The sequence below is a fragment of the Pseudomonas sp. genome (assembly GCF_030690725.1).
Lineage (GTDB): Bacteria > Pseudomonadota > Gammaproteobacteria > Pseudomonadales > Pseudomonadaceae > Aquipseudomonas.
In genome coordinates this window covers 1-112,204 of the sequence record NZ_JAUYGD010000044.1, presented here as the reverse complement: position 1 = coordinate 112,204, position 112,204 = coordinate 1, and the positions used below count along the sequence as shown (strand labels likewise).

General features: G+C 62.0%; 105 protein-coding genes (1 of these 105 cut by a window edge). 49 read left to right on the top strand and 56 right to left on the bottom strand.

Annotation, left to right across the window (positions count from 1 at the left end; all coding sequences use genetic code 11):
* Positions 1-149, top strand: partial view of a YdcF family protein gene (locus tag Q8O69_RS11285; protein WP_305592152.1) — the final stretch only. Its footprint begins 628 nt before the window's first position; 149 of the gene's 777 nt are visible here — the last part of the coding sequence; the start codon falls outside the window, past its left edge; the stop codon is at positions 147-149.
* A 30-nt stretch (positions 150-179) separates the two neighbouring features.
* Here the strand turns inward: Q8O69_RS11285 and Q8O69_RS11280 are convergent, their stop codons facing one another.
* The 8 genes from Q8O69_RS11280 to Q8O69_RS11245 all read right to left on the bottom strand — a co-directional run bounded on the left by Q8O69_RS11280 (position 180) and on the right by Q8O69_RS11245 (position 9,787).
* Positions 180-1,151: a peptide ABC transporter ATP-binding protein gene (locus tag Q8O69_RS11280; RefSeq protein WP_305592150.1), complete on the bottom strand. Its 972-nt coding sequence runs from the start codon at positions 1,149-1,151 to the stop codon at positions 180-182.
* Complete coding sequence (locus tag Q8O69_RS11275; protein ID WP_305592148.1) at positions 1,151-2,125, bottom strand: ABC transporter ATP-binding protein; 975 nt, start codon at positions 2,123-2,125, stop codon at positions 1,151-1,153. The genes Q8O69_RS11280 and Q8O69_RS11275 overlap by 1 nt, the downstream gene beginning before the upstream one ends.
* A gap of 10 nt (positions 2,126-2,135) precedes the next feature.
* Entirely contained in the window at positions 2,136-3,038 is a 903-nt protein-coding gene (locus Q8O69_RS11270; protein ID WP_305592146.1) for an ABC transporter permease subunit, read from the bottom strand.
* A gap of 10 nt (positions 3,039-3,048) precedes the next feature.
* Entirely contained in the window at positions 3,049-4,059 is a 1,011-nt protein-coding gene (locus tag Q8O69_RS11265) for an ABC transporter permease subunit (protein WP_305592144.1), read from the bottom strand.
* Positions 4,060-4,190: 131 nt separating this feature from the next.
* The gene (locus tag Q8O69_RS11260; protein WP_305592142.1) at positions 4,191-5,780 is read right to left on the bottom strand and encodes an ABC transporter substrate-binding protein; all 1,590 of its coding nucleotides are present in this window, start codon (positions 5,778-5,780) and stop codon (positions 4,191-4,193) included.
* A 17-nt stretch (positions 5,781-5,797) separates the two neighbouring features.
* Positions 5,798-7,168, bottom strand: coding sequence for an OprD family outer membrane porin (locus tag Q8O69_RS11255; protein WP_305592140.1), 1,371 nt, complete (start codon positions 7,166-7,168; stop codon positions 5,798-5,800).
* Positions 7,169-7,384: 216 nt separating this feature from the next.
* On the bottom strand, positions 7,385-8,956 hold the full coding sequence (locus tag Q8O69_RS11250; RefSeq protein WP_305592210.1) for an ABC transporter substrate-binding protein: 1,572 nt from the start codon (positions 8,954-8,956) through the stop codon (positions 7,385-7,387).
* 267 nt (positions 8,957-9,223) lie between these two features.
* Positions 9,224-9,787 carry a cupin domain-containing protein gene (locus Q8O69_RS11245; RefSeq protein WP_304868279.1) on the bottom strand — a complete coding sequence of 188 codons (564 nt, stop codon included), beginning with the start codon at positions 9,785-9,787 and terminating at the stop codon, positions 9,224-9,226.
* 168 nt (positions 9,788-9,955) lie between these two features.
* Here Q8O69_RS11245 and Q8O69_RS11240 point away from each other — a divergent pair, with 168 nt between their 5' ends.
* Positions 9,956-11,182, top strand: coding sequence for a Xaa-Pro peptidase family protein (locus Q8O69_RS11240; protein WP_305592138.1), 1,227 nt, complete (start codon positions 9,956-9,958; stop codon positions 11,180-11,182).
* A 59-nt stretch (positions 11,183-11,241) separates the two neighbouring features.
* Here the strand turns inward: Q8O69_RS11240 and Q8O69_RS11235 are convergent, their stop codons facing one another.
* Together Q8O69_RS11235 and Q8O69_RS11230 are read right to left on the bottom strand one after the other, a co-directional pair.
* Complete coding sequence (locus tag Q8O69_RS11235; protein WP_305592136.1) at positions 11,242-12,840, bottom strand: ABC transporter substrate-binding protein; 1,599 nt, start codon at positions 12,838-12,840, stop codon at positions 11,242-11,244.
* 221 nt (positions 12,841-13,061) lie between these two features.
* Positions 13,062-13,772, bottom strand: a complete 711-nt coding sequence (locus Q8O69_RS11230) for an SIMPL domain-containing protein (protein ID WP_305592134.1) — start codon at positions 13,770-13,772, stop codon at positions 13,062-13,064.
* Between the two features lie 210 nt (positions 13,773-13,982).
* Between Q8O69_RS11230 and Q8O69_RS11225 the strand changes: the two genes are divergently transcribed.
* The 3 genes from Q8O69_RS11225 (at position 13,983) to Q8O69_RS11215 (ending at position 16,918) form a co-directional block, all read left to right on the top strand.
* The gene (locus Q8O69_RS11225; protein ID WP_304868287.1) at positions 13,983-15,236 is read left to right on the top strand and encodes an ATP-binding protein; all 1,254 of its coding nucleotides are present in this window, start codon (positions 13,983-13,985) and stop codon (positions 15,234-15,236) included.
* A gap of 12 nt (positions 15,237-15,248) precedes the next feature.
* A complete protein-coding gene (locus tag Q8O69_RS11220; protein WP_275961896.1) occupies positions 15,249-15,809 on the top strand; it encodes a response regulator transcription factor in 561 nt (186 codons plus the stop codon).
* A gap of 167 nt (positions 15,810-15,976) precedes the next feature.
* The gene (locus Q8O69_RS11215) at positions 15,977-16,918 is read left to right on the top strand and encodes an AEC family transporter (RefSeq protein WP_305592132.1); all 942 of its coding nucleotides are present in this window, start codon (positions 15,977-15,979) and stop codon (positions 16,916-16,918) included.
* Positions 16,919-16,973: 55 nt separating this feature from the next.
* Here the strand turns inward: Q8O69_RS11215 and Q8O69_RS11210 are convergent, their stop codons facing one another.
* The 6 genes from Q8O69_RS11210 to gatC all read right to left on the bottom strand — a co-directional run bounded on the left by Q8O69_RS11210 (position 16,974) and on the right by gatC (position 22,221).
* Entirely contained in the window at positions 16,974-17,351 is a 378-nt protein-coding gene (locus tag Q8O69_RS11210) for a carboxymuconolactone decarboxylase family protein (protein WP_305592131.1), read from the bottom strand.
* Positions 17,352-17,374: 23 nt separating this feature from the next.
* Complete coding sequence (locus Q8O69_RS11205) at positions 17,375-18,463, bottom strand: calcium/sodium antiporter (protein WP_305592129.1); 1,089 nt, start codon at positions 18,461-18,463, stop codon at positions 17,375-17,377.
* 100 nt (positions 18,464-18,563) lie between these two features.
* Positions 18,564-18,935 carry a septal ring lytic transglycosylase RlpA family protein gene (locus Q8O69_RS11200; protein ID WP_275961892.1) on the bottom strand — a complete coding sequence of 124 codons (372 nt, stop codon included), beginning with the start codon at positions 18,933-18,935 and terminating at the stop codon, positions 18,564-18,566.
* 70 nt (positions 18,936-19,005) lie between these two features.
* On the bottom strand, positions 19,006-20,454 hold the full coding sequence (gene gatB / locus Q8O69_RS11195) for an Asp-tRNA(Asn)/Glu-tRNA(Gln) amidotransferase subunit GatB (RefSeq protein WP_305592126.1): 1,449 nt from the start codon (positions 20,452-20,454) through the stop codon (positions 19,006-19,008).
* A gap of 11 nt (positions 20,455-20,465) precedes the next feature.
* Entirely contained in the window at positions 20,466-21,917 is a 1,452-nt protein-coding gene (gatA, locus tag Q8O69_RS11190) for an Asp-tRNA(Asn)/Glu-tRNA(Gln) amidotransferase subunit GatA (protein ID WP_305592125.1), read from the bottom strand.
* 16 nt (positions 21,918-21,933) lie between these two features.
* Positions 21,934-22,221, bottom strand: coding sequence for an Asp-tRNA(Asn)/Glu-tRNA(Gln) amidotransferase subunit GatC (gene gatC, locus Q8O69_RS11185; protein WP_275961889.1), 288 nt, complete (start codon positions 22,219-22,221; stop codon positions 21,934-21,936).
* 266 nt (positions 22,222-22,487) lie between these two features.
* On the opposite strand from gatC, the gene mreB reads away from it, so the two are divergent.
* From mreB to tldD, 8 genes are all read left to right on the top strand, one after another.
* On the top strand, positions 22,488-23,525 hold the full coding sequence (mreB, locus tag Q8O69_RS11180; RefSeq protein ID WP_090255536.1) for a rod shape-determining protein MreB: 1,038 nt from the start codon (positions 22,488-22,490) through the stop codon (positions 23,523-23,525).
* A gap of 136 nt (positions 23,526-23,661) precedes the next feature.
* Positions 23,662-24,564 carry a rod shape-determining protein MreC gene (gene mreC / locus Q8O69_RS11175; protein ID WP_371136112.1) on the top strand — a complete coding sequence of 301 codons (903 nt, stop codon included), beginning with the start codon at positions 23,662-23,664 and terminating at the stop codon, positions 24,562-24,564.
* Positions 24,564-25,049, top strand: a complete 486-nt coding sequence (gene mreD / locus Q8O69_RS11170) for a rod shape-determining protein MreD (protein WP_275961888.1) — start codon at positions 24,564-24,566, stop codon at positions 25,047-25,049. Before mreC ends, mreD begins: the two co-directional genes overlap by 1 nt.
* Positions 25,050-25,094: 45 nt before the next feature.
* Positions 25,095-25,715 carry a nucleoside triphosphate pyrophosphatase gene (locus tag Q8O69_RS11165; protein WP_305592121.1) on the top strand — a complete coding sequence of 207 codons (621 nt, stop codon included), beginning with the start codon at positions 25,095-25,097 and terminating at the stop codon, positions 25,713-25,715.
* Positions 25,716-25,918: 203 nt separating this feature from the next.
* Positions 25,919-27,376, top strand: a complete 1,458-nt coding sequence (gene rng, locus Q8O69_RS11160) for a ribonuclease G (RefSeq protein ID WP_305592119.1) — start codon at positions 25,919-25,921, stop codon at positions 27,374-27,376.
* A gap of 31 nt (positions 27,377-27,407) precedes the next feature.
* Positions 27,408-31,241 (top strand): YhdP family protein, encoded by a 3,834-nt coding sequence (locus tag Q8O69_RS11155; protein WP_305592117.1) that lies wholly within the window; start codon positions 27,408-27,410, stop codon positions 31,239-31,241.
* An 85-nt stretch (positions 31,242-31,326) separates the two neighbouring features.
* A complete protein-coding gene (locus tag Q8O69_RS11150; protein WP_305592115.1) occupies positions 31,327-32,196 on the top strand; it encodes a carbon-nitrogen hydrolase family protein in 870 nt (289 codons plus the stop codon).
* The gene (tldD, locus tag Q8O69_RS11145; RefSeq protein WP_305592113.1) at positions 32,193-33,650 is read left to right on the top strand and encodes a metalloprotease TldD; all 1,458 of its coding nucleotides are present in this window, start codon (positions 32,193-32,195) and stop codon (positions 33,648-33,650) included. The genes Q8O69_RS11150 and tldD overlap by 4 nt, the downstream gene beginning before the upstream one ends.
* Before the next feature lie 48 nt (positions 33,651-33,698).
* On the opposite strand, the gene yjgA is transcribed toward tldD, so the two are convergent.
* On the bottom strand, positions 33,699-34,217 hold the full coding sequence (yjgA, locus tag Q8O69_RS11140) for a ribosome biogenesis factor YjgA (RefSeq protein ID WP_304868319.1): 519 nt from the start codon (positions 34,215-34,217) through the stop codon (positions 33,699-33,701).
* A 103-nt stretch (positions 34,218-34,320) separates the two neighbouring features.
* Here yjgA and pmbA point away from each other — a divergent pair, with 103 nt between their 5' ends.
* Positions 34,321-35,667: a metalloprotease PmbA gene (pmbA, locus tag Q8O69_RS11135; protein ID WP_305592111.1), complete on the top strand. Its 1,347-nt coding sequence runs from the start codon at positions 34,321-34,323 to the stop codon at positions 35,665-35,667.
* A gap of 140 nt (positions 35,668-35,807) precedes the next feature.
* On the opposite strand, the gene Q8O69_RS11130 is transcribed toward pmbA, so the two are convergent.
* The 10 genes from Q8O69_RS11130 to Q8O69_RS11085 form a co-directional block, all read right to left on the bottom strand.
* Positions 35,808-36,080, bottom strand: coding sequence for an HPr family phosphocarrier protein (locus Q8O69_RS11130; protein WP_305592109.1), 273 nt, complete (start codon positions 36,078-36,080; stop codon positions 35,808-35,810).
* A gap of 12 nt (positions 36,081-36,092) precedes the next feature.
* Complete coding sequence (gene rapZ, locus Q8O69_RS11125; protein WP_305592107.1) at positions 36,093-36,950, bottom strand: RNase adapter RapZ; 858 nt, start codon at positions 36,948-36,950, stop codon at positions 36,093-36,095.
* A 2-nt stretch (positions 36,951-36,952) separates the two neighbouring features.
* Positions 36,953-37,426 (bottom strand): PTS IIA-like nitrogen regulatory protein PtsN, encoded by a 474-nt coding sequence (ptsN, locus tag Q8O69_RS11120; protein WP_108488228.1) that lies wholly within the window; start codon positions 37,424-37,426, stop codon positions 36,953-36,955.
* Between the two features lie 15 nt (positions 37,427-37,441).
* The gene (hpf, locus tag Q8O69_RS11115) at positions 37,442-37,750 is read right to left on the bottom strand and encodes a ribosome hibernation-promoting factor, HPF/YfiA family (protein ID WP_090255510.1); all 309 of its coding nucleotides are present in this window, start codon (positions 37,748-37,750) and stop codon (positions 37,442-37,444) included.
* Between the two features lie 192 nt (positions 37,751-37,942).
* Entirely contained in the window at positions 37,943-39,457 is a 1,515-nt protein-coding gene (locus Q8O69_RS11110) for an RNA polymerase factor sigma-54 (protein WP_305592104.1), read from the bottom strand.
* 138 nt (positions 39,458-39,595) lie between these two features.
* Positions 39,596-40,321 carry an LPS export ABC transporter ATP-binding protein gene (lptB, locus tag Q8O69_RS11105; RefSeq protein WP_136665423.1) on the bottom strand — a complete coding sequence of 242 codons (726 nt, stop codon included), beginning with the start codon at positions 40,319-40,321 and terminating at the stop codon, positions 39,596-39,598.
* Positions 40,322-40,323: 2 nt separating this feature from the next.
* Positions 40,324-40,866, bottom strand: coding sequence for a lipopolysaccharide transport periplasmic protein LptA (gene lptA / locus Q8O69_RS11100; protein WP_275961876.1), 543 nt, complete (start codon positions 40,864-40,866; stop codon positions 40,324-40,326).
* The gene (gene lptC, locus Q8O69_RS11095; RefSeq protein WP_305592101.1) at positions 40,853-41,422 is read right to left on the bottom strand and encodes an LPS export ABC transporter periplasmic protein LptC; all 570 of its coding nucleotides are present in this window, start codon (positions 41,420-41,422) and stop codon (positions 40,853-40,855) included. The genes lptA and lptC overlap by 14 nt, the downstream gene beginning before the upstream one ends.
* A gap of 7 nt (positions 41,423-41,429) precedes the next feature.
* Positions 41,430-41,969, bottom strand: coding sequence for an HAD family hydrolase (locus tag Q8O69_RS11090; protein ID WP_305592099.1), 540 nt, complete (start codon positions 41,967-41,969; stop codon positions 41,430-41,432).
* Entirely contained in the window at positions 41,969-42,943 is a 975-nt protein-coding gene (locus tag Q8O69_RS11085) for a KpsF/GutQ family sugar-phosphate isomerase (RefSeq protein ID WP_275961873.1), read from the bottom strand. The genes Q8O69_RS11090 and Q8O69_RS11085 overlap by 1 nt, the downstream gene beginning before the upstream one ends.
* A gap of 246 nt (positions 42,944-43,189) precedes the next feature.
* Between Q8O69_RS11085 and Q8O69_RS11080 the strand changes: the two genes are divergently transcribed.
* The 10 genes from Q8O69_RS11080 to hisC all read left to right on the top strand — a co-directional run bounded on the left by Q8O69_RS11080 (position 43,190) and on the right by hisC (position 51,063).
* Positions 43,190-43,999 carry an ATP-binding cassette domain-containing protein gene (locus Q8O69_RS11080; RefSeq protein ID WP_275961872.1) on the top strand — a complete coding sequence of 270 codons (810 nt, stop codon included), beginning with the start codon at positions 43,190-43,192 and terminating at the stop codon, positions 43,997-43,999.
* The gene (gene mlaE / locus Q8O69_RS11075) at positions 43,999-44,796 is read left to right on the top strand and encodes a lipid asymmetry maintenance ABC transporter permease subunit MlaE (protein WP_275961871.1); all 798 of its coding nucleotides are present in this window, start codon (positions 43,999-44,001) and stop codon (positions 44,794-44,796) included. The genes Q8O69_RS11080 and mlaE overlap by 1 nt, the downstream gene beginning before the upstream one ends.
* Positions 44,796-45,266, top strand: a complete 471-nt coding sequence (mlaD, locus tag Q8O69_RS11070) for an outer membrane lipid asymmetry maintenance protein MlaD (protein ID WP_305592096.1) — start codon at positions 44,796-44,798, stop codon at positions 45,264-45,266. The genes mlaE and mlaD overlap by 1 nt, the downstream gene beginning before the upstream one ends.
* A 14-nt stretch (positions 45,267-45,280) precedes the next feature.
* Positions 45,281-45,913: a phospholipid-binding protein MlaC gene (locus tag Q8O69_RS11065; protein WP_275961870.1), complete on the top strand. Its 633-nt coding sequence runs from the start codon at positions 45,281-45,283 to the stop codon at positions 45,911-45,913.
* A complete protein-coding gene (locus Q8O69_RS11060) occupies positions 45,910-46,218 on the top strand; it encodes a lipid asymmetry maintenance protein MlaB (protein WP_305592094.1) in 309 nt (102 codons plus the stop codon). The genes Q8O69_RS11065 and Q8O69_RS11060 overlap by 4 nt, the downstream gene beginning before the upstream one ends.
* A 121-nt stretch (positions 46,219-46,339) precedes the next feature.
* Positions 46,340-46,579: a BolA family protein gene (locus Q8O69_RS11055; RefSeq protein ID WP_090255487.1), complete on the top strand. Its 240-nt coding sequence runs from the start codon at positions 46,340-46,342 to the stop codon at positions 46,577-46,579.
* Positions 46,580-46,591: 12 nt separating this feature from the next.
* Complete coding sequence (gene murA, locus Q8O69_RS11050) at positions 46,592-47,857, top strand: UDP-N-acetylglucosamine 1-carboxyvinyltransferase (RefSeq protein ID WP_275961868.1); 1,266 nt, start codon at positions 46,592-46,594, stop codon at positions 47,855-47,857.
* Positions 47,858-47,861: 4 nt separating this feature from the next.
* Positions 47,862-48,497, top strand: coding sequence for an ATP phosphoribosyltransferase (gene hisG, locus Q8O69_RS11045; protein WP_090255484.1), 636 nt, complete (start codon positions 47,862-47,864; stop codon positions 48,495-48,497).
* 122 nt (positions 48,498-48,619) lie between these two features.
* Positions 48,620-49,930, top strand: a complete 1,311-nt coding sequence (gene hisD, locus Q8O69_RS11040) for a histidinol dehydrogenase (RefSeq protein WP_305592090.1) — start codon at positions 48,620-48,622, stop codon at positions 49,928-49,930.
* A gap of 80 nt (positions 49,931-50,010) precedes the next feature.
* Positions 50,011-51,063 carry a histidinol-phosphate transaminase gene (hisC, locus tag Q8O69_RS11035; protein WP_305592088.1) on the top strand — a complete coding sequence of 351 codons (1,053 nt, stop codon included), beginning with the start codon at positions 50,011-50,013 and terminating at the stop codon, positions 51,061-51,063.
* A 77-nt stretch (positions 51,064-51,140) separates the two neighbouring features.
* Here the strand turns inward: hisC and Q8O69_RS11030 are convergent, their stop codons facing one another.
* The 3 genes from Q8O69_RS11030 to algW all read right to left on the bottom strand — a co-directional run bounded on the left by Q8O69_RS11030 (position 51,141) and on the right by algW (position 55,220).
* Positions 51,141-51,869 carry a DUF4198 domain-containing protein gene (locus Q8O69_RS11030; protein WP_305592086.1) on the bottom strand — a complete coding sequence of 243 codons (729 nt, stop codon included), beginning with the start codon at positions 51,867-51,869 and terminating at the stop codon, positions 51,141-51,143.
* Between the two features lie 26 nt (positions 51,870-51,895).
* Positions 51,896-53,980 carry a TonB-dependent siderophore receptor gene (locus tag Q8O69_RS11025; protein ID WP_371136108.1) on the bottom strand — a complete coding sequence of 695 codons (2,085 nt, stop codon included), beginning with the start codon at positions 53,978-53,980 and terminating at the stop codon, positions 51,896-51,898.
* Between the two features lie 97 nt (positions 53,981-54,077).
* Entirely contained in the window at positions 54,078-55,220 is a 1,143-nt protein-coding gene (gene algW / locus Q8O69_RS11020) for a Do family serine endopeptidase AlgW (RefSeq protein ID WP_275961864.1), read from the bottom strand.
* Between the two features lie 110 nt (positions 55,221-55,330).
* On the opposite strand from algW, the gene Q8O69_RS11015 reads away from it, so the two are divergent.
* From Q8O69_RS11015 to cysN, 3 genes are all read left to right on the top strand, one after another.
* Complete coding sequence (locus Q8O69_RS11015) at positions 55,331-56,089, top strand: Nif3-like dinuclear metal center hexameric protein (protein WP_305592084.1); 759 nt, start codon at positions 55,331-55,333, stop codon at positions 56,087-56,089.
* 142 nt (positions 56,090-56,231) lie between these two features.
* Positions 56,232-57,149 carry a sulfate adenylyltransferase subunit CysD gene (gene cysD / locus Q8O69_RS11010; RefSeq protein ID WP_305592082.1) on the top strand — a complete coding sequence of 306 codons (918 nt, stop codon included), beginning with the start codon at positions 56,232-56,234 and terminating at the stop codon, positions 57,147-57,149.
* A 1-nt stretch (position 57,150) separates the two neighbouring features.
* The gene (cysN, locus tag Q8O69_RS11005; RefSeq protein WP_305592080.1) at positions 57,151-59,052 is read left to right on the top strand and encodes a sulfate adenylyltransferase subunit CysN; all 1,902 of its coding nucleotides are present in this window, start codon (positions 57,151-57,153) and stop codon (positions 59,050-59,052) included.
* 83 nt (positions 59,053-59,135) lie between these two features.
* On the opposite strand, the gene Q8O69_RS11000 is transcribed toward cysN, so the two are convergent.
* Positions 59,136-59,573 (bottom strand): YhcB family protein, encoded by a 438-nt coding sequence (locus Q8O69_RS11000; protein WP_305592078.1) that lies wholly within the window; start codon positions 59,571-59,573, stop codon positions 59,136-59,138.
* 159 nt (positions 59,574-59,732) lie between these two features.
* Between Q8O69_RS11000 and Q8O69_RS10995 the strand changes: the two genes are divergently transcribed.
* The 4 genes from Q8O69_RS10995 (at position 59,733) to Q8O69_RS10980 (ending at position 64,594) form a co-directional block, all read left to right on the top strand.
* A complete protein-coding gene (locus tag Q8O69_RS10995) occupies positions 59,733-60,362 on the top strand; it encodes an alpha/beta hydrolase (protein WP_305592076.1) in 630 nt (209 codons plus the stop codon).
* Between the two features lie 28 nt (positions 60,363-60,390).
* A complete protein-coding gene (locus Q8O69_RS10990; protein ID WP_305592074.1) occupies positions 60,391-61,830 on the top strand; it encodes a tryptophan--tRNA ligase in 1,440 nt (479 codons plus the stop codon).
* 189 nt (positions 61,831-62,019) lie between these two features.
* On the top strand, positions 62,020-63,114 hold the full coding sequence (zapE, locus tag Q8O69_RS10985; protein ID WP_305592072.1) for a cell division protein ZapE: 1,095 nt from the start codon (positions 62,020-62,022) through the stop codon (positions 63,112-63,114).
* Between the two features lie 139 nt (positions 63,115-63,253).
* The gene (locus tag Q8O69_RS10980) at positions 63,254-64,594 is read left to right on the top strand and encodes a DEAD/DEAH box helicase (protein ID WP_305592070.1); all 1,341 of its coding nucleotides are present in this window, start codon (positions 63,254-63,256) and stop codon (positions 64,592-64,594) included.
* A gap of 2 nt (positions 64,595-64,596) precedes the next feature.
* On the opposite strand, the gene Q8O69_RS10975 is transcribed toward Q8O69_RS10980, so the two are convergent.
* The 3 genes from Q8O69_RS10975 to Q8O69_RS10965 all read right to left on the bottom strand — a co-directional run bounded on the left by Q8O69_RS10975 (position 64,597) and on the right by Q8O69_RS10965 (position 67,661).
* A complete protein-coding gene (locus Q8O69_RS10975; RefSeq protein ID WP_305592068.1) occupies positions 64,597-65,058 on the bottom strand; it encodes a PAS domain-containing protein in 462 nt (153 codons plus the stop codon).
* A gap of 270 nt (positions 65,059-65,328) precedes the next feature.
* Complete coding sequence (locus tag Q8O69_RS10970; protein ID WP_305592066.1) at positions 65,329-66,330, bottom strand: response regulator; 1,002 nt, start codon at positions 66,328-66,330, stop codon at positions 65,329-65,331.
* 86 nt (positions 66,331-66,416) lie between these two features.
* Positions 66,417-67,661, bottom strand: a complete 1,245-nt coding sequence (locus Q8O69_RS10965; RefSeq protein ID WP_305592064.1) for a TIGR03862 family flavoprotein — start codon at positions 67,659-67,661, stop codon at positions 66,417-66,419.
* A gap of 113 nt (positions 67,662-67,774) precedes the next feature.
* Here Q8O69_RS10965 and Q8O69_RS10960 point away from each other — a divergent pair, with 113 nt between their 5' ends.
* Entirely contained in the window at positions 67,775-68,908 is a 1,134-nt protein-coding gene (locus tag Q8O69_RS10960; RefSeq protein ID WP_305592062.1) for an aminotransferase class V-fold PLP-dependent enzyme, read from the top strand.
* A gap of 90 nt (positions 68,909-68,998) precedes the next feature.
* Here the strand turns inward: Q8O69_RS10960 and Q8O69_RS10955 are convergent, their stop codons facing one another.
* The 3 genes from Q8O69_RS10955 to Q8O69_RS10945 are packed head-to-tail and all read right to left on the bottom strand — an operon-like array spanning position 68,999 to position 71,975.
* A complete protein-coding gene (locus Q8O69_RS10955) occupies positions 68,999-69,823 on the bottom strand; it encodes a bifunctional 2-polyprenyl-6-hydroxyphenol methylase/3-demethylubiquinol 3-O-methyltransferase UbiG (protein ID WP_305592060.1) in 825 nt (274 codons plus the stop codon).
* A 13-nt stretch (positions 69,824-69,836) separates the two neighbouring features.
* Positions 69,837-70,997, bottom strand: coding sequence for a class C beta-lactamase (ampC, locus tag Q8O69_RS10950; protein WP_305592058.1), 1,161 nt, complete (start codon positions 70,995-70,997; stop codon positions 69,837-69,839).
* A gap of 57 nt (positions 70,998-71,054) precedes the next feature.
* Positions 71,055-71,975 (bottom strand): histone deacetylase, encoded by a 921-nt coding sequence (locus Q8O69_RS10945; RefSeq protein ID WP_305592057.1) that lies wholly within the window; start codon positions 71,973-71,975, stop codon positions 71,055-71,057.
* A gap of 178 nt (positions 71,976-72,153) precedes the next feature.
* Here Q8O69_RS10945 and tesB point away from each other — a divergent pair, with 178 nt between their 5' ends.
* Both tesB and Q8O69_RS10935 read left to right on the top strand, forming a co-directional pair.
* Positions 72,154-73,023 (top strand): acyl-CoA thioesterase II, encoded by an 870-nt coding sequence (gene tesB, locus Q8O69_RS10940; RefSeq protein WP_305592056.1) that lies wholly within the window; start codon positions 72,154-72,156, stop codon positions 73,021-73,023.
* Positions 73,020-73,607, top strand: coding sequence for an HAD family hydrolase (locus tag Q8O69_RS10935; protein ID WP_305592055.1), 588 nt, complete (start codon positions 73,020-73,022; stop codon positions 73,605-73,607). The genes tesB and Q8O69_RS10935 overlap by 4 nt, the downstream gene beginning before the upstream one ends.
* A 4-nt stretch (positions 73,608-73,611) precedes the next feature.
* On the opposite strand, the gene cueR is transcribed toward Q8O69_RS10935, so the two are convergent.
* Positions 73,612-74,010, bottom strand: coding sequence for a Cu(I)-responsive transcriptional regulator (cueR, locus tag Q8O69_RS10930; protein WP_305592053.1), 399 nt, complete (start codon positions 74,008-74,010; stop codon positions 73,612-73,614).
* Positions 74,011-74,031: 21 nt separating this feature from the next.
* Complete coding sequence (locus Q8O69_RS10925) at positions 74,032-76,419, bottom strand: heavy metal translocating P-type ATPase (protein ID WP_305592051.1); 2,388 nt, start codon at positions 76,417-76,419, stop codon at positions 74,032-74,034.
* Between the two features lie 119 nt (positions 76,420-76,538).
* Between Q8O69_RS10925 and Q8O69_RS10920 the strand changes: the two genes are divergently transcribed.
* On the top strand, positions 76,539-76,781 hold the full coding sequence (locus Q8O69_RS10920) for a heavy-metal-associated domain-containing protein (RefSeq protein WP_371136106.1): 243 nt from the start codon (positions 76,539-76,541) through the stop codon (positions 76,779-76,781).
* Here Q8O69_RS10920 and Q8O69_RS10915 read toward each other — a convergent pair.
* A complete protein-coding gene (locus tag Q8O69_RS10915; RefSeq protein ID WP_305592048.1) occupies positions 76,768-77,412 on the bottom strand; it encodes a TetR family transcriptional regulator in 645 nt (214 codons plus the stop codon). The two genes, Q8O69_RS10920 and Q8O69_RS10915, sit on opposite strands and share 14 nt — an antisense overlap.
* A gap of 138 nt (positions 77,413-77,550) precedes the next feature.
* Here Q8O69_RS10915 and Q8O69_RS10910 point away from each other — a divergent pair, with 138 nt between their 5' ends.
* From Q8O69_RS10910 to Q8O69_RS10900, 3 genes are all read left to right on the top strand, one after another.
* The gene (locus Q8O69_RS10910; protein WP_305592046.1) at positions 77,551-78,690 is read left to right on the top strand and encodes an efflux RND transporter periplasmic adaptor subunit; all 1,140 of its coding nucleotides are present in this window, start codon (positions 77,551-77,553) and stop codon (positions 78,688-78,690) included.
* 12 nt (positions 78,691-78,702) lie between these two features.
* A complete protein-coding gene (locus tag Q8O69_RS10905; RefSeq protein WP_305592044.1) occupies positions 78,703-81,831 on the top strand; it encodes an efflux RND transporter permease subunit in 3,129 nt (1,042 codons plus the stop codon).
* 126 nt (positions 81,832-81,957) lie between these two features.
* Positions 81,958-83,142, top strand: a complete 1,185-nt coding sequence (locus Q8O69_RS10900; protein ID WP_305592042.1) for a multidrug effflux MFS transporter — start codon at positions 81,958-81,960, stop codon at positions 83,140-83,142.
* Positions 83,143-83,144: 2 nt separating this feature from the next.
* Here Q8O69_RS10900 and Q8O69_RS10895 read toward each other — a convergent pair whose 3' ends face one another.
* From Q8O69_RS10895 to Q8O69_RS10880, 4 genes are all read right to left on the bottom strand, one after another.
* Entirely contained in the window at positions 83,145-83,324 is a 180-nt protein-coding gene (locus Q8O69_RS10895) for a hypothetical protein (protein WP_305592040.1), read from the bottom strand.
* Positions 83,325-83,579: 255 nt separating this feature from the next.
* A complete protein-coding gene (locus Q8O69_RS10890; RefSeq protein ID WP_305592038.1) occupies positions 83,580-85,463 on the bottom strand; it encodes a PAS domain S-box protein in 1,884 nt (627 codons plus the stop codon).
* Positions 85,464-85,622: 159 nt separating this feature from the next.
* Positions 85,623-86,639 (bottom strand): zinc-binding alcohol dehydrogenase family protein, encoded by a 1,017-nt coding sequence (locus Q8O69_RS10885; protein ID WP_305592036.1) that lies wholly within the window; start codon positions 86,637-86,639, stop codon positions 85,623-85,625.
* A gap of 9 nt (positions 86,640-86,648) precedes the next feature.
* Complete coding sequence (locus Q8O69_RS10880; protein WP_305592034.1) at positions 86,649-86,942, bottom strand: putative quinol monooxygenase; 294 nt, start codon at positions 86,940-86,942, stop codon at positions 86,649-86,651.
* A 103-nt stretch (positions 86,943-87,045) separates the two neighbouring features.
* On the opposite strand from Q8O69_RS10880, the gene Q8O69_RS10875 reads away from it, so the two are divergent.
* The 10 genes from Q8O69_RS10875 (at position 87,046) to Q8O69_RS10830 (ending at position 97,648) form a co-directional block, all read left to right on the top strand.
* On the top strand, positions 87,046-87,963 hold the full coding sequence (locus Q8O69_RS10875; protein WP_305592032.1) for a LysR family transcriptional regulator: 918 nt from the start codon (positions 87,046-87,048) through the stop codon (positions 87,961-87,963).
* Between the two features lie 82 nt (positions 87,964-88,045).
* Positions 88,046-88,432, top strand: coding sequence for a DUF2946 domain-containing protein (locus Q8O69_RS10870; RefSeq protein ID WP_305592030.1), 387 nt, complete (start codon positions 88,046-88,048; stop codon positions 88,430-88,432).
* Between the two features lie 126 nt (positions 88,433-88,558).
* Positions 88,559-90,604 carry a TonB-dependent receptor gene (locus tag Q8O69_RS10865; protein ID WP_305592028.1) on the top strand — a complete coding sequence of 682 codons (2,046 nt, stop codon included), beginning with the start codon at positions 88,559-88,561 and terminating at the stop codon, positions 90,602-90,604.
* Entirely contained in the window at positions 90,592-92,040 is a 1,449-nt protein-coding gene (locus tag Q8O69_RS10860; protein ID WP_305592026.1) for a hypothetical protein, read from the top strand. The genes Q8O69_RS10865 and Q8O69_RS10860 overlap by 13 nt, the downstream gene beginning before the upstream one ends.
* A gap of 46 nt (positions 92,041-92,086) precedes the next feature.
* Complete coding sequence (locus tag Q8O69_RS10855) at positions 92,087-93,466, top strand: PepSY domain-containing protein (RefSeq protein WP_305592024.1); 1,380 nt, start codon at positions 92,087-92,089, stop codon at positions 93,464-93,466.
* Between the two features lie 89 nt (positions 93,467-93,555).
* On the top strand, positions 93,556-94,038 hold the full coding sequence (locus tag Q8O69_RS10850; protein ID WP_305592023.1) for a copper chaperone PCu(A)C: 483 nt from the start codon (positions 93,556-93,558) through the stop codon (positions 94,036-94,038).
* Positions 94,039-94,169: 131 nt separating this feature from the next.
* Positions 94,170-94,541, top strand: coding sequence for a DUF2946 domain-containing protein (locus Q8O69_RS10845; RefSeq protein ID WP_305592021.1), 372 nt, complete (start codon positions 94,170-94,172; stop codon positions 94,539-94,541).
* A 76-nt stretch (positions 94,542-94,617) separates the two neighbouring features.
* The gene (locus Q8O69_RS10840; protein ID WP_305592019.1) at positions 94,618-96,714 is read left to right on the top strand and encodes a TonB-dependent copper receptor; all 2,097 of its coding nucleotides are present in this window, start codon (positions 94,618-94,620) and stop codon (positions 96,712-96,714) included.
* 137 nt (positions 96,715-96,851) lie between these two features.
* Complete coding sequence (locus tag Q8O69_RS10835) at positions 96,852-97,118, top strand: PepSY domain-containing protein (RefSeq protein ID WP_305592017.1); 267 nt, start codon at positions 96,852-96,854, stop codon at positions 97,116-97,118.
* Positions 97,118-97,648, top strand: a complete 531-nt coding sequence (locus tag Q8O69_RS10830) for a cytochrome b/b6 domain-containing protein (protein ID WP_371136104.1) — start codon at positions 97,118-97,120, stop codon at positions 97,646-97,648. Before Q8O69_RS10835 ends, Q8O69_RS10830 begins: the two co-directional genes overlap by 1 nt.
* 19 nt (positions 97,649-97,667) lie before the next feature.
* On the opposite strand, the gene Q8O69_RS10825 is transcribed toward Q8O69_RS10830, so the two are convergent.
* The 12 genes from Q8O69_RS10825 to Q8O69_RS10770 all read right to left on the bottom strand — a co-directional run bounded on the left by Q8O69_RS10825 (position 97,668) and on the right by Q8O69_RS10770 (position 110,693).
* The gene (locus Q8O69_RS10825) at positions 97,668-98,615 is read right to left on the bottom strand and encodes an adenosine deaminase (RefSeq protein ID WP_305592015.1); all 948 of its coding nucleotides are present in this window, start codon (positions 98,613-98,615) and stop codon (positions 97,668-97,670) included.
* Between the two features lie 154 nt (positions 98,616-98,769).
* On the bottom strand, positions 98,770-99,735 hold the full coding sequence (locus tag Q8O69_RS10820; protein ID WP_305592013.1) for a 2-oxoglutarate and iron-dependent oxygenase domain-containing protein: 966 nt from the start codon (positions 99,733-99,735) through the stop codon (positions 98,770-98,772).
* A gap of 307 nt (positions 99,736-100,042) precedes the next feature.
* Complete coding sequence (locus tag Q8O69_RS10815) at positions 100,043-101,125, bottom strand: BMP family ABC transporter substrate-binding protein (protein ID WP_305592011.1); 1,083 nt, start codon at positions 101,123-101,125, stop codon at positions 100,043-100,045.
* 196 nt (positions 101,126-101,321) lie between these two features.
* Positions 101,322-102,248 carry an ABC transporter permease gene (locus Q8O69_RS10810; RefSeq protein ID WP_305592009.1) on the bottom strand — a complete coding sequence of 309 codons (927 nt, stop codon included), beginning with the start codon at positions 102,246-102,248 and terminating at the stop codon, positions 101,322-101,324.
* Between the two features lie 96 nt (positions 102,249-102,344).
* Positions 102,345-103,448 (bottom strand): ABC transporter permease, encoded by a 1,104-nt coding sequence (locus Q8O69_RS10805; RefSeq protein ID WP_305592007.1) that lies wholly within the window; start codon positions 103,446-103,448, stop codon positions 102,345-102,347.
* 11 nt (positions 103,449-103,459) lie between these two features.
* Positions 103,460-105,034 (bottom strand): ABC transporter ATP-binding protein, encoded by a 1,575-nt coding sequence (locus Q8O69_RS10800; protein WP_371136103.1) that lies wholly within the window; start codon positions 105,032-105,034, stop codon positions 103,460-103,462.
* Between the two features lie 290 nt (positions 105,035-105,324).
* Positions 105,325-105,783: a transposase gene (locus tag Q8O69_RS10795; protein WP_305592005.1), complete on the bottom strand. Its 459-nt coding sequence runs from the start codon at positions 105,781-105,783 to the stop codon at positions 105,325-105,327.
* A 179-nt stretch (positions 105,784-105,962) separates the two neighbouring features.
* Positions 105,963-106,547 carry a YigZ family protein gene (locus tag Q8O69_RS10790; RefSeq protein ID WP_305592003.1) on the bottom strand — a complete coding sequence of 195 codons (585 nt, stop codon included), beginning with the start codon at positions 106,545-106,547 and terminating at the stop codon, positions 105,963-105,965.
* Entirely contained in the window at positions 106,547-107,218 is a 672-nt protein-coding gene (locus Q8O69_RS10785) for a TetR/AcrR family transcriptional regulator (RefSeq protein WP_305592001.1), read from the bottom strand. The genes Q8O69_RS10790 and Q8O69_RS10785 overlap by 1 nt, the downstream gene beginning before the upstream one ends.
* 169 nt (positions 107,219-107,387) lie before the next feature.
* The gene (locus Q8O69_RS10780) at positions 107,388-108,689 is read right to left on the bottom strand and encodes an NTP/NDP exchange transporter (RefSeq protein ID WP_305591999.1); all 1,302 of its coding nucleotides are present in this window, start codon (positions 108,687-108,689) and stop codon (positions 107,388-107,390) included.
* A gap of 36 nt (positions 108,690-108,725) precedes the next feature.
* Positions 108,726-109,643, bottom strand: a complete 918-nt coding sequence (locus Q8O69_RS10775) for an aldo/keto reductase (protein ID WP_305591997.1) — start codon at positions 109,641-109,643, stop codon at positions 108,726-108,728.
* 132 nt (positions 109,644-109,775) lie between these two features.
* On the bottom strand, positions 109,776-110,693 hold the full coding sequence (locus tag Q8O69_RS10770; RefSeq protein ID WP_305591996.1) for a LysR family transcriptional regulator: 918 nt from the start codon (positions 110,691-110,693) through the stop codon (positions 109,776-109,778).
* A gap of 137 nt (positions 110,694-110,830) precedes the next feature.
* Here Q8O69_RS10770 and Q8O69_RS10765 point away from each other — a divergent pair, with 137 nt between their 5' ends.
* Entirely contained in the window at positions 110,831-112,177 is a 1,347-nt protein-coding gene (locus Q8O69_RS10765; RefSeq protein ID WP_305591994.1) for an aspartate aminotransferase family protein, read from the top strand.
* Positions 112,178-112,204: the final 27 nt, after the last annotated feature.

The following is a 112,204-nucleotide window of genomic DNA, read 5'->3' as shown; positions in this document are numbered from 1 at the left end:
CGATGGGCTTTCTCGGTACGCCCAATGGCCGGCCTGCCGGTGGCTGGCTGCCGGAAAGCAAGGCGGTTTGGCAGAACGGCTTACTGCTTAACGAGGCCGTTGGCCTACTGGGCTATCGGCTGTTCTACCCAGGTACAGCTGCGCCATAGTGAGCCCCGGCTGGCCGGGGCTCACATCATTTAGCTATTGATCTGCTCGGCATGGTGGCAAGCCACTTGCCGCGCATCGAGCAGGCGCAGCGCCGGCTGTTCAACCTGGCAGCGTTCACTGGCGTGCGGGCAGCGTTGATGGAAGGCGCAGCCGCTGGGGGGCGACAGTGGGTTGGGCAGCTCACCACTGATCTTGATCTTCGGTTTGCTCGGATCAGGATGAATGGTCGGCGTCGCCGACAGCAGCGCCTGGGTGTAAGGATGCAGCGGACGGTTGTAGATCAGCTCGCTGGGGCCCATTTCCACCGGGCGGCCGAGGTACATCACCAGTACATCATCGGCGACATGGCGCACCACCGAGAGGTTGTGCGAGATAAACACATAGCCGGTGTTGAACTGCTCCTGCAGGTCCATAAACAGGTTGAGCACCTGGGCCTGGATCGATACGTCCAGCGCCGAAGTCGGTTCGTCCGCTACCAGTACTTTGGGTTGCAGCATCATCGCCCGCGCCAGGGCGATGCGCTGGCGCTGGCCACCGGAGAACATATGCGGGTAGCGCTGGTATTGCTCGGGGCGCAGGCCGACCTGCTGCATCATCGCCTGCACCCGCTCGCGCCGTTCCAGGCGTGACAGCCCGGTGTTGATCAGCAGCGGTTCACCCAATTGGTCGCCGACCTTCTGCCGCGGATTGAGCGAGGCGTAGGGGTTTTGAAAAACCATCTGCACATCACGGCGCAGCTGCTTGCGCTGGGCCTTGTTGGCGCCAGTTACCTCCTGCCCGGCGATCTGCAGCGAGCCCGAACTGGGCTCCTCGATCAATGTCAGCGCGCGGGCCAGGGTGGATTTACCGCAGCCGGACTCGCCGACCACCGCCAGGGTCTTGCCCGCCTGTAATTCAAAGGACACGCCATTGAGCGCCTGTACATGAGCGTTGGGCTGAAACAGGCCGCGGGATATTTCGTAGTGACGGGTGAGGTCTCGGGCAGTCAGGACGGCGCTCATCAGGCCACCTCCGCAGTCAGATTGAGCGGGTAGAAGCAGCGCGCCGCGCCACGTTCATGGGCATCCAGGGTCGGCCGTTGTTCACGGCAATGGGTCTGGGCGTAGGGGCAGCGTGGTGACAGCAGGCAGCCTGCCGGGCGGTCATAGCGCCCAGGAACGATGCCGGGCAGGGTGGTCAGGCGGCGCTGGCCCTGGCTGTGCTCGGGAATCGCCTTGAGCAGCGCCTCGGTGTAGGGGTGGCTGGGGGCGTTGAACAGCTGCGGCACGCTGCCGATTTCCACCGCTTGCCCGGCATACATTACGCAGACCCGCTGCGCGGTTTCGGCCACCACGGCCAGGTCGTGGGTGATCAGCACCAGGCCCATGTCCTGTTCGCGTTGCAGGTTGACCAGCAGGTCCATGATCTGCGCCTGAATGGTTACATCCAGCGCCGTGGTCGGTTCGTCAGCGATCAGCAGTTTCGGTTCGGCGGCAATCGCCATGGCAATCGCCACCCGTTGGCTCATGCCACCGGAAAGCTGGTGCGGGTAGGCATTCAGGCGGCTGGCGGCGGCGGGGATTTCCACCTTGTCGAGCAGTTGCAAGGCGCGCTGGCGGGCGGCCTGGCCCTTGAGGCCAAGGTGCTGGCGCAGCACTTCCTCGATTTGAAAACCCACGGTAAAGCTGGGGTTGAGTGCGGTCATCGGGTCCTGAAAGACCATCGACAGGTCCTTGCCGATGATATGCCGACGCTGACGGCCCTTGAGGCGCAGCATGTCGGTGCCGTCGAACTGCAGGCTGTCGGCCGTGACGATGCCGGGGGCGTCGATCAGGCCCATCAGCGCCATCATGGTCACCGATTTGCCGGAGCCGGACTCGCCGACAATCGCCAGCACTTCGCCCTTTTCTACGCACAGGTCGAGGCCGTCGACCACCGGGATGGCAGTGGCGTCGCCGAAGCGCACGCTGAGGTTTTTGATATCCAACAGGCTCATGCGGGGTTCCTCACTGCGCATTCTTGAGTTTCGGGTCGAGTGCATCGCGCAGCCCGTCGCCCATCAGATTGATTGCCAGCACGCTGAGCAGAATGGTCAGGCCCGGCAGGCTGACCACCCACCAGGCCCGCTCGATATAGTCGCGCGCCGAGGCCAGCATAGTGCCCCACTCAGGCGTTGGCGGTTGTACGCCGAGGCCGAGAAAGCCCAGGGCGGCGGCATCGAGAATCGCCGAGGAAAAGCTCAGGGTGGCCTGCACGATCAGCGGTGCCATGCAGTTGGGCAGCACGGTGATAAACATCAGCCGCGGCAGGCTGGCGCCGGCCAGGCGGGCGGCAGTCACATAGTCGCGGTTCAGCTCGCCCATCACGGCGGCGCGGGTCAGGCGCACATAGGACGGCAGCGAGACGATGGCGATGGCGAAGATGGTGTTGATCAGCCCTGGGCCGAGGATGGCGACGATGGCCACTGCCAGCAGCAACGAAGGCAGGGCCAGCATGATGTCCATCAGACGCATGATCGACGGGCCGAGCAGGCGCGGAAAGAAACCGGCGACCAGCCCGAGAAGGATGCCGGGAATCAGCGACATCAGCACCGAGGCCAGGCCGATCAGCAGCGACAGCCGCGCGCCATGAATCAGCCGCGACAGCAGGTCGCGGCCGACTTCATCGGTGCCCAGCAGGAACTGCAACTGGCCACCTTCCAGCCAGGCCGGTGGGGTGAGCAGGAATTCGCGGTATTGCTCGCTGGGGTCGTGCGGCGCGATCCACGGCGCAAACAGTGCACAGATCACCAGCAGGATCATAAAGGCCAGCCCGGCGACTGCGCCCTTGTTGTGGGCGAAGGCCTGCCAGAATTCCTTGAGCGGCGAAGGGTAGAACAGCGATTGGTCGAGTGTGGCGTGCATGGTCATTGAGCTCTCCTTAGCGCTGATGGCGAATGCGTGGGTTGGCTAATCCGTAGAGGATGTCCACCACGAAGTTGACCAAGATCACCAGGCAGGCGATCAGCAAAATGCCGTTCTGCACCACCGGGTAGTCACGCGCGCCAATCGACTCGATCAGCCATTTGCCGATGCCCGGCCAGGAGAAGATGGTTTCGGTCAGTACCGCACCGGCCAGCAGCGCGCCGACCTGCAAGCCGAACACCGTGAGCACCGGAATCAGTGCATTACGCAGGCCGTGCACAAACACCACGCGGGCCGGCGACAGGCCCTTGGCGCGGGCGGTGCGTACATAGTCCTCGCGCAGCACTTCGAGCATCGCCGAGCGGGTCATGCGGGCGATTACCGCCAGCGGGATGGTGCCGAGCACGATGGCCGGCAGGATCAGATGGCGCAGGGCGTCGACAAATGCGCCTTCTTCGTCGCTGAGCAAAGTGTCGATCAGCATAAAACCGGTGACCGGCGGGATGTCGTACAGCAGGTCGATGCGCCCGGACACGGGCGTCCAGCCCAGCCATACCGAGAAGAACATGATCAGCAGCAGGCCCCACCAGAAAATCGGCATGGAATAACCGGCCAGCGATATGCCCATCACCCCATGGTCGAACAGCGAGCCCCGTTTCAGTGCAGCAATCACTCCGGCGATCAGCCCCAGGGTGCCGGCGAACAGCAGGGCGGCGAGGGACAATTCCAGGGTGGCGGGAAACAGCGTGGTGAATTCGTCCCAGACGCTGGTGCGGGTACGCAGCGACTCACCCAGGTCGCCCTGGGCCAGCTTGCCGATATAGTCGAAGTACTGGGCATACAGCGGCTTGTTCAAACCCAGGCGCTCCATGGCCTGGGCGTGCATTTCCGGGTCGACCCGGCGTTCGCCCATCATCACTTCCACCGGGTCGCCGGGGATCATGCGGATCAGTGCAAAGGTCAGCAAGGTAACGCCGAAGAAGGTGGGGATCAGCAATCCCAAGCGGCGTGCGATAAAAGCAAACATGGGTGTTTGTTACTCCGCATCAGTGTATTCGCGCCAACGGCTACGTGGGCCGCGGGCATATTGTGTCGATCTGCCACTGGCGCGCAGCTGGTGCGCGTCAGTGGCCCCTGTTTTGAGTACGGCTTGCAGAATCAGTGCCGCTTTACCTTGGCGTAATTGTTCGAGCCCATGGGGCTGAGGGTAAAACCCTCGACATCACCACTGACCGCACTGAATTGCTTGGGGTGAGCCTGGGGAATCCACGGTGCCTGCTGATGGAAAATTCCCAGCGCCTGGCGGTACAGCGCAGCGCGCTGCTGTGGTTCGATGGTTTCCCGGGCCTGGGTGATCAATCTGTCGAACTCGCTATCACACCAGCCGGCCTGGTTCTCGCCGCTCTGCGCGGCGGCGCAAGAGAGGTTGGGGGTGAGGAAGTTATCCGGGTCGCCGTTATCGCCGGCCCAGCCCATAAACACCAGGTCGTGTTCGCCGTTCTTCGCGCGCTTGATCAGCTCGCCCCATTCCATCACGCGGATGTCGGTTTTAATGCCGACTGCCGCCAGGTCGGCTTGCAGCATCTGTGCGCCGAGTGATGGGTTGGGGTTGGTTGGGCCGCCGCCTGGGCGCGTCCAGATCGACAGGCTGATGCCATTCGCGTGGCCTGCTTCTGCGAGTAATTGACGGGCGCGCTGAGGGTCGTGGGGCCAGCCCTCAAGCTGATTGTCATAGCCAAGCAGCGTCGAGGGGTAGGGCGCGACGGCCGGGCTTGCACCGTCGGCGCCAAACTGCGCACCGAGGTAGGCCTGCTTGTCGAACGCCAGGTTGATCGCCTGACGCACGCGCACATCGTCCAGCGGTTTATGGCGCACATTGAGGGCAACATAGGCGGTCAGCAGCGAATCCAGCTCCAGTACCTTCAATTGCTTATCGGCCTTGAGCGCCGGCATATCAAAGGGGCGCGGATACAGGGCGATATTGCAGGCCCCCGCGCGCAGCTGCTGGATGCGCACATTGGGGTCGGTGGTGATGGCAAACAGCAGTTTTTCCGACGCCGGCTCGCCATCCCAGTAGTCCGGGTGGCTGCTGTAGCGCACCTGAGCATCCTTGGCGTAGCGCTGCAGCACGAACGGCCCGGTGCCGACCGGTTGGCTGTTGAGTAGCTCCTGCTTGCCGGTCTTGAGTAGCTGCTCGGCATACTCGGCGGAGTAGATCGAGGTAAAGCCCATGGCCATATCCGCGAGGAAGGGCGCCTGCGGCTGATTGAGCACGAAGCGCACGCGGTGCTCGTCGAGTTTTTCGATGCGGGCAATCAGCTTGCCGAATTCCATGGCCTCGAAATACGGGAAGCCGCGGTTGGCCTGAGCATGCCAAGGGTGCTTGGGGTCATGCTGGCGCTGGATGCTCCAGAGCACATCATCGGCGTTCATTTCGCGGCTGGGGGTAAACCAGGCGGTGTGGTGAAACTTCACCCCTTTACGCAGGTGGAAGGTGTAGCTCAGCCCATCGGGGCTGATGTCCCAGCGCTCGGCCAGGGCCGGCTCGATTTCGGTGGTGCCGGGTTTGAAGCGCACCAGGCGATCAAACAGCGCTTCAGACGCCGCATCTGCGGTTACCGCCGTGGTGTATTGCACGATATCGAAGCCTTCCGGCGCCGCCTCGGTGCACACCACCAGTGGTTTTGCCTGGATGGCTGTGCAGCCGAAAGCGAGTAGCAGAGGGAGGTGGCGTAGGTTCAAGTGCATGCTGATTCTCCCGGTGCTTAAAGCAGGTCAAAGGGCAGGGTGCTGACGATGCGCAGCTCGTTGACGCTGCCATCAGCCTGGTTCTGGCTGGCCTTGTGCGACATATAGGTGACCTTGAACGTGCTGTCCTTGATGGTTCCGCTCTGCACCTTGTAGCTCGCCATCAGCCCGTACTCGCGGTGTTTTTCACCGTCCTGGCTGAGCACGTCGGCGTAGTTGGCGTGGGCGCCATTGCGTCCGCCGTCGTAGTGGGTGCCGTCGATATCCCAACCTTTGGCGTACCAGGCCATGGTGCTCAGCCCGGGTATGCCGAAATAGCTCCAATCCGTTTCATAGCGGATCTGCGCGGATTTCTCGTTCGGGCCGTTGTAGTCGGAAAGCAGCGAGTTGGCCAGGTAGATAGCGGACGTTTCGTGCACGTAATCAAAGTATTCATCGCCATCGACCTGTTGCCAGGCCAGGGTCAGGTCGTGAGCCTGATGCCCAAGGGTGAAGGCCAGGCTCCAGGTGTTGTTGTCGATATAACCGGCTTCACGCGCGCCACTGTCACGGGTGTGGTAGCCGTTGAAGGCCGTGCGCAGGGACAGTTGCTCGCGGTCACCGAGGTCGTGGGTAATGCCCAGGTAGTACTGGTCCCAGATGTCTTCAAAACGCCCGCCATACAGCGCAACTTCTAGGTTATCCAGCGCCTTGTAGTTGCCGCCCAGGTAGTTGTAGCGCTCGCCTTCGGCTTGGCGAGTGCCGTATTCGGTGGTCAGGGCTTCATCGCCTGCGCCGGTACGCGGGCTGGTGCGGCGAAAGCTCCCCGCCTGCAGGCTGAGGTTGTCCAGCTCTTCGCTGACCAGTCCGACGCCATTGAAGCTGGAGGGCAGGGCGCGGTTGCCGATGGAGTTGAACACCGGCGTCTCGACCATAAAGCGTCCGGCTTTGAGTTCGCTGCGGGAAATACGCGCGCGCAGGTTGGCGATGCCGAGTTTGGACCAGTGCTCCTGGCCATGACCGTTGCTGTCGGCCAGGGTGCGGTTGCCGCCGCCGGCAATACGGCCCTTGCCGCGTTCCAGGTTGATGGCATTGAACGCCGCCACATCGATGCCGAAACCGACCGTGCCCTGGGTGTAACCGGAGCTGTACTTGAGCTGTGTGCCCTGCACCCAGGTGTCGCGCGACTGGGTGAACTGCGGGCCGCCATCCTTGGGGATGTTCAGGCCGAAGTGCCCCTTGAAACGCTCACGGGCGGCAAAGTTGCGGGTGCTGAGGGTTAGGCTCTGGCCTGCGAAAAAGCCGCTGGCGTTGTCGGCCTGGTTGCTGATCTCGGCAGCCTGGCTGTAACCGCTGAGGGCAAGCAGGGCGAGGCTTAAAGGAATGCTGGTGCGAAGGGCGAATGTCATCTGTTGGGCTCCTGTAACGGCTTTTTTATTAGGCAAGGAGTGCTCATACGGACTACCTGTCGCAGGGGCGAAACAGCCCCGGCAACGCTCGGAAAGCGCATTCTTGCGAACGTTTTGGCAGCTACGAAACACTCAGCCGGTGGTGGCCGGACGAGGAATACAGTCGTTTTTATTAGGTGTTCGGCGGGCGCACTGGCCCGCCGTTGGTGCACGTTCTCAGCGTTTGTTGCTGACGCCGTAGAAGCTGTTGCGCCCGAAGGGGCTGATCTCGAAGCCTTCTACGCTGTTGCGCATGGGCTGGTAGACCGTTGAGTGCGCGATCGGGGAGATCGGCAGTTGTTGCTGGATGATCTGCTGCGCCTGCTGATACAGCTCGCTGCGGGCGTCGCGATCGGTAACGGCCTTGGCCTGCTTGACGATCTTGTCGTAGCCGGCATCGCACCATTTGGAGAAGTTGTTGCCGTTGACCGAGTCGCAGCCGTATAGGGTGCCCAGCCAGTTGTCCGGGTCACCGTTGTCGCCGGTCCAGCCAATCAGCATGGCGTCATGCTCGCCGGCATGGGCGCGCTTGATGTACTCGCCCCACTCGTAGCTGACGATTTCTGCCTTGATGCCGACCTTGGCCCAGTCGGCCTGGAGCATTTCGGCCATCAATTTGGCGTTGGGGTTATACGGACGCTGCACGGGCATGGCCCACAGGGTGATCTTGGTGCCTTCGGTAACGCCAGCTTGCTTGAGCAGGGCCTTGGCTTGCTCGATGTCTTGCGGGATAGCGTTAATGCTTTCGTCATAGGACCACTGGGTCGGTGGCATGGCGTTGACCGCCAGTTGCCCGGCGCCCTGGTAGACCGCGCTGATGATCGCCGGTTTGTCGATGGCCATGTCCAGTGCCTGACGCACTTCGACTTTGTCGAAGGGGGCGCGGGTCACGTTGTAGGCGATGTAACCCAGGTTGAAGCCAGGCTGGCTCGGCACCTGCAGATTCGGGTCTTTTTGCAGCGCGGCAAGGTCAGCCGGGCGCGGGTTGAGGGTGACCTGGCATTCGCCAGCCTTGAGCTTTTGCGCACGCACCGAGGCGTCGGTGTTGATGGCGAAGATCAGGTTGTCGATCTGCACATCTTCCGGCAGCCAGTAGTCCTTGTTGCCCTTGAAGCGGATCTGCGCATCTTTCTGGTAGCGGTTGAACACAAACGGGCCGGTGCCGATCGGCTTCTGGTTGATGTCGGCGGCCTTGCCGGCCTTGAGCAACTGCTCTGCGTATTCGGCGGAGTGGATGGCGGCGAAGTTCATCGCCAGGTTCTGGATAAAGGCCGCGTCCACGTTATTGAGGGTGAAGCGCACGCTGAGGTCGTCGACTTTCTCCACCTTGGCGATGTTCTTGTCCAGACCCATGTCGGTGAAGTAGGGGAACTCGGTCGGATAGGCCTTACGGAATGGATGATCCTTGTCGAGCATGCGCTGGAAGGTGAAAACCACGTCGTCAGCGTTGAACGTGCGGCTGGGGGTGAAGTAGTCGGTGCTGTGGAATTTCACCCCGGGACGCAGTTTGAAGATATAGCTGAGGCCGTCTTCACTGGCCTGCCATTCAGTCGCCAGGGCCGGTACGGCCAGGGTGCTGCCGCGCTCGAACTGGGCGAGGCGGTTGAACAGAGTTTCCGAGGCTGCATCAAAATCGGTGCCGGTGGTGTACTGGCCTGGGTCGAAGCCGCCGGGGCTGCCTTCGGAGCAGTACACGAGGTTGCTGGCGGATGCGTAAGTCGAGCCGAGAAACAGTCCGGCAACGAGCATGGCCTGGATGGACGTGTGAGTGCGCATGAGTACCTCATTTATTCTTTTTTTGGGCGTCATTGAGGGTCAGCCTCGTGGGCTGTGATCAGCACCGCTGCGTTCCGCCCTATCGGGTGAATAGGCCGGCCCAGAGCTGCGGTGGAGCGAAAACGCTCAGCAACCTGTCGCGCTCGAAATTAAGTCATGCTGAAATTGAGGTCAACAAAAATTAAGCGCTACTAACATTTGTTGTCATCACACTGTGCTAGCGTGCACCCGTTATCGGGGTCAGGGCGTGCTGTGGTCGTCGAACAGGCTGAGGGTGGTGATGGCCAGCATTTCCGCTACCTCGTTACCGACATTGGCCAGACGGTGGGCCTTGCCGGCATCGAAGTGCACTGAGTCGCCCGCGCTTAATGGGTACTGGCGGCCGTCGATGGTGTAGAGAATCTTGCCGGATAACACGTAGGCAAATTCGGCACCTTCATGGGCGATCAGCTCGGATTGGTAGCCGACTGGCATGCTCATTTTTACTGCGTTCAGCTGGTTGCCCGGGAAGCTGCTGGAAAGCCGCTCATAGGCCAGGGGCTGGCCTTCGATGGTGTAGCGCACCCGTTCGCCCTGGTGCGAGTCGGGTTCAGGTTGCGGCGGTTGATCGAACAGCACGTTGAGCGGGATGTCGAGCGACTTGGCGATGCTGGCCAATGAGGAAATCGAGATGCCGGTCAGGTTGCGCTCGGCCTGGGAGAGGAAGCTGGCGGTGAGCCCCGATTCGCTTGCGACTTCATTCAGGGTCTTCTTCGCGGCCCGCCGGTAGCGGCGCAAACGTTCTCCGATGCGATCTGCGGTCATAACCCTGGCTCGTGCTGAAAGAGCGCCAGTATACCGTTCGGCGCCGCGCTTAAAAGTCGTCGGACAATACCTGTGAATTTAAGTAGCACTAAAATAATCGTTGCGCTCTATTTAAGCCGGACTTAAATTTCACCGGGCCAACTTACAGATCATACAAAGGAGCGCGAGATGACTCTCGGTGTCGGAGGTTGTACGCCGCAACAGGCGCTTGCCGGGCTGCACAACATGATGGATGGCGTGCAACCAATCGCGCTTGGTGAATACCAGGCTCGGGTGAGTCGCGCCCAGGCGCTGATGCAGGCCGAAGGTATTGCCGCGATGTTTATCAACGCCGGCAGCAATCTGCAGTATTTCACCGGCGTGCGCTGGCATCCCAGTGAGCGCATGGTGGGCGCGATTCTCCCGGCCGAGGGGCCGCTGGAATACCTGGCTCCGGCATTTGAGGTCGGTACCATTCGCGATTTTCAGGTGCTCGTTGGCGCCATCAATACCTGGCAGGAGCACGAAAGCCCCTATCAGTTGCTGCTCGATACGCTGCAGCGGATGGGCATCGCGGCGGATCAAGAGCAGCCCGTGAAAATCGGCCTCTGTCCGACGCTGGCATTCTTTATGGTCGATGGTATTCGCCGCTTGGCCAGGGGCTACGAGTTTGTCGATGCGGCAGTGGTCAGCGGCTACTGCCGGCAGCGCAAATCAGCGGCCGAGCTGGCCCTGATGCAGCGCGCCAAGGACATGACCCTTGAGGTGCACAAGGCTGTCGCCAGTGTGCTGCACGAGGGCATCAGCACCACGGCGGTCGCCGAGTTTATCCAGCAGGCGCATCGCGCCGTCGGCGCAGCGGGCTCGACGTTCTGCATCGTGCTGTTTGGCCCAGCCAGTGCATTTCCCCATGGCGTCAAACACGCGCAGATCCTCAAGCAGGGCGACATGGTGCTGATCGACACCGGCTGCCAGGTGCATGGCTATCTGTCGGACATCACCCGCAGCTATGTCTTCGGCGAGCCTAGTCAGCGTCAGCGCGACTTCTGGAATATCGAGAAAGCCGCGCAGCTGGCTGCATTCGAGGCCGCGCAGCTCGGCCAGCCCTGCCAGGCGGTGGATGCTGCGGCGCGGCGCACTCTGGAAGCGGCGGGCCTGGGCCCGGATTACAAGTTGCCGGGCCTGCCGCATCGCACCGGCCACGGTATCGGCCTGGATATCCATGAAGGGCCCTATCTGGTGCGTGGCGATCTGACGCCGCTGGCCGAAGGCATGTGCTTCAGCAATGAGCCGATGATCTGCGTGCCGGGCGAGTTCGGCGTGCGTCTGGAGGATCACTTCTACATGAGCGCCGATGGGCCGCGCTGGTTCACCGCGCCGAGCCATTCGTTGGATGATCCGTTCGGTCTGGGATAAGGGCTGGTGCAGTAAATAAAACGGCGGCCATTGGCCGCCGTTCTTTATTGCCGGGGTGGTTACTTGACGCCGACGCCGTAGAAGGAGTTCAGCGCGAACGGGCTGATGCGGAAGTCTTCGACCTTCTTGCTCATTGGTTGGTAGACAGTGGAGTGGGCGATCGGAGTGATTGGCACTTCACGCTTGAGGATCACCTGCGCCTGCTTATACAGCTCGGTGCGTTCGGCGGTGTCGGTCACGCGCTTGGCGGCTTTCACCAGTTTGTCGTAGTCGGCATGGCACCACTTGGAGAAGTTGTTGCCGTCCACCGCATCGCAGCCGTACAGGGTGCCCAGCCAGTTGTCCGGGTCACCGTTGTCGCCGCTCCAGCCAATCAGCATGGCGTCGTGTTCGCCAGCCTTGGCGCGCTTGAGGTATTCACCCCACTCGTAGCTGACGATCTTGGCCTTGATGCCGACCTTGGCCCAGTCGCTTTGCAGCATCTCGGCCATCAGCTTGGCGTTGGGGTTGTACGGGCGCTGCACGGGCATGGCCCACAGGGTGATTTCGGTGCCTTCCTTGATGCCGGCGGCCTTGAGCAGCTCTTTGGCTTTTTCCGGGTTGTAGGCAGGGTCCTTGATGCTGTCGTCATATGACCACTGGGTTGGCGGCATGCCGTTGGTCGCGAGCTGGCCGGCAGTCTGGTACACCGCGTCGATGATGCCTTGCTTGTTCACCGCCATGTCCAGCGCCTGGCGCACTTCGAGTTTGTCGAACGGCGGGTGGGTGACGTTGTAGGCGATATAGCCGACGTTGAACCCGGCCTGCTCGGGCATGTCCAGGTTCGGGTCTTTTTTCAGCGCGTCGAGATCCGCCGGGCGTGGGAACAGGGTGACCTGGCATTCGCCTGCCTTGAGCTTCTGCATGCGCACCGAGGCGTCGGTGTTGATGGCGAAGATCAGGTTGTCGATCTTCACCTCGTCCGGCTGCCAGTATTCCTTGTTGCCCTTGAAGCGGATCGAGGCGTCCTTCTGGTAGCGGCTGAAGACGAACGGGCCAGTGCCGATGGGCTTCTGGTTGATGTCGGCGGCTTTGCCGGCCTTGAGCAGGCTATCGGCGTATTCGGCGGACTGGATCGAGGCAAAGCTCATCGCCAGGTTCTGGATAAAGGCGGCGTCGACTTCGTTGAGGCTGAACTTGACGGTCATGTCGTCGAGTTTTTCGATCTTGGCGATGTTCGCGTCCATGCCCATGTCGGTGAAGTAGGGGAACTCCGACGGGTAGGCTTTGCGGAACGGGTGGTCCTTGTCGAGCATGCGCTGGAAGGTGAACAGCACGTCATCAGCGTTGAAATCGCGGCTCGGCTTGAAGTATTCGGTGGTGTGGAATTTCACCTTGGGGCGCAGGTGAAAGGTGTAGCTCAGGCCGTCTTCGCTGATGTCCCACTTCTCGGCGAGGCCCGGGATTACGGCGGTGCCGCCACGCTCGAACTGGCTCAGGCGGTTGAACACGGTTTCCGCTGCAGCATCGAAATCGGTGCCGGTGGTGTACAGGCCAGGGTCGAACCCGGCGGGGCTGCCTTCGGAGCAAAACACCAGGTTGCCGGCGGCGCTGGCAAGTGGTGTGCTGGCGATCAGCCCAGCGGCGAGTAAAGCCTGGATGACGGCGTTCTTACGCATAGTGACCTCATGGTTATTGTGGTTGTGATCCTGAGGGGCCTCTTGTGGAGACCTTGGATGAAGCTATGCAGGGCGTATGCCGTAGGCAAGTGGCATGTCGCAGAGAGAACAGGAATGACGATGCAGCTGTACGTGGTGTCGCATTTCTATAAATGGGCGAGAAAACATGGCAAAGCGCCGCTATCGTCGGATAACGGCGCTGCTTCTGTTTGTAGCAGTTTTTACGGCATCTGCACTTCGATCACGCCATCGGCATTAATGCTCACCTGGCTGGTGCCGGCTTCAATATCCGGGGTGGCTGCTGCATCCATCATTGCCGCGCCTTTCATCGCTTCCATGCGCATAATCGGCGGCTGGAAACCACCGCTGTTCAGGCTCAGGCTGACCAGCTTGTAACCACTGCCGCCGAGGGCTTCGGTGGCCAGTTGCGCGCGGGCCTTGAAGGCGGCGACAGCATCCTTGAGCAGGGCGTCTTCGTGGGTCTTGCGGGTGTCTGAGGCGATGCTGAAGTTCATTCCGCCCATTTTCAGGGTTTGCAGCATTTCCCCAGTGAGCTTGGACAGCGCGCTGAAATCGGCGCTTTCCAGACGCAGCTCGGCGCGCTCGCGCCAGGCGGTGATCTTCTGGCCCTTGTCGTCATACACCGGGTAGCTGTTACGGCTGCCGGAGGCGACGCTAACACCTTTGACCTGACGGGCCTGGGCGATGCCGGCGTTGAGGGTTTTGCTGATCTGCGCGGCAAGGGCGGCCGGGTCGCTGTCCTGGGCTTCGCTGTAGAGGGTGACGTGCATCAGGTCGTGGGCGATTTCCTGATTGACCTCGGCGCGCAGTGCGACCTGGTTGTAGCGCGCTTCTTCGGCCATGGCCGTGGCGCTCAACAGGGTGGTGGCGCTCAGCAGCAGGGCGGTGGCGAGGCGGGACAATGGCAGCATGATGATTCCTTTATGTGATGGGCGCATGGGTTATGCGCGGCTTTCCAGAGGGTAGACGTAGCGATCAGACTGAACGGGTTAAATCAGGTTCCAGAATTTTTCTCGGATCATTGATGAGTGCGACACCGGCTGCGGCGCGTTGCCGCAGTTGGGGGCGTAGAGGCTTGGTTATACTCCTGCGGCTCGCTAAATGAGCATCTTGGAGATTCTATGCTCGCACCTGTGCAGCTTCTGTCGGCGAGCCGGCAAAACCTCTGGCGCCTGACCCTGATCCGCATTCTGGTGCTGGCCGCACAGGCGGGTTCTGTGGGGCTGGCGTACAAGTCTGGCGCGCTGCCGCTGCCCTGGCTGGAGCTGAGTGTAACCCTCGGTATTTCTCTGGTGTTGTGCTTGCTCACTGCGCTGCGCCTGCGTGGGCCTTGGCCGGTAACCGAGCAGGAATACGCGGTGCAGTTGGGCTGCGACCTGATCATCCACAGCCTGCTGCTGTATTACTCGGGTGGCTCGACCAACCCCTTTGTCTCTTATTACCTGGTGCCGCTGACCATCGCGGCGGCGACCTTGCCCTGGCTCTACACCATCACTCTGTCCGGTTTGGCACTGGGCGGTTACACCTTTCTGCTGGTCTGGTCGCACCCGCTGGAATTGCCGCAGGGGCCACGGGAAAGCCTGCTGATCTACGGCATGTGGCTGAGCTTTGCTTTGGCCGCCGGCTTGATCACCTTCTTTGTGGCGAAGATGGCCGAAGAGCTGCGCCATCAGGAAGAGCTACGCGCCGAGCGTCGCGAAGAGGGTTTGCGTGATCAGCAGCTGCTCGCCGTGGCGACCCAGGCCGCTGGTGCGGCACATGAGTTGGGCACGCCACTGGCGACCATGAGCGTGCTGATCAAGGAGTTGCGCCGCGAGCATCAGGAACCGACGCTGCAAGAGGACCTGGCGGTGCTGCAGGAGCAGGTCAAGCTGTGCAAGGAAACCCTGCAACATCTGGTGCGCGCTGCCGAGGCTGATCGCCGTCAGGCGGTGATCGAGCTGTCTTCGGTGGAGTGGCTGGAAACCACTCTCAATCGCTGGCATTTGATGCGTCCCGAAGCCAGTTACCGCTATCAATGCCTGGGTCGCGGCGCACCGCCACGGATGATGCCGCCGGCCGACCTGACCCAGGCGCTGCTCAATCTGCTGAACAACGCTGCCGATGCCTGCCCGGATAAACTGGATATCCGCCTGGATTGGGATCACCAGTGGCTGCGCCTGAGCATTCGCGACTTCGGCGCGGGTGTGCCGCTGGCAATTGCCGAGCAGTTGGGGCGGCCGTTTTTCACCACCAAGGGCAAAGGGTTTGGTTTGGGCCTGTTCCTCAGTCAGGCCAGCGTCACCCGTGCCGGCGGCACGGTTAAACTGTATAACCACGAAGAAGGCGGCACGCTCACCGAGCTGAAACTGCCGCGCGCCTATGGCCGAAGCTAAGGAAATACCCGAATGAGCGATGAAGTGCTGTTCGAAGGCGAAGAACAACCGCACCTGCTGCTGGTCGATGATGATCCGACTTTCACCCGCGTTATGGCCCGCGCCATGAGCCGTCGTGGCCTGCGGGTGTCCACCGCCGGTTCGGCTGAAGAAGGCCTGGCCCTGGCTGAACAGGATGTGCCGGACTACGCCGTGGTCGACCTGAAGATGGAAGGCGACTCCGGTCTGGTGCTGCTGCCCAAGCTGCTGGAGCTGGACGGCGAAATGCGCGTGGTGATCCTCACCGGTTATTCGAGCATCGCCACGGCGGTAGAGGCGATCAAGCGTGGCGCCTGCAACTACCTGTGCAAACCGGCTGATGCCGACGATGTGCTGGCCGCGCTGCTGACTCAGCATGCCGATCTGGATACCCTGGTTCCGGAAAATCCGATGTCGGTGGACCGCCTGCAGTGGGAGCACATCCAGCGCGTGCTCAGCGAGCACGAAGGCAATATCTCCGCTACCGCCCGCGCTCTGGGCATGCATCGGCGCACCTTGCAGCGCAAGTTGCAGAAGCGTCCGGTACGCCGCTAAACGTTATTTTATGGCCTGCCATCCATGGCGGCCACCCTGCGGGTCGTCGCTGTGCGACGTTAAAAAACGCTCCCGGCGTTTTTTTCCCCGCATGAAAGGCTGCTGAAAGCTTTCCGCCAGGCAGCCTTGCTATCATTAGCCCCCTATCTAACTGGTCAGGGGCTGTCATGCTCGCCGTTGTTCAGCAAACCATCAGCGTTACCGCTCCGGTGTTCTCCATGCTGTTTCTCGGCGTGGCGCTCAAGCGTCTGGGGCTGATTGATGCGGCCTTTATCAACACCGCATCGGCGCTGGTGTTTCGTGGCACGCTGCCCACCCTGTTGTTTCTCGGTATTGTCCAGGCGGATTTGCGTACCGCCTTGCAGCCGGCCTTGCTGCTGTATTTCGTGCTGGCGACTCTGGGCTGCTTTCTGCTGGCCTGGGGCTGGGCGATCCTGCGCTGCCCTGAGGCGGATCGCGGCATCTATACCCAGGGCGCGTTTCGCGGCAACAACGGCATTATCGGCCTGGCGCTGGCCACCAGCATGTACGGTGATTACGGCCTGTCGGTCGGCGCGGTGCTCGGTGGGGTGGTGATTCTCAGCTACAACACCCTGTCAGCGATTGTTTTGGCGATCTACAGCCCAGAGGCCAAGACCGATGTCTGGAGCCTGACCAAGAACATCCTCAGTAATCCGCTGATCATTGGTGTGCTGGCGGCTATCCCTTTTGCCGCCTGGCAGATTGCGCTGCCGGCCTGGTTGCTGACCTCTGGGGAATACTTTGCGCAGATGAGCCTGCCGCTGGCGCTGATCTGCATCGGTGGCACCCTGACCCTGGAATCGCTGCGCGAGAGCAGCGGCATGGCGATCAGCTCAAGCCTGATGAAGGTGTTCTGGCTGCCGCTAGTGGCAACCCTGGGCGCCTGGCTGTGGGGCTTTCGCGATGCCGATCTGGCGATTCTCTTTCTGTACTTCGCCAGTCCCACGGCGGCGGCCAGTTTCGTTATGGCCAAGGCGGTGGGCGGTAATCATCAGTTGGCGGCGGCGATCATCGTGCTGACCACCCTGGCCACGGTGGTGACCACTAACCTCGGGCTGTTTGTGCTGCAGTGGGCGGGTTGGATCTAGCCGTCGCGCGGGCATAAAAAAGCCGGGCAATGCCCGGCTTTTTGTTGTGTTGCGCTCAGGCTGGCTGGAAGTCGTCGATCACTTCCTGCGCTGCGCGAAAGGCATCGATGGCCGCCGGCACGCCGGCATACACCGCGCAGTGCAGCAGGGTTTCGCGGATTTCCTCGACCGTGCAGCCATTGTTCAGCGCGCCGCGCACGTGGCCCTTGAGTTCCTGCGGGCATTTCAGCGCGGTCAGCGCCGACCGGGTGATCAGGCTGCGGGTCTTGCGATCCAGGCCTTCGCGGGTCCATACGCCGCCCCAGGCGTGCTGGTTGACGAAGTCCTGCAGCGGCTGGGTAAAGTCCGTGGCGTTACCCAGCGCACGATCGACAAAGGCATCGCCCATCACTTCGCGGCGGACTTTCAGACCCTGCTCGTGGCTGTCACTCATGCGGCTGTTCTCCTAAGCGCTCATCAGGCTTTTTGCTTGTGCCAGGCACGGCCGGCGATGATCACTAGGGTCACTGCGGTCAGCGGCAGGGCGTAGCCGAGCATGGCGTCGCCAAAGACCTCGGCGAACGGCCGGCCGGTCGACGACAGCACCAGGTAGACCGTGTAGGCCACGTAGTAGGCAAGAAACAACAAGCCTTCCCAGCGGTTGATGCGGTAACCGGCGAAGAAGATCGGCAAACAGGCCACGGCCACGGCGATCATCACCGGGAAGTCGAAGGCCAGGGCGTTGGCGGCGACGTTGATGGCTTGCGGCGAGACCAGCGAGGCCAGGCCCAGTACGCAGAGCAGGTTGAAGATATTGCTGCCGACGATATTGCCCACGGCGATATCGCGCTCGCCCTTGATGGCGGCCATGATCGAGGTGGCCAGCTCCGGCAGCGAGGTGCCGATGGCGACTACGGTCAGGCCGATCACCAGTTCCGAGATGCCCAGTGCGCGGGCCATGGTGACGGCACTCTCGACCAGAAAGTTGGAGCCGCTGACCAGCAGCACCAGGCCGGCAATGATCAGGCCCAGATTGATTACCCAGGCATAGGGTTTGGCCGGCTCATTGAGGCCGAATTCCTTGGCAAACTCGTCATCCTCATTGCTGCTCTTGTCGCGGCGCGAGCTGATGATCAGGAAGCCGGTGTAGGCGAGCACGCCAGCAAACAGCAGGGCGCCGTCGAGGCGGCTGAGGCTGCCGTCCCAGGCCAGGGCATAGACCACCAGGCTGGCGCCGATCATGATCGGCACATCCAGGCGGATCAGCTGGCGCGAGACGATCAGCGGTGCAACCACAGCGGTCAGGCCGAGAATCAGCAGCACGTTGGCGATATTGCTGCCGATCACGTTGCCAATCGCCAGGTCGCCGCTGTTGTTGAAGGCCGCCTGCACGCTGACTGCGGTTTCCGGCGCGCTGGTGCCGAAGGCGACCACGGTCAGGCCGATGATCAGTGGCGGAATGCCGAATTGCGCTGCCAGCTTGGCCGCGCCACGTACCAGTACTTCAGCGCCAGCCACCAGCAGCACCAGGCCGGCGATCAGATAAACAAAGGTCATCAGGGTCATTGCAAGGGGCTCCAGAAAAGTGGCGCTAGTTTAATCATCGGCTTGCGTTGCGCCAGAGGCTGATCAGGGCTGTCTAGCGCTTCTTTGTAAACAACTGTGTTCAGTCGGCCAGTTGCTCCACTCTCACCGGCACTACGCCGTCGCGCAGCATATCCAGCTGTTCGGCGGCTTTTTGCGAGAGGTCGATAATGCGCTTCTTGGCGTAAGGACCGCGGTCATTAATGCGCACCACCACGGTTTTGTCGTTACGCAGGTTGGTCACCTGTACCCGGCTACCAAACGGCAGGCTGCGGTGTGCTGCGGTCAGGGCGTTCTGGTCGAAGCGTTCGCCGCTGGCGGTTTTATTGCCGTGGTGACGCGCGCCGTAATAGGACGCCTGGCCCTCGGCGCGGTAACCCTGCGGGTCGACCTGGCCCTGGCTGGCGCAGGCGCTGAGCAAGAGGCTGGTTAGGGCGATTAACAGAAGGCGCATGGCGGCTCCATGGTCGGGCGGCGGACAAAACAACGCCGGGCTGACCCGGCGTTGTGTGTGACGGCAAGGTTCAAGCTTCGAGCTTTTTCTTCAGCAGTTCGTTCACCTGGCCTGGGTTGGCCTTGCCTTTCGAGGCCTTCATGGCCTGGCCGACAAAGAAGCCGAACATCTTGCCGCGCTTGGCTTCATCAGCGGCGCGGTACTGTTCAACCTGCTCGGCGTTGGCTGCCAGCACTTCGTCGAGCATCGCTTCGATGGCGCCGGAGTCGGTGACCTGCTTAAGGCCCTTGTTCTCGATCACTTCATCGGCGCTCGCGCCTTCGCCAGCGGCCAGGGCCTCGAAGACCATCTTGGCGATCTTGCCGCTGATGGTGTTGTCCTTGATGCGCAGGATCATCCCGCCCAGTTGCTCGGCGGAAACCGGCGATTGCTCGATCTCCAGGTTGTCTTTGTTGAGCAGGCTGGACAGTTCACCCATCACCCAGTTGGCGGCCAGCTTGGCGTCGCCACATACGGTGTTGACCGCCTCGAAATAGTTGGCCATCTCGCGGCTGGCGGCGAGCACGTCGGCGTCATAGGTGGACAGACCGAACTCGCGCTCGAAGCGTGCGCGTTTCTCGACTGGCAGCTCCGGCAGAGTGGCGCGCACTTCGTCGAGGAAGCTCTGCTCAATCACCACCGGCAGCAGGTCCGGGCAGGGGAAGTACCGGTAGTCGTTGGCTTCTTCCTTGCTGCGCATGGAGCGCGTCTGGTCCTTGTTTGGGTCGTACAGGCGAGTTTCCTGCACCACCTTGCCGCCGTCTTCGATCAGTTCGATTTGGCGCTGCACTTCATGGTTGATGGCTTTTTCGATAAAGCGGAACGAGTTGACGTTCTTGATCTCGGCGCGGGTGCCGAACTCGGCCTGGCCGACCGGGCGTACCGAGACGTTGCAGTCGCAGCGCAGCGAGCCTTCGGCCATATTGCCGTCGCAGATGCCCAGATAACGCACCAACGCGTGGATAGCTTTGACATAGGCCACGGCTTCCTTGGCCGAACGGATGTCCGGTTCGGAAACGATTTCTAGCAGCGGCGTGCCGGCGCGGTTGAGGTCGATGCCGCTCATGCCGTGGAAGTCTTCGTGCAGGCTCTTGCCGGCGTCCTCTTCCAGGTGCGCGCGGGTGATGCCGATGCGCTTGCTTGTACCGTCTTCCAGGGTGATGTCGAGGAAGCCCTTGCCAACGATGGGGTGGTCCATCTGGCTGGTCTGGTAGCCCTTGGGCAGGTCCGGGTAGAAGTAGTTCTTGCGCGCAAAGATGTTGTGCGGGGCGATTTCGGCATCAATCGCCAGACCGAACTTGCAGGCCATACGCACGGTTTCGGCGTTCAGTACCGGCAGGGTGCCAGGCATGCCAAGGTCAACCAGGCTGGCCTGGGTGTTGGGCTCGGCGCCGAAGGCGATGGCGCTGGCGGAGAAAATCTTCGATTGGGTGCTGAGCTGAGCGTGAATTTCCAGCCCGATTACGGTTTCCCATTGCATATCAGTCGTCCTCAGAATCCAGCCGGAGCTTGGGTGTGCCAGTCAGTAACCTGTTGGTACTGATGGGCGACGTTGAGCAAGCGGCCTTCCTGGAAGTAAGGGGCGAGCAGTTGCACACCGACCGGCAAGCCATCGACGAAGCCGGCAGGCATCGACAGACCGGGGATGCCGGCCAGGTTGGCGGTGATGGTGTAGATGTCTTCCAGGTAGGCGGCGACCGGATCGTTGTTCTTCTCGCCAAGCTTCCAGGCCAGGTTCGGCGTGGTTGGGCCGAGGATTACGTCGACGTCATTGAACGCAGCGACAAAATCATTCTTGATCAGTCGGCGAATCTTCTGCGCCTTGAGGTAGTAAGCGTCGTAGTAACCGGCGGACAGCGCGTAGGTGCCGACCATAATGCGGCGTTTTACTTCTGCGCCGAAGCCTTCGCCGCGCGAGCGCTTGTAAAGGTCTTCCAGATTCACCGGGTTCTCGCAGCGATAGCCGAAGCGCACGCCGTCAAAGCGCGACAGGTTGCTGCTGGCTTCTGCCGGCGCGATCACGTAGTAGGCGGGAATGGCGTGCTGCATATTCGGCAGGCTGATTTCCTTGACGGTCGCGCCGAGCTTTTTCAGCTCTTCGACCACGGCCATCATCTTCTCGCCGATGCGCGCATCCAGGCCCGCGCCGAAGTATTCCTTCGGCAGGCCAATGCGCAGGCCATTCAGCGGCTGGCTGAGGGCGGCCAGGTAATCGTCCACCGGCTGATCGACGCTGGTGCTGTCCTTGGTATCGAAACCGGCCATGGTCTGCAGCATCAGTGCGCAGTCCTCGGCGGTGCGGGCCAATGGGCCGCCCTGATCGAGGCTGGAGGCATAGGCGATCATGCCCCAGCGCGACACGCGGCCGTAGGTCGGCTTGATCCCGGTGAGGTTGGTCAGTGCCGCCGGCTGGCGGATCGAGCCGCCAGTGTCGGTGCCAGTGGCGGCTGGCAGTAGGCGGGCGGCCACCGCGGCGGCCGAGCCGCCGGAAGAACCGCCGGGTACGCGGGTCAGGTCCCAGGGGTTTTTCACCGCGCCGTAGTGGCTGGATTCGTTGGCCGAGCCCATGGCGAATTCGTCCATGTTCAGCTTGCCCAGGGTCACGGCGCCGGCCGCGGCGAGTTTCTCGACCACGGTGGCGTTATAGGGGGCCTTAAAACCGGTAAGGATTTTCGAGCCGCAGCTGGTCAGTACGTCCTGGGTGCAGAACAGGTCCTTGTGGCCAATCGGTGCGCCGAGTAGGGCGCCATTCTCACCCGCCGCGCGGCGCGCGTCGGCTGCTTTGGCCTGGCTCAGGGCCAGGTCTTCGGTGACGGTGATAAAACTGTTGAGCTGCGGGTCGAGTTGGGCGATGCGCGCCAACAGGCTGCGGGTCAGTTCTTCAGCGGAAAACTGCTTGTCGGCGAGTCCGCGGGCGATCTCGGCCAGGGTAAATTGATGCATGGCTAGGCTTTTTCCCTTACTCGATGACTTTCGGAACCAGGTACAGGCCGTTTTCCACGGCCGGGGCGATGGCTTGATAGGCCTCGCGCTGGTTGCGTTCGGTGACCTGGTCGGCGCGCAGGCGCTGAGTGGCTTCCAACGGGTGAGCCAGCGGCTCGATGCCGTCGGTATTGACCGCCTGCATCTGATCAATCAGGCCGAGAATGTTATTAAGGGTCTCGGTGGTAGCCGGGATATCGGCTTCATTCAGGCCCAGTCGGGCCAGATGAGCGATTTTCTCCACGTCGGAGCGTTCAAGCGCCATCAGGTTTCTCCCTATATAAAGCAGCGCAGTCGCTGGCCGCCTTTGGAAATGTGAACGGGTCGCCATGCACGGGTGCGCAGGGAACAGATAGTGACAGGTGGCGGTCAAAGGCCGCGATGATGGGCCTTAAAGCCCGGAAAAACCGGCAATCTAACATATTGGTGCCTTGCTCAAAATCCCTGCCGTTGTTAGAGTTTGCCGCACTTTTTAGCAGCGCCTTTACCGCGCTTCGCCTTTACCCACGCGTTGCCTAGGGTCCCTATCCCATGTTCAAAAAACTGCGTGGCATGTTTTCCAGCGATCTGTCGATTGACCTGGGCACTGCCAATACCCTGATTTATGTTCGCGAACGCGGCATTGTGCTGAACGAGCCGTCCGTGGTCGCCATCCGTACCCACGGCAACCAGAAGAGCGTGGTGGCGGTCGGAACCGAAGCCAAACGCATGCTCGGCCGTACCCCCGGCAACATTGCTGCCATCCGCCCGATGAAAGACGGCGTGATCGCCGACTTCAGCGTCTGCGAAAAGATGCTGCAGTACTTCATCAACAAAGTTCACGAAAACAGCTTCCTGCAGCCGTCGCCGCGCGTGCTGATCTGCGTGCCGTGCAAATCCACCCAGGTGGAGCGCCGCGCCATCCGTGAATCGGCCCTCGGTGCCGGTGCTCGTGAAGTGTTCCTGATCGAAGAGCCAATGGCTGCTGCCATCGGCGCGGGCCTACCGGTTGAAGAAGCCCGCGGTTCGATGGTGGTCGACATCGGTGGTGGTACCACTGAAATCGCCCTGATCTCGCTTAATGGTGTCGTTTACGCAGAGTCTGTGCGCGTCGGCGGCGACCGTTTCGACGAAGCGATCATCACCTACGTGCGCCGCAACTACGGTTCGCTGATCGGTGAATCCACCGCTGAGCGCATCAAGCAGGAAATCGGCACCGCATACGCCGGTGGCGAACTGCGTGAAGTCGACGTACGTGGTCGCAACCTGGCCGAAGGCGTACCGCGCAGCTTCACCCTGAACTCCAACGAAGTGCTCGAAGCGCTGCAGGAATCCCTGGCGACCATCGTCCAGGCGGTGAAAAGCGCGCTGGAGCAATCGCCGCCAGAACTGGCTTCCGACATTGCCGAGCGTGGCCTGGTGCTCACCGGTGGTGGCGCCCTGCTGCGTGATCTGGACAAACTGCTGTCGCAGGAAACCGGCCTGCCGGTTATCGTCGCCGAAGACCCGCTGACCTGCGTTGCACGCGGTGGCGGCAAGGCTCTGGAAATGATGGATCGCCACACCATGGACTTGCTGTCCTCGGAATAAGCGCGACCGCTCCAAGTCTTGAGCTGCAAGCCGGGTTCTACCCGCTTGCAGCTTTTGTTTTGCTGCCTGACGCTGTGAGGAGCTGCCGATCAAACCGCTATTTGCCAAAGGTCCTTCGCTGGGTGTGCGCCTGCTGGTGTTCACCGTGCTGTCGGCTGCGCTGATGGTGGTCGACGCACGCTTCACCCTGCTGCAGCCGCTGCGCGCGCAGCTGGGCCTGATCGTCGAGCCGGTCTACTGGGTCGGTCGTCTGCCGGTACGCTTATGGGAGAGCGCGACTCAGGAACTGAGCACGCGCAATGAGCTGACCGCTGAAAACGAAAAGCTCAAGGCTGAACAGCTGATGATGCAGCGCCGCCTGCAGAAGCTTGCCGCGCTCACCGAGCAGAACGTGCGCCTGCGCGAGCTGCTCAACTCGGCCGCGCTGGTTGATGACGACGTACTGGCCACCGAGCTGATCGGTATCGATCCGAACCCCTTTACCCACCGCATTCTGATCGACAAGGGCGAGAAGGATGGCGTGTTCCTCGGTCAGCCGGTGCTGGATGCCCGTGGTCTGATGGGCCAGGTGGTCGAGGTCATGCCCTACACCTCGCGAGTACTGCTGTTGACGGACACCACCCACAGCATCCCGGTGCAGGTCAATCGCAACGGCCTGCGCGCCATCGCCAGCGGTACCGGCAATCCGGAGCGTCTGGAACTGCGCCATGTCGCCGATACAGCGGATATCAAGGAAGGCGATCTGCTGGTCAGCTCCGGCCTTGGCCAGCGCTTCCCAGCCGGTTATCCGGTGGCCATGGTTTCCGAAGTGATCCACGACTCCGGTCAGCCCTTTGCGATTGTCCGTGCGGTGCCCACGGCTACGCTGAACCGCAGCCGCTATATGCTGCTGGTATTTACCGACCCGCGCACCCCTGAGCAGCGCGCCACCGAGTCGGCGCAGGCGCAGGAAGCCCTGGATCGTGAAATTCTGCAGCAGGCGCAACCCGCGGCCGACGCACCAGCAGCGCCCGCCAATCCGCCGGAGGCAGCGCAATAATGGCCGCACGATCAAGCAATATCTGGGTGGTCTGGCTGACATTCGCTCTGGCGCTGTTGCTTAGCGTATCGAGCATGCCCAAATTTATGGAGCTGGGCCGGCCGCTGTGGCTGGCACTGTTTCTGACTTACTGGGTGCTGGCCTTGCCGCATCGTGTGGGCATGACCACCGCCTGGGCCATCGGTTTGTTGGCTGATGTGCTGAATGGCAGTTTGCTGGGGCAGAATGCGCTGATCCTGACCCTGATCACTTTCCTGGTGCTGACCCTGCATCAGCGCTTGCGCATGTTCCCAATGTGGCAGCAGAGCACGGTGCTGCTGGTGGTGTTCGGCCTGGCGCAGCTGGTGCAGCTGTGGCTGAACGCCCTGACCGGCAGTCGCCCGCCGACTCTGACCTTTGTCTTGCCGGCGCTGGTCAGTGCCTTGCTCTGGCCCTGGGTCTGTACCCTGTTGCGCGGGCTGCATCAGCGTCTGGGCGTCAATTAGGCAAGGCCGCTGGGCCTTGCGTTTATCCGACAGGGAGAAGTCAGCATGGCCACCCTTTATCTCGCCTCCGGATCGCCGCGTCGCCGCGAACTGCTGACGCAAATTGCGGTGCCCTTCCTCACGCAAATCGCCCCCATCGATGAAAATGCATTGCCAGGTGAGTCGCCAATCGCCTATGTAGAGCGTCTGGCTCGCGGTAAGGCGCAGGCTGGGCTGGCGGCATTGGCCGATACTGCGGATGCCGTGGTGCTCGGCGCCGATACCGCCGTGGTGCTCGATGGGCGAATTCTTGGTAAGCCTGTAGACCGTGACGATGCGCTGGCGGCCTTGAATGCTCTGTCCGGGCGCACTCATCAGGTGCTGACGGCGGTGGCGCTGGCCAGCCGCGAACGGCTGGAGTCGCGGGTGGTCACAAGCCAGGTCACCTTCCGTGCATTGAATCAGGCGGAAATCGAGGCTTACTGGGCCAGCGGCGAGCCGCAGGACAAGGCCGGGTGTTACGGTATTCAGGGCCTGGCGGCAGTATTTGTCAGCCAGTTGCACGGCAGTTATTCGGCGGTGGTGGGTTTGCCGCTGTGTGAGACTGCTGCATTGCTCGCAGAATTTGCTATTCCGTGCTGGCAGTCGCTGCCAGATCACAGTCAAGAGGTTGCGGGTCGCGGGTGAGTGACCGCCATTATCGGCGCAGTCCCTGGGCTTTCAGCTTTGCCGCAGAACCAGTTCACGATTTCGCGAGCTAGAGTCCTGCAAGGCAAAAACAGGCGAGGAAGCGGAGTGTACTTTTGTACATGAGCATTCCGAGCGTGTTTTTAACGCAGCAGGGCCGACGCGCAGCAGATCGTGGACAGGTTCTCAGAAGAGATAAGCACATGAGTGAAGAGATCCTGATCAACATCACGCCGATGGAATCGCGCGTGGCGGTGGTGGAAAACGGCGTACTGCAGGAAGTGCACGTCGAGCGCACGCAGAAGCGTGGCATCGTCGGCAATATCTATAAGGGCAAGGTGGTACGCGTGCTGCCAGGCATGCAGGCGGCCTTTATCGATATCGGTCTGGAGCGTGCGGCGTTTATTCATGCCGCGGAAATCTCCAGCCGCGAAGGCCCTGCCGTGGAAAGCATCAGCGCCCTGGTGCATGAAGGCCAGAGCCTGGTGGTGCAGGTCACCAAGGACCCGATTGGCAGCAAGGGCGCGCGCCTGACCACCCAGCTGTCGATCCCTTCGCGTTATCTGGTGTACATGCCGCGCACCGCTCACGTTGGTATCTCGCTGAAAATCGAGGATGAGGCCGAGCGCGAGCGCCTGAAACAGGTGGTGGCCGATTGCGTGGCCGCCGAAGGCATCGAGGAAGCCGGCGGCTTTATTCTACGTACCGCCGCTGACGGTGCTGGGGCCGATGAAATTCTCGCCGACATCCGTTACCTGCGCCGTCTGTGGGAACAGATCGCCACGCAGATGAAAGTCGGCCCGACGCCGCTGGTGATCTACGAGGACCTGTCCCTGGCGCTGCGCACCCTGCGCGACCTGGTCAACCCTAAGATCGAGAAGATCCGCGTCGACTCGCGCGAGACCTTCGGCAAGATCACCCAGTTCGTCGACGAGCTGATGCCGGAAATCGCCGACCGCCTGGAACATTACCCAGGTGAGCGGCCGATCTTCGATCTGTATGGCGTTGAGGATGAAATCCAGAAGGCGCTGGAGCGCAAGGTGCCGCTCAAGTCCGGCGGTTACCTGATCATCGATCCGGCCGAGGCGATGAGCACCATCGATGTGAACACCGGCGCCTTCGTCGGCCACCGCACGCTTGAAGAGACCATCTTCAAGACCAACCTGGAGGCCGCCACCGCGATTGCCCGCCAGCTGCGCCTGCGCAATATCGGCGGGATCATCATCATCGACTTTATCGACATGGAAGATGAGGAGCATCAGCGTCAGGTGCTGCGCACCCTGGAGAAGCAGCTGGAGCGCGACCACGCCAAGACCAATATCATTGGCATCACCGAGCTGGGCCTGGTGCAGATGACCCGCAAACGCACCCGCGAAAGCCTTGAGCAGGTGCTGTGTGAGCCGTGCAGCTGCTGTCAGGGGCGCGGCAAACTGAAGACGGCGGAAACCACCTGCTACGAAATCTTCCGCGAAATCCTCCGTGAAGCGCGGGCTTATCAGCCGGAAGGTTATCGCGTGCTGGCCAATCAGAAAGTCGTCGACCGCCTGCTTGATGAAGAGTCGGGCAACGTCGCCGATCTTGAAGCCTTTATCGGCCGCACTATCAAGTTCCAGGTCGAGACCATGTATTCCCAGGAGCAGTACGATGTGGTGCTGCTCTGATATGCGCGTTTACCGCCTGGGCGTGAACTGAATGCAGGCATTGGCGCGCTGGACAGCCCTGCTGTTGCGGACGGCGTTGGGGCTGTGCGCCCTGGCGCTGGTATTGGCGGCGCTGTACGTCAGCCTCGGCCGCGAGCTGGTGCCGCTGGTCGCCGAATACCGCCTGGACGCCGAAGACAAGGCCCGTGAAGCGCTGGCCATGCCGGTGCAGATCGGTGCGCTGGAAGGCCTTTGGCAAGGTTTTTCGCCGGTGCTGACCGCTCACGATGTGACGGTCGGCGAGGGGGCTGGCGCCTTGCAGCTGGATCAGGTGCGCGTGGTGCCGGATGTGCTGGCCAGCCTGTTGGCGCGTCAGCCGCGCATTGCCCGGCTTGAGCTGGATGGCCTACAGCTGGTGGTGCAGCAGGCTGAAGGCGGCGGCTGGTCGCTCAAGGGCTTGCCGCAACGCAGCGACCCGGCGCCGCTGGACCTGGCTCAGGTGCTGACGCAATCACAGGTGGTCAAGCGCCTGTCGCTGTTCAACAGCCAGGTCACCGTGCAAGCCTTCGAGCAGCCGCCGCGGACCCTGACCTATGTCAATCTCACCCTGCGCAACGGCAGCGTAAGCCAGCGTCTGGACGGCCGTCTGTTGTTGCCTGACGGCCAGCCGCTGGCCCTGCAGTTGCGCACGCGGATAAGCGCCAAACGCTGGCAAGACGCCTCCGCCGAGCTGTACCTGAGCCTGCCGCAGAGCGATTGGGCGGCCTGGGTGCCGGCGAGTCTGTTGGCGCAGTGGCGCCTTGAGCAATTGCAGCTTGGCGGTGAAGTCTGGCTGAGCTGGGCCAAGGGTGGCGTGCAGCGGGCGGTCAGCCGCCTGCATGTGCCGCAGCTCCAGGCTGGCTACGCCGAGCGCGAATCGGTGGCACTGAATAATCTGGCACTGAATGCCTATTTCACCCGTACCGAGCTGGGTTTCAAACTGGTGTTGGATGACCTGGCCTTCAGTCGTGATGAGCAGCGCTGGGGTGAAGTGCGTGTAGCGCTGACCCAGCAGGCGGAAAGCGCAGAGGTGCAGGAGCAATGGCTGCTGAGTGCCGACCGGCTCGACCTGGCACCGCTGCAGCCGCTGGTGGCTGGGCTTGCGCCGTTGCCGGACAAAGGCCTGGCGCTGCTTGCGCAACTCAAGCCGCATGGCGCGCTGCGCAATATCCAGCTCGACTACCGGCCGCAGCTGACCGATAGCAAGCGCCTGCAGTTCTCGGCCAATCTGCAGCGCATCGGCTTTGCCGCGTACCTCGGCTCGCCGGCTGCGGAAAACGTCAGCGGCAGCATCAGCGGTGATCTCGGCCAGGGTGAGCTGCGCGTCGACAGCGAAAACTTTTCCCTGCACCTCGACACCCTGTTCCCCAAGCCTTGGCTCTACCAGAAAGCCAATGCCCTGCTGACCTGGCAGCTTGATGAGCAGGCGTTCACCCTGCGTAGCCCCTATCTGCAGGTGCTGGGTGAGGAAGGCCCGGTCGCCGGTGACTTTCTGATTCGCCTGCGTTTCGATCCGGCGCAGGAAGACTATATGGACCTGCGCGTCGGCCTGCGTAACGGCGATGCGCGCTTTACCGAGAAATACCTGCCGAGCCGTGCGCCGGGCATGAGCGCCGATCTGGATGCCTGGCTGAAAAGTGCCATCCGTGGTGGTGCGGTCGATGAAGGCTATTTCCAGTACCAGGGCTCGCTGAACAAGGACGCGGAGAATGCCGCGCGCAGTATCAGCCTGTTCTTCGCTGTGCATGATGCCGAGCTGGCCTTTCAGCCCGGCTGGCCGGCACTGCGTGAAGGGCGTGGGCGGGTTTTGATCGAGGACAGCGGCGTGCGTGTCGAACTGGCGGAAGGGCGCATCCTCGATAGCCGGGTGAACAACGCCCAGGCGCTGATCGCGACTGCATTGCCCGGTCAGCCGCCGCGCCTGTTGCTGACCAGTGAGCTGAGCAGCAATGTTGATGACGCCCTGCATATCCTGCAGCAGACGCCCATCGGCACCGCAGAAACCTTTGCCGGCTGGACTGGCGCAGGGGCGCTGACTGGCAAGCTGAAACTCGATTTGCCGTTGCGCAAGGGCCTGGCTCCGGAAGTGGTGGTGGATTTCGCCACTCAAGGCGCGCAACTCAGCCTGCCCAATCCGCCGCTGCAGTTCAGCCAGCTGCAAGGCGCCTTTCGTTACAACACTGCCAGCGGCCTCAGTGCCCCGGATATTCGTGCCCAGGTGCTCGGTCATGCGGTGCGCGCCAAGGCTTTGGCCGAGGGCGCGCGCGGCAAAGCGCGCAGCCGCATCGAGGCCAGCGGGCAGATCGCCGTCAGCGAGTTGAGCACCTGGCTGGGCGTGACCCAGCCGCTGCCCGTCAGCGGCAATCTGCCCTATCGCCTCAACCTGACCCTGGACGGTACCGACAGTCAGCTACGCGTCAGTTCCAGCCTTAAAGGCGCGACGGTGGCGCTGCCGGCGCCGTTCGGCAAAAGCGCTGCCGAGGAACGCGCGACGCAGTGGCGTATGAGCCTGGGCGGGCGCGAGCCGCGCTACTGGCTGGATTATGCCGAGTTGCTGAGCCTGACCTTTGCTGCCAGCCCAGGCCAGTTCAGCCAGGGGCGCGGCGAGATTCGCCTGGCCGATGGCCCGGCCAGTCTGCCCACCAGCCAGGGCCTGCGTGTGCGCGGGCGCGTGGCGGAGTTGGATTGGTCGGCCTGGCAGCAGGTGTTGCAGCCCTATGCCAGTGTGCCAATCGGTGATGCGCAGCGGCTGTTCAAGGATGCTCAGCTACGCATTGGTCGTTTCAGCGGTTTTGGCATCAACCTGGATACGCTGGAAGTGGCGGTTAAACGCGATGCCGCCACCTGGGCAGTCAGCCTCGACAGCCCGCAGCTGAAAGGCCAGGTCGGTTTGCCGGATGCTCGTGAGTTGCCGATTGCCCTGACGCTCGATTACCTGCGCTTCCCGGCGGCAGAGAAGAAGACCGCTGGCGAGCCTGTGGTCGATGCGCCAGACCCGCTGGCCAGTGTCGATCCGCGCAGCTTCCCGGCGCTGGACGTGCGTATTGCCCAGGTTTATCAAGGCATCGAACCGCTGGGTAGCTGGTCGCTCAAGGCGCGCCCGGTCAGTACCGGGGTACATTTCGACGAGCTGGATCTCAATCTCAAGGGCTTGAAGATTGGCGGCCGGGCCAGCTGGCTAAACGCCGCAAGCGGCGTGCGCACGAGTTACAAAGGACGCATGGGTGGCGCTGATCTGGCCGATGTACTGATCGCCTGGGGCTTTGCTCCGACCGCCAGCAGCCGCGACTTTCATATGGATGTGGATGGCGACTGGCCCGGCTCGCCGGCCTGGTTCGGTATGAAGCGGTTTAGCGGCACGCTGGATGCCTCGCTGCGCAAGGGGCAGTTCTCCGAGGTGGAAGGTCCGGCTTCGGCGCTGCGGGTATTTGGCTTGCTGAATTTCAACTCGATTGGTCGACGCCTGCGCCTGGACTTCTCCGATCTGCTTGGCAAGGGCCTGAGCTATGACCGGGTCAAGGGCCTGCTGGTGGCCGATAACGGTGTGTTCGTGACCCGCGAGCCGATCACCCTTGAAGGCCCATCGAGCAATCTGGAGCTCAATGGCACCCTGGATATGGCCAATGACCGCATCGATGCCAAGTTGTTGGTGACCCTGCCGGTGACCAACAACCTGCCTTTGGCCGCGTTGATAGTCGGTGCGCCGGCTATTGGTGGGGCGCTGTTTATCGCCGATAAGCTGCTGGGTGACCGCGTGGCGCGCTTTGCCAGCGTGCAGTACGACGTCAAGGGCTCCTGGCAGAACCCGGATATCAGTTTCGACAAACCCTTCGAGAAACCGCAGTAAACCCGCACGGCGGATATGCAGCCGTGCAGTCTGCCGGTATGGCTTGTAAGCTGAAGCCTGATACCGATAGTGAGATAAGGCAGTCATGACTTTCGCAGTCATTCAAATGGTCAGCCAGGCCGATGTCCTGGCCAATCTGGCGCAGGCTCGGCAGTTGCTCGAACAGGCTGCTGCGCAAGGTGCGCGGCTGGCGGTGCTGCCGGAAAACTTCGCGGCCATGGGCCGGCGTGACCAGGCCGCACTGGGGCGTGCCGAAGCGTTGGGCGAGGGGCCGATTCTGCCCTGGTTACAACAGGCTGCCCGCGATCTGGGCCTGTGGATTGTCGCCGGCACCTTGCCCTTGCCACCGGATGGCCAGCCTGACGCCAAGGCGCATGCCTGCTCGCTGCTGATCGATAATGCCGGCCAACGCGTGGCTCGTTATGACAAGCTGCACTTGTTTGATGTGGATGTCAGCGACAGCCACGGCCGTTACCGTGAGTCTGATGATTACGCCTTCGGCGCTCAGGTGGTGGTAGCCGATACCCCGGTTGGGCGTCTGGGCCTGACGGTGTGTTATGACCTGCGCTTCCCCGAGCTATACAGCGCCTTGCGCGCCGCTGGAGCGGAGTTGATCAGCGTGCCGGCGGCCTTTACTGCGGTTACCGGGGCCGCGCATTGGCAGATACTCACCCGCGCGCGGGCCATCGAAACCCAGTGTTATGTGCTGGCGGCCGGGCAGGGCGGTACTCATCCAGGCGGTCGCGAGACCTTTGGCCATTCGGCGCTTGTCGATCCATGGGGTCGCGTGCTCGCCGAACTGCCGCAGGGGCCGGGCGTACTGCTAGCCGAGCGTGATGCGGCCGAGCAGGCTGCGATCCGTCAGCGCATGCCGGTGGCGCGGCATAAACGATTTTTTGCGGCAACCGAACCACGGCTGCCAGGTGCAACAGTCATAAACGAGATTGAGCAATGAACAATATGTTGGTGTCCGTCAGTGAACATCTGCTGGGGCCGGGCGGTTTGACCATTGAGCATCTGCCCGCGGTACTGGCTGATTTGGCCGGGCCGGGAATCGATGCGGCCGACCTGTATTTCCAGAGCCAGGTTTCGGAAACCTGGGCGCTGGAGGATGGCATCGTCAAGGAAGGCAGTTTCAACCTTGATCAGGGCGTCGGCGTGCGCGCTCAGTCGGGTGAGAAAACCGGTTTTGCCTACAGCAATGCGATCACCGCCGATGCCTTGAGCCAGGCCGCACGTGCGGCCCGTTCGATTGCCCGCGCTGGGCAGAATGGCCGCGTGCAAGCGTTCAGCAGTCCGCTGGTCAAGCCGCTGTATGCCCAGGACAACCCGCTGGATGTGCTGGGCCGGGCGGAAAAGGTCGAGCTGCTCAAACGCATCGACGTCGCCACCCGCGCTCTTGATCCACGAATCAAGCAGGTATCGGTCAGCCTGGCCGGGGTTTGGGACCGCATTCTAGTGGCCGCTAACGACGGTAGCCTGGGCGCCGATATCCGCCCGTTGGTGCGCTTCAACGTCAGCGTGATCGTCGAGCAGAGCGGTCGCCGCGAGCGCGGCAGCCATGGTGGCGGCGGGCGTACCGATTACCGCTACTTTCTCGAACAGACCAGCAATAACGAAGAGCGCGCCATGGGCTATGCCCGTGAGGCCTTGCGCCAGGCGCTGGTCAACCTCGAAGCGATTCCGGCCCCGGCAGGCACTATGACCGTGGTGATGGGCGCAGGCTGGTCCGGCGTGCTGCTGCACGAAGCAGTCGGCCATGGCCTGGAAGGCGACTTCAACCGCAAGGGCAGTTCGGCCTACAGTGGGAGGATGGGTGAGCAGGTGGCCTCCAGCCTGTGCACCATCGTCGATGACGGCACCCTGGCCGAGCGTCGCGGTTCCCTGAGCATGGACGATGAAGGCACGCAGACCCAGTGCACCACGCTGATCGAGAACGGCGTGCTCAAGGGCTATATGCAGGACAAGCTCAATGCCCGCCTGATGGGCGTGGCGTGCACCGGCAACGGTCGCCGTGAATCCTACGCGCACCTGCCGATGCCGCGCATGACCAATACCTACATGCTGGCCGGCGAGAGTGATCCGGAAGAAATCATTCGTTCGGTGAAGAAAGGCATCTACTGCGCCAACCTTGGCGGCGGTCAGGTCGATATAACCAGCGGCAAGTTCGTGTTTTCTACCAGCGAGGCTTACCTGATCGAGGACGGCAAGATCACGGCGCCGGTCAAGGGTGCAACCCTGATCGGCAATGGCCCGGAAGCCATGAGCAAGGTGTCTATGGTCGGTAACGATCTGGCGCTGGACAGCGGCGTCGGTACCTGCGGTAAAGATGGGCAATCGGTGCCGGTTGGCGTGGGCCAGCCGACGCTGAAGATCGATGCGATTACGGTGGGCGGGACGGGCAGCTAAAAAGCGTCGATTGGGTTGCGCATTGCACAGCCCAATCGATGTGCTGGTTTAGCGCAAGCCGCGCTGGGTTTCATCCAGCTCGCGGATGTATTTGAAGATTTTGCGTGAAGCGGCAGGCGCTTTGTTCTGCGCCAATTCGTGCTGGCCCTGACGGATCAGCTGGCGCAGGTGCTGACGGTCGGCGTCGGGGTATTCGCCGACAAATTTTTCCAGGGTGTCGTCGTCGCCGTTGAGCAAACGGTCACGCCAGCGCTCCAGGTTATGAAAGCGTTCGTTGTACTGGCGGGTGGAGGCATCCAGCTGGTCGAGCAGGGTCAGGATGGCTGGGATGTCCTGATCGCGCATCAAGCGGCCGATAAACTGCACATGGCGCTTCTTCGCGGCATTGGCGGTGTGCTTGGGCGCTTCGGCCAGCGCGCGGCGCAGCTCGTCGGTCAGCGGCAGCTTGTTCAGCAGGTCGAGTTTCAGGGTAGTCAGGCGTTGCCCCAGATCTTGTAGCGCATGAAACTCGCGCTTGACCTGGGTTTTGCTCTTCTCGCCGGAGAAGTCGTCAAGGTATTCAGACATGGTGGCGGTCCAGTGGAAAACGCCGACATGATAGCAGCAAGTTTCCAGCTGTAAGCGTCTGGCCTATGTGGCCGCGTTTGCCGCTTATCGTTCAGGAGTTCTTATGAGTGCAGTAGACATCGTCGGCCCCCAGGCTGTGCCGCATTTGCAGGCGCAGGTGGAGCAGATTATTGCCGAGGCCAGAAAGCAGGGTGCGAGTGCCTGCGAGGTGGCCGTATCGGTGGAACAGGGCTTGTCCACCACGGTGCGTCAGGGTGAAGTGGAAACGGTCGAATTCAACCGCGATCAGGGCTTTGGCATCACCTTGTATGTCGGTCAGCGCAAAGGCTCGGCCAGTACCTCGGCCAGTGGTGAGGCGGCGATTCGCGAAACCGTGGCGGCGGCCCTGGCGATTGCCAAGCATGCCTCTGAAGACGAGTGCGCCGGTCTGGCCGATGCCGCGCTGATGGCTCGCGAGCTGCCGCAGCTGGATCTGTATCACGCCTGGTCGATCACCCCAGAGCAGGCTATCGAGCAGGCCTTGAGCTGCGAGGCGGCGGCTTTTGCCGCAGATCAGCGGATCAAGAATGCCGATGGCACCACGCTGAATACCCATCAGGGCTGCCGGGTTTATGGCAACAGCCATGGCTTTGTTAGTGGCTATGCCAGCACGCGGCACAGCCTGAGCTGCGTGATGATCGCCGAAGACGGCGGGCAGATGCAGCGCGACTACTGGTACGACGTTAATCGCCAGGGCGAGTTGCTGGCCGATGCCGGCAGCATCGGCCGCCGCGCCGCCGAGCGTGCGGTCAGCCGTTTGGGCGCGCGTCCGGTGCCGACCTGCGAAGTGCCGGTGCTGTTCGCCGCCGAGTTGGCCACCGGTTTGTTTGGCAGCTTTCTGGCGGCCATTTCCGGCGGCAATCTGTACCGCAAGTCATCCTTTCTCGAAGGCTCCCTGGGTCAGCAGCTGTTTCCCGAGTGGCTGAAGATCGATGAGCGCCCGCATATTCCCCGTGCATTGGGCAGCGCCGCCTTCGATGGTGACGGTCTGGCGACTTACGCCAAGTCCTTTGTCGAGCGTGGTGAGCTGCTGTCCTATGTGCTCGGCACCTATTCCGGGCGCAAGCTGGGTATGCCTAGCACGGCCAACTCTGGCGGCGTACATAACCTGTTTGTTAGCCATGGCGATGAAGACCAGAAGGCACTGCTCAAGCGTATGGGCCGCGGCCTGTTGGTCACTGAGCTGATGGGGCAAGGGCTGAATATGGTCACCGGCGACTATTCGCGCGGCGCCGGTGGTTACTGGGTGGAGAACGGTGAGATCCAGTTCCCGGTGCAGGAAGTGACCATCGCCGGCAATATGCGCGACATGTTCAAGCAGATTGTTGCGGTGGGTAATGATCTGGAGCTGCGCAGCAATATCCGCACCGGCTCGGTGTTGATCGAGCGCATGACGGTGGCGGGTAGTTAAGCCATTTGGCACGAAAAAGGGCTGCCCGTTTGCGCGGGCAGCCCTTTTTTATTGCCTTGCCATCCATGGCGGCAACCCTGTGGGCCGTCGCTACGCGACGTTAAAAATGTCTCCCGGACATTTTTTATTTAGCGGCGGTTTTACTCGCCTTCGTCGAAGTAGTTGTTGATCAGCTCGCTCAGGGCCTGCAGCGCCTCGCTATCCTGTTCGCCTTCGGTGTGCAGGTGCACGGGCGTGCCTTTTCCGGCCGCGAGCATCATCACCGCCATAATGCTCTTGCCATCGACCAGGCTCTCCGCGCTGCGGCCAACTTTGACCTGGCAAGGGAAACGTCCTGCGACGCCGACAAACTTGGCTGCCGCGCGGGCGTGCAGGCCAAGCTTGTTGATAATGGTGATTTCGCAGGCGGGCATCGCGGCAATTCCTTAACTGAGGTCGCGGTGGCGAGTCTGAACGTTTTTCAGGATGGGTTTGAGGGTTTCCCCCAGACGGTTGGCCAGGTACACCGAGCGGTGATGACCGCCGGTACAGCCAATCGCCACGGTGACATAAGCACGGTTGCTGGCGGCAAAGCGCGGCAGCCATTTGGTCAGGTAGGCGAGGATGTCCTGGTACATGTCTTCGACATCGGCCTGGGCTGAGAGGTAGTCAACTACCGGCTGGTCGAGGCCGGAGAAGTCGCGCAAGTCCGGTTTCCAGTAGGGGTTGGGCAGGCAGCGCACATCGAAGACCAGATCAGCATCCACCGGCATGCCGCGCTTGAAACCAAAGGACTCGACCAGAAACGCGGTACCCGGCTCGGGCTGGTTAAGCAGGCGCAGTTTGAGGCTGTCGCGCAGCTGATACAGGTTGAGGTGAGTGGTGTCGATCTTCAGGTCGGCCAGGTCAATGATCGGCCCGAGCAGCAGCGCTTCATCGGCGATGGCTTCAGCCAGTGAGCGACTCTCGTTGGTCAGCGGGTGGCGCCGACGGGTTTCCGAGAAGCGTTTGAGCAGGGTTTCTTCATCGGCATCCAGGTAGATCACATCGCACTTGATGTGCCGCGCGCGGACCTCATCAAGCAGTTCGGGGAAGCGCTGGAGGTGGCTCGGCAGGTTGCGCGCATCAATCGACACCGCGACCTGCGGATGCAGCAGTTCGGTGTGCAGCAGGGCGCGCTCAGCCAGTTCAGGCAGCAGCCCTGCCGGCAGATTGTCGATGCAGTAGAAACCGTTGTCCTCAAGCACATCGAGGGCGGTGCTCTTCCCGGAGCCGGAGCGACCGCTAACGATGATCAGGCGCATGCTTAAGCTCGGTTGAGTTGGCTTTGTACGTCCACGACCACCTGATACAGGGCTTCGCTGCTTTCTGCCTGACGCAGGCTGGCGCGCACATCGCTGCGGTCAAGCATGCTGGCGATCTGCCGGAGTAGTTCCAGGTGAGCGTCGGTGGCCGCTTCGGGTACCAGCAGAACAAACAGCAGGTCCACTGGTGCGCCGTCGATGGCGTCGAAGTCCACTGCGGCGTCCAGGCGCAGCAAAGCGCTGATCGGCGCGGTACAACCGGGCAGGCGACAGTGCGGAATGGCAATGCCATTACCGAAACCGGTCGAGCCGAGTTTTTCCCGGGCAATCAGGCTTTCGAAGATGTCTTGGCCATCCAGGTCAGGCAGCTCGCGCGCCACCAGGTTGGCAATCTGTTCGAGGACACGTTTTTTGCTGCCGCCCGGCACGTTCACCAGGGACCGGCCGGGGGTCAGGATAGTTTCAAGTCGGATCATAGGAGATAGACGATGTCAGCGGGCCATAGCGCCCTGTTGACGTTCGAGCTGTTTTTCCTTGTGTTTGATGAGTTGTCGGTCGAGTTTATCAGTCAGTAAATCGATGGCTGCATACATGTCTTCATGTTCGGCATTGGCGACGACTTCGCCGCCGGCAATGTGCAGGGTCGCTTCGATTTTCTGTTTGAGCTTCTCGACCTCCATGGTGACTTGCACGTTGGTAATCTTGTCGAAGTGGCGCTCCAATCGGCCGAGTTTTTCGGCGATGTAGTCGCGTAGGGCGTCGGTCACATCCAGCTGGTGTCCACTGATGTTGACTTGCATACCGCTTTCTCCTTGTTGCCGTGTGTAAGAGGCAGGCGAGAGGCCTGCCGCCGGAACACTGTGGCGTGGAAGACTCTACAGAACGAGCCTGGCACGGTCGCTGATTGCTTGTTGGCAGTATGGCTGCTTTTGCGAAAAGGCGAGGCCGGGGGTGTTCGGTATCGAGTGGTCGTCTTCCTTCTTTGTGCCGCCTTAGATCAATCGTTTGCGCTCACTGGAAGGCGCTATTCCGAGGGATTCACGGTACTTGGCGACCGTGCGGCGAGCGACTTGAATGCCCTGTGCTTCCAGTAAACCAGCGATCTTGCTGTCACTCAACGGCTTTTTCGCATTTTCCGCTGCGACCAGTTTTTTGATGATGGCGCGGATCGCGGTGGACGAGCATTCGCCGCCCTCGGAGGTGCTGACGTGGCTGGAGAAGAAGTATTTCAGCTCGTAAATGCCGCGCGGCGTATGCATGAATTTCTGCGTGGTCACCCGCGAGATGGTCGACTCGTGCATGCCTACAGCTTCGGCAATATCGTGCAGTACCAGCGGCTTCATCGCCTCGTCGCCGTAATCGAGGAAGCCGCGTTGATGCTCGACGATCTGCGTGGCGACCTTCATCAGGGTTTCGTTGCGGCTTTGCAGGCTTTTGATAAACCAGCGCGCTTCCTGCAGTTGGTTACGCATAAAGGTGTTGTCGGCGCTGGAGTCGGCGCGCTTCACAAAGCCGGCGTATTGCGCGTTGACCCGCAAGCGCGGCATGGCTTCCTGGTTCAGCTCCACCAGCCAGCGCTCGTTGTGTTTGCGCACGATCACGTCGGGCACCACGTATTCCGGCTCGCTGGATTCAATCTGCGAGCCGGGGCGCGGGTTGAGGCTCTGGATCAGGTCGATAACCTGGCGCAGCTCGTCTTCCTTGAGCTTCATGCGGCGCATCAGCTGGCTGTAGTCGCGGCTACCGAGCAGGTCGAGGTAGTCGCTGGCCAGGCGCTGGGCCTCGCTCAGCCACGGGGTTTTCGCTGGCAGCTGGCGCAGTTGCAGAAGCAGGCACTCACCCAGGTTACGCGCAGCGATGCCGGTAGGCTCGAACTGCTGGATGCGGTGCAACACGGCTTCGACTTCGTCGAGTTCGATGTCCAGTTCAGGGTCGAAGGCTTCGAGCACTTCTTCCAGGGTTTCTTCCAGGTAGCCCTGCTGGTTGATGCAGTCGATCAGGGTGACCGCAATCAGGCGGTCCTTGTCCGACATTGGGGCCAGGTTGAGCTGCCACAGTAGGTGGCTTTGCAGGCTCTCGCCGCTGGAGGTGCGGGTGGTGAAATCCCACTCGTCGTCATCGTTGCTGCTGCTCGGCAGGCTGCTGGCGCTGGTCTGGTAGATGTCTTCCCAAGCGGTATCGACTGGCAGCTCGTTGGGAATGCGCTCGCCCCAATCGCCTTCTTCCAGGTTGTCCACGGTCTGCGTGGCTTCCTGGTAGTTGGTTTCCTGATAGGGCGCTTCGGGCTGTTCGCTGGGGCTGGCGCTTTCTGCGCCATCGGCCATAGGGTCCGAATTGTCGAAATCATCGCCATCTTCCTGGCGTTCGAGCATCGGGTTGGACTCCAAGGCCTCCTGGATCTCTTGTTGCAGATCCAGGGTAGACAGTTGGAGCAGGCGGATGGCCTGTTGCAGCTGCGGTGTCATCGTCAGCTGCTGGCCCATTCTCAGGACTAGCGATGGTTTCATTGCAGACCTTATTTACCGGCGTCTGTGCGCAATCCACTACAGGGCGTTTTCAAAAAGCGCCACTAGGAAGCAAATTATATGCCTGACTTTAAGGGTTTTGCCTAGCCTTGGCTGCAGTCAGCTTGAGAAAAGCTGTGGTTACAGCCGGAACTCATGCCCCAGGTAAACTTCTTTGACTGTCTGGTTGGCCAGAATGGTCTCGGCATCACCTTCGGCGATCAGTTGGCCATCGCTGACGATATAGGCGGTTTCGCAGATATCCAGGGTCTCGCGCACGTTGTGGTCGGTGATCAATACACCGATGCCCTTGGCTTTGAGGTGATGGATGATCTGCTTGATGTCGCCCACGGAAATCGGGTCGACACCGGCGAAGGGTTCGTCGAGCAGGATGAACTTGGGGTTGGTCGCCAGGGCGCGGGCAATTTCCACGCGGCGGCGTTCACCACCAGACAGGCTCATGCCGAGGTTGTCGCGGATATGGCTGATATGGAACTCCTGCAGCAGGCCTTCAAGTTCCTTGCGACGAGCAGCGCCGTCGAGGTCTTTGCGGGTTTCCAGGATGGCCATGATGTTGTCGGCCACGCTGAGCTTGCGGAAAATCGAGGCTTCCTGCGGCAGGTAGCCAATGCCGGCGCGAGCGCGGCCATGCATGGGCTGATGGCTGACGTCGAGATCATCAATCATCACGCGGCCCTGATCGGCCTGTACCAGGCCAACAATCATGTAGAAGCAGGTGGTCTTGCCGGCACCGTTGGGGCCGAGCAAGCCGACGATCTGCCCGCTGTCGATGCTTAGGCTGACGTCGCGCACGACCTGGCGGCCTTTGTAGCTTTTGGCCAGGTGTTGGGCTTTCAATGTGGCCATTATTACTGCGCCTGCTGGTCGGCTGGTTTGTTCTTCGGCTGGATCACCATGTCGATGCGCGGACGTGGCGCTGTGACATTGGTGCCTGTGGCGCGGCCGGCGTTGACGATCTGGCGCTGGGTGTCATAGACGATTTTCTCGCCTTCGAAGGTGTTGCCTTCCTGAATCACCTTGGCCTGATCGATCAGGACTACGCGCTCGTTGGCCATAAAGTACTGGATGGTCAGGCCATAGGCCTTGACGATCTGCTTGTCGGCTGACGGCTTTTGCTCGTAGTAGGCTGGCTTGCCAACTGAGGTGAACACCTCGACATCGCCCTGGGCATTCTGGGTGATGGTCACGGTGTCGCCGGTGACCTTCATGGTGCCCTGGGTTATGACGACGTCACCGCGATAAACGGCAACGCCTTGCTTGTCGTCCAGTTCTGCGCTGTCGGCCTGGATGCGGATCGGCTGTTCGCGGTCGGACGGCAGTGCCCAGGCGCTGACACTTCCGAGTGCGGCGCTGAGGCTGAGTAGTAGGGGGAGGGTGTTAACGAGCCTCATGCTGACCTCTTACGTTGGACAGCAGGAGCATCCTGCCGTCATTCATGTACGCTTTCATTCCTTTTGCCGTGGTCACCCCATTGGCCGCGTCGATTCTAACGGCTTGCTGGGTCTGCGCATATTCCTTCTCGGGGAATACGGTCAGGCGGCTGGTGGTGAGGATGGTCGGGCGGCCTTTGGCGTCGGTGCGCTCAACGCGCACCTTGTCGATCAGTTCGACCTCAACGCCGCCTGGCGATACTTCACCGCGCTCGCTACGGATTTTCCAGGGCAGTTCTGTGCCGCGGAACAGGTTCATGTTCGGAGCGGTCATCAGGGTGATGTCGCTGGCCTTGATATGTTCGACCTTGTCGGCTGTCAGCTCGTAGTGCAGTTTGCCGTCAGCCTGGTATTGCACGGTATAGGTGTTGGTGGCGTAAAAATCGATGGCGTTGTCTGTTCCAGCACTGCGTGATTGCTGGTTAAAGCTTTCCGGGCTGAGGTTCCAGTAGCCGAGCGCCGCCACCAGCAGTGCGACAAAGGCGAACAGGGCGATATTGAATAACTTGCGGGGCATGGTTGGCCTATAGGTAAGCGGCTTGAGCAGCTTCAAGGGTGCCTTGGGCGTGCATGATCAGTTCGCAGAACTCGCGGGCGGCGCCTTCGCCACCACGAGCACGGGTCACACCGTGGGCGTGCTGGCGGACAAAGCCGTCGGCACTGGCGACTGCCATGCCCAGGCCTACGCGGCGGATCACCGGCAGATCGGGCAGGTCGTCACCCAGATAAGCGACCTGTGCATAGTCTAGGCCCAGTTCGCCGAGCAGTTCATCGAGCACCACCAGCTTGTCTTCGCGCCCCTGGTACAGGTGCTGAATCCCCAGGTTCTGCGCGCGGCGCTCAACCACGGGGGTTTTGCGGCCGCTGATAATCGCGGTGCGCACGCCAGAGTTGATCAGCATCTTGATGCCGTGGCCGTCGAGGGTGTTGAAGGTCTTGAATTCGCTACCGTCGACGAGAAAGTACAGCTTGCCGTCGGTGAGCACGCCGTCAACGTCGAAAATCGCCAGTTTGACGGCCTGGGCGCGCTGCAGCAGGTCGGGGTTGATCAGGTCAGTGGTCATTACATTACCCCGGCGCGGAGCAGGTCGTGCATGTTCAGTGCGCCAATTGGCAGGTCGTTGTCGTCGATCACCACCAGCGAGCTGATCTTGTGGTCTTCCATGATTTTCAAAGCCTCTGCCGCAAGCATTTCCGCGCGAGCGGTCTTGCCGTGGGCGGTCATTACGTCATCGATAATGGTCTGGCGTACGTCGATGTTGCGGTCTAGGGTGCGGCGCAAATCGCCGTCGGTAAATATTCCGGCCAGGCGGCCATCGTCCTCGGTCACCACGGTCATGCCCAGGCCTTTCTGGGTCATTTCCAGCAGCGCGTCACGCAGCGAGGTGCCGCGCTTGACACGTGGCAGGCTGTCGCCGGCGTGCATGACGTTTTCCACCTTGAGCAGCAGGCGTCGACCCAGTGCGCCGCCTGGGTGGGAGAAGGCGAAGTCTTCGGCGGTAAAGCCGCGGGCTTCCAGCAGGGCAATGGCCAGGGCGTCGCCCAGTACCAGCGATACGGTAGTGGAAGAGGTTGGGGCCAGGTTCAGCGGGCAGGCTTCCTGGGACACGCGGGCATCCAGGTTGACTTCGGCGGCCTTGGCCAGCGGTGATTCCGGATTGCCGGTCATGCTGATCAGGCGGATGCCGAGGCGTTTGATCAGCGGCAGCAGGGTGACGATTTCCGCAGTAGAGCCGGAGTTGGACAGGGCCAGCACCACGTCATCGCGGGTGATCATGCCCATGTCGCCATGGCTCGCTTCGGCAGGATGGACAAAGAATGCGGTGGTGCCGGTGCTGGCCAGGGTGGCGGCAATCTTGTTGCCGACGTGGCCGGATTTGCCCATGCCGACCACCACGACGCGGCCTTTGCTGGCGAGAATCAGCTCGCAGGCACGCACGAAATCACCGTTGATGCGCGCCAGCAGATCCTGGATGGCTTCGAGTTCCAGGCGGATGGTGCGCTGCGCTGACTGGATCAGATCGGTGGACTGGCTCATGACTTCTCTGCGGCGTACAGGCTAAAAGCTGCCGATTATAACGGTAAAGGTGCGCCTGCCCAGTGTTTCCAGTTGTCAGTTGCTGTTTGGAACTGTGCGGCGCTTATCTCTGGCAACAAGTTCAATCTTGGGCGGGGAATGCCGCGATGGTATAGTTCGCGGCCATTTTCGGTACGTTCGACGACCTGTAGTGCCCTTTGTTCGGGGCAGTGCGTCAGTCAGGCAAGCGTTGAGCAAGGAGTCCAGATGAGCGCCGGGAACCCGTATGCAGTTGAGCTGAAGAACGTCAGCTTTAAACGCGGCGAGCGGGATATTTTCAAAAACATCGATATCCAGATTCCCCGTGGCAAGGTCACCGGGATCATGGGGCCGTCTGGCTGTGGCAAAACCACGCTGCTGCGCCTGATCGCAGCTGAGCTCAAACCGAGCCAGGGTGAAGTCTGGGTCAATGGCCTGAATTTGCCGACGCTGTCGCGCAGCGAGCTGTTCGAGATGCGCAAGCAGATGGGCGTACTGTTCCAGAGTGGTGCGTTGTTTACCGATCTGGATGTGTTCGAGAACGTCGCCTTTCCGCTGCGGGTGCATACCCAGCTGCCGGAAGAGATGATTCGCGACATCGTGCTGATGAAGTTGCAGGCAGTGGGCTTGCGCGGCGCTCTGGATTTGATGCCCGATGAATTGTCGGGAGGCATGAAGCGTCGCGTGGCGCTGGCCCGTGCGATTGCCCTGGACCCGCAAATACTGATGTATGACGAGCCTTTCGTCGGCCAGGACCCGATTGCCATGGGCGTTCTGGTGCGTTTGATTCGTCTGCTCAGCGATGCGTTAGCGATCACCAGTATTGTGGTGTCTCATGACCTGGCGGAAACCGCGAGCATTGCTGACTACATCTATATCGTCGGCGACACCCAGGTGCTGGGGCAGGGTACGCCGGCCGAGTTGATGGCCTCGGACAACCCGCGCGTGCGTCAGTTTATGCAGGGTATTCCCGATGGCCCGGTGCCGTTTCACTTTCCTGCGGCCAATTACCGCGACGATCTTCTGGGGGAGCGCTGATGCGCAAGACATCTGTGCTCGAGCGGGTGCGCCTGTTCGGTCGCGCCGGTATTGATGTGGTGGCTACGCTTGGGCGCTCGGGGCTGTTTCTGCTGCGCGCGCTGTTTGGCCGGGGTTCGACCGGCAACAGTTTTCAGCTGTTGGTCAAGCAGCTGTATTCGGTTGGGGTGATGTCCCTGGCCATTATCGTCGTGTCCGGCATCTTTATCGGCATGGTGCTGTCGCTGCAGGGCTTCAGCATTCTGGCCAAATACGGCTCCGAACAGGCGGTCGGGCAGATGGTCGCCCTGACCCTATTGCGCGAGTTGGGGCCGGTGGTCACCGCCTTGTTGTTTGCCGGACGCGCCGGCTCGGCGTTGACCGCAGAAATCGGCAATATGAAGTCCACCGAGCAGTTGTCGAGCCTGGCGATGATTGGCGTTGATCCGCTCAAATACATTGTCGCGCCGCGCTTGTGGGCCGGTTTTATCTCGATGCCGCTGCTGGCAATGATCTTCAGTGTGGTCGGTATTTGGGGCGGTGCGATGGTCGCCGTCGACTGGCTGGGGGTTTATGAAGGCTCGTTCTGGGCCAATATGCAAAGCAGTGTTTCGTTTCGTGAAGATGTGCTCAATGGCGTGATCAAGAGCGTGGTCTTTGCGTTTGTCGTGACCTGGATCGCCGTGTTCCAGGGCTACGACTGTGAGCCGACTTCGGAAGGGATTAGTCGTGCCACCACGAAAACCGTGGTGTACGCCTCGCTCGCCGTATTGGGGCTGGACTTTATTCTGACCGCTTTGATGTTTGGAGATTTCTGATGCAGAACCGCACGCTGGAAATTGGTGTCGGCTTGTTCCTGTTGGCCGGGTTGTTGGCCTTATTGCTGCTGGCCTTGCGCGTTAGCGGCCTGACCGTCGGCAGCAGCGACAATACCTACAAGGTGTATGCACACTTTGAGAATATCGCCGGTTTGACGGTCAGATCGAAAGTGACCATGGCCGGTGTGACCATCGGCAAGGTCACCGCGATTGATCTGGACCGCAACAGCTATATGGGGCGCGTCACCATGGTGCTGGATGATGCAGTGGATAACCTGCCGGCAGACTCCACCGCCTCGATTCTGACGGCGGGCCTGCTGGGCGAGAAATACATTGGGATTAGCGTGGGCGGCGAAGAAGAAGTGCTGCGCGATGGTGGCACCATTCACGACACGCAGTCGTCATTGGTTCTGGAAGACCTGATTGGCAAGTTCCTGCTCAATTCGGTCAACAAAGACCAGACTAATTAATAGAGGTACTGACTATGTTCAAAGCACTGCGTAACGGCCTGTTTATCTGTTTGGCCGCCATGTCCTTGCCGTTGCTGGCGGCTCCGGCGGCCCATGAAGTGGTGCAGCAGACCACCACCACGCTGCTGGCCGACCTCAAGGCCAACAAGGAGCAGTACCGCACCGACCCGGGCGCGTTCTACAACGCCCTGAACAGCATTCTCGGCCCGGTGGTGGATGTTGACGGCATTTCCCGTGGTGTGATGACCGTGCGTTACTCGCGTCAGGCCTCGCCGGAGCAGATGCAGCGCTTTCAGGAAAACTTCAAGCGCAGCCTGATGCAGTTCTATGGCAATGCCCTGCTCGAATACAACAACCAGGACATCCGCGTGTTGCCGGTCAGCGGCCAGCAGGACCCTGAGCGCACCTCGGTAAATATGGAAATCAAGGACGGCAAGGGTGTGGTCTATCCGCTGTCCTACACCATGGTTAATCAGGACGGCACCTGGAAGATGCGCAACGTGGTGATCAACGGTATCAACGTCGGCAAGCTGTTCCGTGACCAGTTCGCTCAGGCCATGCAGGACAACCGCAATGACCTGGACAAGGTCATCGACAACTGGACCGAGACCGTCGCCAAAGCCCGCCAAGGGACAAATGCATCGTGAGCCAGGCCAGCATCAGCGAGGCGTCGCCTGGGGTTTTTAACCTTACGGGCGTGCTCGACTACCTCAGCGCTCCGGCGCTGCGTGAGCAAGGCGCGCGCCTGCTCAAGGTCAGCCCGGCCGCTACTTGCGTGCTCGATTGCGGCGGCGTGGAGAAATCCAGCAGCGTCGGGCTGGCGCTGTTGCTGGCGTTTATGCGTGACGCCAGTGCGGCCGGCAAGACCCTGAGCGTGAGCAATCTACCCAAGGACATGCGCGAGATCGCTGGGGTTTGCGGTTTGCTTGAAATTATTCCGCTGCAGGCCTGAGCAGGGCTTCGGTCGGCTAGGAATAATGCGGGGTTCGCAGGCGGGGGGCTTTTTTGTATGATGCTCGGCCCGCGAGCGTCTGCTCGGCAGTCGTTAATTCATGCAGTGATCGAGGTTGAGCATGCAGGCCTTAGAAGTAAAGAGTCTCCTTGAGGCTAAATTGCCAGATACCCAGGTGGAAGTTGAAGGCGAAGGCTGCAACTTTCAGCTGAACCTGATCAGTGACGAATTGGCCGCTCTTAGCCCGGTCAAACGCCAGCAGCAGATCTACGCTCACCTCAATGCCTGGATCGCCGATGGCAGCATCCACGCCGTGAGTATGAAATTCTTCAGCCGTGCCGATTGGGCCGCGCGCTCCTAAACCGAGAGAATCATGGACAAACTGATTATTACCGGCGGTGTGCGCCTTGATGGCGAAATCCGCATTTCCGGGGCGAAGAACTCTGCCTTGCCGATTCTCGCTGCCACCCTGCTCGGTGACGCCCCCGTCACCATCTGCAACCTGCCGCACCTGCACGACATCACCACCATGATCGAGCTGTTCGGTCGCATGGGTATTGAACCAATCATTGATGAAAAGCTCAGCGTTGAAGTCGACGCGCGGGCGATCAAGACCTTGGTTGCGCCCTATGAGCTGGTGAAAACCATGCGCGCTTCGATCCTGGTGCTCGGCCCGATGGTCGCGCGCTTCGGTTATGCCGAAGTGGCCCTGCCAGGTGGTTGCGCCATCGGTTCGCGTCCGGTTGACCTCCACATTCGTGGCCTGGAAGCCATGGGCGCGATCATCGATGTCGAAGCCGGTTACATCAAGGCCAAGGCGCCGGAAGGCGGCCTGCGTGGCGCGCACTTCTTCTTTGATACCGTCAGCGTGACCGGTACTGAAAACATCATGATGGCCGCCACCCTGGCCAAAGGCCGCAGCGTGCTGGAAAACGCCGCGCGCGAGCCGGAAGTGGTCGACCTGGCCAACTGCCTGATCGCCATGGGCGCGAAAATCAGCGGCGCCGGCACCGACACCATCACCATCGATGGCGTTGAGCGCCTGCACGGCGCACGCTTTAGCGTGATGCCCGACCGTATTGAAACCGGCACCTACCTGGTGGCTGCGGCTGTTACCGGTGGCCGGGTCAAGGTCAAGGACACCGATCCGACCACCCTGGAAGCCGTGCTGTCCAAGTTGCAGGAAGCCGGTGCAGAAATCACCTGCGGCAACGACTGGATCGAGCTGAACATGCATGGCAAGCGGCCGAAAGCCGTCAACCTGCGCACCGCTCCTTACCCGGCGTTCCCCACCGATATGCAGGCGCAGTTTATCGCCCTCAATGCGATTGCCGAGGGCACCGGCACGGTGATCGAAACCGTGTTTGAAAACCGCTTTATGCATGTGCATGAAATGATCCGCATGGGCGCGCAGATCCAGGTTGAAGGCAACACCGCCATCGTCACGGGCGTCGAAACGCTCAAGGGCGCACCGGTTATGGCCACCGACCTGCGTGCGTCGGCCAGCTTGGTGATCTCAGCACTGGTTGCCGAAGGTGACACCCTGATCGACCGCATCTACCACATCGACCGTGGTTACGAGTGCATCGAAGAGAAGCTGCAGTTGCTGGGGGCGAAGATTCGCCGCGTGCCGGGCTAAGACCATGCTGACCATTGCCCTTTCCAAAGGCCGGATTCTCGATGACACCCTGCCGCTGCTCGCTGCGGCAGGGATCGAGCCGACCGAGAACCCGGACAAAAGCCGCAAGCTGATCATCCCCACCACCCTGGACGATGTGCGTCTGCTGATCGTGCGTGCCACCGACGTGCCGACCTATGTTGAACACGGCGCCGCCGATCTCGGCGTAGCCGGCAAGGACGTGCTGATGGAATACGGCGGCCAGGGTTTGTATGAGCCGCTGGATCTGCGCATTGCCCAGTGCAAGCTGATGACCGCCGGTGCTGTCGGCGCGCCCGAGCCGAAAGGTCGGCTGCGGGTTGCCACCAAGTTCGTCAACGTAGCCAAGCGCTACTACGCCGAGCAGGGTCGCCAGGTCGACATCATCAAGTTGTATGGCTCCATGGAGCTGGCACCGCTGGTAGGGCTAGCCGACAAGATCATTGACGTGGTCGACACCGGCAACACCCTGCGCGCAAACGGTCTGGAAGCCCAGGAACTGATCGCGATGATCAGCTCGCGGCTGATCGTTAATAAAGCGTCGATGAAGATGCAGCACGCACGCATCCAGGCGTTGATCGACACCCTGCGCGATGCGGTCGAAGCGCGACACCCCCGCTGAGTCTGATGGCCGCCCCAGTGCGGCCTAGCCTATCCGCGTTATAGCCAAAATTCTCAGGTGCCCGCGCGGAGTGGTTGTTACTCTACGGGCGCCCGAGCATTTGCCAATTTAAGAGGCCCGCTATGACCGCTCCTATCGCTATCCGCCGACTCAATGCCGCTGACCAGGACTTTGCCCAGCATCTGGATCATCTGCTGAGCTGGGAAAGTGTCTCGGATGATGCGGTCAACCATCGCGTGCTGGACATCATCAAGGCCGTGCGTGAGCGCGGTGATGCTGCCCTGGTCGAGTTCACCAAGCAGTTTGATGGTCTGGATGTCGCCTGCATGGCGGATCTGATCCTGCCGCGCGAGCGCCTGGAGCTGGCCCTGACCCGCATCACCCCGGAGCAGCGCAGCGCTTTGGAAAAAGCTGCCGAGCGCGTGCGCAGCTACCACGAGCGGCAGAAGCAGGACTCCTGGACCTACACCGAAGCCGACGGCACGGTGCTGGGGCAGAAGGTCACCCCGCTGGATCGCGCCGGCCTGTATGTGCCGGGCGGCAAGGCCTCCTATCCGTCTTCGGTGCTGATGAACGCCATCCCGGCCAAGGTTGCCGGCGTGCCAGAAGTGGTAATGGTGGTGCCGACCCCGCGTGGCGAGATCAACGAGCTGGTGCTGGCTGCCGCCTGTATCGCTGGCGTTGATCGGGTATTCACCATCGGCGGTGCCCAGGCCGTGGCTGCGCTGGCCTATGGCACCGAGAGCGTGCCGCCGGTGGACAAGATCGTCGGCCCCGGCAATATCTATGTCGCCACTGCCAAGCGCCATGTATTCGGCAAGGTCGGCATCGACATGATCGCCGGTCCGTCGGAGATTCTGGTGGTGTGTGACGGCCAGACCGATCCGGACTGGATCGCCATGGACCTGTTCTCCCAGGCCGAGCATGACGAAGACGCTCAGTCGATTCTAGTTAGCCCGGATGCTGCCTTCCTTGATCGTGTTGCCGAGAGCATCGCCAAGCTGCTGCCGACCCTGGAGCGCGAGACGATTGCTCGCACCTCCCTTGAAGGGCGCGGTGCGCTGATTCTGGTGGCCGATATGGCCCAGGCCATTGAAGTGGCCAACCGCATTGCTCCGGAGCATTTGGAGCTGTCGGTGGAAAACCCGGAAGAGTATCTGCCGCTGATCCGTCACGCTGGCGCGATATTTATGGGCCGCTACACCGCCGAAGCCCTAGGTGATTACTGCGCCGGCCCCAACCACGTGCTGCCGACCTCCGGCACCGCGCGCTATTCCTCGCCGCTGGGGGTGTATGACTTCCAGAAGCGCTCGTCGATCATCCATTGCTCGGCCGAGGGGGCGTCGGAGCTGGGCAAGGTGGCTAGCGTCCTGGCCCGTGGCGAGTCGCTGACCGCCCACGCCCGCAGCGCCGAGTACCGTATCAAGGGTTAAACGTAGGATGGGTCGGGCCGCGCAGGTTGAGCGCAGCGATACCCATCAAAAACGCAACGAATTCGAGGAGAGAAGGGCAGATGATCAAATTCTGGAGCCCCTTCGTTAAAGACCTGGTGCCTTATGTGCCGGGTGAGCAACCGAAACTGGCCAAGCTGGTCAAGCTCAACACCAATGAAAACCCCTACGGCCCGTCGCCCAAGGCCATCGCCGCCATGCAGGCCGAGGTCAATGACAACCTGCGCCTGTACCCGGACCCGAACAGCGACCGCCTGAAACAGGCGGTGGCTGACTATTACGGCGTGCAGACTGCCCAGGTATTTGTCGGTAACGGTTCCGACGAGGTGCTGGCGCACGCCTTCCACGGCCTGTTCCAGCACGGCCAACCGCTGCTGTTTCCGGATATCAGCTACAGCTTCTACCCGGTGTACTGCGGCCTGTATGGCATCGACTTTGTGCAGGTGCCGCTGGATGAGCAGTTCCAGATTCGCGTGGACGATTACGTGCGGCCCAACGGCGGCATTATCTTCCCCAACCCCAATGCGCCGACTGGCTGCGGACTGGCGCTGGAGGCGATAGAGAGTTTGCTCAAGGCCAACCCGGATACCGTGGTGCTGGTGGATGAAGCCTATATCGACTTCGGCGGTGAAACGGCGATCAGTCTGGTGGATAAATACCCGAATCTGCTGGTCAGCCAGACCCTGTCCAAGTCGCGCTCGCTGGCCGGATTGCGGGTCGGCATTGCGGTGGGGCATCCGGACCTGATCGAAGCGCTGGAGCGGATCAAGAACAGCTTCAACTCCTACCCGTTGGACCGTATGGCGATTGCTGGCGCGGCGGCGGCATTTGAGGACAGGGCGTACTTCGAGCAGACCTGCCAGCGGGTGATCGAAAGCCGTGAGGTTGTGGTGGCTGGGTTGCAGCAGCTGGGCTTTGAGGTGCTGCCATCGGCAGCGAACTTTGTGTTTGCCCGTCACCCAGGCAAGGATGCCGCGACCCTGGCAGCCGGCCTGCGTGAGCAGGGGGTGATCGTGCGTCACTTCAAGCAACAGCGCATTGCCCAGTTCCTGCGCATCACCATTGGCACGCCGGAGCAGAACCAGGCGCTGCTGGATGCGCTGCAAGACCTGTAGCTTGTAGCCCGGATTGCATCCGGGCTACGCAAAAGCCAGCGCCGCGTAAGCCGCGCTGGTTTTTTATTGCTTGCGTGTTACTCGTGGTGCGCTTCGCCGAGGAAGGTCAGCGAGGTAAACAGGCCGCGGGTCTCGATATCCTTGTCGCCTTTGACCGGTAGGCTGATGGACGCGCTGATGATATTCAGCCCTTCGTTGCGTACCAGCACCTGGGCGCGGCCTTCGGCATCGGTGGTAGCGCTGACCTGGTGTGGCGCACCACGGTAGTCACCGACCAACTCGACCCCGGCAGCTGGCTTGCCATCCACCAGTACACGTACCGCCAGCGGCTTGCCGGGGCCGACTTTGAGCGGGTCGACTTCGGGCAGGATGACCATCTTCAGCTGATCCAGCTTCGGCAGCTTGGCGCCTTCCTGGTAAATCGCCAGGCTGTACTTGTAGGTATGCAGCGATTCGGCCGAATTTGGCACCTGGCTGCGACCCTGGTTGATCCATTTGCCATCCGGGGTCTTCGACCAGGCGCCGTTGTCCAGCTCCACGCCCAGCACCGCTGGGGTTTTCAGGGGTTGCAGGCGGGCGTGGTCATCCAGGCGCTGGACGGTGACAGGGATCATCTTTCCGGCGCTGTCATATGCCCAGGCGCCGCTGATTTTCTCGGCCTTGAAGGCGTTGTCTTCCGCACCGTGGCCGTAGATGGTTTCGATATGGCCGCGGCGTTGTTCGGTCCACAGGCCGTGGGCCTGGACTTGCCCGGCGAGCAGGGCGGCGAGCAAAGCAGTGAGCAGGGCGGGTTTGGCAGTACGCATACTGGGGTTCCTTGGAGTGGCTGGGGTCAGAGATTGAGGGTCAGGCTGAGGCTGAGGTTGCGCGGCTCGCCGGGCATGACCCAGACGCTGTTGAAGGCGCGCTCGTAGTACTCGCGGTCGAACAGGTTGTTGAGGTTCAGGCCGATGCTCAGGTCATCGCTGGCCTGGTAGCGCGCCAGCAGGTCGACGGTGCTGTAGGCCGGTAATTCGAAGTTGCTGCCAGCCTGTCCCGAGCGCTCACCTACATAGTTGAACGCGGCGCCGATATCCGAGCCGCGCAGGCGGCCGTCCTGAAACTGGTAGACGGTCAGCAGACTGCCGCTGTGGCGGGCGACGCCGAGCAGCTTGCTGCCCACCGGCAGGCTGTTGTCCTCGGTCACTTCGGCATCGATATAGGCATAGGCGCCGATGATGCGCACGGCATCGCTGAGCTGGCCGCTGAACTGCATATCCAGGCCCTGGCTGCGCGCTTTGCCGGCCGCGATGCTGTCGCCGGGGTTGGCCGGGTCGGCGGTCAGCACGTTTTCCTTGTCGATATGAAACAGCGCGATGGTCGCGCCCAGGCGGCTGTCGAGCAGGTCGAGCTTGAGCCCGGTTTCATAGCCCAGGCCCTTCTCCGGCTTGAACACCGTGCCCTGGCTGCTGATGCTGTTGGGCTTGAACGAAGTGGAGGCGTTGGCGAACACCCCGATTTGCGGCGTCAGTTGATAGAGCAGCCCTGTGCGCGCGGTGGCGACATCCTTGTTCTGCTCATTGCTGACCCGGGTGCTGCGGTTCAGCGCGGTTTGCTCGAAGCGCTCGAAGCGCGCGCCAATCAACCCGCTCAGATGTTCGCTGAAGCTAATCTGGTCTTGCAGGTTGAGGGCAAAGCTCTCGGTATGCTCGAAGAAGTCGTTGGGATTGACGATGGCCGGCTTGGCCTGGCCGTACTGCGGTTGGTAGATGTTCTGGCCATAGCCCAGGGTAGTCGCGCTTTGTGGGTACTTCTGGCTGTTACGGTAGTTCTCGTACTCCAGGCCGGCGAGGGTCTGGTGCTGCCAGCTGCCGAGGTTGAAGCTGCCGTGCAGCTCGGCCTGGGTAATGCTGTCGTTCCATTCGAAGCTGCGCTGGCGATAGAAGCGCGTCAGCGTGTCGCCGACCAGGCGCGACGGCTCGGAACTGTTGCCTTGCAGGCGGCCCTGGGCGTAGTGGTTGGCCAGGCGCAGCTTCCAGCTGTCATTGAGGTAATGCTCAAGGCTGACCTGCAGCATCTGGTTGTCGTTGCGGATGCTGCCGTCGTTCGGCTCGCCCATAAAGCTGGAGTCTTTCACCGCACCCATGCGGTTGTTCACCGCCGGGATACCACGGTCGAATACCGACTCGGTGCGGGTGAATTCGCTCTCGATCAGTAGCAGGGTGTTGGGGTTCAGCTGCCAGCTCAGTGACGGGCTGACGATCTGCCGTTCGCTGCCGACATGGTCGCGAAAGCTCTGATTGTCCTCGACCGCCAGGTTGATTCGTGACAGCAGGGTGGCGTCGTCATTCAGCGGGGTGTTGACGTCCAGGCTGCTGCGGTAGCGATCCCAGTTGCCGGCGCTGGCCTTGAGCTGGCTGAAGGCCTCGGCCTGGGGTTTCTTGCTGACGATATTGATCATGCCGCCTGGGTCGCCCCGGCCATACAGGCTGGCAGCCGGGCCTTTGAGCACCTCGATGCGCTCGATGCCGGAAGCGTCCGGCGAGCTGTAGCTGCCACGGTTGATGGCGAAGCCGTTCTTATACAGCTCGCCGGTGGTGAAGCCGCGCACGCTGTAATTGAGGAAGGTCAGGCCGCCGAAGTTGTTCTGCCTGGACACGCCGCCAGCAAAGTCCAGGGCGCGGTCGATGCGCGTGGTGCCCAGGTCATCGAGCACCTGCGCGGGCACAACGTTGATGCTCTGGGCGATTTTCTCAATCGGCGTATCGGTGCGGGTGGCGCTGGCCGAGCGGGTGGCGCGATAGCCTTTTACGGGACCGTCCGCCTGTTCCTGGCGCGCGGTTACAGTGGTGGCAGAGAGCTCAACGGGGTTTTCTGCTGCAGCGGCAAAGGCGCTGGGAACCAGCAGGCTGGCAAGTAAGGCGTGGGCGGCGCGCAAGGGAGAGCATCCTTCAATTGATATTTAATGTAATAACATAACATTAAATCTGAGAAGAGTTATCGCTTGCGTTGCGCAATTTGCAAAAGGAGGGGAGTCAGCTGCCGTTTACGGGCGGCCGTACGCCGATTTCTGCGCTCAGTTGCAGCGGTTTGCCGTTGCGCAGGATATCGATGCTGATCTTCTGTCCCGGCTTGGCGCGCGCCACCTGGTTCATTGAGCGCCGGCCATCGCCGGCAGCTTCACCGTCAATGCTGAGGATCAGGTCACCTGGTTGCAGGCCGGCTTTCTGCGCCGGGCCGTCGCGGTAGATACCGGCCACCACGATGCCGGGGCGCCCGTCCATGCCGAAGGATTCCGCCAGCTCCGGGGTCAGCGGTTGCACCTCGATGCCCAGCCAGCCGCGAATCACCTGGCCGTGCTCGATAATCGCCTGCATCACATCCATCGCCAGTTTCACCGGGATGGCAAAGCCGATGCCTTGCGAGCCGCCGGATTTGGAGAAGATCGCGGTATTGATGCCGACCAGATTGCCGTAAGCATCCACCAGCGCGCCGCCGGAGTTGCCGGGGTTGATCGCGGCGTCGGTCTGGATAAAGTCCTCGTAGGTGTTGAGGCCCAGCTGGTTGCGCCCGGTGGCGCTGATAATGCCCATGGTTACGGTCTGGCCGACGCCGAACGGGTTGCCGATGGCCAGGGTCACGTCACCAATACGGATGTTGTCCGAGCGGCCGAGGATGATAAAGGGCAGGTCCTTCAGGTCTATCTTCAGCACCGCGAGGTCAGTTTCCGGGTCGCTGCCAATGATCCGCGCCAGGGTTTCGCGGCCATCTTTCAGGGCCACGACGATCTGATCGGCGCCAGCGACCACGTGGTTATTGGTCAGCAGGTAGCCTTCAGGGCTCATGATCACTGCCGAACCCAGGCTCGACTCCATGCGCCGCTGTTTGGGCAGGTTATCGCCGAAGAACTTGCGAAACTGTGGGTCTTCGAACAGCGGATGCGCAGCTTTGTTGACGAATTTGGTGGTGTACAGGTTGGCCACGGCAGGCGATGCGGTGGTTACCGCCTCGGCATAGGACACCGGACCTTCCTGCATGCGGCTATAGAACGGCGCCTGGCGCACGTGCACGTCCTGCCCCGGCAAGCCGACCCATTGCGGGAAATACTGCATGATCAGCAGTGCTGACAGCACGCCGACCAGCAGGGGCCAGCCGAGGAAACGCAGGGCCTTGAACATCGATCCAATCCTGAGGGTTGCCGGGGGCGGGTGCGCCCCTTAAGGTGCGCCATTATAGAGAAGCCGCTGCGAATAAAGCAGCGCCTCGCAACTGTTGATAAGGAAACCCTATGGCCATTGCCCTGGCGACCCTGGTGGAAGAAGCCGACCGCTACCTGAATGCCGCGCGCATCAGCGATTACTGCCCCAATGGCCTGCAGGTCGAAGGCCGGCCGCAGGTGCGGCGGATCGTCAGCGGGGTCACCGCCAGCCAGGCGTTGGTCGATGCCGCCATAGAGGCCGAGGCTGATGTATTGCTGGTGCACCATGGTTACTTCTGGAAGGGCGAAAACCCCTGCATCACCGGGATGAAGCGCCGCCGCCTGCAGACCCTGCTGGCCAACGACATCAGCCTGCTGGCTTATCACCTACCGCTCGATGTGCACCCCGAAGTGGGCAACAACGTGCAGTTGGCGGCGCAGCTTGGTATTACGGTGGAAGGCCCGCTGGAGCCAGAAAACCCGCGCACCGTCGGCCTGATCGGCTCGCTGGCCGAGGCCATGAGCCCGCGCGATTTCGCCCGCCATGTGCATCAGGTGCTGGGCCGTGAGCCGCTGCTGGTCGAAGGCGAGGCGATGATTCGCCGAGTCGGTTGGTGCACTGGCGGCGGTCAGGGTTATATCGATCAGGCGATTGCCGCCGGGGTTGATCTGTACCTGACCGGTGAAGCCTCCGAGCAGACCTTCCACAGCGCCCGGGAAAACGGCATCAGCTTTATCGCCGCCGGCCACCACGCTACCGAGCGATATGGCGTGCAGGCTTTAGGTGATTATCTGGCACGGCGCTTTGCCATTGAGCATCTGTTTATCGATTGCCCCAACCCTATCTGAGGCGCAATTGCGGCCTTTCCTGCAGGTATAAAGCTAGATCGTTTCGATCTAACCTGGCTCCTGATTAGAAGAGGGTGCTGTGCTAGAGTGCGCCCTCGTCCACGGCCCGCCGGCCCAAACACATCGCATTTCGTGAGTAGCCATGCTCGATAAACTGACCCACCTGAAACAGCTGGAGGCGGAAAGTATCCACATCATTCGTGAAGTGGCCGCCGAATTCGACAACCCGGTAATGCTCTATTCCATCGGTAAAGACTCCGCCGTGATGCTGCACCTGGCACGCAAGGCGTTCTTTCCGGGCAAGCTGCCGTTCCCGGTGATGCACGTCGATACGCGCTGGAAGTTTCAGGAGATGTACAGCTTCCGCGAGAAGATGGTCAAAGAGTACGGCCTGGACCTGATCACCCACATCAACCCCGATGGTGTGGCGCAGGACATGAACCCCTTCACTTACGGCAGTGCCAAGCACACCGACGTGATGAAGACCGAGGGCCTCAAGCAGGCGCTGGACAAGTACGGTTTTGATGCCGCCTTCGGTGGCGCGCGCCGCGACGAAGAGAAGTCCCGCGCCAAGGAGCGTGTGTACTCCTTCCGCGACAGCAAGCACCGCTGGGACCCGAAGAACCAGCGTCCCGAGCTGTGGAATGTGTACAACGGCAAGGTCAAGAAGGGCGAGTCGATCCGTGTGTTCCCGCTGTCCAACTGGACCGAGCTGGACATCTGGCAGTACATCTATCTGGAACAGATCCCGCTCGTGCCGCTGTATTTCGCCGCCGAGCGTGAAGTGATCGAGAAGAACGGCACGCTGATCATGATCGACGACGACCGCATCCTCGAACACCTCTCCGACGAAGAGAAAGCCCGTATCACCAAGAAGATGGTGCGTTTCCGCACCCTCGGCTGCTACCCGCTGACCGGTGCGGTGGAGTCCACGGCTACCAGCCTGACCGACATCATTCAGGAAATGCTGCTGACTCGAACGTCCGAGCGTCAGGGCCGCGTTATCGACCACGATGCTGCAGGTTCGATGGAAGAGAAAAAACGTCAGGGGTATTTTTAAGATGTCGCACCAATCCGATCTGATCAGCGAAGACATCCTCGCTTACCTGGCCCAGCACGAGCGTAAAGAGCTGTTGCGCTTCCTCACCTGCGGCAACGTCGACGACGGCAAGAGCACCCTGATTGGCCGCCTGCTGCACGACTCCAAGATGATCTACGAAGACCATCTGGAAGCCATCACCCGTGACTCGAAGAAAGTCGGCACCACCGGTGAAGACATCGACCTGGCGCTGCTGGTCGACGGCCTGCAGGCCGAGCGCGAGCAAGGCATCACCATCGATGTGGCGTACCGCTATTTCAGCACCGCCAAGCGTAAATTCATCATCGCCGACACCCCCGGCCATGAGCAGTACACCCGCAACATGGCCACCGGCGCCTCCACCTGCGACCTGGCGATCATCCTGATCGACGCGCGCTACGGTGTGCAGACCCAGACCAAGCGCCACAGCTTTATCGCCAGCCTGCTGGGCATCAAACACATCGTTGTGGCCATCAACAAGATGGACCTCAAGGGCTTCGATCAGGGCGTATTCGAGCAGATCAAAGCCGATTACCTGAAGTTCGCCGAAGGTATCGCGCTCAAGCCAAGCTCGCTGCACTTCGTGCCGATGTCGGCGCTGAAAGGCGACAACGTGGTCAACAAGAGCGAGCAGTCGCCTTGGTACACCGGCCAGTCGTTGATGGAAATCCTCGAAACCGTGGAAGTGGCGGGTGATCGCAACTTCACCGACCTGCGTTTCCCGGTGCAGTACGTCAACCGCCCCAATCTGAACTTCCGTGGTTTCGCCGGTACCCTGGCCAGCGGCATTGTGCGCAAGGGTGACGAAGTCATTGCCCTGCCGTCGGGCAAGGGCAGCAAGGTCAAATCCATCGTCACCTTCGAAGGTGAGCTGGAACAGGCCGGTCCAGGACAGGCGATTACCATCACCCTGGAAGACGAAATCGACGTCTCGCGCGGCGACATGCTGGTACATGCCGACAACCGTCCGCAGGTGGTCGATAGCTTCGACGCCATGCTGGTGTGGATGGCTGAGGAGCCGATGCTGCCGGGCAAGAAGTACGACATCAAACGCGCCACCAGCTACGTACCGGGCTCGATTGCCAGCATCAACCACCGCGTCGATGTGAACACTCTGGAAGAGGGCGCGGCGAGCAGCCTGCAGCTCAATGAAATCGGCCAGGTGCGCATCGCCCTGGATGCCCCGATTGCCCTGGATGGCTATGCGCACAACCGCACCACCGGCTCGTTTATCGTGATTGATCGTCTGACCAACGGCACCGTTGGCGCCGGCATGATCATCGCCGAGCCAGTTGGCGCGCAGGGCTCGGGCGGCCATCACGGCAAGCTGGCTCATGTATCCACCGAAGAGCGTGCTGCACGCTTTGGCCAACAGCCAGCCACCGTGCTGTTCAGCGGCCTGTCCGGTGCTGGTAAGAGCACTCTGGCTTATGCCGTGGAGCGCAAGCTGTTCGACTCCGGTCGCGCGGTGTATGTGCTGGACGGGCAGAACCTGCGCCATGACCTGAACAAGGGTCTGCCGCAGGATCGCGCCGGGCGTACCGAGAACTGGCGCCGTGCCGCTCACGTTGCGCGTCAGTTCAACGAAGCCGGGCTGCTGACTTTGGCAGCCTTCGTCGCCCCGGATGCCGAAGGCCGCGAACAGGCCAAGGCGCTGATCGGTGCCGAGCGTCTGATCACCGTGTATGTACAGGCTTCACCGCAAGTCTGCGCCGAGCGTGATCCGCAAGGCTTGTACGCGGCGGGTGGCGACAATATCCCGGGCGAGTCCTTCCCTTACGACATCCCGCTGAATGCCGATCTGGTGATCGATACGCAGTCGGTGTCGGTGGAAGAGGGCGTCAAGCAGGTGTTGGCTCTGCTGCGTGAGCGCGGCGCGATCTAAATCTGCTGCACATTAAAAAGCCCCGTCTAGTGCGGGGCTTTTTATTGCCTATCCGGTCGCCGAAACGACCGAGTCAGCGGCGTTTATTTGTTCTTCAAACCGTAGCTTTCATCGAGCATGCCCGGCACGTCGGCGCTTTTCGGTGCGTAGTCCTTGGGCATTTCGTGATGTATCGGTGCCTTGATGCGCTCGCGTTTTTCACTGCTGTCATCGGCGTGCAGGGTGGCGAGCAGGCGCTGGCGGGTCAGTTCGTCGAGTGCCAGGCGGTTGGCCCCGTCAGACAGGTGCTGTTGCACGTCCAGTTGAGTTTGGCTGAGCTTTTTCACCAGATTGGCAGTGGTGTTGAAATGAGTCACCACTTCGCTTTGGTAGGTATCGAAGCGTTCTTGAATTTCATCCAGCTGGCGCTGGGTGCGGCTAGGGGCTGCATTGGGCGCCAGGCGGGCAATCAGGAAGCCAATGGCAATGCCTGCTACCAGGGTAATGGCGGGTAGCAACCAGGCGGTAAGCGTCTGTTCCACGAGTCCTTCCTCTCTAAACGGCTTTGCTTTACGTTAACGGCTCGAACCTGTGCTGTATACCGCAATGCAATGCCGAGATGTGTGCGGCGGTATGGCTGTGTAGCAGCGCAGGCTGTCAGCTAGACGAGTCGACCCACTGCGAGGTCACGGAGTTCCCTGTTGCTCACCCGCGAAACCCCTTTAATGATTGCTGGCCCGAGCGGCCAACTCGAAGCCCTGTGGCTGGATACCCCCGACGCCCGTGGCGTAGCGCTGATCTGCCATCCCAATCCGGTGCAGGGCGGCACCATGCTCAACAAGGTGGTCTCCACCCTGCAGCGCACTGCCCGCGACAGTGGCCTGGCCACGTTGCGCTTTAATTACCGTGGTGTCGGCGCCAGCGCCGGCAGCCACGATATGGCCAGTGGTGAGGTGGATGATGCCGACGCCGTGGCCAACTGGCTGCGGGCGCAGCACCCCGAGTTACCGCTGACCTTGCTGGGCTTTTCCTTTGGCGGCTTTGTCGCCGCCGCCCTCGGCGCGCGCCTGGAAGCCCAGGGTGTGAAGCTCGATAAGCTGTTTATGGTGGCCCCGGCCGTGCACCGCTTGAGCGAAGACGTGCCCCCGGCCAGCGACTGTCCGCTGATCCTGATCCAGCCCGAAGACGATGAAGTGATCGATCCGCAGGTGGTTTACCAGTGGTCGGCGGCACTCGGGCGTGCCCATGAGCTGCTGAAAGTGGCAGAATGCGGCCACTTTTTTCACGGCAAGTTGACCGATCTCAAGGATTTGCTACTGCCGCGCCTCTGAACTGATTGAGCCTCAATAAGCGAACGTTATGACCACTCGTATCCTTACCGGCATCACCACCACCGGCACGCCGCATCTGGGCAACTACGCGGGCGCGATTCGCCCGGCTATCGTTGCCAGCCGCGCCGCCGATGCGGATTCGTTCTACTTCCTGGCCGACTATCACGCGCTGATCAAATGCGACGACCCTGCGCGCATTCAGCGTTCGCGTCTGGAAATCGCCGCCACCTGGCTGGCGCTGGGTCTGGATACCGACAAGGCAACTTTCTACCGCCAGTCGGATATCCCTGAGATTCCCGAGCTGTGCTGGCTGCTCACCTGCGTCGCCGGCAAGGGCCTGCTTAACCGCGCCCACGCCTACAAGGCGTCGGTGGATAAGAACTTGATCGAGGGTGAAGACCCGGATGCGGGCATCACCATGGGGCTGTTTAGCTATCCGGTGCTGATGGCCGCGGACATTTTGATGTTCAACGCGCATAAGGTGCCGGTCGGCCGTGACCAGATCCAGCACGTAGAAATGGCCCGTGACATCGCTCAACGCTTCAACCATCTGTTTGGCCAAGGCCGAGAGTTGTTCACCTTACCCGAAGCGGTTATCGAAGCCGACGTGGCCACCCTACCAGGCCTCGACGGGCGCAAGATGAGCAAGAGCTACGACAACACCATTCCGCTGTTCAGTAGTGAGAAAGAGCTCAAGAAAGTTATTTCTTTGATCGTTACCGATTCGAAAGCTCCGGGTGAACCTAAAGATCCAGACAACTCACATCTGTTCACTCTCTATCAAGCCTTCGCCACGCCTGCTCAGCTGTCGGAGTTCCGTGCCGAGTTGATTAATGGTCTGGCTTGGGGCGAAGCAAAGAACCGCCTGTTTCAACTGCTCAATAATGAGCTGGGCGAAGCCCGCGAGCGTTATCAGGCACTGATCAGCAAGCCGGCGGATCTGGAGGATATCCTCCTTGTTGGCGCCGAGAAGGCCCGAAATATCGCCAGGCCTTTCCTCGGCGAGCTACGCGAGGCTGTGGGCCTGCGTTCATTCAAGCCAAAACCAGTTCAGCAACAACTTACTCTTCAGGATGTTGGAAGAGGAGTGGCGCGCCTTTTGGGAAAAGCCCAAGAGTTTGCTGAGGGAATGGCTGAAGGGATCGCTGAAATTGAAGCAGCTAAGAAAAAAGCCAAGAAAAGTCGTTTTGTCAGCTTCCGTGACGACGACGGTAGCTTCCGTTTCCGTCTGCTGGATGCCGCCGGCGAGCAGTTGTTGCTGTCCAAGTCGTTTGCCGATGGCAAGGCCGCGGGCATGGTCAACAAGCGACTGCAGTCCGGCGAAGCACTGGATATCCGCGAGCAGGACGGCGGTTTTTGCGTCTGGCTGGACGGCGAATGCGTGGCGCAAAGCCCTGCATTTGCTGATAGCGCTGCTTGTGAGGCCGCTATCGCGCGCCTGCGCGAGGCGCTGGCTCCTCAGGAGTGACGCGCTGCTAGATGGTTTTGTGGGAGGGGCTTTAGCCGCGACAGCTTGTCGGTATCGCTGCGTCGCGGTTAAAGCGGAGTGCCGTCCAGCCCCTTCCACTGGTCGCTGCGCCGTCTATAAGCCGATTGCCAAGCTGCGGGGGCGTCGCTAAAGTGACGCCCCCGTTTTACTTGCCCGGCTAACGAATTTATGACGCCCCTAGAACGCTACCAGGCTGACCTTAAACGCCCTGATTTCTTCCATGACGCCGCCCAGGAAACTGCGGTGCGTCATCTGCAGCGCCTGTATGACGATCTGGTCGCCGCCGACAAGGGCAGCTCCGGCATGTTCGGCAAGCTGTTCGGCAAAAAGCCGCAGGGGCCGGTCAAGGGCCTGTACTTCTGGGGCGGCGTCGGTCGCGGCAAGACTTACCTGGTCGACACCTTCTTCGATTCGCTGCCGTTCGAGCGCAAGGTACGCACACACTTCCACCGCTTTATGAAGCGTGTGCACGAAGAAATGCGCACCCTCAAGGGCGAGAAGAACCCGCTGACCATTATCGGCAAGCGTTTCGCCGATGAGGCGCGAGTGATCTGCTTCGACGAATTCTTCGTCAGCGATATTACTGACGCGATGATCCTCGCCACCCTGCTGGAAGAGCTGTTCAAGAATGGCGTCAGCCTGGTCGCAACCTCCAATATCGTGCCCGACGGCCTGTACAAGGACGGCTTGCAGCGCGCGCGCTTCCTTCCGGCGATTGCCCTGCTCAAGCAGCACACTGAGATCGTCAACGTCGACAGCGGCATCGACTACCGCCTGCGCGCCCTGGAGCAGGCCGAGCTGTTCCACTGGCCGCTGGATGCCGCCGCCGAGGAAAGCCTGCAGAAGAGTTTCGTCAGCCTGCTGCCCGAGCACTGCGAGGTGCAGGAAAACGAGCCGCTGATGATCGAGAACCGCGCCATCGTTGCGCGCAAGGTCGGCGATGACGTGGCCTGGTTCGATTTCCGCGAGCTGTGCGATGGCCCGCGCAGCCAGAACGACTACATCGAACTGGGCAAGATCTTTCACGCCGTCCTGCTGGCCAACGTCGAGCAGATGAGCACCGCCAAGGACGATATGGCGCGGCGCTTTATCAACCTAGTGGACGAGTTCTACGACCGCAACGTCAAGCTGATCATCTCCGCCGAAGTGGAGTTGAAAGACCTCTACACCGGCGGCCGCCTGACCTTCGAGTTCCAGCGCACGCTTAGCCGTCTGCTGGAGATGCAGTCGCATGAGTTTCTCGCGCGCCCGCACAAACCCTAATCTGCGCGGTTCGCTCGCTAGCAAAGCCCGGATCATTCCGGGCTTTGTAGTTGATGGCCTGCTGAAGACAACCGGGCCGTCTGCGCCCAGGCAGGATAAACTCTGCGCCATCGACTTTTCGTTCTCTGCGGTTAGCCCTATGACTTTTGCCTCCCTCGGCCTGATCGAGCCTCTGCTGCGCACCCTCGACAGCCTCGACTACAAAACTCCCACCGCCGTGCAGGCCCAGGCCATCGTGCCGGTCCTGCAAGGCCGCGACCTGATGGCTGCCGCGCAGACTGGCACCGGCAAGACCGCAGGCTTTGCCCTGCCGGTGCTGCAGCGGCTGATGATGGAAGGCCCAGAGGTGGCGAGTAATTCGGTGCGCGCGCTGGTGCTGGTGCCGACCCGTGAGCTGGCCGAGCAGGTGCTGCAGAGTTTTATTACCTACGGTCAGCACCTGCCGCTGCGCAGTTATGCGGTGTATGGCGGGGTCAGCATCAACCCGCAGATGATGAAGCTGCGTAAAGGCGTGGACGTGTTGGTGGCTACCCCAGGCCGCTTGCTCGATTTGTTCCGGCAGAACGCGGTGAAGTTCAACCAGGTGCAAACCCTGGTGCTGGATGAAGCCGACCGCATGCTCGACCTGGGTTTTGCCAACGAGTTGGACAGTGTGTTCCGCGCACTGCCGAAAAAGCGCCAGACCCTGCTGTTCTCCGCGACCTTCTCCGAAGCCATCCGCAGCATGGCCGGCGAGATGCTTAATGATCCGCTGAGCATCGAGGTCAGCCCGCGTAACGCTGCGGCCAAGTCGGTCAAGCAGTGGCTGATTCCGGTTGATAAGAAGCGCAAGAGCGAACTGTTTCTGCATCTGTACCAGGCCAAGCGCTGGAGCCAGGCTTTGGTGTTCGTAAAAACCCGCAAGGGCGTCGATGAGCTGGAAGCCGAGCTGCAGCGCCACGGCATCAGCGCCGACTCGATCCACGGCGACAAGCCGCAGGCCACCCGCCAGCGTGCCCTGCAGCGTTTCAAGGACGGCGAGGTCAAGGTACTGGTGGCCACCGATGTGGCAGCCCGTGGCCTGGATATCGACGACATGCCGCTGGTGGTCAATTTCGACCTGCCGATTGTTGCCGAAGACTATGTACACCGCATCGGCCGTACCGGCCGTGCTGGCACCACCGGCCAGGCGGTGTCGCTGGTCTGCGCCGATGAAGTGCAGCTGCTCTCGGCCATCGAAACCCTGACCCAGCAAGTGCTGCAACGCGTCGATGAGCCGGACTTTATCCCCGACCACCGCGTACCGCAGACCCTGCCCGGCGGCCAGGTGGTGAAAAAGCCGAAGAAGGCCAAGAAGCCAAAAGTAGTTGGCGGCGGCAAAGGCGGCAGCCTGGGGCGCTGGATGGAGGCTGACGAGCCGGCCGCGCCGACGGTCAAGGCGGTGCGCAAGGTGCCGAGCTTTGGCGGTAAGCCGGGCAAGCCCGGTAAGTTTGTTAAGTAATCTCAGCTGCGGGTGACTGCCTGCGCCGCTTCCAGCTGCTTCTTGTGGGTCGCGGCGGCGGTCATGTCGTAGATCACCACGCAGATATGCTCCACATCACCCTTGGCCCCGGCCAGCGGCAGCAGGGTGACGTTCTGGTACATAAAGTCTTCCTGGCCAGTGATCGGCTGGTAGTTCTTGAAGTGCATCAGGTAGGGGTGCTGTTCCCACAGGCTGAACGCGCGGGTGCCGAGCTGCACCACGGTATCGACCTTGCGCCGTAGCCAGGTTTCGTTGATCTCCGAGAACAGGCTGAACAGGGTTTTGCCGTGCACCTCGTCCGGGCCCATGCCGGAGTGGTTTTCCATAAAGCTGTTCCACACTTCCACCTGGTACTGGCGGTCGAGGACGATCACCCCGACATCAATGCACTGCACGATATCGAGCAGCCAGTGCACCTCTTGAATATCTATCTGTGCGGGCATGGCTGAGGGTCTGCTCCCGTTTCGTTAGCGGTCGCGCCGGAGCCTGTTTTTGTGCGAGGCAAGGCACGAGACGCGAAGTTTGGTGTTCCAAATGAGTGTCGAGAAACACAGCATCGCACAAAAACAGGCCCGGCCCTGCGGGTTGCGCGGGAAATGGCCCCCGCTGTCGTTGCAGGACTTGGCAAGGGGGCGACCATTACCTGCGTCCTACGCCTAACCGGGGGCCATTTCTCGCGGCAACGCGATCCGCGAACGAAACGGGAGCAGACCCTACCCCATCAGGTAGTTGATCTTGTTGGTCAGGCGCTTGATCGAGTCTTCGGTAAACAGCAACAGCAGGTCGAAGTGGATATTGTGCGCTTCCAGGCTGTAGCTGATTTCCACCGCCAGGGTCTTTTTCCAGCGGCGCTGATTGAGGTGAATCAGCCGCTCGATGGAAGAGTGCTGGCCGAGCAGTTGCGGATGGCCCTGGGAAAAACGCACGTCAATCTGCTCGGCAATCCCGGCCAGGCAGGCGCCAATCAGGATGCTGGCCAGATCCAGAAGCATTTCCGAGGTTTCCAGATCGTCCTTCGGCTGCCAGTCGAGCAGGCGCGCCATATCGGCTACTTCTGAATCATGGAACAACAGCAGCGACTCGCCGGCGATACCGTCGCCGATAAAACCCTGGCACACCGCGCTCAGGCGTTCACCGCGCATGGCGTCGGTCAGGGTCATATGCAGCTCGCTGACCTCGAAGATATTCACCTGCGGCACCGGCAATTGCACAAAGACCCCGAGCGCCTTGGCCAGTAGCGCGGCGGCGCGGCCCATGGCGACGTTGGTAACCTCGCGCAGGGCATCGCGGAAATTGACTTTCAGATCATCGAGCACCGCTGCCTGGGCGATGGCGCCGGGCGTGGCCTTGGGGTCGAACAGGCCGAGTTCGAGCAGGGTTGCGCGCAGCACCTCGGGGTCGGCGGGTTTCTTGATAAAGGCCAGGGCGCCGAGTTCCTTGACCCGCCTAACGGCTTCTTCCTGCACGTCACCGGAAACCACCACCACCTTGCAGGCCAGGCCTTCGGCGCGCAGCGCTGCGAGGGTTTCGTAGCCATCCAGCACCGGCATGGTCAGGTCCAGCAGCATCACCTGGCCCAGCCCCTGGCGCAGCGCCGTCAGCGCTTCCTGGCCATTGGTGGCCTGACTGATGGTCACTGGCCATTCGGGCGGCAGGGCGCGGATCAACTGCTTGCGCGCCATGTTCGAGTCGTCGCAGACCACTAGAGGGATCACGGCTGGAGATTACCTGTGCGCGTTGAAGAGCACCGCTCTGGGGCGGTTTCCCTCAAGCATAGTCGTTTGAGATTGTGCGCGGCGGCTTATTCGGCCGGCTGTTGCAGCCATTCCAGCATGCCTTGGGCGGCGCGGCGGCCGCTGGCAAAGCAAGCGGTCAGCAGATAGCCGCCGGTGGGCGCTTCCCAGTCGAGCATTTCTCCGGCGCAGAAGGTGCCCGGCAGGGCCTTGAGCATCAGCTGGCCGTTCAGCTGTTCGAAGGGCACGCCGCCAGCCGTGCTAATGGCTTCATCCAGCGGCCGTGGGCGAATCAGGGGGATCGGCAGGGATTTGATCGCGCTGGCCAGTAGCGCCGGATCATTAAAGGCAGCAGCGCTGGCCAGCTCGCGCAGCAAGGCGGCTTTGACCCCGTCGATCCCGGCCTGACGGTGCAGGTGTTTGGCCATCGACTGCGAGCCGCGCGGTTTGCTCAGGGCTGTCTGCAGCTTGGCCAGCGGCGTTTGCGGCAGCAGGTCGAGCGGCACGGTAGCGCTGCCATGCTGGTTGATCGCCTCGCGAATAGCCGCCGACAGGGCATACACCAGGCTGCCTTCGATGCCGCTGGCAGTCAGTACACACTCACCCAGGCGCGGTGTTTCTCCGGGCAGGCTGAGGCTGACGTTTTTTAGCGGCGCGCCGGCGAACTTGTCCCGCAGAAACGGGCTCCAGGCGCTGACATCGAAACCGCAGTTGCTCGCCTGCAAGGGCGCGATAGTCACACCACGCGCTTGCAACAGGCTGACCCAGGCGCCGTCCGAACCTAACCGTGCCCAGCTGCCGCCGCCCAGGGCCAGCAGGGTGGCGTCCACTTTAATCAGGTGTTCGCCGGCGGGCGAGGTGATCCGCAGCGCACCCTGGTTATCCCAGCCCAGCCAACGATGACGGGTATGAATCTGCACACCCAGTTCACGCAGGCGCTTGAGCCAGGCGCGCAGCAGCGGTGCGGCTTTCATATCGCTGGGGAACACCCTGCCTGAGGTGCCGACAAAGGTGTCGATGCCCAGGCCGTGAATCCAAGCGCGCAGTGCGTCGGCATCGAAGTCCTGCAGCAGCTCGGCCACTTCCGCCTGACGCTGGCCGTAGCGGGCGACAAAGGCCGGCTTGGCCTCGGAATGGGTGATATTCATCCCGCCGACCCCGGCCAAAAGGAACTTGCGCCCCACCGACGGCATGCCGTCATAAAGATCGACCTGCACGCCGCCCTGGGCCAGTACTTCAGCCGCCATCAGCCCGGCAGGGCCGCCGCCGATAATGGCAACGCGAGGCGTGGGTGGTTGGCGGTTGTCGGTCATGGCGATATCGGGCGGGGATTAATGGCGCGCATTCTAACCGAGGCCGCCGCGACCTTGTCATTTGCCCCGGCTTCGGGCAGGGTCGCGGGGTGAATTTCTGACTGGAGCCCCTTATGTCTGACCTCTATCCCAGCATCGACCCCGACGGCCTGATCGAATACTCGGTGGTCTACACCGACCGCTCCCTCAACCATATGTCGCAGTCGTTTCAGGGCGTGATGACGGATATTTCCAGCACCCTGAAGCAGGTCTACAACGCCCATGCCATGGCCATCGTGCCCGGTAGCGGCACCTATGGCATGGAAGCGGTGGCACGCCAGCTGGCCACTGGGCAAAAGTGCCTGGTGCTGCGCAATGGCTGGTTCAGCTACCGCTGGACGCAGATTTTCGAGATGGGCCAGATCCCTTCTGAGTCGATTGTGCTCAAGGCCCGCCCGGTCGCCGAAGGCAGCCAGGCGGCGTTTTCCCCGCCGCGATTGGTCGATGTGCTGGCAGTTATCGCCGCAGAAAAACCCCAGGTGGTGTTCGCCCCGCATGTGGAAACCTCCTCCGGGATGATCCTGCCGGACGGCTACCTGCGCGCCGTGGCGGATGCCGTGCATGCGGTTGGCGGCCTGTTTGTGCTCGACTGCATCGCCTCCGGCACCCTCTGGGTGGACATGCAGGCCTGTGGCATCGACGTGCTGATCAGCGCCCCGCAAAAAGGCTGGAGCGCTTCGCCGTGCTGCGCCCTGGTCATGCTTAGCGAGGCCGCCCAGGCACGCGTGGAAGCCACCCAAAGCACCAGCTTTGCCTGCGACCTGAAAAAATGGCTGCAGATCATGCAGGCCTACGAGCAGGGCGGCCACGCCTACCACGCCACCATGCCCAGCGATGCCCTGGCGCGTTTCCGCGATGCCATGCGTGAGGCCGAAGCCATCGGCTTTGCCACCGTACGCAGCCAGCAGCAGGAACTCGGTGATCGCGTGCGCGCCTTGCTCACCAGCAAAGGCTTCAAGAGCGTCGCCGCCGAAGGCTTCGGAGCGCCGGGTGTGGTGGTTTGCTACACCACCGACGCCAGCATCAAGAACGGCAGCAAATTCGCCGCCCAGGGCCTGCAAATCGCCGCGGGCGTGCCGTTGCAGTGCGATGAGCCGGCAGACTTCCAGACCTTCCGCCTGGGCCTGTTCGGGTTGGACAAACTGGGCAATATCGAACGCACCGTGGCGACTCTGGAACAGGCGCTGGATAAGGTGTTGGCGGGGTAGTCGGGTGCGTAGGGCGAGTTGAGCATCGCTCTTCTGGAGTGCAGCGATACCTGCCGATGCGTATCGCTGCACTCAACGTCATCCTACGGATTACCCGACCTTGACCGCCTGCAGCGTATAGCTCAGTGGCAGTCGTTCCGGCTGGCTATTCAGCCGCCATTCGCCATCTTCACCCAGGCTCATCTGGCCCGGCAGGGCCTCCCAGGGGATGCTGGTGTGCTCTTCCAGGGCAGTCAGACGCATACCATGGCGTAGTAGCGCGGTGATGATTTCGCCCAGGCCGTGGTTCCATTCGTGGGTAGTGGTGGCAGTCAGCTTGCTGTCGCTTTCCACATAGCTGTACTCGTCATTCCAGACCTGCGGCTCGCTATGTTCAAAGTAGGAATGGACCATCTGCAGGGCATCCTGACAGTCCTGATCGAGCGTCATCAGTACGGGATGCATCTCGCGCAGAAACAGGCGGCCGCCGGGTTTTAGCAGAGCTGCGACATTACGCGCCCAGTCATCGATCTGCGGTAGCCAGTTCAGCGCGCCGATGCCGGTGTAGACCAGGTCGAACGATTGCGCGCCGAGCACCTTGGCGGCGTCGTAGACCGAGGCTTCGACAAATTCGATGTGCTCACCGCAGGCATTTGCCAGCTTACGGGCCTGTTCCAGTGAGGCAGATGAGAAGTCCAGCCCGCTTATCTGCGCACCCAGGCGGGCCAGCGACAGGGTGTCGGTGCCGATATGGCATTGCAGGTGCACCGCGCGCAGGCCGCGGATATCGCCGAGGCGCGGCAGATCAAAGCGCACCACCTCGGATAAGTGCGCGGGTGAGGCGATAAACAGCTGAATTTGGTAATCGGGCGAGGCCGCATGCAAGGCGGCGCGCTCGTTCCAGTTGGCTTTGTTCAGGGCAAACGAGTCATCCATGACGGGATTCCATTCAGTGTGTGGGGGCGTGCTTATCCAACGCGCTCAGTATGGCGTGGGCGGTCTTGATTCTGGCAGCGTTGGGGTAGTTCTTGTTGGCCAGCATAACCAGGCCGAGGTTCTGGCTGGGGACAAATACGGCGTAGGCGCCGAAGCCGCCGGTGGAGCCGGTTTTGTTGAACAGGCTGTCGCCCGGCTCGGTTTCCGGTGGTGCGAGACGTTTAGCGGGTTGTGACTCCAGGGCCATGGCCGGGGAGTTGCCGGCCTGCAGGCGTTCCAGGCTGATCGGGTAGGGGTAACGCTCCCAGCCGAGGCCTTGAGTCATGTCGCCGACGCGGTAATAGCCGCTGTGGGTCATGGCGATGGCGCGCTGCAGGTCTTTATTGAGGCCGGCTGGTTTCAGGTTGGCCTGGACAAAACGCAGCATATCCTTGGCGTTGGTTTTCACCCCGTAGGCTTCGGCGTCGAGCATGCCCGGGGTAACCCGTAGTGGCTGGTTGTCCTTGCTGTAGCCGAAGGCATAGCGCGGCATCTGCTGCGTCGGCACCTGGATATAGCTGTGCGACATGCCGAGCGCGGGAAACAACGTGCCCTCCATCAGTGTGGGGAACGGCTGGCCCAGGCTCTTGGCCGCGAGCATGCCGAGCAGGCCGATGCTGGGATTGGAGTAGCGCCGATGGCTGCCGGCCGCGTATTCGGGCTGCCACTGGCGGTAGTAGGTGAGCATGCTGGCTGGGTCGGTCACGCTGTCGGGGAACTGCAGCGGCAGCCCGCCGGCGGTGTAGGTGCCGAGGTTGAGCAAGCTGGCGTGTTCCAGCTGGCTGCCTTGCAGCTCGGGCCAGTGCTGGCCGGCGTTATCGCTGAGGCTCAGTTTGCCGGTGCTTTGCGCCAGGGCGGCGAGGGTGGCGGTGAGCGGTTTACTGAGCGAGCCGATTTCAAACAGGGTGTCGCTGGTGACCGCTTGCTGGTCGTCCAGGCGCGCCACGCCATAGTTGAAGTAGTGCGCCTGGCCGTTGTGAGTGATTGCCACGGCCATGCCGGCAATATCGTGTTCCGCCATCACTGGGCGAATGCTGGCGTCCACCAGCGACTGCAGTGTGTCGTCTGCGTGTGCGGCGCTGCCGAATGTGAGTGCGGCGAGTAGTGCCGGCAGTGTGCTGAGTTTTGCGTACATGCTGTGTGAGATTCCTTGGTCGTGGAGATGCGCGATGTGACAGCGCGTGCGCTGTTTTTATCCCAGCCCGCGCGTTTGCCAGACCTTTGCGGCGCTGTGATGCAGTATGCCGTGGCGCCTGGCCAGGGCCATGCGGTCCTTGTCGTAGCCGCCGCCGATCAGCCCGACCACCGGGATATCACGGTCCAGGCAGTGGTTGAGCACGGCTGCGTCACGGGCAGCGATGCCGGCGTCAGTCAGGTTGAGATAGCCGAGGGCGTCGTGCTGGTGCACATCCACGCCGGCGTCGTAGAGCACGATATCCGGCTGGTACAGCGCCAGCAGGTAGTTGAGGGTGTCATCCACTACCTTTAAATAGTCGGCATCGCCCATGCCGTTGGGCAGGGGGATATCCCAGTCGCTGGCGGCCTTGCGCGCCGGGTAGTTCTTTTCGCAGTGCAGTGAAACGGTGATCGCCTCCGGGGTGTTTTCCAGCAGGCGTGCGGTGCCGTCGCCCTGATGCACGTCGCAGTCGAATATCAGCACACGCTGGGCCTTGCCGCTGGCCAGCAGGTACTGACTGATCACCGCCAGGTCATTGAAGATGCAGAAGCCGGCCGGATGATCGTAATGCGCATGGTGGGTGCCGCCGGCCAGGTGGCAGGCCAGGCCATATTGCAGCGCCTGCTCGGCGGCCAGCAGCGAGCCGCCGACAGCGCGAATGGTGCGCTGCGCCAGGGCTGCACTCCAGGGCAGGCCGAGGCGGCGCTGCTCTTCATAAGCCAGTTCGCCGCTGGCAAAGCGTTCGATATAGGCCGGGCAATGGGCCAGGGCGAGTACCTCTGTCGGGCAGAGTTCAGGACGCAGCAGTTCGGCATCGGTGCTCAGGCCACTGTCCACCAGGTGATCGCGCAGCAGGCGAAACTTCTCCATGGGGAAGCGGTGGTTGGCCGGGAAGGGCGGGCTGTAGTCGTCGTGGTAGACCAGCGGCAGGCGCATGGTGGCGGGCTCGGGCGGAAGTGGTCGAAGTATGGCGGCAGGCTCCGCTTGCGCTCAAGCTCGGCTGTCGATTGGCCATAATGCTGCCATTATTGTCCGCATCCATCTTTCAGTCGGGCCGACAAGCCTTGGCAAAGTCTTTACCATCTCGCCCCACTGCGTTTACAGGAGAGCATGAATGAGTCAGGTGTTGAATGAGTTGGTCGCCCTGCTGACCCTGGAAACCATCGAAGAGAATCTATTTCGCGGCGTCAGTCAGGACCTTGGCTTTCGCCAGCTGTTTGGCGGCCAGGTATTGGGCCAGTGCGTTTCGGCGGCCAGCCAGACGGTGGATGCAGTGCGCCATGTGCATTCTATGCACGGCTACTTCCTGCGCCCAGGCGACGCCACGTTGCCGGTGGTTTATCAGGTGGATCGGGTGCGCGATGGCGGCAGTTTCAGCACGCGGCGGGTGACGGCGATACAGAAGGGCAAGCCGATCTTTACCTGCAGCGCGTCGTTCCAGATTGATGAAGAAGGCTTTCATCATCAGAACCCGATGCCGGAAGTGCCCGGGCCGGAGGAGCTGAAGTCGGAAACCGAGCTGGCGCGCATGGTCGAGGCGATGATTCCCGAGCGTATGCGTGAGCGCGCTACCAGCGACAAGCCCATCGAAATTCGCCCGGTGACGCGCATCAATCCCTTCGCGCCCAAGCCGTGCGAGCCGATCAAGCATGTGTGGTTCCGTGCTGCCGCGCCGCTGCCGGACGAGCCGCAACTGCACAAGCTGCTGCTGGCCTACGCGAGCGATTTCAACTTGCTGACCACCTCGATGCAGCCCCATGGCGTGTCGGTGTTCCAGAAATTTATGCAGGTCGCCAGTCTCGACCACTCACTGTGGTTCCACGGCAACCTGCGTATGGACGACTGGCTGCTGTACAGCATGGACAGCCCTTGGGCCGGCAATGCTCGCGGCTTCTCCCGTGGCAGCATCTTCAACCGTCAGGGCCAGTTGGTCGCCTCGGTTGCCCAGGAAGGCCTGACCCGCGTGCGTGAGGACTGGAAGTGAGTCTGAGCGCTGTCCGTCATTGGGTGTTCGATATGGATGGCACCCTGACCCTGGCGGTGCATGATTTCGAGGCAATCAAGCGGGCGCTGGATATTCCGCTGGAGGACGACATCCTCGGCCATCTGGCCGGGCTGCCCGAGGCAGTGGCTGCGGCTAAACATGCCTGGCTGCTGGAGCATGAGCGCGAATTGGCGCTTACCGCCGAGCCGGCACCAGGGGCGATTGAGCTGGTGCGCGAGCTGCACGGCCGTGGCTGTCGCCTCGGCATCCTCACCCGCAATGCCCATGAACTGGCGCTGCTGACCCTGCGCGCCATCGGTCTGGATGACTGCTTTGCCGTGCCGGACGTGATCGGCCGCGATGAGGCGCCGCCCAAGCCCGACCCTGGCGGCCTGCTGCATTTCGCCAGAACCTGGCAGGTCGCGCCGAGCGAGTTGGTGATGGTGGGCGATTACCGCTTTGACCTGGAATGCGCCCGCGCGGCTGGCGCGCGCAGCGTGCTGGTCAACCTGGCAGAAAATCCTTGGCCGGAACTGGCCGACCATTTCGCCGTGGATTGCCGGGCGTTGCAGCAGGCGATCTAAGCCGTCAATGACAGCAGCCAGACTCCAGGTCCTTGAGGATCGGGCAGTCCGGGCGGTCGTTGCCCTGGCAGTTGTCCATCAAATCCCTGAGGGTGTCGCGCAGGCCGCTGAGTTCGCTGATCTTGCGTTCCAGCTCGCTAATATGTGCAGCGGCCAGGGCTTTGACATCGGCACTGGCGCGTTGGCGGTCCTGCCACAGGGCCAGTAGCTGGCTGACTTCGGCCAGGGAAAAACCCAGATCGCGTGAGCGTTTGATAAACGCCAGGCGGTGCAGGTCCTGCTGGCTGTACTGGCGGTAGCCGCTGTCGGTGCGGCCGGCTTCAGGCAGCAGATCGATGCTTTCGTAGTAGCGAATCATCTTGGCGCTAAGGCCGGTTTTCTTGGCGGCTTGGCCGATATTCATGGTTTTTCTCCTGCCGGCGGCTTATTCGTGGTCCTTGGGTTTCCAGGTTTTCAGCAGCAGCGCATTGCTCACCACGCTGACGCTGGACAACGCCATGGCTGCGCCCGCGAGCATCGGGTTGAGCAGGCCGGCGGCCGCCAGGGGAATACCGATCAGGTTATAGGCAAAGGCCCAGAACAGGTTCTGGCGAATCTTGTTATAGGTGCGTCGGCTGATATCCAGGGCGTCCGCCACTAGACGTGGGTCACCGCGCATCAAGGTAATGCCGGCGGCGTGCATGGCCACATCGGTGCCGCTGCCCATGGCGATGCCGACATCGGCGGCAGCCAGGGCTGGCGCGTCGTTGATGCCGTCGCCGACCATGGCCACCACCGCGTCTTTCTTCAGCTCAGAGATGATCGCCGCCTTGTCCGCCGGTAGCACTTCGGCATGCGCGGCGCTGATGCCCAGGGCCTCGGCTACAGCCTTGACGCTACCGGGGTTGTCGCCGCTGATCAGGTGGCTGGCAATGCCCTGGGCGGTCAGCGCGGCAATGGCCTCGGCTGCGCCTGGTTTAAGTGTGTCGCCAAAGGCAAACAGGCCGAGTACCTGCGGTTGCGGTGCCAATTCCAGTAGCCAGGACAGAGTGCGGCCTTCAGCCTCCCAGGCCAGGGCGTCGGCGGCTAGTTCGTCGTGGTGCAGGAAGTGCTCTTCCAGCAGGCGCTTGTTGCCCAGGGCCAGTTGCTGCTCGCCGATCTGCCCGGCGATACCACGCCCGGCCAGCGCCTTGCTGTTGCTGACGTCGGCGAGTGCCAGTTGCTGCTCTGTGCACTGATCCAACACTGCCTTGGCCAGCGGATGTTCGCTGCCGCGCTGCAGGGCGCCGGCCAGTTGCAGCAGTTGGGTTGTGTCGCCGTCTACTGCACGCAGGTGTGCGATACGTGGCGCGCCGGAGGTCAGGGTGCCGGTCTTGTCGAAGGCCACCAGGGTCACCGAATGGGCGATTTCCAGGGCTTCGGCGTCCTTGATCAGAATGCCGTGGCGCGCCGCCACGCCGGTGCCGGCCATTATCGCGGTGGGCGTGGCCAGACCGAGGGCGCAGGGGCAGGCGATCACCAACACCGCCACGGCATTGAGCAGCGCGGTTTCGATACCTGCGCCGAGTAGTAGCCAGCCGAGCAGAGTGGCCAGGGCGATCAGCAGCACGCTGGGCACGAAGATCTGGCTGACTTTATCCACCAGCTTCTGGATCGGCGCCTTGGCCGCCTGGGCGTCTTCCACCAGGCGAATAATCCGTGACAGCACGGTTTCCGCGCCAAGGGCGGTGGTCTCCACCAGCAGACGGCCTTCGCCGTTGATGGCCCCGGCGGTGACGCTATCACCTGGCTGTTTGGGTTGCGGCAGGCTCTCGCCGCTGATCAGCGCTTCATCAGCATGGCTCTGGCCTTCGCGAACCAGGCCATCGACCGGGAAGCGTTCGCCGGGCTTGACCACGATGGCATCGCCCAATTGCAGTTCGCCCAGCGCCACCCACTGCTCGACGCCAGCCTGCAGGCGCAGGGCGCGTTCCGGGCGCAGCGCCTGCAGAGCACGGATGGCGCTGCTGGTCTGACGTTTGGCGCGGCTTTCCAGGTATTTGCCGAGCAGGATCAGCGTGATGATCACCGCTGAGGCTTCGAAGTACAGATGCGGCATGCTGCCAGCCGGGCTTGCCGCCCACTGATACAAACTCAGGCCGTAGGCGGCGCTGGTGCCGATGGCCACCAACTGGTCCATATTCCCGGCACGGGCGCGCAGGGCGCTCCAGGCTGCGCGGTAGAAGCGCGCGCCGAAGATAAATTGCACTGGCGTGGCCAGGGCGAACTGCAGCCAAGCCGGCAGCATCCAGTGCAGGCCGAAGGGTTCGACGAGCATGGGAATGACCAGCGGTACGGTTAGCACAATCGCCAGCAGCAGGGACCAGCGTTCGCGCTGCAGATGCCGCTCGGCTGTTGGCTGTGCCTGCGTTGCATCGTCCAGCAGGCTGGCGCGGTAGCCGGCCTGACTGACGGCCTGCAGCAGGGCGCTGTGATCAGTGCCACGCAGCACCTGCAGCTGGGCACGCTCGCTGGCCAGGTTGACGCTGACCGAGAGCACCCCCGGTTGCTGCGCCAGGGCGCGTTCGATACGTCCCGCGCAGCTGGCGCAGGTCATGCCGGAAAGAGCTAGCTCCAGGCGCTCGCTGGGCACCGCATAGCCGGCCGCGCTGACGGCATTGACCAGCTGTTCCAGGCTGTCGGCAGGCGCTTCGACGCGCGCCTGTTCGCTTGCTAGGTTGATGCTGACACTGACGACATCGGCCACCTTGGCCAGGGCGCGCTCGACCCGCCCGGCACAGCTGGTGCAGGTCATGCCGCTGATGGGCAGGTTGAAGGTGGTGAGGCTGGACATGGGTGGTCCTCCATTGAGTTCCAGCACAGGATCAACCTTGCCATGCTGTCAAGGTCAAGGCCTTTTATCCCTTGACCTTGCCTTTATGGCAAGGCCAACACTGCAGCTGTGCGGTTACCATGGCGGCTTATTTATTCAGGAGGTTGTTTATGCAGGTTTCTCAGGTTCACGCATTCCGGGTTGATGGCATGACTTGCCAGAATTGCGTCAAGACCATCACCGAGGCGCTGTTGGCCTGTGACCCGGCAGCTGATGTGAAAGTGAAGTTTCCCGGTGGCGAAGTGCGGGTGAGCAGCAGCGTGTCGGTCGATCAGCTGATGGTCGCCATCGTCGAGCAGGGTTACGGCGTCAGCCTGGCGTAAGCACTGCAGCATTGGGCCAGTCGCGGATCAGCCCGCGAAAGCAGGCATCAATCATCGGCGCGGCGTCGCTGAGTGGGTCGAACAGATTGGGGTCGCGCGACCAGTCGTAGAACAGGCCGATCAGCAACGCATGCACGGTGCGCGCAGCCAGGCGCGGCGTCAGCCCGGCATGCAGGCGCTGGCGCACTGAGGGCGTGTTGAACTGCTGCTCGCAGAGCGCGATAAACAGGTTGATAAAGGCTTCCTGGCGCTCTTCGGCCTCGCGCAGTTCTTCGGTGAACTCACACCTGCGCAGCAGAATGGTGAAGATGCGTTTCTTCTGCGGTTCGCGGGCCAGGTTCTCGATGGCTTCGATACACAGCTGGCGCAGGGTCATTAGTGGGTCGTGCTCGGGGCAGCCGCGCATGCGTTCGGCCAACTGCTCGGGTGGCAGGCGCACCTGGTTGAGCATGGCGTTGAACAGATCAGCCTTGTTGGCAAAGTGCCAATACACCGCGCCGCGCGTCACCCCAGCATGCCGGGCGATGTGCTCCAGGCTGGTGTGCGCCACGCCTTTTTCCAGAAACAGCGTTTCGGCGGCCTCAAGAATGGCGCAACGGGTTTTCTCGGCTTCTTCTTTGGTTCGACGCATGGCGGCAGGCGTATTTCTGGCTAGGCTCAGCACAAAGTGTAATGAACTTAAGGGTAATGTTCTATTTACAAACACTTGTGTATGTAACTAGCATTGCCGGTCTCAAACGTTGCGCCCCGCGTTTATTCGGAGACACCCATGCTTTTTCCCCGTCGTCTGCCGGTTACTGCCGGTTCCTTGCTGTTGGCTTTTTTGGCCGCCCCGCTGTTTGCCGCCGATGCTCCGCCAGCGCCCGAGGTGGTGGTAGAGACCGTCAAGGCCGAGGCTCTGCCGCTGGAGCTTGAGTACTCCGCGCGCACTGCGGGTTTCCGTGAAGTGCAGGTGCGCGCTCAGGTCAGTGGCATTCTGCAGGAGCGCACTTATCTGGAGGGCAGTCAGGTCAAGCAAGGCCAGGTGATGTTCCGCATCGACCCGCGCACCTACCAGGCCGCATTGAGCCGCGCCAAGGGCGCGCTGGCGCAGGAACAGGCGCGCTATCGGCAGACCGAGCGCGACCTCAAGCGCATCCGCGAACTGCAGAAAAAGGGCTTTGCCAGCGAGAGCGAGCTGGACAACGCGGTCTCCAACTTCGAGCAGAGCAAGGCGAATATCCAGGCCGCCGAGGCCGAAGTGCAGTCCAAGCAGATCGACCTCGACTACACCACGGTAAAAGCGCCGATCTCAGGGATCACCAGCAAGGAAACCGTCTCCGAAGGCAGCCTGATGGTGGCCGGCGATCCAAGTGCCAGCCTGCTGAGCAATATCACCCAGCTGGACCCGATCTACGTCAACTTCGCCGCCCCGGATTCCGATGTGGAAAGCGTGCGCAGCGGCCTGCAGAACGGCAGCTTGGTGCTGCCAGAAGACGGCAAGATGAGCGTGCAGATCAAGCTCGGTGACGGCAGCGTCTACCCGTTGGAAGGCAAGGTGGACTTTACCGATAGCCTGGTGGATCGCGGCACCGGCACCGTCAGCGCTCGCGCCGTGGTGCCCAACCCGGATCAGACGCTGTTGCCGGGCCAGTTCGTCCGGGTGCAGGTCAAAGGCCTGAGCATCCCCAATGCCATGACCCTGCCGGAACGCGCGATTGCCCAGGGCCCGGCCGGAACCTTTGTGTATGTGGTGGATGAAGGCGGCGTGGCGCGCATGCGCCAGGTCACCACCGGGCACACCGCCAAAGGCCGCTGGGTGATTGTTTCCGGCATCAACGCCGGTGATCGGGTGATAGTCGAGGGCCTGCCCAAGGTACGTCCGGACAGCCCGGTAAAAGTTGCCGCCCCAGCCGCCAGCCAATCCTAAGGAGCGTCCCCGGTGATCTCACGCTTCTTTATCGACCGTCCGGTATTTGCCGCGGTCATCTCGATCATCATCGTGCTGGCGGGCCTGATGGCCATGCGCTCGTTGCCGATCGCCCAGTACCCGCAGATCCTCCCGCCGCAGGTGTCGGTCAGCGCCAGCTACGCTGGTGCCAGCGCCCAGGTGATTGCCGAAACAGTGGCCGCGCCGCTGGAGCAGTCGATCAACGGCGTTGAGGGGATGATCTACCAGCAGTCCAACTCCGGCGGCAACGCCATGAGCCTGTCGGTGTACTTCGAGGTAGGTCGCGACCCCGATCAGGCCACCATCGACGTCAACAACCGCGTCCAGGCCGCCCTGGCCAAACTGCCGGAAGAAGTGCGCCGGCAGGGCGTCAAGGTGCAGAAAAAGTCTTCCGATATCCTCCAGGTGGTGACCCTGTACTCGCCGGATGGCTCGCGCGACCCGGTGTATATCAGCAACTACGCGCTGATCAACGTGATCGACGAGCTCAAGCGCCTGCCAGGTGTGGGTGATGTCAGCCAGTTCGGCTCGAAAGACTATTCCATGCGCATCTGGCTGCGACCGGACAAGCTGGCGCAGTACAACCTGACGCCGACCGATGTGGTCAATTCGATCCGTGAGCAGAACTCGCAGTTCGCCGCCGGCAGCTTCGGCCAGCAGCCGCTCAAGCAAGAGCAGGACTTCACCTACACGGTAACCACCCAGGGCCGTTTCACCGACCCGAAAGAGTTCGAAAACGTCATTCTGCGCACCGACGACACTGGCGCCAGCCTGCTGCTCAAGGATGTCGCGCGGATCGAGCTGGGGGCGCAGGATTACTCGCTGATGACCTCGCTCAACGGTCAGCAGAACGCCGCTTTCGGTGTATATCTGCAGCCCGGCGCGAACGCCCTGGACACCGCCGAGGCAGTGAGCAAGACCCTGGAACGGCTGTCGCAGAACTTCCCCAGCGGCATGACCTACAAAGTGCCGTATGACACCACCAAATTCGTTCAGGTATCGATCAAGGAGGTGATCCACACCTTCTTTGAAGCGCTGATCCTGGTGGTGCTGGTGGTGTTTATCTTCCTGCAGAACTGGCGCGCTACGCTGATCCCGGTGCTGGCAATTCCGGTTTCGCTGGTCGGCACTTTTGCTGGTATGTACATGCTCGGCTTCTCGATCAACCTGCTGACCCTGTTCGGCATGGTGCTGGCCATCGGTATTGTGGTGGACGACGCCATTGTGGTGATCGAAAACGTCGAACGGGTGATGGCCACCGACAAGATCGGCCCGCGTGAAGCGACCATCAAAGCCATGGAAGAAGTCACCGGGCCGATCATCGCCATCGTCCTGGTGCTCTGCGCGGTATTCGTGCCGGTGGGCTTCCTCGGCGGCCTGGCCGGGGAGATGTATAAACAGTTCGCCATCACCATTGCCGTGTCGGTGGTGATCTCCGGCATCGTCGCCCTGACTTTGAGCCCGGCGCTCTGCGCCTTGCTGCTCAAGCCTGGGCACCATGAGCCGGCCGCGCCGTTCCGCGCCTTCAACCGGGTCTTCGACAAGCTGACCAACGGCTACACCGCGGGCGTGCGCTTCTTCCTCAAGCGTTCGGCGGTGGGCCTGCTGCTGTTCGGCGCGATGATTGCGCTGATGGTGGTGCTGTTCAACCGGGTGCCTAGCTCCCTGGTGCCCAACGAAGACCAGGGTTATGTGATCAACGCCTACTTCCTGCCGCCGGCCGCCTCGCTGACCCGCACCGAGAAGCTTACCGGCGACGTGACCCAGCAACTGATGGCGCACCCAGCCGTACAGGATGTGGTGACCTTTGCCGGCTTCGACGTGCTGACCTTCGGCACCCGCAGCAACGCCGGGGTGTCCTTCGTGCCGTTGAAAGACTGGAGCGAGCGCACCACGCCTGAGCTGGATGCACGCAACCTGACCGGCGAATTTATGGGCATGGGCGCCGCGCAGAAAGATGGTGTGGTGCTGAGCTTTAACCCGCCACCGATCACCGGCATGAGCACCACTGGCGGTTTCGAAGGTTTTATCCAGGACCGCAGTGGCGGCACCACCGCTGAGCTGGCGGCCAAGGTGCAAGCCTTCCTCGCCGCTGCGGCCAAGCGCCCTGAGCTGGCTGGGGTACAAAGCACCTTCAGCGCCAACGTGCCGCAGTACTTTATTGACCTGGACCGCACCAAGGCGCGCGCCCTGGGCGTGGCGGTGAATGATGTATTCACCGCTATGCAGGCGACGTTCGGCAGCTACTACGTCAACGATTTCAGCCTGTATGGGCGTACCTTCCAGGTCAGCCTGCAGGCCGAAGCGGAGTTCCGCAGCAAGCCGGAAGACCTGTCCCAGGTCTATGTGCGCGCGGGCAGTGGCGAGCTGGTGTCGCTGGCCAGCCTGGTCAAGGTTGAGCGGATTCTCGGCCCGGATACCTATGCGCGCTTCAACGTCTACCCGGCGGCGAAGATCCTCGGCGGGCCGGCACCTGGCTACAGTTCCGGTCAGGCGCTGAGCGCGATTCAGCAAGTGGCGGAGGAAGTGCTGGGCAGCGATTACAGCATCGGCTGGACCGGCTCGGCCTTCCAGGAAGTGGCGTCGCAAGGTTCGGGCAGCAGTGCCTTTATCTTCGGTCTGATCATGGTGTTCCTGATCCTCGCTGCCCAGTACGAGCGCTGGACCCTGCCGCTGGCGGTGGTCACTGCGGTGCCGTTTGCGGTGTTCGGCGCGATTCTCGCGGTGTGGCTGCGCGGCATCGAAAACGACCTGTATTTCCAGGTGGGTCTGGTCACCCTGATTGGTCTGGCGGCGAAGAACGCCATTCTGATCGTCGAGTTCGCCGTGATCTGCAGGCATCAGGGCATGGGCATCTTCGAGTCGGCGCTGGAGGCTTCGCGCCTGCGTTTCCGCCCGATCATCATGACCTCGCTGGCGTTTATTCTCGGTGTTGTGCCGCTGGCGATCAGCTCGGGCGCAGGCTCGGCCAGTCGTCACTCGATTGGCACCGGGGTGATCGGCGGGATGATGGCGGCGACCTTCCTGGCGATCTTCCTGATCCCGATGTTCTACCTGCTGGTGGAGTCGCTGGCAGAGAAAATCGGCAAAGGCCGGAAAAAGGCCGACACGTCGGTTTGACCAGCGCCCGCTGGTAAGGACAAGCCGTCGCCCGGATGCACGCTGGGAGCGGTTTGTCAGTCCGTTGTAGCCCGGGGTTGATCCGGGCTGCAGCGGCTCCATCGGTTATTTCATTTCTGGACACCCATGCCGTTACGTCTTCTGTTGATTCTTGGCGCGTTAAGCGCCTTTGGCCCGTTGGCCATCGATTTCTATCTGCCGAGCTTCCCAACCCTGGCACGCGCGTTCTCCACCGATGTGGAGCATGTGCAGCTGTCATTGGCCGCCTACTTTGCCGGCTTGGCTATTGGTCAGCTGGCGTACGGCCCACTGGCTGACCGCTTTGGCCGGCGTAAACCGCTGCTGGTCGGGGTCATGCTGTTCAGCCTGGCGTCATTGGCCTGCGCCCTGGCGCCGAGCCTGGAATGGCTGATCGCCGCGCGCTTTGTCCAGGCCCTGGGTGGCTGCGCCGGGATGGTGGTGTCGCGGGCGGTGGTGCGTGATCTGTGCGACCCGATCAGCTCGGCCAAGGTGTTTTCCCAGCTGATGTTGGTGATGGGCCTGGCGCCGATTCTCGCGCCGCTGGGCGGTGGGCTGCTGCTCAGCACGTTGGGTTGGCCGTCGATCTTTATCTGCCTGACGCTGTTCAGCTTTGTCTGTTTGCTGGCGGTGGCTAAGTGGCTGCCGGAAACTCTGGCCAAGGACTCGCCGCCAGCGCCACTGCGCGGTGCGTTGGGCGAATACAAGCGGCTGTTCGCTGACTTGCCGTTTCTCGGTTATGCGCTGACTGGCGGCTGTGCGATTGCAGGGATGTTTGCCTATATCGCCGGCTCGCCGTTCGTGTTTATCGAGCTGTATGGCATCCCCGCCGAGCACTACGGCTGGTTGTTCGGCAGCAATGCCCTGGGCTTTATTCTGGTGGCGCAGCTGAATGCCTGGCTGGTGGCGCGGCACGGGCCGGCGTACTGGCTGGGCAAGACTGTGTGGTTTTACCTGGCCTGTGGTCTGGCCCTGCTGCTGGTGGCGCTGGCCAAGCCGCAGGCCTTGTGGCCGCTGCTGATTCCCTTGTTCGGCTGCATTGCCAGCCTGGGCATTCTCCTGCCCAACGCCTCGGCGTGCGCCATGGCCGGGCAGGGCAGCCATGCCGGCAGTGCTTCGGCGTTGCTCGGTAGTCTGCAGTTCGTCATCGCCGCCAGTGCCGCCGCCATGGTGGGCGTGCTACATGACGGCAGTGCCTGGCCGATTGCCGTGGTGATCTTCGGCTGCGGGGTGTTGGCCGTGAGCTTTTCCCTGTTTACCCGCTGGGTCGAGCGCAACGCGATTCGCGCATAGGTTTAACTTGCGGCGCGCTGCTGCTCGAATGGCAGCCTATGCGGCGCGCTCAGGCGCGCTTGCAGGGTGCTGACAAACTGGCGGGCCTCGCTTTCACTACGAAAGGTCACGCTTTGTTTGCCGAAGCTTACTTGCCAGCCCGGGCCTGCGGCTGTTTTTACCGGTTGGATCATGACGTTCATCGACGAGCCTCCTATGCAAGAACCTGTTTACGACCTGCTGCGCGTCGGCCCTGCTGCGTTAAAAGCCGGCTCGGAATGCTCATGTACAGCTCGTACACTCGCGTGCGAGCCCAGTCCGCTTCCTCGCCGCTTTGACCAGCCGGAGGCTGTTACTAACGTAGCGCCTTGCATTGCTCTAGCTCGCGAGATCGTAAATAGGTTTTAAGAAGGGCCAGTCTAGTCGCTCAATATGAACTTTCATTGACCTGTAACAAATCAATCACGGCTGGCGTACCGTTGGTCTGATTCGCTCACTTTGGCTGTGCTGGGGTTGGCGCTGAACTGTACGGCCAGCCCCGCCAGGCGGGTGAATTCGGTGACCAGGGCGATATCTGCGGCGCTCGGTCGGCTGGGCTGCGGGTAGTAGATGCCGAAGGTGCCCAGCACCTGGCCGCTGTCATCCTTGAACGGCAGTGACCAGCATGCGCGCAGGCCTGCGGCCAGGGCGACGCTCTGGTAGTCGCGCCAATAGGGATGCTGGCTGAGGTCCTCGGCGATCACCAACTCGCCACTCGCCGCGGCATGCCCGCAGGAGCCAACCTCCAGCGCCGCCTCAATCCCCTCAATGGCCTGGCAATAAGCCTCTGGCAAGCTCGGTGCGGCGCCGAGATGCAGGCGCTGGTGCTCATCGAGCAGCATGATCGACACACGCATCTGCGGTTGCAGGTTTTCCAGGCGACGGGTGATGCCGCTGAGGATGCTGTGCAGCGGGCGCAGGCCGAGCAGTTCGTCGAGCACCGCATTGCGCGCCTGCTGCAGATGCTGGGTCTGATGGCGCTCATGTACGTCATGCAGGCTGCCGTGCAGGCTGTGCTCGGGCAGGCTCAGGTTGAGGTGCAACTCGACTCTACGCGCCTGGCCGCTGAGGGTGAGCAACTGGCATTCCAGGCGCAGGCTGGCGAGTTTACCGCTGCGCAGTTCCTCCAGGCGCTGGCGCAGGGTGGCCTGGCCCAGTTCCGGCATAAAGCGCTGCAACGGGCTGCCGAGGCTTTCGTGGATCGGGTAACCGCTGATCTGCTCCCAGACCGGGTTGAGGAAGCTCAGTTTGTCGTCGGTATCGGTGATAAAAACGGCATCACCCAGGTGCTCGACCAGCGAGCGATAGCGGCTTTCGCTGACCTGCAGTTCGATGTCGATTTTCTTCTGTTCGGTGAGGTCGATATCGACGCAGTACAGCTCCAGCTGGTCGAGGCTGTTGCGCAGCATCAGGTGGCTGGAATAGACCCACACCAGGCTGCCGTCCTTTCGCTGCAATTGCACCTCGGCTGCAGGAATCGGCGAGCCACCGAGTTGCCACAGGTTGATCGCGCTGGCCACCTTGCTGCGCGCCGGTAGCGGCACGATCAGCTCTTCCAGGCGGCGCCCCATCACCTCATGCACGGCATAGCCATAGAGCAGGGTGCTGGCCTGGTTCCAGTAAATCACCCGGCGTTCGCGGTCATAGCCTTGCACGGCAATCCGCGGGGTTTGCTCGAACAGCAGACGAAAGCGCTGCTCGCTTTCGCGCAGGGCGCTTTCATCGCGTTTCTGCGCGCTGATGTTCTGCACCGTGCCGAGGATGTGGCCGTGCTCGTCGACCTCGCCGCGTAGCATCAGCCAGGTGGCTTGCTGTGGCTGGGGTTGCAGCAGGCGGGCGCTCACCATCATGGGGGTGTGGCCTTCCAGCAAGGCCCGTAGGGCACGTTGCACGGCTGCGCGTTCGGCGGGGTGCAGCCAGCTGAGCAGCTGTTCGCTGGTGCTCTGTTGGTTATCAGCGGCGCGGCCGAGCAGGCAGAGTGCCTCGTCGCTCCAGAGGAAAGTGTTGTGGTACTCCCAGCTGCCGAGCCCGGCGTTACGCTGGGTGTGGTGCAGCAGGCGGCTGTTATGGGTGAGGTTTTCCAGTAACTGACGCAGCGCCTGACGATCACGCAGGCTGACGAAAAAAATCAAACCGCTGCTGAGCAGAATAAACAGCAGGCCTTTGCCTGTTTGCAGCTCGGCCACCAACTCGCTGTCCTTGACCAGGGCGTGCAGCAGGTAGTCACTGCCGAAAATCCACAGGGCGCTGAACAGGATATATACGCCAGCCAGGCGCAGTGGGCCTTGAAGATCGGGTCGCATCCCTTACCGCCAATGGCTAGCCAGGTCGAGAGAACTGCATGAGTGTTGCCTGAAAAGAGGCAATGCACTGAGTCTAGCTTGCGGCTTGTCGAATGCAGGGCGCGCGATAAAAAAGCTGCCCGGCCCACGCAGCACGTGAGCCTGGGTGGCTAAGCGGCTTTAAAAGCCTTCGAGGACGATCTTGCCCTTGGCCGTGCCGCTCTCCAGCAGCGCATGGGCGCGGCGCAGATTGGCCGCGTTGATGCTGCCGAAGTGCTCGCCCAGGGTGGTGCGCAGTGTGCCTGCATCCACCAGTTCGGTCACCCGATCCAGCAGGCGATGCTGCTCGATCATGTCGGCGGTCTCGAACAGCGAGCGGGTAAACATCAGTTCCCAGTGCAGCGACAGGCTTTTGCGCTTCAGCTGCATGATGTCCAGTGGCTGCTCCGGGTCATCGATCAATGCCAGGCGACCTTGCGGTGCCAGGGCTTCGACCAGTTGCGCGAAGTGCTGATCGGTCTGGGTCAGGCTGGCGACGTGGGTCACCTGATCGATACCGATACGTTTCAGCTCTTCACTCAGCGGCTGGCGATGGTCGATCACATGGTGTGCACCCAGCTGGCGAACCCAGGCTTGGGTCTCCGGGCGAGATGCGGTGGCGATCACGGTCAGGCCGGTGAGTTGACGGGCCAGCTGCACCAGCACCGAACCGACGCCACCGGCGGCGCCGACGATCAGCAGGCTCTGGCCCTGATCGGCGTTGCCCTGGGTGATTTGCAGACGCTCGAAGAGCAGTTCCCAGGCGGTGATCGCGGTCAGCGGCAGGGCGGCGGCTTCGGCAAACGGCAGTTTTGCCGGCATACGCCCGACGATGCGCTCATCCACCACATGCAGTTCGCTGTTGGCCCCTGCGCGGTTGATTGCGCCGGCGTAATAGACCCGGTCGCCGGGCTGGAACAGGCTGACTTCGCTGCCCACCGCTTTGACGATACCGCTGGCGTCCCAACCGAGCACCTTGGCGGCGGCGCCTTCCGGGGCGACGTTGCGACGGATCTTGGTGTCCACCGGGTTGACCGAAATGGCCTTGACCTCGACCAGCAGATCGCGCGGGCCGGGCGTGGGTGCCGGCAGTTCGACATCCTGCAACGCGTCAGCGTGATCGGCGGGCAGGGATTGGTAATAGGCGACAGCTTTCATAAGGGCTCCTTAGAGGATGCGTTGCATCAGTTGATGATCGACCTGTTCCAGCAAGCTGCCGCAGGTCTGTACGAAATGCAGGAAGTGCGCAGTCTGCTGGTGCGCACTGAGGGCTGCGGCGTCCTGCCATTGCTCGACCATGATGAAACGGCTGGGCTGCTCCTGATGCAGGTGCAGGTTGTATTGCAGGCAACCGGCTTCGGCTTGGCTAGGCGGCACCAACTGGCGCAGGCCGGCCTCAACCGCCTCGGCATGGCCGGGGCGCGCGGTGATGGTGGCAATCAAAGTCAATGGCGTGGTCATGGCGGACTCCGGTTCAAGTGCTGACATGCTCGGTTATTTGATTGACGAGAAAAACAGCCTGCTACTAGAGTCTCTTTCAATATTTTTTTGATAATGAGCCGCCATGCTGCGTTTTGATGACCTGCAGTTATTTGTCACCACCGCTGATCTGGGCAATCTCTCGGCCGCCGCGCGGCGCCTGGATATTTCCCCGGCGGTGGCCAGCGCCGCGCTCAAGCGCCTGGAGCAGCAGCTGGAGGCGCGCCTGTTCAGCCGTTCCACCCGCAGCCTGCGCCTGACACCCGAGGGTGAGCTGTTTCTCGGTCATGCGCGCCTGGCCTTGCAGAGTTTAGATGACGGCCGGCAGCAGCTGGCCGGCAGCAAGGTCGGCATCAGCGGGCCGTTGCAACTGTCTGCACCCTCGGACTTTGGTCGCAATACCTTGCTGCCCTGGCTGGATGAATTTCAGCAGGCGCACCCGCAGGTGCAGTTGCGTCTGCTGCTGGGTGATCGCGTAGCCGATCTGTTCCGCGAGCCAGTGGACATTGCCCTGCGCTACGGCGCACCGGAGGACTCCAGCCTGGTCGCCCTGCCCGTGGCCGCGTCTAACCGGCGCGTGTTGTGCGCCGCACCGCAGTACCTGCGCAAGCATGGCGCGCCGCAAACGGTCGATGAACTGGCCGAGCACAACTGCCTGCTCTATATGCTCGGCGGACGGCTGCATGACCGCTGGCGCTTCAGCGACGGCAAGCGCGAGCAGGACATCAGCGTCAAAGGCGACCGGGTCAGTGACGACGCCGATGTGGTGCGGCGCTGGGCGGTCAGCGGGGCTGGGCTGGTGTACAAATCCTGGCTGGATGTGGCCGGCGATGTAGGTGCCGGACGGCTCCAGGTGTTGTTACCTGAACTGCGCGGCGAGCCGACACCGCTCAACCTGATCTGCGCGCACCGGGCGCAGCTGAGTAAACCGGTGTTGCTGCTGCGTGAGTTCGTTCAACTTCGCTGTGCGGAGTTATTGGCGCAAGCACCGTGGCCGAACTAAGATTGCCGCCAGCGCGCTGCGGCAATCCATCGCAGTGCCGCTGTGTCATATGCGCCCCGGAGCAATGCTAGAGTCGCGCCCCATGAAAATGACCCGTACTGACCGTCGCCTGCTGGCCTGGATGCTGTATTTCAGCGTTCTGTTCAGTGCGTTCGCCTGCAGTATCGGTCACGGGCAGATGGCTGGCCTGCAGCTCAGCGGCTTGAGCAGCCAGTACTGCTCGTTCGAAGGCAACTTCGGTGCGGGCGCGGATCTGGATGGCTCCGGCGTTGTTGCGCCCAATCCCGCCACCGGCTCCGGTTGTTCCCTGAGTTCCATGTTCAGCGCGATCATTCTCGCGGCGTTCTTCGGCCTGCTGGGCTTGCTGACCCCCAGCCGCGCGCCACTGCTGACCTTCTTCTTTACCCCGCGACCTGTCCGCTATCTCTGGCCTTCGGCCAATCCCCGCGCATCCCCCGTTCTGGCTTGAGTTGCCTTTGCTGCGGCCGCATTTGCTTGCCGCGCTTATTACTTGAGACCAGATAAGAAACTGCGCTTGTCGGTGCCCAAAGCCTGCATTTAGGTAGCACCCGATAGGCCGAAGTTGGGGAAGTTCATGCGTCAGATATCCGTATTCAGCCTGCTGGCCGTCAGCATCAGCCTGGCCAGTTCCGCCTATGCCGAGCATCTCAAACTAGAAGACAGCACCGTGATCGGTCAGCAGCATGGGGATGCGACTGCACCGAGCATTGCCGAGAAGCGCGCCGAGTTTGCGCGGATTCCCGGTGGTGCCAGCGTGGTCGATGGCGAAACCTATAAGACCGGCCGCGCCAGTTCGCCGCAGGATGCCCTGGGCCAGGCCACGGGCGTGTATATCCAGTCGCGTTCCGGTGCCGAGGAATCGCGCCTGTCGATCCGTGGCTCTGGCTTGCAGCGCACTTTCCACCAGCGCGGCATTCTGCTGATGCAGGACGGCGCGCCGCTGAACCTGGCTGATGGCAGTGGCGACTTCCAGAGCATCGAGCCGATTGCCCTGGACCATATCGAGGTCATGCGTGGCGCCAACGCTTGGCGCTACGGCGCCGCCAACCTGGGCGGGGCGATCAACTTTGTCACGCCCACCGGCAAAACTGCGCCCAAGGTGCAGCTGCGCACCGAGGCCGGCAGCTTTGATTACCAGCGCATCTTCGGCGCGGTGGCGGAAGACTTTGGCGATTGGGATGCCTACCTGAGCTTCTCCGATTACTCCCAGGACGGTTTCCGTGATCACGCGCGCCAGGAGAACCAGCGCTACTTCGCCAATATCGGCGGGCGGATCAACGAGCGACTGTCGACCCGCTTCTATATCAGCCACGTGGAAACCGATTCGGAAATCCCCGGCAGCCTGACCAAGGCGCAGCTGCGGCGTAACCCTGAGCAGGCTGCACTGAGCACGGTGACCGGCGATAACAAACGCGACTTCACCCTCAACCGCATCGGCAATATCACCACCCTGCAATTGGACGGCGGGCACAGCCTGGAGCTGTCGAGCTTCTACAGCGAGAAATCGCTGTGGCACCCGATTTTCCAGGTGCTGGAAGTCGACAGTGAAGATGTCGGGGTACGCCTGACCCACAAGTGGCACAACAGCGATGGCTGGCGCTGGAGCGGTGGCGTGGAAGCACTGCAAGGCCGTAACCAGGCAGAAAACTACGTCAACGTGCGCGGTAAACGCGGCAACCTGGTGGACCGCCAGGTGCAGACGGCCCGCAGCCTGAATGCCTTTACCGAGCTGGAAGTGCCGCTGGCCGAGGACTGGGCGCTGATCGGCGGCCTGACCTGGCTGCACAGCGAGCGCGATATCGATGACAAGCTGAAAAGCAGCTTCAACTTTGTTGGCATGCCGACTGGTTTTCAGGATGCATCATTCAACCGCAGCTACAGCGCACGCATCGGTCGTATCGGCCTGCGCCATGACCTGGCCGACGGCGTGCAGCTGTTTACCAACCTCAGCCAGAGCTATGAGCCGCCGACCTTCAGCGAGCTGACCGGGGGCGCCATCGTCACCGAGAACGAGGCGCAGAAGGCCACCACCCTGGAGGCCGGTATGCGCTTCACCCAGGGCAATCTGGACTTGGACCTGGCGGTTTACCGCAGCGAGATTCGTGACGAGTTGCTGGGCTATGTCAACCCGCTCAACCCGACGCAGGTGGTCACCACGAACGCCGACCGCACCGTGCACCAGGGCATCGAGTTCGGTGGCGCCTGGCAGCTGGGCGAGGTGGTATTGCGCGGTCAGTACCTGCTCAATGACTTCCGCTTCGACAACGACCCGGCCTACGGCAACAACCGCATAGCCGGCGTGCCGAGCCAGTTCCTCAAGGGTGAGGCGCTGTGGCAGCGCAATGGCTGGTATGCCGGCCCGACGGTGGAGTGGGTGCCGGTGCACTACGCCGCCGACCATGCCGAATCGCTGTATGCCGAAGCCTATGCAATCTGGGGCTTGAAGGGCGGTTATCGTCCACGTGAAGGCCTGGGCTTCTTCGTCGAAGGGCGCAACCTCTCCGACAAGACCTATATCTCCACCACCGGCGTAGTCGCCAATGCCCGTGGCCAGGATGCCGCGCTGTTTATGCCCGGTGACGGTCGCAGCCTGTATGTCGGCCTGGAGTGGAAGCTTTGACGGCGGCGCTGCAAGCGCACGAGCTGCCGCGCCTGACCTGGCGCCAGCGCCTGCTACGGCTGATGCCGTGGCACAAGCGCCTGGCGCTGCTGGCCTGCCTGGGCATCTTCAGCTGGGCGGGCAGCGGCATGCTGCACCCGCTGATGGGCTACCTGCAGCCGCGTCCGCAGACTATGGCCACACCGCAGCAGGTGTTGCCGCTGGATAACCTGCGCAGCCCTGCGCAGGTGCTCGGCGCTGCGGGTGTTACGCAAGTGCAGGGCTTGCGCCTGCTGGTACTGGACGCTGAGCCGTATTACCAGGCGCGTCTGGCCGGCGAGCTGCAGCCGCGTTATTGGCATGCACGCAGTGGTCAGGCGGTCGAGCTGGCCGGCCCTCATGCCGAAAGCCTTGCGCGGCATTACCTGGGCCGTGACGAGCCGCTGGCCTATGCCGGCAGCATCGAGCGCTTTACCAGCGAATATGCCTTTATCAACCGCCTGCTGCCGGTGGCGCGGGTCGATACCCAGCGCGATGACTCGTTGCGCCTGTATGTCGATCTGTTCCATGACCGCCTCGGCACTCTGGTGGATGAGCGCAAGGCTTGGTTCAGCGCGTTCTTCCAGACGATGCACAGCTTTCGCTGGCTGGATGCGGCGGGGCCGCTACGGCCAGTACTGATGCTGGTGCTGCTGGCGTCGATTGTCTCGGCGACGCTGTTCGGTATCACGCTATTTATTGCCCGCCGGCGTGCCCGCACTTTCAACCGGCGGCTGCACGGCTGGTGGGGATTGGGGCTGGCCTTAGCGACGCTGAGCTTTGCCAGCAGCGGTGCCTGGCACCTGTTGCACAAGCAGGGTGCGCAGCCCTGGCCGGCGCCCTTTGTGCCGAGCTTTAACGTGGCCGAGCTGGATAAGGCACCGGCGGCCGACTGGCTGCTGGCTGGTGAAGAACTGTACATGCTCAGCCTGCTTGAACTCGACGGCAAGCCGATCTGGCGTGCCCAGGGGCAGCAGTTCGCCAGCATGCCCAGCCTGCACTACCTCGATGCTCAGGGCCGTGAGCTGGGCAATGACACGCCGCGCCGTTATGCCCAGCAGCGCCTCGATTATTACGCCAAGACCCTAGGGCTGGGTGAGGCGCAGACGCTTACGCTGCAGCACAGCTTCGATCATGAGTACGGCTTCGTCTTCAAGCGTCTGCCGGTATTCAAAGCCAGCTATGCCGATGCGCACAACACCGCGCTGTTTATCGACCCGCTGGACGGTGCTCTGGCCAGCCGCGTGCAGGATGCCGACCGTGCGGAAGGCTGGACCTTCGCCTACCTGCACAAGTGGGAATTTCTCGCAGGCCTTGGCAATGGCTACAAGCACCTGCTGCTGGGCCTCGTCGCGTTGGCGCATGTGCTGTTGGCGCTGGTGGGCCTGAGCCTGTTACGCCGGGGTCAGCGTCGATGAGCCGCTGCCGATCCATCACTCTTTTTGGCCATACCTGGAGCTGACTATGCAGAAGCCAACAACGTCGAACATCTCGTTCTACAACCTGGCCTGGCGCTGGCATTTCTATGCCGGGCTGTTTGTGATTCCGTTTCTGATCCTGCTCTCGGTCACCGGCATCATCTACCTGTTCAAGCCGCAACTTGACCAACTGATGTATGCCGAGCTGCTGCAGGTCACGCCTGCCGAGCAGGCGATCTCGGCGGATCAGCAGTTGGCGTTGGTGCGCCAGGCGTATCCGCAGGCGAGCATCAGCCAGTACCTGCCGCCGGTAAACGCCGAGCGCAGTGCGCAGTTTGTGCTGGAGGCTGATGGCCAGAGCCTGAATGTGTTTGTTGACCCCTACAGCGCCAGGATTCTCGGCAGCCAGGATGCGCATCTCAATCTGCAGGCCATCGCCCGCCAGCTGCATGGCGACCTGATGGTCGGCACCCTGGGCGATCGACTGATCGAACTGGCCGCCGGTTGGGGCATCGTGTTGGTGGTCTCCGGTTTGTACCTGTGGTGGCCGCGCGGGCGTTCCGGTGCCGGTGTGCTGTGGCCAAGGTTGAGTGCCCGTGGGCGTTTGCTATGGCGTGACCTGCACGCGGTGACTGGCTTTTGGGGCTCGCTGCTGTTGCTGTTTATGCTGCTCACCGGCATGACCTGGACCGGCTTCTGGGGCGCCCAGTTTGCCGGCGCCTGGAACCACTTCCCGGCGGCGATGTGGGACGACGTACCGCAGTCCGGCAAGCTCACCGGCAGCCTCAACACCAGCAGCCAGCAGACCGTGGCCTGGGCGGTGGAAACCACACCACTGCCGGCCTCCGATCCACACGCCGCGCATAACGGCCATGCCACTGCCGAGACGCCTGCCGCCCCGGCCAACCTGCTGCAGTACGTGGTCGACACCGCTGCCGAACGCGGCGTGCAGCCGGGTTACAGCATCACCCTGCCGAAAGGTGAAACCGGGGTGTACAGCATCGCCCTGTTTGCCGCTGACCCGCGTAATGACGCGACCCTGCATATCGATCAGTACAGCGGTGCGGTGCTCGCCGATGTGCGTTGGAAGGATTACGGCATGGTGGCAAAAACCGTGGAAACCGGGGTGATGCTGCATGAAGGCAAGCTGTTCGGCCTGGCCAACCAGCTGCTGATGTTCGCGGTTTGCCTGCTGGTGCTGCTCAGCGCGATCAGCGGCCTGATCATGTGGTGGCAACGCCGACGGAGCGGCAAGCTCGGCGTACCGCCACTGCGCCACGACCTGCCACGTTGGAAAACCGCGATAGTGATCATGGGCCTGCTGGGCGCGGCTTTCCCGCTGGTGGGCGCATCCCTGTTGCTGATCTGGGCGCTGGATTGGCTGTTGCTGTCGCGCCTTGCCGGGCAGCGGCTGGCCAACGGCTGAATGGATTAACCGGCGCGGGCCTGGCCCGCGCCAATGCTTCGCGTTACAACACGTGTTATGGACAGTCAGTCCACTTATGGAGGAACACCATGCTGCTGAAAAAGACCCTGCTGATTGCCGCTCTACTGAGCCCGAGCCTGTTCGCCAGTGCCCACGAATACAACGCTGGCGAGCTGCATATCGCACACCCCTGGTCGCGGGAAATGCCGGCCGTAGCGCCGACGGCGGCCGCTTATTTCGTGGTGCACAACAAGGGCACTGAAGCGGATCGCCTGCTCAGCGCCAGCACCCCGGTGGCCGGCAAGGCCGAGCTGCATGAGCATATTCACGCCGATGGCCTGATGAAGATGCAGCAGGTGCAGAATGTGGCTATTCCTGCCGGTGGCGAAGTGAAATTCGAGCCGATGGGTTACCACGTCATGCTGTTCAACCTGAAGCAGCAGGCCAAGGACGGTGAGCGCTTCCCGCTGACCCTGACCTTCGAAAAAGCCGGTGCGGTCGAAGTGGAAATCGCCGTACACAAGGACGCCCCTGCCGGTGAGAAAACTCATGGCGAAGGCCACGCGCACTAATCTGCGCACCCAGCCCCGCTGCGTTGTAGCGGGGTTGCTGTTGTTCGGTGATGTTCACCGTCATTGATTTGCATCAGCCGTCCTGCTTAGGCCGTTAGTCATACTCGGCGCAGGATTCTTGAGTTGTCGTGATGCCCCGCAATCGCTCCTTTACTGCCCATTACCGCGCAAGCTGGCTGGCCCTGTTGGCCATGCTGTTGCTCAGTGTCGGGCCGTTGCTGTCGCAGCTCACTGCACCGGCTGAACCGGCCTGGCTGACGGAACTGGCCTGCGGGGAGCATGTCGGTAGCCATGACAACCCGCTGGATCACGACGCGTTGTGGGCCAAGTGCGGCTATTGCACCCTGTTGCTCAACAGCCCGGCCACCGGTTGTGCCAGTCCAACGCTAGCCCTGACGGCCGTTGCGCCTGCGGATCGGCATAGTGCGCCGGTACGCAGCGGCGTTGCCCGCTCAGCTATTTTCCCCGGTTCGCGCAGCCGCGCACCGCCTGCCTATTCCTGATCGCCATTGCCCTGTTGCTGGTGCCGCGTATGCGGTGCTGGCCATTCCCTGGTTTTGTCTCGATTCTGGAATAGTCATGTCTACTCGTTCGCTTTTGATCAGCGCTGCCCCCTTTCGTCTGGCGCCACTGTGCGTCGGCCTGCTGTTGGCCACTCAGGCGCATGCCGCGCAAACCACCGAACACGACCCGGAACACCACGCGCTGCAATTGCCGCCAACGGTGGTCACCGCCGTGCAGCAAAGCTCGCCACTGACTGTGGTGGCCGACCCCAAGGACCCGCGCCAGCCGGTGCCGGCCAGTGACGCCGCCGATTACCTGAAGACCATTCCCGGTTTCTCCGCGATTCGCAGCGGCGGCAGCAACAGTGATCCCGTGCTGCGCGGCATGTTCGGTTCACGGCTGTTGCTGCTCACCGACGGCGGGCAGATGCTCGGTGCCTGCCCAGGGCGGATGGATGCACCCAGCTCGTACATCTCGCCGGAAACCTTTGACCTGCTGACCGTGACCAAGGGCCCGCAAACGGTGATTTGGGGCCCAGGTGCCTCGGCCGGTGTGGTGCGTTTCGACCGTGAGCCGGAGCGTTTCGGTGAGCTGGGTGCGCGGCTGCATGCCAGCGTGCTGGCGGGCTCCAACGGCCGTTTCGACCAGACCCTGGATGGCGCTGTGGGCGGCGAGCAGGGCTACCTGCGGGTGACCGGCAACCGCTCGCATTCGGACGATTACGAGAACGGAAACGGCGACACCATCCCCTCGCGCTGGGACAAATGGAACGGCGACGTGGCCCTGGGCTGGACGCCGGATGCCGACACCCTGATCGAACTCACCGCCGGCAAAGGTGATGGCGAGGCGCGCTACGGCGGCCGCAGCATGGACGGCACCCAGTTCCAGCGCGAAAGCCTTGGCCTGCGCGTGGAACGCAGCAACCTCGGTGGCGTGCTGGATAAGGTCGAGGCCAAGGTCTACTACAACTACGCCGACCACATCATGGACAACTTCCGCCTGCGCATGCCCGATCCGACCAGCATGATGAGCGGCCCGATGGCCGCCCAGGTTGACCGCCGCACCCTGGGTGCACGTCTGGCTGCCACCTGGGCGTGGGAGGATGTCGAACTGATCACCGGCGTCGATGCCCAGCGCAGCGAGCACCGCCAGCGCGTTTCCAGCGGCGGCATGATGGGCATGCCCTACGTCGATACTGACCGCTTCCCCTGGGACAAGGACGCGCTGATGCACAACTACGGCGTGTTCGCCGAGTCCACCTGGCGTCTGGACGAGCGTGATCGACTGATCTCCGGTGCGCGTTTGGATCGCGCCTCGGCCAAGGATTTGCGACCGAGCTTCAGCAGCATGATGGGCATGCCGACGCCCAACCCGACGGCGGACGAAACCCGCGCCGACACCCTGCCGAGCGGCTTTGTGCGTTACGAGCATGATCTATCTGGCTCACCGACTACTGTCTATGCCGGTATCGGCCATGTGCAACGCTTCCCCGACTACTGGGAGCTGTTCTCCGCCGGGCTTAACGGCCCTGCCGGTGCGGACAATGCCTTTGACGGCATCCAGCCGGAGAAGACCACCCAGCTGGATGTCGGTATTCAATACAAGGGCGACGCCCTACAGGCCTGGGCCTCGGCCTATGTCGGTCAGGTGCGTGACTACATCCTGTTCGACTACCGCGGCATGAGCACCCAGGCCGACAACATCGATGCGCGCATCATGGGCGGCGAGCTGGGGGTGGCGTATGACTTGAGTGCCAACTGGAAGACCGATGCCACCCTGGCTTATGCCTGGGGCAAAAACAGCTCCGATGGCGAAGCGCTGCCGCAGATGCCGCCTCTGGAAGCACGCCTGGGCCTGACCTATCAGCGTGACGACTGGAGCGTCGGCGGTTTGTGGCGGGTGGTCGATGGCCAGGGCCGCATTGCGGATGGACGCGGCAACGTGGTGGGGCAGGACTTCAGCGACAGCGCCGGCTTTGGCGTGCTCTCGCTCAACGGTGCTTACCGTGTGACCAAGCAGGTCAAACTCAGCGCCGGCGTGGATAACCTGCTCGACAAGCAATACGCCGAGCACCTCAACCTGGGCGGTGATGCCGGTTTCGGCTTCCCTGCCGATACCCGGATCGACGAGCCAGGCCGGACGTTGTGGGCCAAGGTCGATTACGACTTCTGATCCTGATAGATCTGGCGTGTTGGCAAAGGGCTCATCATTTGATGGGCCCTTTGCGTTTCCTAATACAGCCTTAAGCTTGCCGCGCGAGAGTAGTCCCCGCAGACACACAACTTCCCCTGCATCACGAGGACTTCACCATGCGCAAACTGCTTCTGCTGTCTCTGGCTCTGGCCAGCCCGCTGACCTTCGCCGCCACCCAATGCACCACCGCCGACAAGGCGCAGTGGCAGGACCAGAACAAGTTCCAGGCCGACCTCGAAGCCCAGGGCTACGAGATCAAGAAGTTCAAAGTGACTGGCGGCAACTGCTACGAAATCTACGGGTTCAATAAAGATGGCCAGAAGGTCGAAATCTACTTCGATCCGGTCAGCGGCAAGGTCATCAAAGGCGGCGTTGAAGGCTGATGAACGCCACCACACGCCTCTGGGACCCGCTGGTCAGGTTGTTCCATTGGTCTCTGGCGAGCGCTTTCCTGGCCAATTACTTCTTCACCGAAGAGGGCGAGAACTGGCACCGCTGGTTCGGTTACTACGCCGTGGCCTGGTTGGCGATTCGCCTGGTGTGGGGCTTTATCGGTACACCGGCAGCGCGCTGGGCGGACTTCTGGCCGACCCGGGCGCGCCTGGCCAAACACCTGCGGGCATTGCTCAGCGGGCGTGATTATCACCGCATGGGGCATTCCCCGCTGGGTGGCTTGGTGATGGTCGGCATGATGCTGCTGATGCTCGGCCTGGGTGTGACCGGCTTTCTGATGGAGGAAGTCGACTACTTCTGGGGCGCTGATTTACCCGAGGAGATTCATGAGTTTTGCGCCAACGCACTGATGGCCCTGGTGGGCCTGCATATCGCGGCGGCGCTGTTTGAAAGCTACCGCCTGAAGGAAAACCTGCCGCTGTCGATGGTCACCGGCAAGCGGCGCAAGCTGGATCACTGAGGTTTATATCTGTCGCGGCTCAGACTAGGCGCGCATCCAGGCTGTTCTGCGCCAGGCGCTTGGCCTGCTCCTGAGTCATGCCCAGGCTGTCGTACAGAGCCGCGAAGTTCTCGGTGACGTAGCCGCCGAAGTAGGCCGGGTCGTCCGAGTTCACCGTCACCTTCACCCCGCGTTCGAGCATCTGCAGGATGTTGTGCTGGCGCATGTCGTCGAACACGCAGAGCTTGGTATTCGACAGCGGGCAGACGGTCAGCGGGATCTGCTCGTCGATGATCCGCTGCATCAGCCGCTCGTCTTCGATGGCGCGCACGCCGTGGTCGATACGCTCGATCTTCAACAGGTCCAGCGCTTCCCAGATGTATTCGGGCGGGCCTTCTTCACCGGCGTGGGCGACGGTCAGCAGACCTTCGCTGCGCGCCTTATCGAACACCCGCTGGAACTTGCGCGGCGGGTGCCCCATCTCCGAGCTGTCCAGGCCGACGGCGATAAACGCATCGCGGAACGGCATGGCTTGTTCAAGGGTTTTGAACGCTTCTTCTTCGGACAAATGCCGCAGAAAGCTCAGGATCAAACCGTGGCTGATACCCAGCTGTTTCTCGCCGTCGACCAGTGCCTGCTTGATGCCGCGCAGCACCACTTCAAAGGGAATACCGCGGTCGGTGTGGGTTTGCGGGTCGAAGAACGGTTCGGTGTGGATGACGTTCTGCGCCTTGCACTTGAGCAGATAGGCCCAGGTCAGGTCGTAGAAGTCCTGCTCGGTGCGCAACACATCGGCACCGGCGTAATACAGGTCGAGAAACTCCTGCAGATTGTTGAAGGCATACGCACTGCGCAGCGCTTCGACGTTGTTCCAGGGCAGGGCGATCTTATTGCGCTCGGCCAGGGCAAACAGCAGCTCGGGCTCCAGCGAGCCTTCCAGGTGCAGGTGCAGTTCGGCCTTGGGCAGGGCATTGAGCCAGTCGTACATGGTCAGATCTCGTTATCAGGCGTGGTCGCGACAAAGTTTAACCGTAAGGACAGGATTTCGCCGAATCGGTAGGGCGATGCGCTACTTGTGGGAGGGGCTTTAGCCGCGACATCGCCAAAGCCAAAGCTGTCGCGGCTAAAGCCCCTCCCACGTCTCAGCCGGCCTGTTCTTCACGCCGATACGCATAGGTATCAGCAAAGCGCGATAGCAGGTAGTCGGCGCTGGTGACGGATGGATATTTCGGCGGATTGGCGGCGTTCGAGCAGTTGGGCAGGCAGCTGATCTCGGTGTCCGGGTGCGGTTCGGCGAAGAACGGCATGGAGTAGCGATCCACTCCCAGCGGGCTGATGACCCGGTGCGGAGTCGAGGTGTAACGGTCGTTGCTCCAGCGCGCGAGCATGTCGCCGATGTTCACCACAAAACTGCCGGCAAGCGGCGGCGCGTCGATCCACTGGCCATCGCGGTGGCGCACCTGCAGGCCGCCGGCGTCGTCCTGATAGAGCAGGGTGATGCAGCCGTAATCGGTGTGCGCCCCGGCGCCTTGCTGTTCGGCGCTGCTGGCGGTGTGGCGCGGCGGGTAGTGGATCATGCGCAGCACGCTGATCGGCTCATGAAAGCGCGTGTCGAAAAAGTCGCAGTCGATATCTAGGGCCAGGGTCATAGCGCGCAGCAGGGTTTGCGCCAACGCCTGCATATCTGCGTAGTGCTGCTCCATCAGCGTCGTCCAACCGGGCAGGTCAGGATGGCGGTTGGCCCCGCGCAGCGGTTTGCCGGCCAGCACCTCAGGATGATTCAGGTCCATATGGAAACCCATATCGAAGGTTTCCTTGAGATCGCTCGGTTTGCTCGGGTCCAGCTGCTCGGTGGCAATCGCGCCGTAGCCACGGTGATGGGCGGTCTGGGTGATGTCGATCTTGAGCTTTTCTGCAGCCGGCAGGGCGAAGAAGGTCTTGGCGGCGCTCAGCAATTCGGCGATACGCGCCGGGCTGATCGGGTGGCCGGTGATATAGAAAAAGCCCCAGTCGCGGCAGGCGCGGTCGATCTGCTCGGCCACGGCGGGCCAGGCGGTTTGGTCGTCACTGTAGAGTGGGGCAATGTCGATGATCGGTAGGGTGTTCATAGAGGCTCCGGGTGGGGCGGTGCTGCGAGTCTTCTCGTACTAAGGAGCCTGTCGAACTCAACACTGTTCTGCTGCGAAAAATCCGGATTTGGCCACTTTTGCAGCTTTCCCTCGTTAAATAGCGCGCTATTCGCCTCGGTAAAGCCGCAAAACTGTCTCAAACCGGGCTTTCCCTCGCGACGAACGGTTGAGCCCGACAGGCTCCGGGAGCAGCGAAAAAGGACGATGCCGGTTAAGGCATCGTCCTTCTGATGCGGTTCTGCCGGTGAGGCAGGGACGGCATCGGTTTGATGTGTGTGAGAGGGGCTTACTTCGGCAGTTCAGCCTTTACGTTTTCCACGTAGTAGTTCATCGAGGCCAGTTCGGCGTTGGTCGCGGCGACGCCGGCCGGGATCTTCTCGACGCCGCTCTGGTCCTTGATCGGCCCGGTGAATGGATGGAATGCACCGCTTTTGATATCGGCGATGATCTGCTCGGCTTCGGTTTTCACATCCGCTGGCACCAGGTCGCTGATCGGCAGCTTGATGGTGTCTTCAGCCAGACCGCCCCAGAAATCCTGCGGCGCCCAGTTGCCGTCGATCACCGCCTGGGTGGATTTGACGTAGTGCGGGCCCCAGTCGTTGACGATCGAGGTGAGCACGGCCTTTGGACCGAAGTGCGCCATATCCGAAGCGTAGCCCACTGCATGCACGCCGCGACGCTCAGCGGTCTGGATCGGCGCTGGGCTGTCGGTGTGCTGGAACACCACGTCGACGCCCTGGTCGATCAGCGCGTTGGCCGCATCGGATTCCTTGCCCGGGTCGAACCAGGAGTTGACCCACACCACCTTGATCTCGGTGCCGGGGTTGTACTTGTCCAGCGCCAGCTGGATGGCGTTGATATCGCGGATCACTTCCGGGATCGGGAAGGAGGCGACGTAGCCGATCTTCTTGGTCTTGGTCATCTTCGCCGCGAGGAAACCACCGACATAACGACCTTCATAGGAGCGCGACAGGTAGGTGCCGAGGTTCTTGTCCTGCTTGTAGCCGGTGGCGTGCTCGAAGGTCAGCTTGGGGAACTGCTTGGCCACTTTCAGCGTCGGGTTCATGTAGCCGAAGGAGGTGGTGAAGATCAGGTCATAACCACCCTTGGCCATGTTGCGAATCACCCGCTCGGCGTCCGCACCTTCTGGCACGTTCTCCACGTAGCTGGTTTCAACCTTGTCGCCCAGCTGCTTGATCACCGCCTGGCGGCCCTGCTCATGCTGGTAGGTCCAGCCATGGTCGCCAATCGGGCCGATATAGACAAAGCCGACCTTCAACGGATCGGCGGCGGAAGCGCCCAATGTGGCGCTAAAGCCAAGGGCGGCAACGAGGGTGCGCAGCAGAGGTTTTTTGCTCTTCTCGAACATGGTCGGTGGAACTCCGATGTGTGTGGGTACGTTGTTGTTAAACAGCTGCCAGTTCGATTGCAAAAAGCTGACCAACTGGACAATTAGCGCTGCGCGCCGCGCTAAAACGCAGAACCCCGCCGTGGCGGGGTTCTGTGCGGGTGCTTTGCTGGTGCGTAAGCGGCAGAGCATGCTGCCTGCTGGTGCGTGTAAGGGCTTAGTGCCCCGGCTGCCAAGGCTTGCCCAGGGATACCGGAGCAAACAGGCGAGTCTTGATTGCATCGCGTGACAGAAGCACCAGTACCAGGATGGTCGCCACATAGGGCAGCATCGCCAGCAGGTTGGAAGGGATCGACAGGCCGATGCCCTGTGCCACCAGATGGATGATGCTGGCCAGGCCGAACAGGTAGGCGCCGAGCAACACGCGCAATACCCGCCAGCTGGCAAATACCACCAGCGCCAGGGCGATCCAGCCGCGCCCAGCGGTCATATTTTCCGCCCACATCGGCGTATAGGCCAGCGACAGGTAACCGCCCGCCAAGCCGGCCATGGCGCCACCAAACAGCACTGCCAGGGTGCGTACGCGCAGCACCGGCAGGCCCATGGCGCTGGCGGCGTCGGGGTTTTCACCGACCGCCTGGATGATCAAACCGATGCGGCTTTTCAGCAGCACCCAGGCCACGAAACCGAACAGGGCGAAGGATAGGTAAACCAGAATGTCCTGGGCAAACAGCATGCGCCCGATCAGCGGAATCTCGCTAAGCAGCGGAATGGCGATGGGCTCAAAACCGGCCAGCGGCTTGCCGACCCAGGCCGCGCCGACAAAGGTGGAGAGGCCGACGCCAAAGATGGTCAGCGCCAGCCCGGTGGCCACCTGGTTGGCGTTAAAACCCAGGGCCACGGCGGCGAACAGCATCGACAGCAGCATGCCGGCGCTCATCGCCAGCAGCACGCCGAGCCACAGGTTGCCGGTGCTCAGGGCGACGATAAAACCGATCACCGCGCCGAACAGCATCATGCCTTCCTGGCCGAGGTTGAGCACGCCGCTCTTCTCGCAGATCAGTTCACCGAGGGCCACCAGCAACAGCGGCGTACCGGTGCGCACCATGGCGTAGAAGATATTGCTTAACAGGTCGAGATCCATCGGGAATTCCTATGTGTATAGCTTTTGTAGGAGCGAGCTTGCTCGCGATCGGTCTCGCCGCGGATCGCGAGCAAGCTCGCTCCTACAGGTTCTTTGTCAGGCCAGGGCCTCGGCGGTGGCTTTAGTTTTTCGTTGCGCCCACTTCAGCTTCAGCCGTGGCCGATAAAGGATCAGTACGTCACAGGCGAGTAGGAAGAACAGCATCATTCCCTGGAATAGCTGGGTGATCGCCTGGGGCAGGTTCATGGTCATCTGCGCGTTCTCGCCGCCCAGGTACAGCAGGGCCATCAGCAGGCTGGCGAACAGAATGCCGAGCGGATTCAGGCGGCCGAGAAAGGCCACGGTGATCGCCGCATAGCCGTAACCGGGGGATACCTGCGGCACCAGCTGACCAATCGGCCCGGCCACTTCACCGACACCCGCCAGCCCGGCCAGGCCGCCGCTGACCAGCAGGGCAAACCACACCAGACGCTTCTCGCGAAAGCCGACAAAACCGGCGGCGCGGCGGTCGAGGCCGAGCACCTTGATCTGAAAACCGAGAAAGCTCTTGTGCAGCAGCACCCACACCGCCACCAGGGCCAGCAGGGCGAAATACAGGCCGGCATGCAGGCGACCGTCCTCACTCACCAGCGGCAGGCGGCTGGCATCGCCGAACATCGCCGACTCGGGGAAGTTGAAGCCGGCCGGGTCCTTCAACGGGCCGTGTACGAAGAACAGCAGCAGGTTCAGCGCGATGTAGTTGAGCATGATGCTGGTGAGGATTTCGTTGGCATTGAACTGCGTGCGCAACCAGGCGGTCAGGCCGCCCCAGGCTGCACCCGCTGCCACGCCGGCGAGTACCACCCAGACCAGTGCCCAGCGGCTGTCCCAGTCGATAATCTGGATCGCCATGGCGCTGCCGGCTAACGCGCCGAGCAGCAGCTGACCTTCCGCGCCGATGTTCCAGATGCGCGCCTGGTAGGCCACGGCCAGGCCGAGGGCGCAGAGCAGAATCGGCAGCGCCTTGACCAGCAGTTCGGAGACGCCATACCAGTCGGCCAGCGGCGCGATCAGCAGGGTGTGCAGGGTTTGCAGCGGGTCATGACCGAGTAGGGCGAACAGCAGCGCGCCGCTGCACAGGGTCAGTACAGCGGCGAGCAGTGGCGACAACCAGAGCATGGCGCGCGATTGCTGGCCGCGCGGTTCGAGGGATAACAGCATGGAAAACTCCGTCAGCTCAGGCCGGCAGCAGTGGCTGCGGGCGTGCTTGTGATAGTGGGCAGCGCTGCGAACTCGCCGGCCATCCAGCGGCCGACATCAACGGCTTCGGTGTCTGCCGTGGCGGCCAGGGGCGAGAGCTTGCCGCTGCACAGCGCGCCGATGCGGTCGCTGATCTGGAACAGCTCGTCGAGGTCTTCGGAAATCACCAGGATCGCCGCGCCGGCATCGCGCAGGGTAATCAGCGCGCGATGGATCGCCGCCGCCGCGCCCACATCCACGCCCCAGGTCGGGTGCGCTGCGACCAGCAATTTGGGGTTCTGCAGGATTTCGCGGCCGAGGATAAATTTCTGCAGATTGCCGCCGGACAGGCTGCGCGCGGGCGCATCGGCATCCGGCGTTTTCACCGCAAAACGCTTGATAATCTCATCGGCCAGGGCGCGCACCTTGCCGCGCTGAATCAGGCCTTTGCTTAGCAAACCCTGCTGGAAGGCGGTAAGTAGCGCGTTGTCGGCCAGGCTCATGTCCGGCACCGCGCCGTGGCCCAGGCGCTCGGCCGGGACAAAGGCCAGGCCCAGCTTGCGCCGCGCATCCGGGTACAGATCGGCAATCGGCTGAGTGTCCAGGCTGATGCGTTCGCGCTCGCTGCGTGGCAACCGCGTTTCGCCGCTAAGCAGGGCCAGCAGCTCGTCCTGACCATTACCGGCGACTCCGGCGATGCCGACGATCTCGCCGCTGCGCACCTCCAGGCGCAGGTTGCTCAGGGAGCTGCCGAACGGGTCGGCGTTGTGCCAGCTGAGGTCATCCACACGCAGGCGCGGCAGGCCGCCGCTGGCTTTCGGGTAACTGCTTTCCAGGCCTTCGGCATCGCCAACCATCAGCCGCGCCAGCTGCAGATCGCTGCACTCGGACGGCACGCAATGGCCCGACACCTTGCCGCCTCGCAGCACTGTGGCGCTCTGGCACAAGGCGCGCACTTCGCCGAGTTTGTGGCTGATAAACAGAATGCTGCAGCCCTCGGCGGCCAGGCGGCGCAGGGTGACAAATAGCTCGTCGGCCTCCTGTGGGGTGAGTACCGAGGTCGGCTCATCGAGGATCAGCAGTTTGATGTCCTGCATCAGGCAACGCACGATCTCCACCCGCTGCCGTTCACCGATGGACAGGCTGTGCACCAGGCGGCCCGGTTCCAGGGCCATGCCGTAACGCTGCGAGACCTCACGGATCTTCGGCTCCAGCTGTTTCGGCGTGCCGGCCGCTGCGCCCATGGCCAGGGCGATGTTCTCCGCGACCGTCAGGGTTTCGAACAGCGAGAAGTGCTGAAACACCATGCCCACACCGAGGCTGCGGGCCATGGCCGGATCGCGCATATTCAAGGCTTCGCCGTGCCAGCGGATTTCACCGCTGTCGGGCTGGGTAACGCCGTAGATGATCTTCATCAGGGTGCTCTTGCCGGCACCGTTCTCACCCAGCAACGCATGGATTTCCCCAGGGGCGATGCTCAGGTCGATACGGTCGTTGGCCAGGCAGCCGGGGTAGCGCTTGCTGATACCGCTCAGCTGCAAGCGTGGAACAGAGGGGGAACTGGACATGGGCAGTGGCTCAGGAATGACAACTGGCCTGGCTAAAGCAAAAAGCTGGCCAGTGAGTCAGAAAAGCCGCTGTGCCGTGCTGGCTAATGCGTTGCTGTAAGCCCATGCCTGCTGGAGGCTCCAGCTTGGTGCGCAGTCTTGCGGCTTGGTACGTTTTTGGCGCATCGCGGGCAATAACTAGGCGTCCCCCCCGCTTCTACAAAAGTGTGCATCGCCCTGCCATCCCGGTCACGCCGATATCCCCTGTAGGAGCGGGCTTGCCCGCGATAAATCCTGAGAGCGGCGCACACTCACAGCCACACCGCATCCCATAACGGGTAATCGCCAATACGCTTTACCAGGCCGTCGCGTAATGGATTGGCGACGATGTAACGAGCCGCCGCTTGCAGGTCTTCATCTTGGCGCAGTGCCCGGTCGTGGTAACCCGGCTGCCAAATTTGGCCCTGTGTGCCGAGGTGCTGATTGATCTGCCGTGCGCTTTTGCTTTTGATACGGCGCATCAGTTCATCCAGAGAGCCTGACTGCAGTTGTACAAGCCAATGCAGGTGATCGGGCATTACTACCCAGGCCAGAGACGCAACCTGTTGTTGCTCGTGGGCTACGCGCAACTCAGTGATCAGCAAGCGGGCCAGTTTGAAATCGCTGAATAGCGGACGGCGTTGCAGCAGGGTGCTGGTTAGCAGGTAAATGCGTTCTGGTTCTGAATGGCGGCCACGCCGTAGGCTATGGCCATGGGGTTTTGCAGGCATTCCATTGCCTCTTGTGGTGTATTGGATATTGATCGCGGGCAAGCCCGCTCCTACAAAAGCGTGCAGCACCTCGCCATCACGGTCATGCCGCTCCCCCTGTAGGAGCGGGCTTGCCCGCGATAATTCGTGAAATAGGCAGCAGGCTCACAGCCACAATGAGGAAGCGTAGTGCAGTGAGTCTACTGTGGCAGCAACTCAATCCGCCCACGGCTGATATCCGCCAGCAACCGCTGCAGCTCGGCGACCCGTGGTGCGGGGATGGCTAGCTGCAGTTCGGCACCTGTGGTGTCGTAGTCTTCGCGCTCCAGCAGGCAGTCGAGTTCCGCCAGGCGCGCCTTGAGCAGCGGTAGCTCGGCGAACAGGCAATGGCAGCGGTACGGCTCGCGGATAACCAGTTCGCGGCGTGGGGCGGCTTGCAGGCATTTGTTGGCGCTGCCACCGTAGGCGCGGGCGAGGCCGCCGGTGCCGAGCTGGATGCCGCCGTACCAGCGGATCACCAGCACCACCACCTGATCCATCTCCTGGGCTTCGATCGCTGCGAGTATCGGCCGACCCGCCGTGCCACCGGGTTCGCCGTCGTCGCTGAAACGGTACTGCTGGCCAACCTTCCAGGCCCAGCAGTTATGGCTGGCGCTGGCGTCGCTATGCGCCGCGATAAACGCCTGCGCCTCGGTCGCGCTGGTAACCGGCGCGGTGAGGGCGATAAAGCGGCTTTTGCGAATCTCCTCGCGGTACTCGCAAGGGCCGAGCAGGGTGAAGGGCATCAGACGTCTTTGACGGGCGGGGTCAAGCCGCAGCCTTTGAGGATAATGCGAATCAGGTTATCGCCGGCCACTTCATAGTCCTGCTTGGTCAGGCGCGAGGTGCCGGTGACGCGGCAGATCTGTGAGGAAAAGTCGGCGTAGTGCTGGGTGCTGCCCCACAGCAGGAAGATCAGGTGCACCGGGTCCACCGGGTCCATCTTGCCGGCAGCGCTCCATGCGGCGAACACCGCTGCGCGGCCGCGGAACCAAGCCTGGTAATCCTGATTGAGCATCTGCGAGAGGGTTTCGCCGCCGCTGATCACTTCCATCGCATAGATGCGCGAGGCTTTTGGGTGGCGACGGGAGAACTCCATCTTGGCGCGGATATAGCCGGCCAGCGCGGTGGCTGGGTCGTCGTCCACGGTCAGGTTGTTGAAGGTGCTGTCCCACAGTTCGAGGATGTTCACCAGCACCGCCTGATACAGCCCCAGCTTGTTGCTGAAGTAGTAATGCAGGTTGGCCTTCGGCAGGCCAACGTTCTGCGCGATGGTGTTCATGCTGGTGCCTTTGAAACCGTGGCGGGCGAACTCTTCCTCGGCGGCCTTGATGATCGCTTCTTCGTTTTTCTGCCGAATCCGGCCGGCAGGTTTGTTGTTCGGATCGGCTCGGTGCGCAAGTACTTCAACAGTCATGGGCGGTTCCGCAGTGGTCAGGTTTTCGGACGAATGCACTGATAACCCAGCGCCGCTTGGGTGACAAGCGCAAGGGGCAGAAAAACCGACGTAGATACGCTGCAACCCTGCTTTTGCACCAGCGTTGTGCATGTAAGTGGCGTGCTGCGGCGCTTTTGGGGCTTGCGGGCTACGGCTCGATGCGTTCGCCGCCGGGCCGGCCGCTCTGCTCCCTGCGCCCACCCAAATACCAGCCCAGCGCGCCCCAGGCGGCTGCGCAGAGGGCGCCTGCTATGGCGGCGATCAATACACCGTTGGCGAGCATGTCGAGCAGGGCTTTGGCCCAGGCGCTGACGGCGTCGCCGGCGCGGTAGACCACGGTGTCGATAAAGTTCTTGGCCTTGTATTTACTCTCGGCGTCCAGCGGGGCGAAGAGCATTTCTCGGCCGGGGCGCACGAAGGCGTACTCACCAACCCGGCGCACAATCATCAAGGCTGCGAGCATGGCGAAGGTCGGCGCCAGGGCCAGGCCGATAAAACCCAGGCAGACCAGCAGCGGCACCCCGGCAAGCAGGGCGCGGATGCCGAAGCGCTGGGCGATGCGCCCGGTGATAAACAGCTGCGCGAGTAAGGACAGCGCCTGCACGCTGAAATCGATCAGGCCGAATACGCGAATCTGCTCGTTACGCTCGGTGAAGGTCTCCGCCACCAGGCGCGCCTGCTCGAAGTAGAGAAAGGTACTGGCAGTGGCCAGCAGGATCACGAAGGCGCTGATGCCCAACAGATAGGGCGAGGCGAGCACGCGAGTCAGGCCGCTGAACGGGTTGCCCAGCACTGGCTGGCGCGGGCTTTCGCTGGGTGGTGCGCCCGGCCGACCGGCACCGGCAATCGCGCGCCATGCCATCAGCTGTTGCTTGGCCAGAATCGCCATGCCCAGCAGCACTGCCGCCAGCAGGATCAGCCCGCTCTGCCCGAGGCGCTCAATCAGCAGTGCGCCCAGCGCCGGCCCGGCCAAGCCGCCGCAGCTGGCACCAGCGGCGATAAAGGCAAACAGGCGCTTGGCCTGGGCGCTGTCGAACACATCGGCCATCAGGCTCCAGGCCACCGAGACGACGAACAGGTTGTAGACCGAGATCCACACGTAAAACACCCGCGCCACCCAGATGTCGTCGCCGCTGCGTTGAAACAGCGCGGCGAAGGCCAGCAGGTTGAGGATAAAGAAGCCGTACACCCAATCGATATAGCGCGCCCGCGCCACCGTCGAGTTAAGCCAGGCAAACAGCGGCACGGCGGCGAGCATCAGCAGAAAGGTCGCGGTAAACAGCCACTGCAGGCTTTCCACGCCGCCGCGAATGCCCATGGCCTCGCGAATCGGCCGCAGCATGAAATAGCCGCTGAACAGGCAGAAGAACAGGCCAAACCCGCACAGCACCGCCAGCAGCTCGGCCGGCCGCGCGTTGATCGCCTGGGCCAGGCGTTGCGCTGGGCTCATCGCTTAGCTTCCACGTCGCGGGCAGCCGCGTGCATCTCAGCTAAACGCCTGGACGATCTTCTCGCGCAGCGCCGCATCCGGCAGGCGGCCGATGCCGGCCTTGAGGTTGTCGGCCATATAACGCGGGTTGGAGGTGGCCGGGATTACCACCGTCACCGCCGGGTTGGCGAGGATAAATTTGAGCAGCAGCTGCGCCCAGGACGTGGCGTCGGTTTCCATCGCCCAGCTGGGCAGCGATTTGCCCTTGACCCGACTGAGCAGCTGCGCGCGCTGGAATGGCCGGTTGATCAGCGTGGCGATGCCATGGTCGGCGCAGTAGGGCAGCAGGCGTTTCTCGGCATTGCGTTCGCCCACCGAGTAGTTGAGCTGGACGAAATCCACCGATTCTTTCTCCAGCACCTCCAGCAGGTCGTCGTGCGCTGACTCGATGTAATGGGTGATGCCGATATAGCGCACCTTGCCCTCGGCTTTCAGCTCGCGCAGCAAGGCCAGCTGGGTGCGGGTGTCCTGCAGGTTATGCACCTGCACCAGGTCGAGTTTGTCGGTTTGCAGCGCCTGCAGGCTGGCCTCGATCTGCGCCATGCCGCGCTCGCGGCCGGTGGCGGAAATCTTGGTGGCGAGAAAGGCCTTGCCCTGGGTTTTGGTGCGTTTCAGCAGCTCGCCTGTCACCGCTTCGGAGGCGCCGTAACTGGGCGCAGTGTCGATCAGCCTGGCGCCGCCGTTGATAAAGGTGCGCATCACCGAGTCCAGCGGTTTCAGGCTGTCATTGTTGAGGCTGACATCGAAGGTGCGCGAGGTACCCAGGCCGATCACCGGCAGCATCTCGCCGCTACTCGGGATGGGGCGTTTCAGCAGTTGGCTGGGGTCGGCGTAAGCCAGGCAAGGTAGCCACGGCGTGGCGGCGAGCGCGAGCAGGCTGGCGCTGCCCTGGATGAAGTGACGACGGCTAGGCATAAGCTCCTCCGCGGTAACACTGCACAGATACAAAAGGTTCGAAGCCGCGCTAGGCGTGGCTTCGACCGAGCATAGACCTGTGAGTCCGATACCCGCAGCGTGGTGCCTGAGCAGTTGTTACCTGGTATGTCGCTATGCCTCGGCCAGCGCTTCGAGAAAGCTTTCCAGTACCAGATGCGGGCGGCGGCCTTTGCGGGTGACCGAGGCTAGGCTGATGTCGTAGAAGCGGCTGGCCGGTTTCAGCACGCGCAGGCGGCCTTGCTGCACCCAGGCCTGGGCGTAGTGGTCAGGCAGGTAGCCGATATAGCGTCCGGTGAGGATGAGAAAGGCCATGCCTTCACGGTCCGAGGCGCTAGCTGTGCAGTTGAGCGCCTGATAGTGGCTCTGCACCTCGGGCGGCAGGCGGAAGGTCGGCGCGATGGCTTCCTGAGCGTTCAGCCGCTCATCTTCCAGCTGCTGATCATCGACATAGAACAGCGGATGGCCGACCGCGCAGTAGAGCAACGAGCGCTCGTCGTACAGCGCCTGGTAGTCCAGCCCGGACAACGCCACGGTCTGCGGCACCACGCCGATATGCAGACGGCCGTCGAGTACGCCTTGTTCGACCTCGCTTGGCGGGGTCATGCGGATATGGATATGCACATCCGGGCCACGCTCTTTCAAGCGCGCCAGGGCGTTGGTGATGCGCATATGCGGCACCGTCACCAGGTTGTCGGTCAGGCCGATATTCAGCTCGCCGCGCAGGTGCTGGTGCAGGCCGTTGACCTCGGTGCGAAAACTCTCCAGCGCCGCCAGCAACTGCTGGGTGCTCTGGTACACCTCGCGGCCCTCTTCGGTCAGGGCAAAGCCGGCGCGGCCGCGTTGGCACAGGCGCAGGCCGAGGCGTTGTTCCAGATCGCTCATCTGCTGGCTGATCGCCGAGCGGCCGATCCCTAAGGCGCTTTCCGCAGCGGAAAAGCCGCCGCATTCCACCACGCTGCGAAACAGCTTGAGCAGGCGAATATCAAAATCACTGACCTGGGCCAGCGGATCGGGGCGGCGGGTGCTCATTGGTTGTGGCTCATTGTTTAGTAGATGGTTAACTAAAGATAAGAAGAGTCGTGTTTTCCTGACTCTAAGCCCGTGGCACCTTTGCTGGCAACTGCTTCTCCTTATAAGAACACCGCCCTTCCTTGCGAGGCCGCACCATGAACATGCCGCAGACCGAAACCCCGTCCCTGGCCAGCCAGCTCAAGCTGGATGCGCACTGGATGCCGTTTTCCGCCAACCGCAACTTCAAGCGCGACCCGCGTTTGATCGTCGGTGCCGACGGCAACTACTTTATCGACGACAAGGGCCGCCGCGTGTTCGACAGCCTGTCCGGGCTGTGGACCTGTGGTGCCGGGCACAATCGCAAGGAAATTCAGGAAGCCGTGGCCAAGCAGCTGGGCACCCTCGATTACGCGCCGGGCTTCCAGTACGGCCACCCGCTGTCCTATCAGCTGGCCGAGAAAATCACCGAGCTGACCCCGGCCGGCCTTGATCACGTGTTCTACACCGACTCCGGCTCCGAGTGCGCCGACACCTCGGTGAAGATGGCCAAGGCCTACTGGCGCCTGAAAGGCCAGCCGAGCAAAACCAAATTTATCGGCCGTGCCCGTGGCTACCACGGCGTGAACATTGCCGGTACCTCACTGGGCGGCATCGGCGGCAACCGCAAGATGTTCGGCCAGATGATGGACGCCGACCACCTGCCGCACACCCTGCAAGCGCACCTGGCCTTCACCAAGGGCATGGCGGCAACCGGCGGCGTGGAACTGGCCAACGAGCTGCTGAAGCTGATCGAGCTGCACGACGCTTCCAACATCGCCGCCGTTATCGTCGAGCCGATGTCCGGTTCCGCCGGCGTGATCGTGCCGCCAGTCGGCTACCTGCAGCGCCTGCGTGAAATCTGCACCCAGCACAATATCCTGCTGATCTTCGACGAAGTGATCACCGCTTACGGCCGCATGGGCAAGTGGACCGGAGCCGAATATTTCGGTGTGGTCCCGGACCTGATGAACACCGCCAAGCAGATCACCAACGGCGCGATTCCCCTGGGCGCAGTGATCGCCTCCAGCGAGATCTACAACACCTTTATGAACCAGGCGATTCCCGAGCACATGGTCGAGTTCGGCCACGGCTACACCTACTCGGGTCACCCGGTTGCCTGTGCCGCCGGCCTGGCGACCCTGGAGCTGCTCAAGCGCGACAACCTGATCGAGCAGTCCGCCGCCCTGGCGCCGATCTTTGAAGACAAGCTGCACAGCCTCAAGGGCAGCAAGAACGTCATCGACATCCGCAACTGCGGTCTGGCTGGCGCAATCCAGATCGCCCCGCGTGACGGCGACCCGGTGATCCGCCCATTCGAGGCCGGCATCAAACTGTGGAACGCCGGCTTCTACGTGCGCTTCGGTGGCGACACCCTGCAGTTCGGGCCAACCTTCAACACCACGCCCGAGCAACTGGACTCCGTGTTCAATGCCGTCGGCGACGTGCTGAACAGCCTCGACTAATTCCTGTGGGAGGGGCTTTAGCCGCGA

What these genes read in the sequence shown, in the direction of transcription:
- Q8O69_RS11270 (WP_305592146.1), bottom strand. Translation starts at nt 3,038, where the DNA reads ATGACCATGCACGCCACACTCGACCAATCGCTGTTCTACCCTTCGCCG.
- pmbA (WP_305592111.1), top strand. Translation starts at nt 34,321, where the DNA reads ATGAGTGCAGTAGACATCGTCGGCCCCCAGGCTGTGCCGCATTTGCAG.
- Q8O69_RS11265 (WP_305592144.1), bottom strand. Translation starts at nt 4,059, where the DNA reads ATGTTTGCTTTTATCGCACGCCGCTTGGGATTGCTGATCCCCACCTTC.
- cueR (WP_305592053.1), bottom strand. Translation starts at nt 74,010, where the DNA reads ATGAATATCGGCCAAGCCGCCAAGAAAACCGGCCTTAGCGCCAAGATG.
- gatA (WP_305592125.1), bottom strand. Translation starts at nt 21,917, where the DNA reads ATGCATCAATTTACCCTGGCCGAGATCGCCCGCGGACTCGCCGACAAG.
- Q8O69_RS11085 (WP_275961873.1), bottom strand. Translation starts at nt 42,943, where the DNA reads ATGAGCCAGTCCACCGATCTGATCCAGTCAGCGCAGCGCACCATCCGC.
- gatB (WP_305592126.1), bottom strand. Translation starts at nt 20,454, where the DNA reads ATGCAATGGGAAACCGTAATCGGGCTGGAAATTCACGCTCAGCTCAGC.
- ampC (WP_305592058.1), bottom strand. Translation starts at nt 70,997, where the DNA reads ATGTACGCAAAACTCAGCACACTGCCGGCACTACTCGCCGCACTCACA.
- Q8O69_RS10865 (WP_305592028.1), top strand. Translation starts at nt 88,559, where the DNA reads ATGCGTCAGATATCCGTATTCAGCCTGCTGGCCGTCAGCATCAGCCTG.
- Q8O69_RS11205 (WP_305592129.1), bottom strand. Translation starts at nt 18,463, where the DNA reads ATGACCCTGATGACCTTTGTTTATCTGATCGCCGGCCTGGTGCTGCTG.
- Q8O69_RS11275 (WP_305592148.1), bottom strand. Translation starts at nt 2,125, where the DNA reads ATGAGCCTGTTGGATATCAAAAACCTCAGCGTGCGCTTCGGCGACGCC.
- lptC (WP_305592101.1), bottom strand. Translation starts at nt 41,422, where the DNA reads ATGCCCCGCAAGTTATTCAATATCGCCCTGTTCGCCTTTGTCGCACTG.
- hisG (WP_090255484.1), top strand. Translation starts at nt 47,862, where the DNA reads ATGCTGACCATTGCCCTTTCCAAAGGCCGGATTCTCGATGACACCCTG.
- hpf (WP_090255510.1), bottom strand. Translation starts at nt 37,750, where the DNA reads ATGCAAGTCAACATCAGTGGACACCAGCTGGATGTGACCGACGCCCTA.
- Q8O69_RS10900 (WP_305592042.1), top strand. Translation starts at nt 81,958, where the DNA reads ATGCCGTTACGTCTTCTGTTGATTCTTGGCGCGTTAAGCGCCTTTGGC.
- Q8O69_RS10890 (WP_305592038.1), bottom strand. Translation starts at nt 85,463, where the DNA reads ATGCGACCCGATCTTCAAGGCCCACTGCGCCTGGCTGGCGTATATATC.
- tldD (WP_305592113.1), top strand. Translation starts at nt 32,193, where the DNA reads ATGAACAATATGTTGGTGTCCGTCAGTGAACATCTGCTGGGGCCGGGC.
- Q8O69_RS10780 (WP_305591999.1), bottom strand. Translation starts at nt 108,689, where the DNA reads ATGAGCCCAGCGCAACGCCTGGCCCAGGCGATCAACGCGCGGCCGGCC.
- Q8O69_RS11150 (WP_305592115.1), top strand. Translation starts at nt 31,327, where the DNA reads ATGACTTTCGCAGTCATTCAAATGGTCAGCCAGGCCGATGTCCTGGCC.
- yjgA (WP_304868319.1), bottom strand. Translation starts at nt 34,217, where the DNA reads ATGTCTGAATACCTTGACGACTTCTCCGGCGAGAAGAGCAAAACCCAG.
- Q8O69_RS10825 (WP_305592015.1), bottom strand. Translation starts at nt 98,615, where the DNA reads ATGTACGACTGGCTCAATGCCCTGCCCAAGGCCGAACTGCACCTGCAC.
- Q8O69_RS11225 (WP_304868287.1), top strand. Translation starts at nt 13,983, where the DNA reads ATGCTCGCACCTGTGCAGCTTCTGTCGGCGAGCCGGCAAAACCTCTGG.
- Q8O69_RS10855 (WP_305592024.1), top strand. Translation starts at nt 92,087, where the DNA reads ATGCAGAAGCCAACAACGTCGAACATCTCGTTCTACAACCTGGCCTGG.
- Q8O69_RS11130 (WP_305592109.1), bottom strand. Translation starts at nt 36,080, where the DNA reads ATGCCCGCCTGCGAAATCACCATTATCAACAAGCTTGGCCTGCACGCC.
- Q8O69_RS11220 (WP_275961896.1), top strand. Translation starts at nt 15,249, where the DNA reads ATGAGCGATGAAGTGCTGTTCGAAGGCGAAGAACAACCGCACCTGCTG.
- Q8O69_RS10820 (WP_305592013.1), bottom strand. Translation starts at nt 99,735, where the DNA reads ATGAACACCCTACCGATCATCGACATTGCCCCACTCTACAGTGACGAC.
- Q8O69_RS11250 (WP_305592210.1), bottom strand. Translation starts at nt 8,956, where the DNA reads ATGCTCGTTGCCGGACTGTTTCTCGGCTCGACTTACGCATCCGCCAGC.
- Q8O69_RS10810 (WP_305592009.1), bottom strand. Translation starts at nt 102,248, where the DNA reads ATGGATCTCGACCTGTTAAGCAATATCTTCTACGCCATGGTGCGCACC.
- Q8O69_RS10765 (WP_305591994.1), top strand. Translation starts at nt 110,831, where the DNA reads ATGAACATGCCGCAGACCGAAACCCCGTCCCTGGCCAGCCAGCTCAAG.
- Q8O69_RS10875 (WP_305592032.1), top strand. Translation starts at nt 87,046, where the DNA reads ATGCTGCGTTTTGATGACCTGCAGTTATTTGTCACCACCGCTGATCTG.
- Q8O69_RS10920 (WP_371136106.1), top strand. Translation starts at nt 76,539, where the DNA reads ATGGCGGCTTATTTATTCAGGAGGTTGTTTATGCAGGTTTCTCAGGTT.
- murA (WP_275961868.1), top strand. Translation starts at nt 46,592, where the DNA reads ATGGACAAACTGATTATTACCGGCGGTGTGCGCCTTGATGGCGAAATC.
- cysD (WP_305592082.1), top strand. Translation starts at nt 56,232, where the DNA reads ATGCTCGATAAACTGACCCACCTGAAACAGCTGGAGGCGGAAAGTATC.
- Q8O69_RS10870 (WP_305592030.1), top strand. Translation starts at nt 88,046, where the DNA reads ATGAAAATGACCCGTACTGACCGTCGCCTGCTGGCCTGGATGCTGTAT.
- mlaD (WP_305592096.1), top strand. Translation starts at nt 44,796, where the DNA reads ATGCAGAACCGCACGCTGGAAATTGGTGTCGGCTTGTTCCTGTTGGCC.
- rng (WP_305592119.1), top strand. Translation starts at nt 25,919, where the DNA reads ATGAGTGAAGAGATCCTGATCAACATCACGCCGATGGAATCGCGCGTG.
- hisD (WP_305592090.1), top strand. Translation starts at nt 48,620, where the DNA reads ATGACCGCTCCTATCGCTATCCGCCGACTCAATGCCGCTGACCAGGAC.
- Q8O69_RS10775 (WP_305591997.1), bottom strand. Translation starts at nt 109,643, where the DNA reads ATGCCTAGCCGTCGTCACTTCATCCAGGGCAGCGCCAGCCTGCTCGCG.
- cysN (WP_305592080.1), top strand. Translation starts at nt 57,151, where the DNA reads ATGTCGCACCAATCCGATCTGATCAGCGAAGACATCCTCGCTTACCTG.
- Q8O69_RS10980 (WP_305592070.1), top strand. Translation starts at nt 63,254, where the DNA reads ATGACTTTTGCCTCCCTCGGCCTGATCGAGCCTCTGCTGCGCACCCTC.
- Q8O69_RS11110 (WP_305592104.1), bottom strand. Translation starts at nt 39,457, where the DNA reads ATGAAACCATCGCTAGTCCTGAGAATGGGCCAGCAGCTGACGATGACA.
- lptA (WP_275961876.1), bottom strand. Translation starts at nt 40,866, where the DNA reads ATGAGGCTCGTTAACACCCTCCCCCTACTACTCAGCCTCAGCGCCGCA.
- Q8O69_RS11080 (WP_275961872.1), top strand. Translation starts at nt 43,190, where the DNA reads ATGAGCGCCGGGAACCCGTATGCAGTTGAGCTGAAGAACGTCAGCTTT.
- zapE (WP_305592072.1), top strand. Translation starts at nt 62,020, where the DNA reads ATGACGCCCCTAGAACGCTACCAGGCTGACCTTAAACGCCCTGATTTC.
- Q8O69_RS10880 (WP_305592034.1), bottom strand. Translation starts at nt 86,942, where the DNA reads ATGACCACGCCATTGACTTTGATTGCCACCATCACCGCGCGCCCCGGC.
- Q8O69_RS11090 (WP_305592099.1), bottom strand. Translation starts at nt 41,969, where the DNA reads ATGACCACTGACCTGATCAACCCCGACCTGCTGCAGCGCGCCCAGGCC.
- ptsN (WP_108488228.1), bottom strand. Translation starts at nt 37,426, where the DNA reads ATGATCCGACTTGAAACTATCCTGACCCCCGGCCGGTCCCTGGTGAAC.
- Q8O69_RS10845 (WP_305592021.1), top strand. Translation starts at nt 94,170, where the DNA reads ATGCCCCGCAATCGCTCCTTTACTGCCCATTACCGCGCAAGCTGGCTG.
- Q8O69_RS10955 (WP_305592060.1), bottom strand. Translation starts at nt 69,823, where the DNA reads ATGGATGACTCGTTTGCCCTGAACAAAGCCAACTGGAACGAGCGCGCC.
- Q8O69_RS10975 (WP_305592068.1), bottom strand. Translation starts at nt 65,058, where the DNA reads ATGCCCGCACAGATAGATATTCAAGAGGTGCACTGGCTGCTCGATATC.
- Q8O69_RS11015 (WP_305592084.1), top strand. Translation starts at nt 55,331, where the DNA reads ATGGCCATTGCCCTGGCGACCCTGGTGGAAGAAGCCGACCGCTACCTG.
- Q8O69_RS10790 (WP_305592003.1), bottom strand. Translation starts at nt 106,547, where the DNA reads ATGCCCTTCACCCTGCTCGGCCCTTGCGAGTACCGCGAGGAGATTCGC.
- rapZ (WP_305592107.1), bottom strand. Translation starts at nt 36,950, where the DNA reads ATGCGCCTGATCATCGTTAGCGGTCGCTCCGGCTCCGGGAAGAGCACC.
- Q8O69_RS10965 (WP_305592064.1), bottom strand. Translation starts at nt 67,661, where the DNA reads ATGACCGACAACCGCCAACCACCCACGCCTCGCGTTGCCATTATCGGC.
- Q8O69_RS10960 (WP_305592062.1), top strand. Translation starts at nt 67,775, where the DNA reads ATGTCTGACCTCTATCCCAGCATCGACCCCGACGGCCTGATCGAATAC.
- Q8O69_RS10835 (WP_305592017.1), top strand. Translation starts at nt 96,852, where the DNA reads ATGCGCAAACTGCTTCTGCTGTCTCTGGCTCTGGCCAGCCCGCTGACC.
- Q8O69_RS11215 (WP_305592132.1), top strand. Translation starts at nt 15,977, where the DNA reads ATGCTCGCCGTTGTTCAGCAAACCATCAGCGTTACCGCTCCGGTGTTC.
- Q8O69_RS10770 (WP_305591996.1), bottom strand. Translation starts at nt 110,693, where the DNA reads ATGAGCACCCGCCGCCCCGATCCGCTGGCCCAGGTCAGTGATTTTGAT.
- Q8O69_RS10910 (WP_305592046.1), top strand. Translation starts at nt 77,551, where the DNA reads ATGCTTTTTCCCCGTCGTCTGCCGGTTACTGCCGGTTCCTTGCTGTTG.
- Q8O69_RS11230 (WP_305592134.1), bottom strand. Translation starts at nt 13,772, where the DNA reads ATGCTGCCATTGTCCCGCCTCGCCACCGCCCTGCTGCTGAGCGCCACC.
- Q8O69_RS11255 (WP_305592140.1), bottom strand. Translation starts at nt 7,168, where the DNA reads ATGACATTCGCCCTTCGCACCAGCATTCCTTTAAGCCTCGCCCTGCTT.
- Q8O69_RS10885 (WP_305592036.1), bottom strand. Translation starts at nt 86,639, where the DNA reads ATGAAAGCTGTCGCCTATTACCAATCCCTGCCCGCCGATCACGCTGAC.
- algW (WP_275961864.1), bottom strand. Translation starts at nt 55,220, where the DNA reads ATGTTCAAGGCCCTGCGTTTCCTCGGCTGGCCCCTGCTGGTCGGCGTG.
- mlaE (WP_275961871.1), top strand. Translation starts at nt 43,999, where the DNA reads ATGCGCAAGACATCTGTGCTCGAGCGGGTGCGCCTGTTCGGTCGCGCC.
- Q8O69_RS11065 (WP_275961870.1), top strand. Translation starts at nt 45,281, where the DNA reads ATGTTCAAAGCACTGCGTAACGGCCTGTTTATCTGTTTGGCCGCCATG.
- Q8O69_RS11210 (WP_305592131.1), bottom strand. Translation starts at nt 17,351, where the DNA reads ATGAGTGACAGCCACGAGCAGGGTCTGAAAGTCCGCCGCGAAGTGATG.
- Q8O69_RS11260 (WP_305592142.1), bottom strand. Translation starts at nt 5,780, where the DNA reads ATGCACTTGAACCTACGCCACCTCCCTCTGCTACTCGCTTTCGGCTGC.
- mreD (WP_275961888.1), top strand. Translation starts at nt 24,564, where the DNA reads ATGGCCGCACGATCAAGCAATATCTGGGTGGTCTGGCTGACATTCGCT.
- Q8O69_RS11200 (WP_275961892.1), bottom strand. Translation starts at nt 18,935, where the DNA reads ATGCGCCTTCTGTTAATCGCCCTAACCAGCCTCTTGCTCAGCGCCTGC.
- Q8O69_RS11280 (WP_305592150.1), bottom strand. Translation starts at nt 1,151, where the DNA reads ATGAGCGCCGTCCTGACTGCCCGAGACCTCACCCGTCACTACGAAATA.
- Q8O69_RS10805 (WP_305592007.1), bottom strand. Translation starts at nt 103,448, where the DNA reads ATGCTGTTATCCCTCGAACCGCGCGGCCAGCAATCGCGCGCCATGCTC.
- Q8O69_RS11165 (WP_305592121.1), top strand. Translation starts at nt 25,095, where the DNA reads ATGGCCACCCTTTATCTCGCCTCCGGATCGCCGCGTCGCCGCGAACTG.
- Q8O69_RS11240 (WP_305592138.1), top strand. Translation starts at nt 9,956, where the DNA reads ATGACTCTCGGTGTCGGAGGTTGTACGCCGCAACAGGCGCTTGCCGGG.
- Q8O69_RS10945 (WP_305592057.1), bottom strand. Translation starts at nt 71,975, where the DNA reads ATGCGCCTGCCGCTGGTCTACCACGACGACTACAGCCCGCCCTTCCCG.
- hisC (WP_305592088.1), top strand. Translation starts at nt 50,011, where the DNA reads ATGATCAAATTCTGGAGCCCCTTCGTTAAAGACCTGGTGCCTTATGTG.
- Q8O69_RS10925 (WP_305592051.1), bottom strand. Translation starts at nt 76,419, where the DNA reads ATGTCCAGCCTCACCACCTTCAACCTGCCCATCAGCGGCATGACCTGC.
- Q8O69_RS10830 (WP_371136104.1), top strand. Translation starts at nt 97,118, where the DNA reads ATGAACGCCACCACACGCCTCTGGGACCCGCTGGTCAGGTTGTTCCAT.
- Q8O69_RS10785 (WP_305592001.1), bottom strand. Translation starts at nt 107,218, where the DNA reads ATGACTGTTGAAGTACTTGCGCACCGAGCCGATCCGAACAACAAACCT.
- gatC (WP_275961889.1), bottom strand. Translation starts at nt 22,221, where the DNA reads ATGGCGCTTGAACGCTCCGACGTGGAGAAAATCGCTCATCTGGCCCGA.
- Q8O69_RS11245 (WP_304868279.1), bottom strand. Translation starts at nt 9,787, where the DNA reads ATGACCGCAGATCGCATCGGAGAACGTTTGCGCCGCTACCGGCGGGCC.
- Q8O69_RS10815 (WP_305592011.1), bottom strand. Translation starts at nt 101,125, where the DNA reads ATGTTCGAGAAGAGCAAAAAACCTCTGCTGCGCACCCTCGTTGCCGCC.
- Q8O69_RS11055 (WP_090255487.1), top strand. Translation starts at nt 46,340, where the DNA reads ATGCAGGCCTTAGAAGTAAAGAGTCTCCTTGAGGCTAAATTGCCAGAT.
- lptB (WP_136665423.1), bottom strand. Translation starts at nt 40,321, where the DNA reads ATGGCCACATTGAAAGCCCAACACCTGGCCAAAAGCTACAAAGGCCGC.
- Q8O69_RS10850 (WP_305592023.1), top strand. Translation starts at nt 93,556, where the DNA reads ATGCTGCTGAAAAAGACCCTGCTGATTGCCGCTCTACTGAGCCCGAGC.
- Q8O69_RS10990 (WP_305592074.1), top strand. Translation starts at nt 60,391, where the DNA reads ATGACCACTCGTATCCTTACCGGCATCACCACCACCGGCACGCCGCAT.
- Q8O69_RS11030 (WP_305592086.1), bottom strand. Translation starts at nt 51,869, where the DNA reads ATGCGTACTGCCAAACCCGCCCTGCTCACTGCTTTGCTCGCCGCCCTG.
- Q8O69_RS10795 (WP_305592005.1), bottom strand. Translation starts at nt 105,783, where the DNA reads ATGCCTGCAAAACCCCATGGCCATAGCCTACGGCGTGGCCGCCATTCA.
- Q8O69_RS10840 (WP_305592019.1), top strand. Translation starts at nt 94,618, where the DNA reads ATGTCTACTCGTTCGCTTTTGATCAGCGCTGCCCCCTTTCGTCTGGCG.
- Q8O69_RS11155 (WP_305592117.1), top strand. Translation starts at nt 27,408, where the DNA reads ATGCAGGCATTGGCGCGCTGGACAGCCCTGCTGTTGCGGACGGCGTTG.
- Q8O69_RS11235 (WP_305592136.1), bottom strand. Translation starts at nt 12,840, where the DNA reads ATGCGTAAGAACGCCGTCATCCAGGCTTTACTCGCCGCTGGGCTGATC.
- mreB (WP_090255536.1), top strand. Translation starts at nt 22,488, where the DNA reads ATGTTCAAAAAACTGCGTGGCATGTTTTCCAGCGATCTGTCGATTGAC.
- Q8O69_RS10915 (WP_305592048.1), bottom strand. Translation starts at nt 77,412, where the DNA reads ATGCGTCGAACCAAAGAAGAAGCCGAGAAAACCCGTTGCGCCATTCTT.
- tesB (WP_305592056.1), top strand. Translation starts at nt 72,154, where the DNA reads ATGAGTCAGGTGTTGAATGAGTTGGTCGCCCTGCTGACCCTGGAAACC.
- Q8O69_RS10895 (WP_305592040.1), bottom strand. Translation starts at nt 83,324, where the DNA reads ATGAACGTCATGATCCAACCGGTAAAAACAGCCGCAGGCCCGGGCTGG.
- Q8O69_RS10800 (WP_371136103.1), bottom strand. Translation starts at nt 105,034, where the DNA reads ATGTCCAGTTCCCCCTCTGTTCCACGCTTGCAGCTGAGCGGTATCAGC.